General features: G+C 59.4%; 99 protein-coding genes and 1 tRNA gene (2 of these 100 running past the window's edge). 59 read left to right on the forward strand and 41 right to left on the reverse strand.

Annotated elements, in window-relative coordinates; all coding sequences use genetic code 11:
- The 8 genes from nusA to CKW26_RS19085 all read left to right on the forward strand — a co-directional run.
- A protein-coding gene (gene nusA, locus CKW26_RS19050; protein ID WP_093435760.1) for a transcription termination factor NusA crosses the window boundary here: on the forward strand, window positions 1-1,326 show its 3' portion. 156 nt of this gene lie to the left of the window's left edge; the window shows 1,326 of its 1,482 coding nt (coding positions 157-1,482); its start codon lies off the left edge, out of view; the stop codon is at window positions 1,324-1,326.
- 27 nt (window positions 1,327-1,353) lie between these two features.
- Window positions 1,354-3,885, forward strand: a complete 2,532-nt coding sequence (infB, locus tag CKW26_RS19055; RefSeq protein ID WP_095049713.1) for a translation initiation factor IF-2 — start codon at window positions 1,354-1,356, stop codon at window positions 3,883-3,885.
- Between the two features lie 159 nt (window positions 3,886-4,044).
- Window positions 4,045-4,446, forward strand: coding sequence for a 30S ribosome-binding factor RbfA (gene rbfA, locus CKW26_RS19060; RefSeq protein WP_095049714.1), 402 nt, complete (start codon window positions 4,045-4,047; stop codon window positions 4,444-4,446).
- 4 nt (window positions 4,447-4,450) lie between these two features.
- Window positions 4,451-5,368: a tRNA pseudouridine(55) synthase TruB gene (truB, locus tag CKW26_RS19065; RefSeq protein WP_034154423.1), complete on the forward strand. Its 918-nt coding sequence runs from the start codon at window positions 4,451-4,453 to the stop codon at window positions 5,366-5,368.
- Window positions 5,369-5,510: 142 nt separating this feature from the next.
- Window positions 5,511-5,780: a 30S ribosomal protein S15 gene (rpsO, locus tag CKW26_RS19070; RefSeq protein ID WP_003197723.1), complete on the forward strand. Its 270-nt coding sequence runs from the start codon at window positions 5,511-5,513 to the stop codon at window positions 5,778-5,780.
- Window positions 5,781-5,973: 193 nt separating this feature from the next.
- The gene (pnp, locus tag CKW26_RS19075; RefSeq protein WP_053117036.1) at window positions 5,974-8,079 is read left to right on the forward strand and encodes a polyribonucleotide nucleotidyltransferase; all 2,106 of its coding nucleotides are present in this window, start codon (window positions 5,974-5,976) and stop codon (window positions 8,077-8,079) included.
- A 129-nt stretch (window positions 8,080-8,208) separates the two neighbouring features.
- Window positions 8,209-8,284 (forward strand) — tRNA-Thr (locus CKW26_RS19080).
- Window positions 8,285-8,525: 241 nt separating this feature from the next.
- Entirely contained in the window at window positions 8,526-8,825 is a 300-nt protein-coding gene (locus CKW26_RS19085; protein WP_095049715.1) for a DUF6388 family protein, read from the forward strand.
- Window positions 8,826-8,876: 51 nt separating this feature from the next.
- Here CKW26_RS19085 and nadC read toward each other — a convergent pair whose 3' ends face one another.
- Window positions 8,877-9,725, reverse strand: a complete 849-nt coding sequence (nadC, locus tag CKW26_RS19090) for a carboxylating nicotinate-nucleotide diphosphorylase (RefSeq protein WP_095049716.1) — start codon at window positions 9,723-9,725, stop codon at window positions 8,877-8,879.
- A 370-nt stretch (window positions 9,726-10,095) separates the two neighbouring features.
- Here nadC and CKW26_RS19095 point away from each other — a divergent pair, with 370 nt between their 5' ends.
- The 5 genes from CKW26_RS19095 (at window position 10,096) to CKW26_RS19115 (ending at window position 16,602) form a co-directional block, all read left to right on the forward strand.
- On the forward strand, window positions 10,096-12,276 hold the full coding sequence (locus CKW26_RS19095) for a DUF1631 domain-containing protein (protein ID WP_095049717.1): 2,181 nt from the start codon (window positions 10,096-10,098) through the stop codon (window positions 12,274-12,276).
- Window positions 12,277-12,340: 64 nt separating this feature from the next.
- The gene (gene ampD / locus CKW26_RS19100) at window positions 12,341-12,901 is read left to right on the forward strand and encodes a 1,6-anhydro-N-acetylmuramyl-L-alanine amidase AmpD (protein ID WP_007915273.1); all 561 of its coding nucleotides are present in this window, start codon (window positions 12,341-12,343) and stop codon (window positions 12,899-12,901) included.
- Window positions 12,898-13,737, forward strand: coding sequence for a regulatory signaling modulator protein AmpE (gene ampE / locus CKW26_RS19105; protein ID WP_095049718.1), 840 nt, complete (start codon window positions 12,898-12,900; stop codon window positions 13,735-13,737). The genes ampD and ampE overlap by 4 nt, the downstream gene beginning before the upstream one ends.
- A gap of 198 nt (window positions 13,738-13,935) precedes the next feature.
- Window positions 13,936-15,966, forward strand: a complete 2,031-nt coding sequence (locus CKW26_RS19110) for a methyl-accepting chemotaxis protein (protein WP_095049719.1) — start codon at window positions 13,936-13,938, stop codon at window positions 15,964-15,966.
- Between the two features lie 246 nt (window positions 15,967-16,212).
- Window positions 16,213-16,602: a hypothetical protein gene (locus tag CKW26_RS19115; protein WP_095049720.1), complete on the forward strand. Its 390-nt coding sequence runs from the start codon at window positions 16,213-16,215 to the stop codon at window positions 16,600-16,602.
- Here the strand turns inward: CKW26_RS19115 and CKW26_RS19120 are convergent, their stop codons facing one another.
- Window positions 16,603-17,379, reverse strand: a complete 777-nt coding sequence (locus CKW26_RS19120; RefSeq protein WP_095049721.1) for a TatD family hydrolase — start codon at window positions 17,377-17,379, stop codon at window positions 16,603-16,605. It lies immediately after the preceding gene.
- 3 nt (window positions 17,380-17,382) lie between these two features.
- Complete coding sequence (gene cra, locus CKW26_RS19125; protein ID WP_093435805.1) at window positions 17,383-18,378, reverse strand: catabolite repressor/activator; 996 nt, start codon at window positions 18,376-18,378, stop codon at window positions 17,383-17,385.
- Window positions 18,379-18,686: 308 nt separating this feature from the next.
- Here cra and ptsP point away from each other — a divergent pair, with 308 nt between their 5' ends.
- The 4 genes from ptsP to CKW26_RS19145 all read left to right on the forward strand — a co-directional run bounded on the left by ptsP (window position 18,687) and on the right by CKW26_RS19145 (window position 25,962).
- Window positions 18,687-21,548 (forward strand): phosphoenolpyruvate--protein phosphotransferase, encoded by a 2,862-nt coding sequence (ptsP, locus tag CKW26_RS19130; protein WP_095049722.1) that lies wholly within the window; start codon window positions 18,687-18,689, stop codon window positions 21,546-21,548.
- Complete coding sequence (gene pfkB / locus CKW26_RS19135) at window positions 21,548-22,489, forward strand: 1-phosphofructokinase (protein WP_093435812.1); 942 nt, start codon at window positions 21,548-21,550, stop codon at window positions 22,487-22,489. Before ptsP ends, pfkB begins: the two co-directional genes overlap by 1 nt.
- A gap of 11 nt (window positions 22,490-22,500) precedes the next feature.
- Window positions 22,501-24,234: a PTS fructose-like transporter subunit IIB gene (locus CKW26_RS19140; RefSeq protein WP_095049723.1), complete on the forward strand. Its 1,734-nt coding sequence runs from the start codon at window positions 22,501-22,503 to the stop codon at window positions 24,232-24,234.
- A 186-nt stretch (window positions 24,235-24,420) separates the two neighbouring features.
- Window positions 24,421-25,962, forward strand: a complete 1,542-nt coding sequence (locus tag CKW26_RS19145) for an alkaline phosphatase (RefSeq protein WP_095049724.1) — start codon at window positions 24,421-24,423, stop codon at window positions 25,960-25,962.
- A 209-nt stretch (window positions 25,963-26,171) separates the two neighbouring features.
- Here the strand turns inward: CKW26_RS19145 and CKW26_RS19150 are convergent, their stop codons facing one another.
- Window positions 26,172-28,700 (reverse strand): sulfite reductase flavoprotein subunit alpha, encoded by a 2,529-nt coding sequence (locus CKW26_RS19150; protein ID WP_095049820.1) that lies wholly within the window; start codon window positions 28,698-28,700, stop codon window positions 26,172-26,174.
- A gap of 235 nt (window positions 28,701-28,935) precedes the next feature.
- Window positions 28,936-31,257 (reverse strand): TonB-dependent siderophore receptor, encoded by a 2,322-nt coding sequence (locus CKW26_RS19155; protein ID WP_095049725.1) that lies wholly within the window; start codon window positions 31,255-31,257, stop codon window positions 28,936-28,938.
- A gap of 207 nt (window positions 31,258-31,464) precedes the next feature.
- Here CKW26_RS19155 and CKW26_RS19160 point away from each other — a divergent pair, with 207 nt between their 5' ends.
- Both CKW26_RS19160 and CKW26_RS19165 read left to right on the forward strand, forming a co-directional pair.
- The gene (locus CKW26_RS19160; RefSeq protein ID WP_095049726.1) at window positions 31,465-32,145 is read left to right on the forward strand and encodes a Fe2+-dependent dioxygenase; all 681 of its coding nucleotides are present in this window, start codon (window positions 31,465-31,467) and stop codon (window positions 32,143-32,145) included.
- Window positions 32,142-32,882 carry a tetratricopeptide repeat protein gene (locus CKW26_RS19165; protein ID WP_095049727.1) on the forward strand — a complete coding sequence of 247 codons (741 nt, stop codon included), beginning with the start codon at window positions 32,142-32,144 and terminating at the stop codon, window positions 32,880-32,882. The genes CKW26_RS19160 and CKW26_RS19165 overlap by 4 nt, the downstream gene beginning before the upstream one ends.
- A 265-nt stretch (window positions 32,883-33,147) precedes the next feature.
- Here the strand turns inward: CKW26_RS19165 and CKW26_RS19170 are convergent, their stop codons facing one another.
- The 5 genes from CKW26_RS19170 to CKW26_RS19190 all read right to left on the reverse strand — a co-directional run bounded on the left by CKW26_RS19170 (window position 33,148) and on the right by CKW26_RS19190 (window position 38,380).
- On the reverse strand, window positions 33,148-34,311 hold the full coding sequence (locus CKW26_RS19170; protein ID WP_007915304.1) for a type III PLP-dependent enzyme: 1,164 nt from the start codon (window positions 34,309-34,311) through the stop codon (window positions 33,148-33,150).
- A 632-nt stretch (window positions 34,312-34,943) separates the two neighbouring features.
- The gene (locus CKW26_RS19175; protein WP_095049728.1) at window positions 34,944-36,101 is read right to left on the reverse strand and encodes a betaine/proline/choline family ABC transporter ATP-binding protein; all 1,158 of its coding nucleotides are present in this window, start codon (window positions 36,099-36,101) and stop codon (window positions 34,944-34,946) included.
- Complete coding sequence (locus CKW26_RS19180) at window positions 36,098-36,751, reverse strand: ABC transporter permease (RefSeq protein WP_007915307.1); 654 nt, start codon at window positions 36,749-36,751, stop codon at window positions 36,098-36,100. Before CKW26_RS19180 ends, CKW26_RS19175 begins: the two co-directional genes overlap by 4 nt.
- Window positions 36,752-36,763: 12 nt before the next feature.
- Window positions 36,764-37,669: a glycine betaine ABC transporter substrate-binding protein gene (locus tag CKW26_RS19185; protein WP_095049729.1), complete on the reverse strand. Its 906-nt coding sequence runs from the start codon at window positions 37,667-37,669 to the stop codon at window positions 36,764-36,766.
- Window positions 37,670-37,690: 21 nt separating this feature from the next.
- Window positions 37,691-38,380 carry an ABC transporter permease gene (locus tag CKW26_RS19190; RefSeq protein ID WP_169844036.1) on the reverse strand — a complete coding sequence of 230 codons (690 nt, stop codon included), beginning with the start codon at window positions 38,378-38,380 and terminating at the stop codon, window positions 37,691-37,693.
- Window positions 38,381-38,738: 358 nt separating this feature from the next.
- Here CKW26_RS19190 and CKW26_RS19195 point away from each other — a divergent pair, with 358 nt between their 5' ends.
- The 3 genes from CKW26_RS19195 (at window position 38,739) to CKW26_RS19205 (ending at window position 42,773) form a co-directional block, all read left to right on the forward strand.
- Window positions 38,739-40,322: a peptide chain release factor 3 gene (locus CKW26_RS19195; protein ID WP_095049730.1), complete on the forward strand. Its 1,584-nt coding sequence runs from the start codon at window positions 38,739-38,741 to the stop codon at window positions 40,320-40,322.
- Between the two features lie 836 nt (window positions 40,323-41,158).
- The gene (locus tag CKW26_RS19200) at window positions 41,159-42,355 is read left to right on the forward strand and encodes an MFS transporter (protein WP_095049731.1); all 1,197 of its coding nucleotides are present in this window, start codon (window positions 41,159-41,161) and stop codon (window positions 42,353-42,355) included.
- A gap of 160 nt (window positions 42,356-42,515) precedes the next feature.
- Entirely contained in the window at window positions 42,516-42,773 is a 258-nt protein-coding gene (locus CKW26_RS19205; protein ID WP_095049732.1) for a hypothetical protein, read from the forward strand.
- Between the two features lie 198 nt (window positions 42,774-42,971).
- On the opposite strand, the gene CKW26_RS19210 is transcribed toward CKW26_RS19205, so the two are convergent.
- The 9 genes from CKW26_RS19210 to CKW26_RS19250 form a co-directional block, all read right to left on the reverse strand.
- Window positions 42,972-43,952, reverse strand: coding sequence for a peptide ABC transporter ATP-binding protein (locus CKW26_RS19210; RefSeq protein WP_007917625.1), 981 nt, complete (start codon window positions 43,950-43,952; stop codon window positions 42,972-42,974).
- A complete protein-coding gene (locus CKW26_RS19215; protein WP_095049733.1) occupies window positions 43,952-44,920 on the reverse strand; it encodes an ABC transporter ATP-binding protein in 969 nt (322 codons plus the stop codon). The genes CKW26_RS19210 and CKW26_RS19215 overlap by 1 nt, the downstream gene beginning before the upstream one ends.
- A gap of 10 nt (window positions 44,921-44,930) precedes the next feature.
- A complete protein-coding gene (locus CKW26_RS19220) occupies window positions 44,931-45,857 on the reverse strand; it encodes an ABC transporter permease subunit (RefSeq protein ID WP_095049734.1) in 927 nt (308 codons plus the stop codon).
- A gap of 11 nt (window positions 45,858-45,868) precedes the next feature.
- Window positions 45,869-46,879, reverse strand: a complete 1,011-nt coding sequence (locus tag CKW26_RS19225; protein WP_075947650.1) for an ABC transporter permease subunit — start codon at window positions 46,877-46,879, stop codon at window positions 45,869-45,871.
- Between the two features lie 73 nt (window positions 46,880-46,952).
- Entirely contained in the window at window positions 46,953-48,548 is a 1,596-nt protein-coding gene (locus tag CKW26_RS19230) for an ABC transporter substrate-binding protein (protein ID WP_095049735.1), read from the reverse strand.
- Between the two features lie 77 nt (window positions 48,549-48,625).
- Complete coding sequence (locus tag CKW26_RS19235; RefSeq protein ID WP_093435862.1) at window positions 48,626-50,047, reverse strand: OprD family porin; 1,422 nt, start codon at window positions 50,045-50,047, stop codon at window positions 48,626-48,628.
- 176 nt (window positions 50,048-50,223) lie between these two features.
- On the reverse strand, window positions 50,224-51,822 hold the full coding sequence (locus tag CKW26_RS19240) for an ABC transporter substrate-binding protein (protein WP_095049736.1): 1,599 nt from the start codon (window positions 51,820-51,822) through the stop codon (window positions 50,224-50,226).
- Window positions 51,823-52,123: 301 nt separating this feature from the next.
- Window positions 52,124-53,749, reverse strand: a complete 1,626-nt coding sequence (locus CKW26_RS19245; RefSeq protein WP_007917611.1) for an ABC transporter substrate-binding protein — start codon at window positions 53,747-53,749, stop codon at window positions 52,124-52,126.
- A gap of 260 nt (window positions 53,750-54,009) precedes the next feature.
- Window positions 54,010-55,611: an ABC transporter substrate-binding protein gene (locus CKW26_RS19250; RefSeq protein WP_095049737.1), complete on the reverse strand. Its 1,602-nt coding sequence runs from the start codon at window positions 55,609-55,611 to the stop codon at window positions 54,010-54,012.
- A gap of 1,301 nt (window positions 55,612-56,912) precedes the next feature.
- Here CKW26_RS19250 and CKW26_RS19255 point away from each other — a divergent pair.
- The gene (locus CKW26_RS19255; RefSeq protein WP_095049738.1) at window positions 56,913-57,269 is read left to right on the forward strand and encodes a DUF6124 family protein; all 357 of its coding nucleotides are present in this window, start codon (window positions 56,913-56,915) and stop codon (window positions 57,267-57,269) included.
- Between the two features lie 328 nt (window positions 57,270-57,597).
- Window positions 57,598-57,759 carry a hypothetical protein gene (locus CKW26_RS30075; protein WP_176471283.1) on the forward strand — a complete coding sequence of 54 codons (162 nt, stop codon included), beginning with the start codon at window positions 57,598-57,600 and terminating at the stop codon, window positions 57,757-57,759.
- Window positions 57,760-57,880: 121 nt separating this feature from the next.
- Here the strand turns inward: CKW26_RS30075 and CKW26_RS19260 are convergent, their stop codons facing one another.
- Window positions 57,881-58,597, reverse strand: coding sequence for an SIMPL domain-containing protein (locus tag CKW26_RS19260; protein WP_016984326.1), 717 nt, complete (start codon window positions 58,595-58,597; stop codon window positions 57,881-57,883).
- 315 nt (window positions 58,598-58,912) lie between these two features.
- Between CKW26_RS19260 and CKW26_RS19265 the strand changes: the two genes are divergently transcribed.
- The 4 genes from CKW26_RS19265 to CKW26_RS19280 all read left to right on the forward strand — a co-directional run bounded on the left by CKW26_RS19265 (window position 58,913) and on the right by CKW26_RS19280 (window position 63,492).
- Window positions 58,913-60,175: an ATP-binding protein gene (locus CKW26_RS19265; protein WP_038357512.1), complete on the forward strand. Its 1,263-nt coding sequence runs from the start codon at window positions 58,913-58,915 to the stop codon at window positions 60,173-60,175.
- Window positions 60,168-60,728, forward strand: a complete 561-nt coding sequence (locus CKW26_RS19270) for a response regulator transcription factor (RefSeq protein WP_003221630.1) — start codon at window positions 60,168-60,170, stop codon at window positions 60,726-60,728. Before CKW26_RS19265 ends, CKW26_RS19270 begins: the two co-directional genes overlap by 8 nt.
- Window positions 60,729-60,824: 96 nt before the next feature.
- Window positions 60,825-62,552, forward strand: a complete 1,728-nt coding sequence (locus CKW26_RS19275) for an ABC transporter ATP-binding protein/permease (protein WP_095049739.1) — start codon at window positions 60,825-60,827, stop codon at window positions 62,550-62,552.
- 190 nt (window positions 62,553-62,742) lie between these two features.
- Window positions 62,743-63,492: a FadR/GntR family transcriptional regulator gene (locus CKW26_RS19280; protein WP_175559635.1), complete on the forward strand. Its 750-nt coding sequence runs from the start codon at window positions 62,743-62,745 to the stop codon at window positions 63,490-63,492.
- Window positions 63,493-63,496: 4 nt separating this feature from the next.
- Here the strand turns inward: CKW26_RS19280 and CKW26_RS19285 are convergent, their stop codons facing one another.
- Entirely contained in the window at window positions 63,497-63,877 is a 381-nt protein-coding gene (locus tag CKW26_RS19285; protein ID WP_095049740.1) for a hypothetical protein, read from the reverse strand.
- Between the two features lie 296 nt (window positions 63,878-64,173).
- Between CKW26_RS19285 and kdgD the strand changes: the two genes are divergently transcribed.
- The 5 genes from kdgD to CKW26_RS19310 all read left to right on the forward strand — a co-directional run bounded on the left by kdgD (window position 64,174) and on the right by CKW26_RS19310 (window position 70,901).
- Window positions 64,174-65,085, forward strand: coding sequence for a 5-dehydro-4-deoxyglucarate dehydratase (gene kdgD / locus CKW26_RS19290; RefSeq protein WP_093435890.1), 912 nt, complete (start codon window positions 64,174-64,176; stop codon window positions 65,083-65,085).
- 75 nt (window positions 65,086-65,160) lie between these two features.
- The gene (locus CKW26_RS19295) at window positions 65,161-66,606 is read left to right on the forward strand and encodes an aldehyde dehydrogenase family protein (RefSeq protein ID WP_093435896.1); all 1,446 of its coding nucleotides are present in this window, start codon (window positions 65,161-65,163) and stop codon (window positions 66,604-66,606) included.
- Window positions 66,607-66,752: 146 nt separating this feature from the next.
- The gene (locus CKW26_RS19300; protein WP_095049741.1) at window positions 66,753-68,114 is read left to right on the forward strand and encodes an MFS transporter; all 1,362 of its coding nucleotides are present in this window, start codon (window positions 66,753-66,755) and stop codon (window positions 68,112-68,114) included.
- Between the two features lie 11 nt (window positions 68,115-68,125).
- Window positions 68,126-69,679: a galactarate dehydratase gene (garD, locus tag CKW26_RS19305; protein WP_034154460.1), complete on the forward strand. Its 1,554-nt coding sequence runs from the start codon at window positions 68,126-68,128 to the stop codon at window positions 69,677-69,679.
- A gap of 280 nt (window positions 69,680-69,959) precedes the next feature.
- Window positions 69,960-70,901: an AEC family transporter gene (locus CKW26_RS19310; RefSeq protein WP_016984178.1), complete on the forward strand. Its 942-nt coding sequence runs from the start codon at window positions 69,960-69,962 to the stop codon at window positions 70,899-70,901.
- A gap of 84 nt (window positions 70,902-70,985) precedes the next feature.
- Here CKW26_RS19310 and CKW26_RS19315 read toward each other — a convergent pair whose 3' ends face one another.
- The 6 genes from CKW26_RS19315 to gatC form a co-directional block, all read right to left on the reverse strand.
- A complete protein-coding gene (locus tag CKW26_RS19315) occupies window positions 70,986-71,363 on the reverse strand; it encodes a carboxymuconolactone decarboxylase family protein (RefSeq protein WP_007915345.1) in 378 nt (125 codons plus the stop codon).
- The gene (locus CKW26_RS19320) at window positions 71,360-72,421 is read right to left on the reverse strand and encodes a calcium/sodium antiporter (RefSeq protein WP_095049742.1); all 1,062 of its coding nucleotides are present in this window, start codon (window positions 72,419-72,421) and stop codon (window positions 71,360-71,362) included. The genes CKW26_RS19315 and CKW26_RS19320 overlap by 4 nt, the downstream gene beginning before the upstream one ends.
- A 46-nt stretch (window positions 72,422-72,467) precedes the next feature.
- Window positions 72,468-72,842 (reverse strand): septal ring lytic transglycosylase RlpA family protein, encoded by a 375-nt coding sequence (locus tag CKW26_RS19325; RefSeq protein WP_095049743.1) that lies wholly within the window; start codon window positions 72,840-72,842, stop codon window positions 72,468-72,470.
- A 145-nt stretch (window positions 72,843-72,987) separates the two neighbouring features.
- Window positions 72,988-74,433, reverse strand: a complete 1,446-nt coding sequence (gene gatB, locus CKW26_RS19330; protein WP_095049744.1) for an Asp-tRNA(Asn)/Glu-tRNA(Gln) amidotransferase subunit GatB — start codon at window positions 74,431-74,433, stop codon at window positions 72,988-72,990.
- 10 nt (window positions 74,434-74,443) lie between these two features.
- Window positions 74,444-75,895, reverse strand: coding sequence for an Asp-tRNA(Asn)/Glu-tRNA(Gln) amidotransferase subunit GatA (gene gatA, locus CKW26_RS19335; RefSeq protein ID WP_095049745.1), 1,452 nt, complete (start codon window positions 75,893-75,895; stop codon window positions 74,444-74,446).
- 16 nt (window positions 75,896-75,911) lie between these two features.
- Window positions 75,912-76,199, reverse strand: coding sequence for an Asp-tRNA(Asn)/Glu-tRNA(Gln) amidotransferase subunit GatC (gatC, locus tag CKW26_RS19340; protein WP_007901429.1), 288 nt, complete (start codon window positions 76,197-76,199; stop codon window positions 75,912-75,914).
- Window positions 76,200-76,410: 211 nt separating this feature from the next.
- Here gatC and mreB point away from each other — a divergent pair, with 211 nt between their 5' ends.
- The 8 genes from mreB to tldD all read left to right on the forward strand — a co-directional run bounded on the left by mreB (window position 76,411) and on the right by tldD (window position 87,591).
- Window positions 76,411-77,448 (forward strand): rod shape-determining protein MreB, encoded by a 1,038-nt coding sequence (gene mreB / locus CKW26_RS19345; protein ID WP_002555108.1) that lies wholly within the window; start codon window positions 76,411-76,413, stop codon window positions 77,446-77,448.
- 141 nt (window positions 77,449-77,589) lie between these two features.
- The gene (mreC, locus tag CKW26_RS19350; protein ID WP_095049746.1) at window positions 77,590-78,702 is read left to right on the forward strand and encodes a rod shape-determining protein MreC; all 1,113 of its coding nucleotides are present in this window, start codon (window positions 77,590-77,592) and stop codon (window positions 78,700-78,702) included.
- A complete protein-coding gene (gene mreD / locus CKW26_RS19355; RefSeq protein ID WP_034154468.1) occupies window positions 78,702-79,193 on the forward strand; it encodes a rod shape-determining protein MreD in 492 nt (163 codons plus the stop codon). Before mreC ends, mreD begins: the two co-directional genes overlap by 1 nt.
- A 37-nt stretch (window positions 79,194-79,230) precedes the next feature.
- Entirely contained in the window at window positions 79,231-79,827 is a 597-nt protein-coding gene (locus tag CKW26_RS19360; protein ID WP_095049747.1) for a nucleoside triphosphate pyrophosphatase, read from the forward strand.
- A 58-nt stretch (window positions 79,828-79,885) separates the two neighbouring features.
- Window positions 79,886-81,343 (forward strand): ribonuclease G, encoded by a 1,458-nt coding sequence (gene rng, locus CKW26_RS19365; protein WP_007915369.1) that lies wholly within the window; start codon window positions 79,886-79,888, stop codon window positions 81,341-81,343.
- A 75-nt stretch (window positions 81,344-81,418) separates the two neighbouring features.
- A complete protein-coding gene (locus tag CKW26_RS19370) occupies window positions 81,419-85,225 on the forward strand; it encodes a YhdP family protein (RefSeq protein WP_095049748.1) in 3,807 nt (1,268 codons plus the stop codon).
- 58 nt (window positions 85,226-85,283) lie between these two features.
- Window positions 85,284-86,144, forward strand: coding sequence for a carbon-nitrogen hydrolase family protein (locus CKW26_RS19375; RefSeq protein WP_095049749.1), 861 nt, complete (start codon window positions 85,284-85,286; stop codon window positions 86,142-86,144).
- A gap of 4 nt (window positions 86,145-86,148) precedes the next feature.
- Window positions 86,149-87,591, forward strand: coding sequence for a metalloprotease TldD (gene tldD / locus CKW26_RS19380; protein ID WP_034154473.1), 1,443 nt, complete (start codon window positions 86,149-86,151; stop codon window positions 87,589-87,591).
- Between the two features lie 51 nt (window positions 87,592-87,642).
- Here tldD and yjgA read toward each other — a convergent pair whose 3' ends face one another.
- On the reverse strand, window positions 87,643-88,167 hold the full coding sequence (gene yjgA / locus CKW26_RS19385; protein ID WP_007915377.1) for a ribosome biogenesis factor YjgA: 525 nt from the start codon (window positions 88,165-88,167) through the stop codon (window positions 87,643-87,645).
- 108 nt (window positions 88,168-88,275) lie between these two features.
- On the opposite strand from yjgA, the gene pmbA reads away from it, so the two are divergent.
- The 6 genes from pmbA (at window position 88,276) to CKW26_RS19415 (ending at window position 93,643) form a co-directional block, all read left to right on the forward strand.
- A complete protein-coding gene (pmbA, locus tag CKW26_RS19390) occupies window positions 88,276-89,622 on the forward strand; it encodes a metalloprotease PmbA (RefSeq protein ID WP_093435945.1) in 1,347 nt (448 codons plus the stop codon).
- 251 nt (window positions 89,623-89,873) lie between these two features.
- A complete protein-coding gene (locus tag CKW26_RS19395; protein ID WP_095049750.1) occupies window positions 89,874-90,281 on the forward strand; it encodes a FagA protein in 408 nt (135 codons plus the stop codon).
- Window positions 90,262-91,638: an aspartate ammonia-lyase gene (locus CKW26_RS19400; RefSeq protein WP_095049751.1), complete on the forward strand. Its 1,377-nt coding sequence runs from the start codon at window positions 90,262-90,264 to the stop codon at window positions 91,636-91,638. Before CKW26_RS19395 ends, CKW26_RS19400 begins: the two co-directional genes overlap by 20 nt.
- A gap of 27 nt (window positions 91,639-91,665) precedes the next feature.
- Window positions 91,666-92,106 (forward strand): hypothetical protein, encoded by a 441-nt coding sequence (locus CKW26_RS19405; protein ID WP_016984162.1) that lies wholly within the window; start codon window positions 91,666-91,668, stop codon window positions 92,104-92,106.
- Between the two features lies 1 nt (window position 92,107).
- Entirely contained in the window at window positions 92,108-92,719 is a 612-nt protein-coding gene (locus CKW26_RS19410; RefSeq protein WP_095049752.1) for a superoxide dismutase, read from the forward strand.
- 30 nt (window positions 92,720-92,749) lie between these two features.
- Entirely contained in the window at window positions 92,750-93,643 is an 894-nt protein-coding gene (locus CKW26_RS19415; protein ID WP_095049753.1) for a ZIP family metal transporter, read from the forward strand.
- A gap of 79 nt (window positions 93,644-93,722) precedes the next feature.
- Here the strand turns inward: CKW26_RS19415 and CKW26_RS19420 are convergent, their stop codons facing one another.
- The 10 genes from CKW26_RS19420 to CKW26_RS19465 form a co-directional block, all read right to left on the reverse strand.
- The gene (locus tag CKW26_RS19420) at window positions 93,723-93,998 is read right to left on the reverse strand and encodes an HPr family phosphocarrier protein (protein WP_008085079.1); all 276 of its coding nucleotides are present in this window, start codon (window positions 93,996-93,998) and stop codon (window positions 93,723-93,725) included.
- 15 nt (window positions 93,999-94,013) lie between these two features.
- A complete protein-coding gene (rapZ, locus tag CKW26_RS19425) occupies window positions 94,014-94,871 on the reverse strand; it encodes an RNase adapter RapZ (RefSeq protein ID WP_038357533.1) in 858 nt (285 codons plus the stop codon).
- Window positions 94,872-94,873: 2 nt separating this feature from the next.
- Window positions 94,874-95,338, reverse strand: a complete 465-nt coding sequence (gene ptsN, locus CKW26_RS19430; protein ID WP_095049754.1) for a PTS IIA-like nitrogen regulatory protein PtsN — start codon at window positions 95,336-95,338, stop codon at window positions 94,874-94,876.
- An 11-nt stretch (window positions 95,339-95,349) separates the two neighbouring features.
- Window positions 95,350-95,658 carry a ribosome hibernation-promoting factor, HPF/YfiA family gene (hpf, locus tag CKW26_RS19435; RefSeq protein ID WP_008085073.1) on the reverse strand — a complete coding sequence of 103 codons (309 nt, stop codon included), beginning with the start codon at window positions 95,656-95,658 and terminating at the stop codon, window positions 95,350-95,352.
- Between the two features lie 73 nt (window positions 95,659-95,731).
- Window positions 95,732-97,225 (reverse strand): RNA polymerase factor sigma-54, encoded by a 1,494-nt coding sequence (locus tag CKW26_RS19440; RefSeq protein ID WP_038357535.1) that lies wholly within the window; start codon window positions 97,223-97,225, stop codon window positions 95,732-95,734.
- A 187-nt stretch (window positions 97,226-97,412) separates the two neighbouring features.
- On the reverse strand, window positions 97,413-98,138 hold the full coding sequence (lptB, locus tag CKW26_RS19445) for an LPS export ABC transporter ATP-binding protein (protein ID WP_008085069.1): 726 nt from the start codon (window positions 98,136-98,138) through the stop codon (window positions 97,413-97,415).
- Window positions 98,138-98,683, reverse strand: coding sequence for a lipopolysaccharide transport periplasmic protein LptA (gene lptA, locus CKW26_RS19450; protein ID WP_038357536.1), 546 nt, complete (start codon window positions 98,681-98,683; stop codon window positions 98,138-98,140). Before lptA ends, lptB begins: the two co-directional genes overlap by 1 nt.
- Complete coding sequence (lptC, locus tag CKW26_RS19455; protein WP_038357537.1) at window positions 98,670-99,242, reverse strand: LPS export ABC transporter periplasmic protein LptC; 573 nt, start codon at window positions 99,240-99,242, stop codon at window positions 98,670-98,672. Before lptC ends, lptA begins: the two co-directional genes overlap by 14 nt.
- Window positions 99,243-99,250: 8 nt before the next feature.
- Window positions 99,251-99,775, reverse strand: coding sequence for an HAD family hydrolase (locus CKW26_RS19460; protein ID WP_095049755.1), 525 nt, complete (start codon window positions 99,773-99,775; stop codon window positions 99,251-99,253).
- A complete protein-coding gene (locus CKW26_RS19465) occupies window positions 99,775-100,749 on the reverse strand; it encodes a KpsF/GutQ family sugar-phosphate isomerase (RefSeq protein ID WP_007912405.1) in 975 nt (324 codons plus the stop codon). The genes CKW26_RS19460 and CKW26_RS19465 overlap by 1 nt, the downstream gene beginning before the upstream one ends.
- A 275-nt stretch (window positions 100,750-101,024) precedes the next feature.
- Here CKW26_RS19465 and CKW26_RS19470 point away from each other — a divergent pair, with 275 nt between their 5' ends.
- From CKW26_RS19470 to hisC, 10 genes are all read left to right on the forward strand, one after another.
- Window positions 101,025-101,834: an ATP-binding cassette domain-containing protein gene (locus CKW26_RS19470; RefSeq protein WP_007912403.1), complete on the forward strand. Its 810-nt coding sequence runs from the start codon at window positions 101,025-101,027 to the stop codon at window positions 101,832-101,834.
- Window positions 101,834-102,631, forward strand: a complete 798-nt coding sequence (gene mlaE / locus CKW26_RS19475) for a lipid asymmetry maintenance ABC transporter permease subunit MlaE (RefSeq protein ID WP_064119368.1) — start codon at window positions 101,834-101,836, stop codon at window positions 102,629-102,631. The genes CKW26_RS19470 and mlaE overlap by 1 nt, the downstream gene beginning before the upstream one ends.
- Window positions 102,631-103,098: an outer membrane lipid asymmetry maintenance protein MlaD gene (mlaD, locus tag CKW26_RS19480; protein WP_007912400.1), complete on the forward strand. Its 468-nt coding sequence runs from the start codon at window positions 102,631-102,633 to the stop codon at window positions 103,096-103,098. Before mlaE ends, mlaD begins: the two co-directional genes overlap by 1 nt.
- 11 nt (window positions 103,099-103,109) lie before the next feature.
- Window positions 103,110-103,757, forward strand: coding sequence for a phospholipid-binding protein MlaC (locus tag CKW26_RS19485; protein ID WP_007912390.1), 648 nt, complete (start codon window positions 103,110-103,112; stop codon window positions 103,755-103,757).
- Window positions 103,754-104,059, forward strand: a complete 306-nt coding sequence (locus CKW26_RS19490) for a lipid asymmetry maintenance protein MlaB (protein ID WP_034154488.1) — start codon at window positions 103,754-103,756, stop codon at window positions 104,057-104,059. Before CKW26_RS19485 ends, CKW26_RS19490 begins: the two co-directional genes overlap by 4 nt.
- A 115-nt stretch (window positions 104,060-104,174) precedes the next feature.
- Window positions 104,175-104,414 (forward strand): BolA family protein, encoded by a 240-nt coding sequence (locus CKW26_RS19495; RefSeq protein ID WP_008085051.1) that lies wholly within the window; start codon window positions 104,175-104,177, stop codon window positions 104,412-104,414.
- Between the two features lie 22 nt (window positions 104,415-104,436).
- The gene (murA, locus tag CKW26_RS19500; protein ID WP_007912385.1) at window positions 104,437-105,702 is read left to right on the forward strand and encodes a UDP-N-acetylglucosamine 1-carboxyvinyltransferase; all 1,266 of its coding nucleotides are present in this window, start codon (window positions 104,437-104,439) and stop codon (window positions 105,700-105,702) included.
- A gap of 124 nt (window positions 105,703-105,826) precedes the next feature.
- Window positions 105,827-106,462 carry an ATP phosphoribosyltransferase gene (hisG, locus tag CKW26_RS19505; protein ID WP_007912384.1) on the forward strand — a complete coding sequence of 212 codons (636 nt, stop codon included), beginning with the start codon at window positions 105,827-105,829 and terminating at the stop codon, window positions 106,460-106,462.
- 125 nt (window positions 106,463-106,587) lie between these two features.
- The gene (hisD, locus tag CKW26_RS19510; protein WP_095049756.1) at window positions 106,588-107,925 is read left to right on the forward strand and encodes a histidinol dehydrogenase; all 1,338 of its coding nucleotides are present in this window, start codon (window positions 106,588-106,590) and stop codon (window positions 107,923-107,925) included.
- A gap of 3 nt (window positions 107,926-107,928) precedes the next feature.
- Window positions 107,929-108,981, forward strand: a complete 1,053-nt coding sequence (hisC, locus tag CKW26_RS19515) for a histidinol-phosphate transaminase (RefSeq protein WP_095049757.1) — start codon at window positions 107,929-107,931, stop codon at window positions 108,979-108,981.
- Window positions 108,982-109,174: 193 nt separating this feature from the next.
- Here the strand turns inward: hisC and CKW26_RS19520 are convergent, their stop codons facing one another.
- The 3 genes from CKW26_RS19520 to algW all read right to left on the reverse strand — a co-directional run bounded on the left by CKW26_RS19520 (window position 109,175) and on the right by algW (window position 113,258).
- Window positions 109,175-109,894, reverse strand: coding sequence for a DUF4198 domain-containing protein (locus CKW26_RS19520; protein WP_095049758.1), 720 nt, complete (start codon window positions 109,892-109,894; stop codon window positions 109,175-109,177).
- 12 nt (window positions 109,895-109,906) lie between these two features.
- Window positions 109,907-112,012 carry a TonB-dependent siderophore receptor gene (locus CKW26_RS19525; protein WP_095049759.1) on the reverse strand — a complete coding sequence of 702 codons (2,106 nt, stop codon included), beginning with the start codon at window positions 112,010-112,012 and terminating at the stop codon, window positions 109,907-109,909.
- Between the two features lie 88 nt (window positions 112,013-112,100).
- The gene (algW, locus tag CKW26_RS19530; RefSeq protein WP_038357545.1) at window positions 112,101-113,258 is read right to left on the reverse strand and encodes a Do family serine endopeptidase AlgW; all 1,158 of its coding nucleotides are present in this window, start codon (window positions 113,256-113,258) and stop codon (window positions 112,101-112,103) included.
- Window positions 113,259-113,361: 103 nt separating this feature from the next.
- Here algW and CKW26_RS19535 point away from each other — a divergent pair, with 103 nt between their 5' ends.
- Together CKW26_RS19535 and cysD are read left to right on the forward strand one after the other, a co-directional pair.
- On the forward strand, window positions 113,362-114,120 hold the full coding sequence (locus CKW26_RS19535; RefSeq protein ID WP_095049760.1) for a Nif3-like dinuclear metal center hexameric protein: 759 nt from the start codon (window positions 113,362-113,364) through the stop codon (window positions 114,118-114,120).
- 247 nt (window positions 114,121-114,367) lie between these two features.
- On the forward strand, window positions 114,368-114,777 hold the 5' portion of the coding sequence (gene cysD, locus CKW26_RS19540; protein WP_007912374.1) for a sulfate adenylyltransferase subunit CysD. 508 nt of this gene lie beyond the right edge of the window; the window shows 410 of its 918 coding nt (coding positions 1-410); its start codon is at window positions 114,368-114,370; the stop codon falls past the right edge of the window.

The raw sequence follows: 114,777 nt of genomic DNA on the forward strand, positions 1-114,777 counted from the left end.
ACCGGTTCTTACGAAACTTTCCGTCGCTGGACGGTCGTTGAAGAGAATGATCTCGACGATCCGGCCATCGAAACCTGGCCAACCAAGGTTGCTGAAACGCATCCTGGCGCCAAGGTTGGCGACGTCGTTGAAGAAAAGATCGAATCCATCGAGTTCGGCCGCATCGCTGCACAGACTGCCAAGCAGGTCATTGTGCAGAAAGTTCGCGAAGCCGAGCGCGCTCAAGTGGTCGACGCCTATCGCGAGCGCCTGGGAGAAATCATCTCCGGCACCGTGAAAAAAGTCACCCGCGACAACGTGATCGTCGATCTGGGTAACAACGCTGAGGCGTTGCTGGCCCGTGAAGACATCATTTCTCGCGAAACTTTCCGTGTCGGCGTGCGCCTGCGTGCGCTGCTCAAGGAAATCCGCACCGAGAACCGCGGCCCGCAGCTGATCCTGTCGCGTACCGCGCCGGAAATGCTGATCGAGCTGTTCCGCATCGAAGTGCCGGAAATTGCCGAAGGCCTGATCGAAGTAATGGCAGCGTCCCGTGATCCGGGTTCGCGCGCCAAGATCGCCGTCCGCTCCAAGGACAAACGCATCGACCCGCAGGGCGCTTGCATCGGTATGCGCGGTTCGCGCGTCCAGGCAGTGTCGGGTGAGTTGGGCGGTGAGCGTGTTGATATCGTCCTGTGGGATGACAACCCGGCTCAGTTCGTGATCAACGCCATGTCCCCGGCTGAGGTTGCGGCAATTATCGTTGACGAAGATGCCCACGCCATGGACATCGCCGTTGGCGCAGACAATCTGGCTCAGGCCATCGGTCGAGGTGGTCAGAACGTGCGTCTGGCGAGCCAGTTGACTGGCTGGACCCTGAACGTGATGACCGAATCGGACATCCAGGCTAAGCAGCAAGCAGAAACCGGCGACATCCTGCGCAACTTCATCGACGAGCTGGAAGTCGACGAAGAACTGGCTCAGGTGCTGGTAGATGAAGGCTTCACCAGCCTGGAAGAGATTGCCTACGTACCGTTGGAAGAAATGCTCAACATCGACGGCTTTGACGAGGACATCGTCAACGAGCTTCGCGCTCGTGCCAAGGATCGTTTGTTGACCAAAGCCATCGCTACTGAGGAAAAGCTGGCAGACGCCCATCCGGCCGAAGACCTGCTCTCGCTTGAGGGTATGGACAAGGATTTGGCGATGGAACTGGCGGTGCGCGGCGTAATTACCCGCGAAGACCTGGCCGAGCAGTCTATTGACGACCTGCTCGACATCGACGGCATTGACGATGATCGTGCCGGCAAGTTGATCATGGCCGCCCGAGCCCACTGGTTCGAGTAATTAGGCGCGGCCTGAGGAGAGAAGTGCATGACGCAAGTCACGGTGAAACAACTGGCCGATGAGGTCAAAACACCGGTAGAGCGCCTGTTGCAGCAGATGCGTGAGGCAGGTCTGCCGCACACCGCCGCCGAAGAAAATGTGACTGACAGTGAGAAGCAGTCCCTGCTGACTCACTTGAAAAGCAGCCACAAGGCGAAAGTGGAAGAACCACGCAAGATCACGCTGCAGCGTAAAACCACCAGCACCCTGCGTGTGGCTGGTAGCAAAAGCATCAGCGTAGAAGTTCGCAAAAAGAAAGTTTTCGTACAGCGTAGCCCGGAAGAAATCGAAGCCGAACGCAAGCGTGAACTGGATGAGCGTCGCGCAGTAGAAAATGCTGCTCGTCAGAAGGCTGAAGAAGAAGCCAAGCAGCGCGCCGAAGAAGAAGCGCGTCGCCAGCCTGCTGCTGCGCAGACCGCTACCAGCGACGCCGTTGCGGCGCCGGCTGCAGCTGCCGAACCTGTTCGCGAAAGCGCGCCGGTGGTTGCCGCTGCTCCAGCTCCGTCTGCTGAAGTTCGTAACAAGCAGAACGAACAGCGCCGTCCGGACAAACCACGTGCTGACGACAACAATCGTCGCAGCGGTGGTGGTGATGGCGAGCGCAAAAACGCTCCGCATCGCGCATCGGTCAAAGAAAAAGCGCCGGCTCCACGTGTGGCGCCACGCACTACCGACGAAGAAAGCGATGGCTTCCGTCGCGGTGGTCGCGGCAAGGCCAAGCTGAAAAAGCGCAACGCCCACGGTTTCCAGAGCCCTACCGGCCCTGTCGTGCGTGACGTGCAGATCGGCGAGACCATCACTGTTGGCGATCTCGCCAATCAGATGTCGGTCAAGGCTGCTGAAATCATCAAGTTCATGTTCAAACTGGGTACTCCAGCGACCATCAACCAGGTACTTGATCAGGAAACTGCTCAACTGGTTGCTGAAGAGCTGGGCCACAAAGTGACCCTGGTCAGCGACACCGCCCTGGAAGATTCCCTGGCCGAGTCCCTGAAGTTTGAAGGCGAAACGTTCTCCCGTGCACCGGTCGTGACCGTAATGGGCCACGTTGACCACGGTAAAACCTCGCTGCTCGACTACATCCGTCGTGCCAAGGTAGCTGCTGGCGAAGCCGGCGGTATCACTCAGCACATCGGTGCGTACCACGTTGAAACCGAACGCGGCATGGTCACCTTCCTCGATACCCCGGGTCACGCCGCGTTTACCGCAATGCGTGCCCGTGGTGCCAAGGCGACCGACATCGTGATTCTGGTGGTTGCAGCGGACGACGGCGTGATGCCGCAGACCATTGAAGCTGTTCAGCACGCTGTAGCGGCTGGCGTTCCACTGGTTGTTGCAGTGAACAAAATCGACAAGCCGGGCGCCGATCTCGATCGCATCCGTAGCGAACTGTCGGTTCACGGCGTGACTTCTGAAGAGTGGGGCGGTGATACGCCGTTCGTACCGGTGTCGGCGAAAGTCGGTACTGGCGTGGACGAGCTGCTTGAAGCCGTTCTGCTGCAAGCTGAAGTGCTTGAACTGAAAGCGACTCCATCGGCTCCTGGCCGTGGTGTTGTGGTTGAATCGCGTCTCGACAAAGGTCGTGGCCCGGTTGCAACCGTTCTGGTTCAAGACGGTACCCTGCGCCAAGGCGACATGGTACTGGTCGGTTCGAACTATGGCCGCGTTCGCGCCATGCTCGACGAGAACGGCAAGCCAATTAAAGAAGCCGGTCCTTCCATCCCTGTCGAGATTCTCGGCCTGGACGGTACTCCAGACGCTGGCGACGAGATGAGCGTGGTTGCTGACGAGAAGAAAGCCCGCGAAGTGGCTCTGTTCCGTCAAGGCAAGTTCCGCGAAGTCAAACTGGCTCGCGCTCACGCCGGCAAGCTGGAAAACATCTTCGAAAACATGGGTCAGGCCGAGAAGAAGACGCTTAACATCGTCCTCAAATCCGACGTCCGTGGTTCGCTGGAAGCTCTGCAAGGCGCTCTGAATGGCCTGGGCAACGACGAAGTGCAAGTGCGCGTCGTCGGCGGCGGTGTCGGTGGTATCACCGAGTCCGACGCTAACCTGGCACTGGCTTCCAATGCTGTACTGTTCGGCTTCAACGTGCGTGCCGATGCTGGCGCACGGAAGATCGTCGAGCAGGAAGGTCTGGACATGCGTTACTACAACGTGATCTACGACATCATCGAAGACGTCAAGAAAGCCCTGACCGGCATGCTCGGCAGCGATGTTCGCGAGAACATCCTGGGTGTGGCCGAAGTGCGTGACGTGTTCCGTTCGCCGAAGTTTGGCGCGATCGCTGGCTGCATGGTGATCGAAGGTGTTGTGCACCGTAACCGTCCGATCCGTGTACTGCGTGAAGACATCGTTATCTTCGAAGGCGAGCTGGAATCCCTGCGCCGCTTCAAGGATGACGCTTCCGAAGTACGTGCCGGCATGGAATGCGGTATCGGCGTGAAGAGCTACAACGACGTCAAAGTCGGCGACAAGATCGAAGTCTTCGAGAAGGTTCAGGTTGCTCGCAGCCTCTAACTCGCGCACTTCAGGAGCCGTGATGGGCTGCCGTACTCAACGGTGCGGCGCATCACCCGGACTCTAAACGCAACGCCCGGTCTGGCTTTTGTCAGGCCGGGCGTTTGCCGCTTTCAGACCTTGCGGGTTTCACCGCAGGGCAGTAACAGGTAACAAATCATGGCAAAAGAATACAGCCGTACCCAACGTATCGGCGATCAGATGCAGCGTGAGCTGGCCCAACTGATCCGTCGTGAAGTCAAAGATCCACGCGTGGGTCTGGTCACCATTACCGCTGTGGAAGTCAGCCGTGACGTCGGTCACGCCAAGATTTTCATTACCGTGATGGGCCAGGACAACGCTGAAGATATCGCACAAAGCATCAAGGTGCTCAACGCCGCCGCAGGTTTCCTGCGCATGCAGCTGGCCCGTGAAATGAAGCTGCGCAGCGTGCCGCAATTGCACTTCCACTACGACGAATCCGTCGTGCGTGGTGCGCACCTGTCGGCCCTGATCGAGCGCGCCGTGGCTGAAGACAATCAGCACCTGGACGTTGCTGCACCTGAAGACACCAAGGAGTAATTCGGTGGCTCAGGTCAAACGTATCCGTCGTAACGTCAGCGGCATCATCCTGCTCGACAAACCGTTGGGATTCACCTCCAATGCCGCGTTGCAGAAGGTTCGCTGGTTGCTCAACGCCGAGAAAGCCGGTCACACCGGTAGCCTCGACCCGCTGGCCACCGGCGTCTTGCCGTTGTGCTTCGGTGAGGCCACCAAGTTCTCGCAATACCTGCTCGATTCCGACAAGGGTTATGAAACCCTGGCGCAACTGGGCAAGACCACCACCACGGCTGATGCTGAAGGTGAGGTTTTGCAGGAACGCCCGGTGACCGTTGGTCGCGCCGATGTCGAAGCGGCATTGCCGAAATTTCGCGGGCAAATCAGTCAGATACCGCCGATGTACTCGGCGCTCAAGCGTGATGGCCAACCGCTGTACAAGCTGGCTCGTGCAGGCGAAGTAGTGGAGCGCGAACCGCGTTCTGTTACTATTGCGCGCTTGGAATTACTGGCCTTCGAAGGCGATACTGCGCGTCTTGCGGTGGATTGCAGCAAGGGCACCTATATTCGCACCCTGGTGGAGGATATCGGTGAGCAACTTGGTTGTGGTGCGTACGTCGCTGAATTGCGTCGTACCCAGGCCGGGCCTTTCACCCTGGCGCAGACGGTTACCCTCGAAGAGCTGGAAGCAGTACATGCCGAAGGCGGCAACGAAGCGGTTGATCGCTTCCTGATGCCATCGGACAGCGGCCTGCTGGATTGGCCGTTGCTGCACTTTTCGGAAGCGAGCGCGTTCTACTGGCTCAATGGCCAGCCGGTACGTGCCCCGGATGCTCCGAAGTTCGGCATGGTACGGGTACAGGATCACAATGGTCGCTTCATCGGTATCGGTGAAGTGAGCGAAGACGGGCGCATCGCGCCACGTCGTTTGATTCGGTCAGAATGACCGGAACCGGCCTGTGTAACAGCAGGTCGGCGAGTGTGGCTGTTAACAGGCACGGTCACGACTCATTTATAGATACAGGGATTTGTCCCTGGCCTGTTGAAGCTGTTTCCCTGAAACAGTTTCCTGATAAAAGGATTGCCTCATGGCTCTCGACGTTCAAGAAAAAGCTCAAATCGTTGCTGACTACCAGCAAGCTGTTGGTGACACTGGTTCGCCAGAAGTGCAAGTTGCACTGCTGACCCACAACATCAACAAACTGCAAGGTCACTTCAAGGCCAACGGTAAAGATCACCACTCCCGTCGTGGTCTGATCCGCATGGTAAACCAGCGTCGCAAGCTGCTGGACTACCTGAAAGGCAAGGACGTGAGCCGTTACAGCGCTCTGATCGCTCGCCTGGGTCTGCGTCGCTAATCAGCGATTGCGCTATGAGGTTGGTGGTCTGCAAGACGTCCGCGGTTTACCGCGGTCGCCTTGCAGGCTCCCAGCCTCAAGTTTTATCTGGATGCACGTTTTACCCCGGACAAGGGTTGGGCCGATTCCCGACATTGCCCAAGAATTCGCAAGAAACCAGTTCCCCCAAGAGCCACAAAGAAGGTAGGACACCGTGAACCCGGTAATCAAAAAATTCCAGTTCGGTCAATCGACCGTTACCCTCGAGACTGGCCGTATCGCCCGTCAGGCCTCCGGCGCAGTATTGGTCACCGTTGACGACGACGTCAGCGTATTGGTGACTGTAGTCGGTGCAAAACAAGCCGATCCGGGCAAGGGCTTCTTCCCTCTGTCCGTTCACTACCAGGAAAAGACTTACGCTGCCGGTAAGATCCCTGGCGGTTTCTTCAAGCGCGAAGGCCGTCCTTCCGAGAAAGAAACCCTGACTTCCCGACTGATCGACCGTCCGATCCGTCCACTGTTCCCTGAAGGCTTCATGAACGAAGTGCAGGTTGTCTGCACCGTCGTTTCCACCAGCAAGAAAACCGATCCGGACATCGCTGCGATGATCGGTACCTCGGCTGCCCTGGCCATCTCGGGCATTCCGTTCGACGGCCCGATCGGCGCCGCTCGTGTAGCTTTCCACGAAAGCACCGGCTACCTGCTGAACCCGACTTACGAGCAGCAAGCTGCTTCGAGCCTGGACATGGTCGTTGCCGGTACTTCCGACGCCGTACTGATGGTTGAATCGGAAGCCAAAGAGCTGACCGAAGACCAGATGCTGGGCGCTGTACTGTTTGCTCACGACGAATTCCAGGTTGTGATCAACGCTGTGAAAGAACTGGCCGCTGAAGCTGCCAAGCCAACCTGGAACTGGGCTCCGGCTCCAGAAGCCACCGAACTGCTGGGCGCTATCCGTGCCGAGTTCGGCGAAGCGATCTCCCAGGCTTACACCATCACCATCAAGGCCGACCGTTACGCTCGCCTGGGTGAGCTGAAGGATCAAGTCGTTGCCAAGCTGTCCGGTGAAGAAGGCCAGCCTTCGTCCAGCGAAGTCAAAGCTGCTTTCGGCGAAATCGAATACCGCACCGTTCGCGAAAACATCGTAAACGGCAAGCCACGTATCGACGGTCGCGACACCAAAACCGTACGTCCGCTGAACATCGAAGTCGGCGTTCTGCCGAAGACTCACGGTTCGGCGCTGTTCACCCGTGGTGAAACCCAGGCTCTGGTCGTTGCAACACTGGGTACTGCCCGTGACGCACAACTGCTGGACACCCTGGAAGGCGAGAAAAAAGACCCGTTCATGCTGCACTACAACTTCCCTCCGTTCTCGGTGGGCGAGTGTGGTCGCATGGGTGGTGCTGGTCGTCGTGAAATCGGTCACGGCCGTCTGGCCCGTCGTTCGGTTTCGGCCATGCTGCCAGCCGCTGACGTGTTCCCGTACACCATCCGTGTAGTTTCGGAAATCACCGAATCCAACGGTTCGAGCTCGATGGCTTCCGTTTGCGGCGCTTCCCTGGCCCTGATGGATGCTGGTGTGCCGATGAAGGCGCCGGTTGCCGGTATCGCCATGGGTCTGGTTAAAGAAGGCGAGAAATTTGCCGTCCTGACCGACATCCTGGGTGACGAAGACCACCTGGGCGACATGGACTTCAAAGTAGCCGGTACCGCCAAAGGCGTTACTGCGCTGCAGATGGACATCAAGATCAAGGGCATCACCGAAGAGATCATGGAAATCGCTCTGGGCCAAGCCCTGGAAGCGCGCCTGAATATCCTCGGTCAGATGAACCAGATCATCGGTCAGTCGCGTACCGAACTGTCGGCCAACGCTCCGACCATGATCGCGATGAAAATCGACACCGACAAGATCCGTGACGTTATCGGTAAAGGTGGCGCGACCATCCGTGCGATCTGCGAAGAAACCAAGGCTTCGATCGACATCGAAGACGACGGTTCGATCAAGATCTTCGGCGAAACCAAGGAAGCGGCTGAAGCAGCACGTCAGCGCGTTCTGGGTATCACCGCTGAAGCCGAGATCGGCAAGATCTACGTCGGCAAGGTTGAGCGCATCGTCGACTTCGGCGCATTCGTCAACATCCTGCCGGGCAAGGACGGTCTGGTGCACATCTCGATGCTGAGCGACGCTCGCGTAGAGAAAGTGACCGACATCCTGAAAGAAGGCCAGGAAGTGGAAGTGCTGGTACTGGACGTGGACAACCGCGGCCGTATCAAGCTGTCCATCAAAGACGTGGCAGCGGCCAAGGCTTCGGGCGTTTAATCACCCCATAGCTTTAGCGCAATAAAAATGCCCCGCCGTGAAAACGGCGGGGCATTTTTTTGTCTGCGAAATATCGGGACATTCTGCGAAGTTGCCGGACTTCAAGACCGGTGCTAGGTTTAGCCCACCGCCCGTGTAGCTCAGCCGGTAGAGCAGCGCACTCGTAACGCGAAGGTCGCAGGTTCGATTCCTGTCTCGGGCACCACCTTATTCATCTCTCTCACTTATCGCCATGCGGATTTATGTTCCGCAGGTCAGCTTTTTGTGGGAGAGATGTAAAGACCCGTGTAATTCGTCATGCAAACGTCCTATATTCGGTGCCTGCATGAGCATCGCTTAGCAGTTTTCAGATGATCCCGAATGGTTCCGAAGGCCGGTCAATCCGCGTCAGAGAGATCCTTGATGATCCAGATCCATCCTCCATTCCTAAGATCAGCGAGAACGCCATGACCGAATTAACTCAAGAGCAACGTCACGAACAAGCGCTGGGAAAGTACATTCTGGACGTACCGGACCTCAAGGAAGAGATCAAGGATCTCAGTCCCGACGATCAGAAAGACCAGATCCAGTGGGCCTTCGAAGATGAAGCCGAAGCCCAGGGCTTGCAGCCGTGGGAACTGACGCTCAAGTACACGAGCACGCCGGAAGAGTTCGAGGCGCAGCGCATCGTGCTGCACAAAGAGGCGGCTGAAGTGCTGGGTGTCGAGTGGGAAGAATACTGCGAGATGAATAATCTGGTGGTCTGAAACAAAAACGCCAGCCTCAACCGGGCTGGCGTTTTTTATTGCGTGAAACCTTCAAAGGCTCAAGCGCATCGACAGATCCACCGCTTTGACATCCTTGGTCATCGCACCGATCGAGATGTAATCCACTCCAGTTTCGGCGATCGGCAGCAGCGTGCTTTCGTTGATGCCACCGCTGGCTTCCAGCTTCGCCTTGCCGCCATTCAGGCGCACGGCTTCGCGCATGTCATCCAGGCTCAACTCATCAAGCATGATGATGTCGGCGCCGGCGGTCAGTGCTTCTTTCAGCTCATCCAGACTTTCCACTTCGATTTCCACCGGTTTGCCCGGCGCAATCTTGTGCGCGGCGGCAATGGCTTGTGGAATGCCACCGCTGGCGGCGATGTGGTTTTCCTTGATCAGGAACGCGTCGTACAGACCGATGCGATGGTTATGGCAGCCACCGCAGGTCACCGCATATTTCTGCGCCAGACGCAGGCCCGGCAGGGTTTTGCGGGTGTCGAGCAACTTGACCTGAGTCGCGCCGACGAAATCCGCCAGGTACTGCGCGCGAGTCGCCACACCCGACAGCATTTGCAAGAAGTTCAGCGCACTGCGTTCCCCGGTCAGCAGCGAACGGGCCGGCCCTTCCAGATGAAACAACGGCTGATTGGGTTTCACCCGCTCGCCATCGACCACTTGCCAGTGCACTGCTACTCGCGGATCAAGCTGACGAAACACCGCATCGACCCAAGCGGTGCCGCAGATGACGGCGGCATCGCGCGTGATAATGGTGGCTTTGGCCAGACGTTCGGCCGGGATCAGTTGCGCGGTGATGTCGCCGCTGCCGATGTCTTCGAGCAACGCACGGCGCACGTTGGCTTCGATTTCGGCGGTCAAATCGGCGAGACGTAGATTCGGCATAACGGGCTCCACAAACAAAGTGGTTCGATTATAGGGGCATGGCGCGAGCCAACCCAAGGCGAGAACGCGCGTGCTTGCCTGCATCCGGTCGATTTTCTTTGAGCAAAACGCGCCCGGACAGGGTCATTGAGAGGGCATAGGGGAAACCCTGACGACTATGGCGCCGTGGGCAAGTTATGAAAGATAATCTGCCTTGCATTTGACGTCATAGCTTTGACGTCCTGATTGAACTGGTGGGAGCGAACCTGCTCGCGAATGCATTCTTTCAGTGACATTGCTGCGGCTGACACACCGCCATCGCGAGCAGGCTCGCTCCCACACGGGATCCGGGTTGGCTTACCCGAACGAATCACCGTTTCAGGAGGCTTGGATGCACAACGACGGGAAAGTGGTGCCTTTGCACAAGAGCGCTACCGATCAGGCGAATCACTCGCTGCTCGCCCGCCTGCCTGTGATTCTGCTTCAGGTTCGCGACAAGGCTGCCCAGCAACTGCGCCACGGTTTACAGGAGCTGTTCGATAACGCTGACGACACGCTGTTTGAAATGGCCGACCGGGCGCGCAACGACGTCGAGCAGAACATCTTCTTCGAAGCCATGCGCGACCTGCGCCTCAAGCGCAAAAACATCGAGCGTGGCTTCCTTGAGCAATTTTTCGAAGCCTTCGTCGGCCTGACGCAATACGACCCCACGCACAACACGCTGCCGCACGCCCTGATCTACGACGAACTGGCACCGCGCAGCGACGACATGGAGCGCAGCGTGGCGGTCGAGACCATGGTCGGTCGCGTGCTCAAGCGTGACGGCTTCGCCCTCGATCAACTGACCGCGCGCCTTAACGCGCTGCTCGGCAACACCCTCGACGATCAGCACAACCCGCTCGGCCCGGCGCGGCTCTGTGAGTTTTTTCTCCAGGCCGGGCGTAATCTGGGCGTGGAAATCAAGGTCAAGCTGATCCTGCTCAAACTGTTCGAGCGTTATGTCTTGGCCGACACCGAACAGCTTTACGCCGAAGCCAATCAATTGTTGCTCGCCACCGGTGTGTTGCCCAAGTTGAAAGCAGCCCCTGCACGTCGCGCAATTGATCGTGCGATCGCCAATGTGCACAGCGAGGAACGCGACGACACGCCGCCCGTCGACGAAGGCGTGCAGGAGGTTTTCGCCGCGTTGCAGCAGTTGCTCGCGCAGGTGCGCGGCAGTGTTGCGCCGACCTTGGAGTCCAGCGTCGCGGCGCAACCGATTTCCTCCCGCGACCTGCTGCGCCTGCTCTCGCATTTGCAACAATACGTGCCGGCGCTGGCGGCGCAGGATGACTTCGATCTGCGCAATCAGCTCGAACAACTGTTGACCCGAGTCAGTGTCAGAAGCGGCAAATCGCGGATCGTCGGCGATGCGGACGAAGACGTGATCAACCTGATTGCTATGGTCTTTGACTGCATTCTTGAAGACCGCAATGTGCCGGATTCGCTAAAGGCCTTGATCGCTCGATTGCAGATCCCGATGCTCAAGGTGGCGGTGCTCGACAAGAGTTTCTTCAGCCGCAGTACCCATCCGGCGCGGCGCCTGCTCAACGAAATCGCCGCGGCGGCCATGGGCTGGGGCGATTGCGACGGTGAGGCACGCGACAGCTTGTACCTGCGGATCGAACAAGTGGTGCAGCGCCTGCTCAACGATTTCGTCGACGACCCGGCGATTTTTTCCGAGTTGCTGGCTGACTTTCTCGCCTTCACCAGCGATGAACGCCGCCGCAGCGAGCTGCTTGAACAGCGCCTGCGTGATGCTGAAGAGGGGCGGGCAAAAACCGAACTGGCGCGGCGTCGGGTCGAGCGCGCGTTGAATCAAGCGCTGCTGGGCAAGACTCTGCCGCCGACCGTGGTCACCTTCGTCCAGGACGCCTGGAGCAAAGTACTGCTGCTGACCTGTCTCAAGCATGGCGATCAGTCCGCTGAATGGCAGGCCGATGTGCAGACCATGGAGCAGCTGATCTGGAGTGTGCAGCGCCATGACGACGCTGAATCCAGCCTGCGCTTGCTGGCACTTGTGCCGGGTTTGCTCAAGGCACTGCGTGATGGTCTGAGCAGTTCGGCGTTCGATCCGTTCGCCACCAGCGAGTTTTTCAGTGAGCTGGAAGCCCTGCATGTGCGGGTGCTAGAGCGCTCCGAGCAGGCCGATCAGGCTTTGCCCATGGTCGAGGTGTCGCAACAGATCATGCTGCAAACCGCCGACGACAGCAGCATGGCGCTAACCTCGGTACGTTTGCCCCACGACGCCGCCGGTCTGCGTCAGGTCGAACAACTGCGTCTGGGCAGTTGGGTGGCGTTTCAGGAAGACGAAGACCATAGCCTGCGCTGCAAGCTGGCAGCCATCATCGAAGCCACGGGCAAGTATGTATTTGTCGATCGCACCGGGATGAAGGTGCTCGAGCGCAGCCGCGTTGCGCTGGCCTTGGAGTTCCAGCGTGGCGCGGTGCGTACGCTGGACGACACCTTGTTGTTCGATCGCGCGCTGGAGTCGGTGCTGGGCAATCTGCGACGACTCAATCGCGGCAAGTGATCGCGCGCCGGGGGCCGATCACGGCATACTGGGCGCCAACACAGTCGGCGTTGAAGGAATCGGTATGCAGTTGGATCCCGCTAGCGGGTGGTGTCACGGGGTGCAGGTCTGCCCATCGCCCAACTTCAATGAGCGCCCGGCGGGCGAAATTTCCCTGTTGGTCATCCACAACATCAGCCTGCCGCCGGCGCAGTTCGCCACGGGCAAGGTGCAGGAATTTTTCCAGAATCGTCTGGATGTCACCGAACATCCCTATTTTGCAGGGATTGCTGACCTGCGCGTCTCGGCGCACTTTCTGATTGAACGTGACGGCAAGGTCACCCAGTTTGTCTCCTGTCTTGAGCGCGCGTGGCATGCCGGCGTCTCGGTCTTCGAAGGACGGGAAACCTGTAACGATTTTTCCGTGGGCATCGAGCTCGAAGGCACCGATGATCTGCCGTTCACCGACGCGCAGTATCAGGCGTTGACGGCGTTGACCCGCCAGTTGCAAAGCGCATTTCCGGCCATCACCGGCGCCCGCATTTGTGGGCACAGCGACATAGCACCCGGGCGTAAGACCGATCCTGGCCCGGCATTCGACTGGGCGCGTTACCGCGCGGCCCTGGCACAAGAGGAAGGACAATGAGTTTTCTAGTGTTACTGCTGGCGTTGTGGATCGAGAAGTTTTCGGCCCTGCGTCATCGGGTTCAACGCGATGGCGGATGGATCCGCGAACTGAACAAACTCGAAACCAGCACGCGCCTGGCCAGACAGCCTTGGCTGGTGCTGACGATTCTGGTGCTGTTCCCGGTGGCGCTGTTGGCGTTGTTGCTATTGGTATTGGAGCCTGTGGCCTACGGCTTGCTGGCGTTGCCGGTGCATTTGCTGGTGGTGATTTACAGCCTGGGGCGCGGCGATTTGCTCGGCGGTCTCGGGCCGTTCCGTGATGCCTGGCGACGTGAGGATTTGCAAGCCGCAGCGCATGTGGCCAAGCGTGATCTGGATATTTGCGCCGACAGCGGCGAGCAGTTGCTTGAAAGCGTGCAGGGGCATCTGCTGTGGCAGGCCTATCAGAGCTTTTTTGCGGTGATCTTCTGGTATTTCGTACTTGGCCCGGTCGCGGCGTTGGCGTATCGCCTGTTGGCGCTGGCGCAGGAGCACGGCCAGAACCCGGCGCTGGTCGAGCGCGCGGCGCAACTGCGGCATGCCTTTGACTGGCTGCCGGTGCGCTTGTTGGCGGCGAGCCTGGCGCTGGTCGGCAATTTTGTCGCGGTCAGTCGGGTGATGCTGCATGAACTGCTGAACTGGAACATCAGCGCTGCGCAATTGATCAACCGGGTCGGTCTGGCGGCGGGCGAGATTCCACCTCCCGTGGTCGGGCCGGACGGCATCAACACCCTCGATTGCTTGTGGGAATTGCTGCTGCGCGCGGCGGTGCTGTGGTATGCCGGGTTTGCCTTGTGGACGGTTCTGGTTCACTGATTTCAAGAAAGATCAAAAGATCGCAGCCTGCGGCAGCTCCTACGAGGAGATCTGTGTGTCGCGGGCTGCGATGTCGTTAACCTTAAGTTACAAAACCTCCCTCCGATTTGAGCTATACAGAGATGGCGCTCGATAGTGGCTATCTGCTGTCGCCCCGCGCCTGCCAATAAAAACAAGAAAAACCAAGGGAGACTTCCAGTGAAGAGCTTGCTCTATCCCGCCGTCTCGCTGATGAACCGTCTGAGCTTCGGCATGAAGTTCAGCCTGATCAGCGTGCTGTTTCTGGTGCCGATGCTGGTGACCAATTTTTATCTGGTGCGCGATTCCTATCGCGAATTCCAGGGCACTCGGGTCGAGCTGCAAAGCCTTGATCTGCTGGGCAGTAGCCTGGCCCTGCGTCGGGATCTGGAAACCCTCAATAACCTGGTACAAATCAACGTCACCCTCGGCCAGTCCGGCAAGGCCGGCAACGTCGAGGCGCAGATAACCACCCTCGAACAAGCCGTTTTGGCGCGCCTGCAAGGGCTGACGGCGATGACCGAGGATCCCGAGCAGATTCAGGTCTTCGACGGTAAGCGCGATGAAATGATTGCCGCGTTCAAGGCCCAGCAAACGGAAAACTCGCTGCAAAGCAAAAGTGCGTTGACCGGCAAATTGCTCGCCAGTGCGCAGATTTTCAGCCAGATCATTACCAGCCAGGCCGGCCTGAGCCGCGACAACCAGAGCGATATCCGTCAACTCAGCGAACTGGTCACCCTGATCACGCCGACCGTCACGCAAACCCTCGGTGAAGGCCGGGCCATGGGCTCGTATTCATTGGGCCAGGGTTTTCTCAACAGTTCTTCGAGCACCCGTTTCGATGAGCTGATGGTGCAGATCGAAAAACTCCAGGCCGAGTACGCGCTTAAACTGCAGGACGCCCTCGGCTCCAGCAAAGCCGCGCGGGATAACCTCAGCACGGTGGCCGACAGCAGCAAGGCCTCGCTGAAACAGGCCAGCGAACTGTTCGAAGAGCAGGTGGTGATGGCCGACACCCTCGATGCGCCGTGGCAGGCGTTCTACGATCAGGTCACCGTGCTGATCGACAGGACTTACCAGCTCAACGAAGCCACCCTCAAATTCCTCGACACGCAATTGCAGCAGCGTCTGGCGCAGAACCGCACACACATGGTCATGCAGGCGGTGGCGCTGTCGGTGGTGTTCGTGCTGATTTTCTATCTCTACGGCGGTTTCTACGCCTCGACCCGCACCACGCTGAAACGCCTCGGGGCGATGATGGACAAGGTCGCGGCCGGCGACATGACCGTCAACTTCAAGGCCAATAGCCGCGATGAGCTGGGCGAGTTGGGCGAAGTCTTCAATGGCACGGTGAGGAAGATTCACGACTTGATCGAGCGCGTAGGTCAGACTGTCGCTGAGGTCGAGCGCCAGGCCGGGCAGGTTGAAAACGTCTCTGCGCAAAGCAATCAGGCGGTCGCCGGGCAACGCACGCAGATCGAGCAGGTGGCGACGGCGATGAACCAGATGTCGGCGACTTCACTGGAGGTGGCACGCAGTGCGGCGGCAGCGGTGAGCAGCGCCCATAGCGTCAATGACGAGACCATCAGTGGCCGTGGCCTGGTCGAGTCGCAGCAGGGCAGCATTGCTGCGCTGGCCAGCGAAATCGACCAGTCGGTGTTGGTGATCAACCAGTTAGCCAGCGACAGCCAGGCGATCAGTCGAGTACTGGAAGTGATCAAGAGTATTGCCGAACAAACCAACCTGCTGGCGCTCAACGCCGCGATCGAAGCCGCCCGTGCTGGCGAGCAGGGGCGCGGTTTTGCTGTGGTCGCCGATGAAGTACGCACCTTGGCCAAACGCACCCAGCAATCAACTGAAGAAATCGAACAGATGATCGCCAAACTGCACGGCGGTGTCGGCGCGGCCGTGAAGGCCATGGGCGTCAGCCATCAGATGGCCAATGGCACGGTCGGGCAGTCGGAAAAGGTCCAGCAGGCGCTGGAAAACATCCTTGGTGCGGTCGGTATGATCGTCGATCAGAACCAGCAGATCGCCGCTGCGGTTGAACAGCAAACTGCGGTGGCCCACGACATCGATCAGAACATCGTCGAGATCAACCGCGCCGGCGAGCGCACGGCGCAAGGTGCGCATCAGACCGAAGATGCCAGCCGGGCGCTGTCAGCCCAGGTCGTTGAGCTTAAACAACTGATCAGCGCGTTCCGCGTCTGAGGCACGCACGAAAACTGTGGGAGCGAGCCTGCTCGCGAATGCAATCTGTCAGTGACATCTCTGTCACCTGACACACCGCCTTCGCGAGCAGGCTCGCTCCCACAGGGTTTTGGGTTTTGTCAGAACCGTTTGTAGTACTTCTTCACTTCCGACCGTAAGCCTAATCCTGTTTCCCTCCAGGCTCTGGCATTTCCCCATCAATGAGCCAGTATCCATACCCAATCGTTCGCGTAGAGGAGGTCGCTCATGTCTGCCGCAACCTTGGGGGTGCGGGGCCGTTGTGCTCATTGCCTGACCACGCTGCTGCTCAAACCCTGGCAGCTCAATGCCATCTCGATCAATGAACCGTTTACCTGCGAGCATTGCCAGAAAGCGCTGGAGCTGCGATGCCCGCAACAGATCAAACGCTTCAAGTCGCTCGACTCACTGGCGCTGCTGCGCTTCAGCGCTTCGTTGGCGGTGTGCACTGCGCTGCTGGTGGCGTTGGTGATGGAGTGGGTGGGGCTACTTAGCGTCACTGAGCAACTGAACGCGTCACTGATCACGATCTTTGTGTACTTCTTGGTCGTCCGTTACGCGCGCCAGCGTCAACACCTGACGCTGATTCTGGAGGCCGCCAAGGCGCACGCCGACTGATTACCAGCCGAATACTTGGCAGCTATTGGCGGTACTGGCCGTCGCCAGTTGTTGCGGGCTGATATTCATCAGTCCGGCCAGCGCCTCGCAGATCGCCGGCAAGTGCGCCGGACTGTTGCGCTGACCGGGAAACATGACAGGTGCCATGTCCGGTGAATCGGTTTCCAGCACAATCGAATCCAGTGGCAGTTCCGCCAGCACCCGATGCATGCGCAACGCTTGTGGCCAGGTCGGTGCGCCGCCGAGGCCCAGTTTGAAACCGAGTTTGATGTATTCCCGAGCCTCTTCACGGCTGCCGGCAAAGGCGTGGATGATCCCCGCGCGTTTGAGCTTGAAGCGCTTGAGCGTCGCAATCACCGCCGCGTGGCTGCGACGCACATGGATCAGCGCCGGTAACTGAAAGTCAGCGGCCAATTGCAGTTGCGCCTCGAACAGCGCCTGTTGCCGCTCGCGGTCGAGGGTTTCGATAAAGTAATCCAGACCGATCTCGCCCACCGCACACAACTGCCGATGACCGCGTAATCGAGTCAGCCAATCACCAAGCGCCGACAAATCCTCAGGACGATGCTGATCGAGATACACCGGGTGCAGACCGAATGCCGCGTACAAATCGACATCGCTCTGCACCAGATCCCACATCCGTTGCCAATTGCCCTCATAGACGCCCAAAACCACCATCCGCCGCACCCCGAGGGCGCGGCTTTCGGCGAGCAACGCTAAGCGATCGGCGTCGAAGTCGGGGAAGTCGAGGTGGGTGTGGCTGTCGATCAGCTCCACGGTTCAGTCCCGGTGAATACGCTGCTTGAAGGTCCGCGCGATAGCTTGCACGCCGGGCTTGTACTCCGACTGCTCGACCGCCGCCAGGGCCAGTTCCAGCGCCTTGTCGGCGATCAACTGGTGCTGCTGGGCCATGGCGTTGACCGGCAGCGGCAGGAAATCCAGTAACTGCGTATCGCCGAAGGTGCCGAGGCGCAGCGGCCGCGATTTCAGCGGGAAGTCATGCAGCGCATCGAACACGCCTTGCAGCAGCACGTAGGACGTTGTCACCAGCGCATCCGGCAAATGCCCCAGACGTTGCAGGAGTTCTTCCATCAATTGCTTGCCGCATTCGCGACTGAAGGATTCGGCGTGTTCGACCAGCACTTCGCCTTTGAAGTCGACCAGCGCTTCTTTGAAACCGGCGGCACGCTCCTGGCTGATGCTCAGTTCCGGGCGCGCACCGAGCAGCACGATCTGCTTCGGTTGCGGATCGAGCAGGCTCTGGGTCAGGTGCAGGCTGGCTTCGCGGTCGTCACTGATCACCGAGCAGAAATGCTCGGGTTCCATGACGCGGTCGATGGCGATGATCGGCAGACCTTTGGCCTGCAACTGCCGATAACTGTCATCGCCGGCCGGAAGGCAACTGGCGACGATCAGCGCATCGCAGCGGCGCGCCTTGAATAATTGCAGCAACTGCCGCTCGCTGTCTGGCGCATCGTCGGAGCTGGCGATCAGCAATTGATAGCCGCGCGCCCGCGCACCTTGCTCGAGCAGCTTGGCGATCCGCGCGTAACTGGGGTTTTCCAGATCCGGCAGAATAAAGCCCAGCGTGCGCGTGTGCCGGCTGCGTAGCCCGGCTGCTTGAGGGTTTGGCGTAAAGCCGTGCAGATCGACCACTGCGCGCACCCGCTCGACGGTGGCGGTGCTGATGCGTTGCTGTTCGGCCTTGCCGTTGATGACGTAGCTGGCGGTGGTCACGGACACTCCGGCCAACCGCGCGATATCACTGAGTTTCAACCCGGGATTTCCTTGTTTTTTCGAGCTTGCCGCGACATTTTCGCCAATCCTACCCGATTAGGGCAGGCGACTATTGTCGCAGCGCATCCGACAAGTTGGACTTCAAGGATGGGACATTATCGAGTAACGTGCCGATCAATCTAGATTAAACGTTTCAGCAAGCGTATTTTCTACGTTTTAGACGTCTTTGGCCGGTTCTGCCGTGAAACCGCCAAAACTGCCGCTGAAAAGCAAAGCGGTAAAGCGCCTAAGCTGCAAACCATCCAAAACAATACCTGGCACTCATACAGCGCCAAAAAGGAGATCGCATGCTCGAGCTCACTATAGAGCAGATATCCATGGGCCAATCGGCTGTGGATAAACCCGCTGCCCTGCAACTGCTCGCCAATCACCTGGTGGCCGATGGTCTGGTTGCCGACGGTTACCTCGCTGGATTGCAGGCACGGGAAGCCCAGGGCTCGACCTTTCTCGGTCAAGGTATTGCCATTCCCCACGGAACGCCGCAAACCCGTGATCAGGTATTCGCCACTGGCGTGCGCCTGATGCAGTTCCCGGAAGGCGTGGATTGGGGCGATGGCCAGATCGTTTATCTGGCCATCGGCATCGCCGCCAAATCCGACGAACACCTGCGCCTGCTGCAACTGCTGACCCGCGCCCTCGGCGAGACCGATCTGGGCCAGGCTCTGCGTCGTGCCAGTTCCCCCGAAGCGCTGCTGAAATTGCTGCAAGGCGCGCCGCAGGAATTGGCGCTGGATGCACAGATGATCGGCCTCGGCGTTTCGGCCGACGATTTCGAAGAACTGGTCTGGCGTGGCGCGCGTCTGTTGCGTCAGGCCGATTGTGTGAGCAACGGTTTTGCCGGTGTGTTGCAGCAGGTCGAAGCGCTGCCCCTGGGCGATGGCTTGTGGTGGCTGCACAGCGAGCAAACCGTGAAGCGTCCGGGGCTGGCGTTCGTGACGCCGGACAAACCGATGCGCTACCTCGGTCAACCGCTCAGCGGTCTGTTCTGTCTGGCCAGCCTTGGCGAGGCGCATCAGGCGTTGCTTGAACGTCTTTGCGCGTTGTTGATCGAAGGTCGCGGCCATGAACTGGGTCGCGCCACCAGCAGCCGTAAAGTCCTTGAAGTGCTCGGCGGTGAATTGCCCGCCGACTGGCCGAGCGCACGCATTGCCCTGGCCAACGCCCATGGTTTGCATGCGCGCCCGGCAAAGATCCTTGCGCAACTGGCGAAGAGTTTTGATGGCGAAATTCGTGTGCGCATCGTCGACAGCCAGGACAGCGCCGTGTCGGTGAAGAGCCTGAGCAAGCTGCTCAGCCTCGGCGCCCGTCGCGGTCAGGTGCTGGAGTTGATCGCTGAACCAAGCGTCGCCGCTGACGCCTTGCCGGCAATCTTGGCCGCGATCGAAGAAGGCCTTGGCGAAGAGGTCGAGCCGCTGCCAGCCGTAAGCCAGCAGCGCGAGGTCATTGCCGACATCGCCGAAGTGCTGATCGCCCCGGCGTCCGGCGCTCAGTTGCAGGCGATCCCGGCAGCCCCTGGCATTGCCATCGGACCTGCGCATATTCAGGTTCAGCAAACCATCGATTACCCGCTGCGCGGCGAGTCTGCCGCCGTTGAGCGCGAACGCCTCAAGCAAGCGCTCAGCGACGTGCGCAGTGATATTCAGGGCCTGATCGAACGCAGCAAAGCCAAAGCCATCCGCGAGATCTTTATCACCCATCAGGAAATGCTCGACGACCCGGAACTCACCGATGAAGTCGACACCCGCCTCAAGCAAGGCGAAAGCGCCGAAGCGGCGTGGATGGCGGTGATCGAAGCGGCGGCCAAACAACAGGAATCGCTACAGGACGCGTTGCTCGCCGAACGGGCGGCGGACCTGCGTGACGTCGGTCGTCGCGTGCTGGCGCAACTGTGTGGCGTGCAAACTCCGAGCGAGCCTGAGCAACCGTACATTCTGGTGATGGACGAGGTCGGTCCGTCCGATGTCGCACGGCTGGATCCGGCGCGCGTGGCGGGGATTCTCACCGCGCGCGGCGGCGCCACGGCGCACAGTGCAATCGTTGCGCGTGCTCTCGGGATTCCAGCGCTGGTCGGCGCTGGCGCAGCGGTGTTGTTGCTGGCGCCGGGCACACCGTTGCTGCTCGACGGCCAACGCGGTCGCCTGCACGTCGACGCCGATGCGGCGACCCTGCAACGCGCCACCGAAGAACGCGACACCCGTGAGCAACGCTTGAAAATTGCCGCCGAACAACGCCATCAACCGGCACACACGACCGATGGTCATGCGGTCGAAGTGTTCGCCAACATCGGCGAAAGCGCTGGCGTGATCAGTGCGGTGGAGCAGGGCGCCGAAGGCATTGGCCTGCTGCGTACCGAACTGATTTTCATGGCCCACCCGCAAGCGCCGGACGAGGCCACGCAAGAAGCCGAATACCGCCGCGTTCTTGATGGTCTCGCCGGTCGACCGCTGGTGGTGCGCACGCTGGACGTCGGCGGCGACAAACCGCTGCCGTATTGGCCGATCGCCAAGGAAGAAAACCCGTTCCTCGGTGTGCGCGGTATTCGCCTGACCCTGCAGCGTCCGCAGATCATGGAAGCGCAATTGCGCGCCTTGCTGCGTTCGGCGGACAACCGTCCGCTGCGGATCATGTTCCCGATGGTTGGCAGCGTCGAAGAGTGGCGTCAGGCCCGCGACATGACTGAACGTCTGCGCCTGGAAATCCCGGTTGCTGATCTGCAACTGGGGATCATGATTGAAGTGCCGTCCGCCGCTCTGCTCGCGCCGGTATTGGCCAAGGAAGTCGACTTCTTCAGCGTCGGCACCAACGACCTGACCCAGTACACACTGGCCATCGACCGTGGTCACCCGACGCTTTCGGCACAGGCTGACGGCCTGCACCCGGCGGTGTTGCAACTGATCGACATCACCGTGCGCGCGGCCCATGCCCACGGCAAATGGGTCGGCGTCTGCGGTGAACTGGCGGCAGATCCGCTGGCGGTGCCGGTGCTGGTCGGTCTCGGTGTCGATGAACTCAGCGTCTCCGGGCGCAGCATTGCCGAAGTCAAGGCACGCATCCGCGAACTCAGCCTGACCCAGGCGCAAACCCTTGCTCAACACGCCCTGGCCGTGGGCAGCGCGAACGAAGTGCGCGCATTAGTGGAGGCCCTGTAATGGCCAAGATTCTTACCCTGACCCTCAACCCGGCGCTCGACCTCACCGTCGAACTGCCACGCCTGGAGGCGGGTCAGGTCAATCGCAGCGACGAGATGCACACCCACGCTGCCGGCAAAGGCGTGAACGTCGCGCAAGTGCTGGCCGACCTTGGCCATCAACTGACGGTCAGCGGCTTTCTCGGTGAAGACAACCTGCAAGCGTTCGAAACCCTGTTCGCCAAGCGTGGTTTTGTCGACGCGTTTATCCGCGTGCCCGGTGAGACGCGCAGCAACATCAAAGTAGCTGAACAGAGTGGCCGCATCACCGACATCAACGGCCCTGGACCGGTGGTCGATGCCGCCGCGCAACAAGCGTTGCTCGATCGACTGGTGCAGATTGCACCGGGTCACGATGCGGTGGTGGTCGCCGGCAGTTTGCCGCGTGGCGTTACGGCGCAGTGGTTGCGTGAATTGATCGAACGGCTCAATCAACTTGGCCTGAAAGTCGCTCTCGACAGCAGCGGCGCAGCATTGCGCGAAGCTTTGAAAGCCAGTCCATGGCTGATAAAACCGAACACTGAAGAACTCGCCGACGCGCTCGGTTGCGACGTGGTTTCTCACGCGGCCGAGGCTCAGGCAGCGGCGCGCTTGCATGCGCAAGGCATCGAGCACGTGGTGATCTCCCACGGTGCTGACGGCGTGAACTGGTTCAGCGTCGGTTCGGCACTGCATGCCACGCCGCCCAAGGTCAGCGTCGCCAGCACAGTCGGTGCCGGTGATTCGTTGCTGGCCGGCATGCTCCACGGTTTGCTCAGCGCCGATACGCCCGAGCAAACCCTGCGCACGGCCACCGCAATTGCGGCGATGGCGGTGACCCAGATCGGTTTTGGCATCAACGATGCGGCGCAACTGGCGCAGCTCGAACAGGGCGTGCGCGTGCGTCCCCTGACAGAACAATAAGAGGGTTTGTCATGAAATTAGCCATTGTTACGGCTTGCCCGAACGGCATGGTCACCAGTGTGCTGTGCGCGCGTTTGCTTGATGCGGCGGCGCAGCGTCAGGGCTGGAGCACCAGCGTGGAAGTGGTCGATGCGGCGCACCCGGAACGCGAGTTGTCGGCGGCGACCATTGCAGCGGCGGAGTGGGTTTTGTTGGTCGCCACAGGCGCGGTCGATATGACGCGTTTTGTCGGCAAACGGGTTTTCCAGATTGCTCCGGCGCAGGCATTGCAAGATGTTGAAGCGGTGCTGCGTCGTGGTGCTGAAGAGGCTGAGGTTTACGTCGCCAGCGCGGCAGAACCGGTTGCTGATGCGCCGCGCGCGCCACGCCTCGTCGCCATCACCGCGTGCCCGACCGGTGTAGCCCACACCTTCATGGCCGCCGAAGCCTTGCAGCAGACCGCCAAGCGTCTGGGCTACGAACTGCAGGTCGAAACCCAAGGCTCGGTGGGCGCGAAAACCCCGTTGAGCGCAGCGGCGATTGCCGAAGCAGACGTGGTGTTGCTGGCGGCGGATATCGAAGTCGCCACCGAGCGTTTTGCCGGCAAGAAGATCTATCGCTGCGGCACCGGGATCGCCTTGAAGCAGTCCGAAGCCACGCTGAAAAAAGCCTTGGCCGAAGGTGCAGTGGAAAGCGCCGCGAGTGACGGCAAGGCACCGGCCAAGCAAGAGAAAACCGGCATCTATAAACACCTGCTGACCGGCGTGTCGTTCATGTTGCCGATGGTCGTGGCCGGTGGTTTGATGATCGCGCTGTCGTTCGTCTTCGGCATCACCGCGTTCAAGGAGGAAGGCACGCTGGCGGCGGCGTTGATGCAGATCGGTGGCGAGACCGCGTTCAAGTTGATGGTGCCGTTGTTGGCCGGTTACATCGCTTATTCGATCGCCGACCGTCCGGGCCTGGCGCCGGGGATGATTGGTGGTTTGCTTGCCAGTACGCTGGGCGCCGGGTTTATCGGCGGCATCATCGCCGGGTTTATCGCCGGTTATGCGGCCAAGGCTATCAGTCGATATGTCGCCTTGCCGCAAAGTCTCGAAGCGCTGAAACCGATTCTGATCATCCCGTTGTTTGCCAGCCTGATCACCGGTCTGGTGATGATTTACGTGGTCGGTAAACCGGTCGCCGGCATGCTCGGTGCGCTCACGCATTTCCTCGACAGCATGGGTACCACCAACGCGATTCTGCTCGGTGTGCTGCTCGGTGGCATGATGTGCGTCGACCTTGGCGGGCCGATCAATAAAGCCGCGTACGCGTTCTCGGTAGGTCTGCTGGCGTCGCAGAGTTATGCACCGATGGCCGCGACCATGGCCGCAGGGATGGTGCCGCCGATTGGCCTGGGCATCGCCACATTTATTGCGCGGCGCAAATTCGCCCAGACTGAACGCGAGGCCGGCAAGGCTGCCTTCGTGCTGGGGCTGTGCTTCATCTCCGAAGGGGCGATTCCGTTTGCCGCGAAAGATCCGTTGCGGGTGATTCCGGCGAGCATCGCCGGTGGCGCGCTGACCGGTGCGTTGTCGATGTACTTCGGCTGCAAACTGATGGCGCCGCACGGTGGCTTGTTTGTGCTGGCGATTCCGAATGCGATCAACCATGCGTTGCTGTATTTGCTGGCGATTGTCGCGGGGAGCCTCTTGACCGCCGTTGTCTATGCGACGGTCAAACGCCCGGAAGCCGTTGAGCTGGCGCTGGAACCGGCGAAGGCCTGACTGACAACACAAAACCCTTGTAGGAGTGAGCCTGCTCGCGATAGCGGTCTGTCAGTGACATGAATGTTGGCAGATATACCGATATCGCGAGCAGGCTCACTCCTACAATTGGTTCTGTGGTGTGTCTGGTGTCATGTCTGTTTCATGATCGCGTGCTTAAGTTTTCCTTTTTTCAGGGAGAACACCATGAGCGATTTCAACCCCGGTCGCCGGCGTGTCATGCAAGTCGTTGGTGCCGGTCTGCTGATGCCAAGCCTGGCGCCGGCGGTGATTGCGTCGGTCAAGGATCGCCCGCAGTTGACCGACGGCGTGCAGTCCGGCGATCTGCAAGGCGACCGCGCGATGATCTGGAGCCGCAGCGATCGCCCCGCGCATATGGTGGTCGAGTGGGACACCCGCAGCCAGTTTCGCCACCCGCGCCGGGTAGTCTCGACGCTGGCCGATGCCCGCAGCGACTTTACCGCCCGCGTTGAACTGGCCGGGCTGCCCGCCGATCAGGCGATTTTCTATCGCGTGTATTTCAAGGACGCCCGTACCGGCGTCGCCAGCGAGCCGTGGCTCGGTCACCTGCGCAGCGCTCCGACGGCGCGGCGCAATATTCGTTTCGTCTGGAGCGGCGACACCGTCGGCCAGGGCTTCGGTATCAACCCGGACATCGGCGGCATGCGCATCTACGAAGCGATGCGTTTGCGTCTGCCGGACTTCTTCATCCACAGCGGTGACACCATCTATGCCGACGGCCCGGTGCCGGCCCAGCTCACCACGGAAAACGGTCGCATCTGGCGTAACCTCACCACCGAAGCCAAGAGCAAAGTCGCGCAGACCCTCGCCGACTATCGCGGCAATTACCGCTACAACCTGATGGACGAAAACATCCGCCGCTTCAACGCCGAGGTGCCGCAGATCTGGCAGTGGGACGACCATGAAGTGGTCAACAACTGGTCGCCCGGCAAGCAGCTCGACGAGCGTTATCAGGAAAAAGATATCCACACCCTGGTCGGGCGCGCACGCAAGGCGTGGCTGGAATACTCGCCGATGCGTTTGCAGGCTGCCGATGCTGGCGGAAGGATTTATCGCAAGTTGAGCTATGGGCCAATGCTCGATGTGTTCGTGCTCGACATGCGCAGTTATCGCGGCGCCAATGACGACAACCTCGGCGCGTCGAAACCGTTTTTGGGACGTGAGCAACTGAACTGGCTCAAGCGCGGCTTGAAGAAATCCAAAGCCCAGTGGAAGGTCATTGCCGCCGACATGCCAATCGGCCTTGGCGTGCCGGATGGTGAGGTCAGCCCGGGTGTCCCGCGTTGGGAAGCGGTGGCTAACGGTGACCCGGGACCGGCCCAGGGGCGCGAGGTGGAAATCGCCGAATTGCTCGGCTATCTGCGTGCGCAGCAGGTGCGCAATTTCGTCTTCCTCACGGCGGATGTGCATTACTGCGCGGCGCATCACTATCACCCGGATCGCGCGGCGTTTCAGGATTTCGAACCGTTCTGGGAGTTTGTCGCGGGGCCGCTGAATGCCGGGAGTTTCGGGCCTAATCCACTGGATAAAACCTTTGGCCCGGAGGTGGTGTTCGAGAAGGCGCCGCCGGCGCAGAACACTTCGCCGTTTGCCGGGTTTCAGTTTTTTGGCGAGGTGAATATTGAAGGGGGGAGTGGGGAGATGAGCGTGGTGTTGCGGGATTTGAATGGGGTGGCGGTTTTCGAGAAAAAATTGCAGCCTGCTTAAAGATCAAAGGCTAACCCTCATCGGAACGCCGCCCGCCCAGCCCTCTCCCGGAGGGAGAGGGGGCCGACGGAGGTGTCTAAAGAGGTACGCCGACCTGGAAGACCGTGTCGATTATGGATTCGGCAGAGGACGTTCAGGTCGGCGTATTGCGTGAATCTCTAACGGTCAGTCCCCTCTCCCTTTGGGAGAGGGTTAGGATGAGGGGCTCTTTAATAGACATCACGCCGATAACGGCCCTGCTCAATCAGGCGTTCGACTTCGGCGGCACCAAGAATATCGTTAAGCACCTGATCAACCCCCGAAGCCATTCCCTGCAAGCTGCCACAGATATAAATAACCGCCCCGTCCGCCAGCCATTTCTTCAACTCTGCAGTCGACTCACGCAAGCGATCCTGCACATAAACCTTCTCAGCCTGATCCCGCGAAAACGCCAGATCCAGCCGCTCCAGATCACCATTGATCAACCACTCTTCCAGCTCCGCGCGACAGAGGAAATCGTGTTCACGATTGCGCTCGCCAAACAGCAACCACTGGCGCTGTTGACCATCGGCAATCCGTGCCTTGAGCAAGCTGCGCAGTCCTGCGATGCCGGTGCCGTTGCCCAAAAGAATCATCGGCACTGGTTCGTTCGGCAGATGGAAGCCACTGTTGCGTCGAACCCGCAAACTGATGCTGCCGCCCACAGGCGCGTGCTCAGTCAGCCAGCCGGAACCGATGCCCAGGGTGCCGTCGGCATGCTGTTCCTGACGCACGATCAACTCCAGCACGCCGTCGGCGGCAATCGAGGCGATCGAGTATTCGCGCATGGCCAGCGGCACCATCGCGTCGACCAGCGATTGCGCATGCAGACCGACCAGATGTGCGCGGTGCTCGGGCAATTGCCGCGAGGCCAGCGCAACTTCCAGCGGCTCGTCGAGGCCGTTGATTTTCACAGTGGTTTCGCCACGAATGCCGAGGCCGTCGAGGAAGTGTTCGATGGCCCACGGGCAGTTACGCGGCAGCACTTCGACCAGATCACCGGCCAGCCAACTGCTGGTGTTCGGTGCGCTCAGGCCCAACAAGTAAACCGGCGCACCGCTGCTATCCGGGTTCATCAGTTCGCGGCGTACCAGCGTCCAGTTGTCGTAACTCGGTGCTTGCCAGGTATCGACCGGTGCTTGGCCGGTGAGCAGGCCAAGTTGGGTTTGCCAGTGGCGCAGGGCATAGGGATCACCGCTGTCGACTTCGACCGGCGCGAACAATGTCTTGCCGCCGTGCTCCGCCAACCATTGGTGCAGGCGTTTGGCGAAACCACAGAAGTGCTGATACTGACGATCGCCGAGACCGAGCACCGAGTAATTCAGACTGTCGAGCGTTGCCGCTTTGCCCAGCACTTTGCGCTCGAATCCGCGCGCGCTGTCCGGCGCTTCGCCGTCGCCGAACGTGCTCACCACAAACAGTGCGTTGTTCGATTCACGCAGATCCTGCTCGCTGACATTCGCCAGCGGCTGCACTTTCACCGGCAGTCCGGCGGCCTGCAATTGCCCGGCGGTCTGCCATGCCAGTTGCTCGGCGAAACCGCTCTGGCTGGCGAAACCGATCAGCCATGCCGAAGCATCGCCGCCCGGCTGTGCGAGGCCTTGGCGGGCATCCTTGATCTGCTTTTTCTTGCGCCGACGATCGAGGTACAGCAGCCAGCCGGTGATGAAAAACAGCGGCATGCACACCGCTGCGAGCGTGATGATGATCCGCCCGACCAGACCGAAATAGCTGCCGACGTGCAGCGCATAAATGCTGGTCAGCAGTTGCGCCTTGAAGCTCTTGTCGGCGTAACGGTCGACACGTTTGACGATGCCGGTGGCCGGATCGAGGGTGATCTGGTTCAGCGCGCGATCATGCGGCGAGCTGTCGAGCAGGTAGAACACGGTCGCCGGTTGGCCAGCGACGGCCGGCATACGGATGTTGTACGCCGCCAGACCCGGGCCGGCAGCGCTGTAAATGCTGCTCCACATCGCTGCGTAATCGGCGATCGGTGCCGGGCCTTCCGGCGCCGGGCCGCGACCACCGCGCACGCGCTCGTTTTGTGGCGAGTCGGAAAGCAGTCGGGTCAGGCCTTTGTTGTACCACTCGTACGACCACGACAACCCGGTCAGCGCCAGCAACAGATAGACCAGCAGGCACCAGGTGCCCGCCACCGAGTGCAGATCCCAGTTGAAGGCGCGGCCCTTTTTCTTCCAGTCCAGCGTCAGCCAGACGCGCCAGCTATGCCACTGACGCGGCCAACGCAGGTACAGGCCGGACAGGCAGAAGAACAGCAGGATCAGCGTGCAGGCGCCGGTGATGTTGCGCCCGGTATCGCCCATGGCGAGGAAGCGGTGCAGTTGCAGCATCAGGCCGAAGAAATCCTGGCCGACCGCGTCGCCCATGAACTCGGCGGTGTACGGATCGAAGTAGCGCATCTCGCCGCGACGTTCACCCTTGGGCGGGGTGAAGAACACTTTCGCCGCGTTGCCGCTGTCGGTTTCGACCCAGAGCATCGAGACTTTTTTGCCGGATGTGGCTTCGATACGCTCGACCAGTTCGACGGGCGGCAAGACACCGGCGACTTGTTTCTCTACCTGCAGGACGGAGGGATTCAGCGCCCGCAGGATTTCGTCCTGAAACGAATAGGCCGCGCCGGTGATGCCCATCAACGCCAGCACCAGGCCTGCGGTGATGCCAAAAAACCAGTGCAACTGGAACAGGGTTTTCTTCAACACGTCACTCGCCGTCCATTCGGAAATTGTCTTCACGGCGCGCATTATGCCGTGGGTTATCGAGAAGCGTTCTTTATTACGCACAAAAGCCCCGTTCAATTGAATGAACGGGGCCAAGCCTTGCGGCGCATACCTTGTGGGAGCGAGCCTGCTCGCGAAGGCGTCGTGTCAGTTAGCCTCTACTTGACTGACCCAGCGCTTTCGCGAGCAGGCTCGCTCCCACAGGTTTCCACATCGGTCAGAAGTGGAAGTTGGTGCTCAACAGTGCCGTACGGCCCGCCGCCTGGTTGGCGAAGTGGGTCGAGAAGGCTTTGTCGTAGTAGGTTTCGTTGGTCAGGTTCTGCACATTGAGTTGCAGGTCGACGTTCTTGGTCAGCTTGTACGCGGCCATTGCGTCGTAGCGAACATACGAGTCAACCATGGTGGTGTTGGCCACGCTGCCGTACACGTCGTCGACGTAGAACGCGCCGCCACCGATGGTCAGCTTCGGCGTGACCTGGTAAGTGGTCCACAGGCTGGCGCTGTTTTTTGGCGTGTTAGGCAGTTCGTTGCCGTCGTTGGCTTTGCCCAGCGGGCCGCCATCGACTTGTTCGCTGTCCATGAAGGCGTAACCGGCGAACACTTGCCACTTGTCAGTGATCTTGCCGCTGGCCGAGAGCTCGACACCTTGCACACGGGTCTTGCCGGCGTTTTCGTACGACGTGGTGTCGACTTGCACACGAGCGTTTTCTTTCTCGGTGCGGAAGATGTCAGCGGTCAGCGACAGGCGATCGTTGAGCAGATCCCACTTGGTGCCGATTTCATAGTTCTTGGTGGTTTCCGGCTCCATGTCGCTGCTCAGCAGGTTGCCGCTGCGATCCGGGGTGCCGCCCAAGGGGTTGCCTTCCTGACCCTCGCCCAAGGTGTTGCCCGGTGGCGTGGCCGAGGTGGCGTAGGAGGCGTAGATGCTGCCGTTTTCCGCCGGCTTGTAGACGACGCCGAACTGACCGGTGACGAACTCGCTGGTGTCATCGCCCTTGGACGTGGTGGTGCCAGCGGCGTTGTAGGTCTTGTAGTCGGTGTCGAAGTGGTCGTAACGCAGGCCCATGTTCACCAGCCACTGCTCGTTCAGCTCCAGCGTATCGAACACATACAGCGCGTAGGTGTTGGCCTGGGTGTCGGTGCCGGCGTAGTTACGCGAAATCGCGCCGTTCCACGGATCGTTCGGGTTCGGGTTCGACAGCGAGGTGCAGTTGTAGTTACTCGACGCGCCGATCATCGACGGCGTGCAGTTGCTGCTCGCGGCCACATTAGTGGTGCGCGGTGTGGTGTCGGTGTTGACGTTGTACGAAGACTTCTGGCTTTCCTCACGGGTGTATTCGACACCGGTGGAGAAGCTGTTCTTGAAGCCGGCAACGTAGAAGTTGCCGAACAGGTCAGTCTGGTTGGTGGTGGTCTCGGTGTTGCTCACCCGAGTATTGGCCCGGCGCCAGAGGCTGCCATTGTTGACGTTGCCCTTGCTGTCGTCAGGTTGGGTCAGGATGTAGTCCTGCATGCTGGTGCCGTGACGCAGGGTGTTCTTGATCGTCAGCGAGTCGCTCAGGTCATGCTCGATGGCGAAGGTCGCGGTGTCGGTGCGGCCCTTGCGGAAGTCGCGATCCAGGCCGTAGAAATTGCTGTGGTCACCGCCAGCGTAAGGCTTGTCCGGATTGGACTTGGTGCGTGCAGCGGAGCCGCCGGCCGGAATGGTGTACGGCACGCCCGAGTCCGGGGTGTCGTTGCTTTCGAGGTGGTAGTAGTCGAGGTTGACGCGGGTGTCGGTGCCCAGGCCAAACGCCAGGGACGGGGCGATGCCCCAGCGGTCGTAATCGACTTTGTCGCGACCGGCGACGTTGCTCTCGTGGCTCATCAGGTTCAGACGGCCGGCGGCGGTGTCGCTGAACTGGTAGTTGCCGTCGAGGGTGTAGCGCTGAGTCTGGTCGGAGCCCCAGGTGAAGCCGCCATCGAACGAATTGCCCAGGTGCGCTTTCTTGCTCACCAGGTTGATGCTGCCGCCTGCCGCGCCACGACCGCCGATGGCGGAATTCGGGCCCTTGCTGACTTCAATGTTTTCCACGGCGAAGATTTCGCGGCTTTGCGAACCGGTGTCGCGCACGCCGTCGAGGTAGGTGTCGCCCTGCGCGTCGAAACCACGAATGAACGGACGGTCGCCCTGTGGATTGCCGCCTTCACCGGCGCCGAAGGTGATGCCCGGCACGGTGCGCAGCGCGTCCTGCATGTTCAGGGCGCCGGTGTCTTTGAGCACTTGTTGCGGAATAACGGTGACCGAGCGCGGTGTATCGACCAGCGGCGCGGTGTACTTGGGCGAGGAGGCTTTTTCGACCTGATAGGACGTCGAATCCTGGGCTTCGCCCGTGATCGAGGTGGCGTCCAGGGCGATGGCATTGCCGGTGGCTTTGCTGTCGGTTTTTTCAGCGGCGAACACCATCTGGCCAGCGGAACCGGCGGTGATTGCCACACCGATTGCAGAGGCGAGCAGACGTGGTGAACTGACCGGTAATTGTGCGTGTTGACGTGCCATTTTTATTCCCCTCCCCAAGGATTTGAGGCGGCGGAATATAGGTTAAACAAGTATTCGTATCAATTGCGAAACATTGTTATTCGCACTGAATTTACATTCTTTACAATTTAACCTTACGGTTTTTGCCAGTTCATTCGTCTCTCGGGTTTTACACAGTCAATAAGAATCAATACCATTGCCGCCTCTTTGCCATCAGGTGACATCGCCATGCTGCTGCACATCCCCGGACTGTTCGCAAAAGACGAAGTGCAGCGCATTCGTGAGGCGCTAGAGCAGGCCGATTGGGCCGATGGCAAGATCACCGCCGGCTTTCAGTCGGCCAAGGCGAAGCACAATTTGCAGCTGCCCGAAGGCCATCCGCTGGCCAAAGAGATCGGCGCAGCGATGCTGGAGCGTTTGTGGAAAAATCCACTGTTCATGTCCGCCGCGTTGCCGCACAAAGTCTTCCCGCCGTTAGTGAACTGTTACACGGCCGGTGGCAGTTTCGATTTCCACATCGATAACGCCGTGCGCCAACCCAAGGGCAGCATCGAGCGGGTGCGCACCGATCTGTCGGCGACGCTGTTCTTCAGCGAGCCCGATGATTACGACGGCGGCGAACTGGAGATCCAGGACACCTTCGGCACGCAACGGGTGAAGTTGCCGGCCGGCGACATGGTTTTGTACCCCGGCACCAGCCTGCATAAGGTCAACGCGGTCACGCGTGGCGCGCGTTATGCGTCGTTCTTCTGGACACAAAGTCTGGTGCGTGAAGATAGCCAGCGCGCGCTGTTGTTCGAGATGGACGGGGCGATTCAGCAACTGACTCAAGATCTGCCTGATCACCCGTCACTGATTCGCCTCACCGGCACGTATCACAACTTGCTCCGTCGCTGGGTCGAGGTATGAGTTTTCAACTGCGTCGTGAAGAAGTCCTCGACGGCGAACAACTCAGCTCCATGCTCGCCGAAAGCCCGGCCCGTGCCGCGCAGGCGATTTTGCTAGCGGCGGGCGAGGGTGAAGTTGAAGCACAGGCGTTGCTTGGGCAAATCCTGCTCGACGGCCTAGGCATCGCCCAGGATCAAGCGCTGGCGCTGCGCTGGTTCGGCATCGCTGCCGGGCGTGGGCACCTGATGGCGCGCAACATGCTCGGGCGTTGTCATGAGCATGGTTGGGGTTGCGTGGCGGATGCGTCGGTTGCTGCGCAGCATTATCGGATTGCAGCGGAGGCCGGACTGGATTGGGCGATGTACAACCTCGCCAATCTGCTCGCGACCGGGCGGGGAGTGGAGGTGGATCATCTGCAGGCGCTGGCGCTGTATCGCCGCGCGGCTGAACTGGGCCATGCGAAATCGATGAATCTGCTGGGGCGGTATCTGGAAGAAGGGCTGGTGTGCCCGGCGGATCCGGTTGCGGCGCGCGATTGGTATCGGCGTTCGGCCGACGGTGGGGATTTTCGTGGGCAGTTCAGTTTCGCTGCAGTTTTAGCGGATGAGGGGCGGATTGATGAGGCGGTCGATTGGCTTGAGAAAGCTTTGGCCGGCGGCAATCTGAATTTTCTGCGGGTGGCGAGTCAGACGTTGGCGAGTGCTGTAGATCCGAAGATTCAGGCGTTGGCTGGGCGGTATGCGCTTCGGTGCCAATAGCCCTCACCCTAACCCTCTCCCAGAGGGAGAGGGGACTGACCGAGTTGGATGTTCCAACTACACCGACCTGAAATATCCAGTCGACCTCAGGTTTTGAAAAGCCCCCGATCTGCTCCCTTTCCCCCTCGCCCCCTTGGGGGAGAGGGCTGGGGTGAGGGGGATAGATTGAAAGCACACCACAAATTTTGAAGCCAGACACAAAAAAGCCCATGACACGTCATGGGCTTTTCACTTGCAGCTAGCAGCTTGAAACTCGCAGCTGCTCTTACACGTAAAACGACTTCAACGGCGGGAAGCCATTGAACTCAACCGCGCTGTAACTGGTGGTGTACGCACCGGTCGACAGCCAGTACAGACGATCACCGATCGCCAGGTTCAGCGGCAGGCCGTACTTGTAGTTCTCGTACATGATGTCGGCGCTGTCACAGGTCGGGCCAGCGATGACGACTTCTTCCATCTCGCCTTTTTTCTCGGTCCAGATCGGGAACTTGATCGCTTCGTCCATGGTTTCGATCAGGCCGGAGAACTTGCCCACATCGGTATACACCCAACGCTCGACGGCGGTGCGCGACTTGCGTGCAACCAGTACCACTTCGCTGACCAGAATACCGGCGTTGGCAATCAGCGAACGGCCCGGCTCGAGAATGATTTCCGGCAGGTCATCACCGAAGTCTTCTTTCAGGAAGCGAATGATTTCTTCGGCGTAGGTTTCCAGGCTGTTGGTGCGGGTGATGTAGTTGGCCGGGAAGCCACCGCCCATGTTGATCAGCTTCAGGTGGATGCCGTCTTCTTCTTTCAGGCGCTCGAAGATTACTTTGACCTTAGCGATCGCCGCATCCCAGACGCTGATGTCGCGCTGTTGCGAACCGACGTGGAAGGAGATGCCGTAAGGCACCAGGCCGAGGTCGCGAGCGAGGATCAGCAGGTCCATGGCCATGTCGGTCTGGCAGCCGAATTTGCGCGACAGTGGCCAGTCAGCCGTGGTCGAGCCTTCGGTGAGGATGCGCACATAGACTTTCGAACCCGGTGCAGCCTTGGCGATGTTGCGCAGGTCGGCTTCGGAGTCGGTGGAGAACAGACGCACGCCCTTCTCGTAGAAGTAACGGATGTCCTTGGATTTCTTGATGGTGTTGCCGTAGCTGATACGGTCCGGGCTGACGCCACGATCCATCACCTTGTCCAGCTCATAGATCGAGGCGATGTCGAAGCTCGAACCTTTTTCTTTGAGCAGGTCGATGATCTCGACGGCCGGGTTGGCTTTGACCGCGTAGTAGACCTTGGCGAATTCGAAACCAGCGCGCAGGTCATCGTAGGCCTGGGCGATCATCGCGGTGTCGATCACCACGAACGGGGTTTCCTGTTTGTCGGCGAACGCCTTCATTTTGTCGAATGTAGCGCGCGCGAAATAGTCTTCGACCTGGATCGACATACTTGGGACTCCTAGTGGCAAACGTCGTTAATCAATGGGTGCAAATGAACGTCCTCCGTATCCCCACTTTGGTTCGCCTACTTCCCAAGGCATGTCGCCGAAAGCAAAAAGGCCATGGGGCGTTGCCCTTGGCCTTGCTGTCTCGTCGTCAGTACTTGAGCCGGATGGATCGTTTCCAGCATGGACGTTCGGCGCGAACTTTAGGGCGTGAGGGGCGTGAGATCAACTAAAAATGTCGCGTTTTTGCACGCTTCTGACGTGCGTCGCGTTCAGCACTCTTTGTAGCCGACCGAGATGACGGGCAGATGTTCCCCGGGAATTTTCGAGTGTTAAAAATACCTGCACGTTCGCGGCTTTTGTCGGCGAAGTCGTGGGTAAGTGTGATGGCGGCAATATCGGCGACGTTGGCCGCGAGGGGAGAGGGTGAGGGGGATTTTGGCTGTTTCGCGGGTTGTCTCATACATGCTGTTCGATCCGCAGGTGTTGAGATTCTTTTCCGCTAGGCGAATGAAGAAAAAATCACGCAGATCCTGTGGGAGCGAGCCTGCTCGCGAAGGCATTTTCACAGCCAACATCATTGTTGACTGATATTGCGCTTTCGCGAGCAGGCTCGCTCCCACAGGTTTCGTGTTTTATGCGACTACGGCCTCAGCCGGCGAGACTATGCTGGTCTTCATCCCGCGCGAACGACCCGAACTCAGATAAGCGGCAATCGACTCCTGAGTCACTTCCCCGAGGAACACCCGCTCGGCATCCATCACCGGCAGCCACGAACGGTTGAACTCGTACATCCGCGACAGCAGGATGCGCAAATGCTCGTCGTACGCCGCCGTGGCGTTGAACTCACGCAGGAACTGCGCGCACGTGCCGGTCTGGCGGTGCAGATCGCGACGACGCACATAACCCAGCGCCTTGTTCTCGGCACAGGTGACCACCACGTAGCGACGGTCATGCTCGTCCATCAACTCCAGAGCGTCGGCCACCGGCGTCTCCGGGCTCACCGACGGCGCGTTGTCCGCCGCATCTTCGGCTTTCACCAACAGCAGACGCTTGAGCGTGCTGTCTTGGCCGACAAAGCTGCTGACAAAGTCGTCTGCCGGGTGCGCGAGCAGCGTGTCCGGATGATCGATCTGCAGCAGTTTGCCGGCGCGGAAGATGGCGATCTTGTCACCGAGTTTGATCGTTTCATCGATGTCGTGGCTGACCATGATCACGGTCTTGTTCAGCGCGCGCTGCATCTCGAAGAATTCGTTCTGGATCATTTCGCGGTTGATCGGGTCGACCGCGCCGAACGGTTCGTCCATCAACAACAGGGGCGCATCAGCAGCCAGTGCGCGGATCACACCGATGCGTTGTTGCTGACCACCGGACAGTTCACGCGGATAACGATGCAGATATTGCTTGGGCTCCAGCTTGATCATGCTCATCAACTCGCGGGCGCGGTCATGGCATCTCTGTTTGTCCCAGCCGAGCAGTTTCGGCACGACCACGATGTTCTCTTCGATGGTCATGTTCGGGAACAGGCCGATCTGCTGGATCACGTAACCGATGTTGCGACGCAGGGTCACTTCGTCGAGATCGGTGGTGTCTTCACCGTTGATGAGGATCTTGCCCGAAGTCGGTTTGATCAGGCGGTTGATCATCTTCAGCGTGGTGCTTTTGCCGCAACCCGATGGCCCGAGGAACACACAGATTTCGCCTTCATTGACGGTCAGGCTTACCGAGTCCACGGCTTTGACGTCTTTGCCGTTGCTTTGGAAAGTTTTGCTGAGGTTTTGAAGTTCGATCATTTGAGCAGTCCTTTTGGAGTCAACGAGCGTTGCAGCCATTGGAGAAACAGGTCAGCGAAAATGGCCAGAAGACTGACCAGCAGCGCGCCGACGATGAGCATCGACATGTCACTGCGGCTGATGGAGGCGAGGATCAACACACCGAGGCCGCCGGCGCCGATGGTCGCGGCGATGGTCATCACGCCGATGTTCATCACCACGGCGGTGCGCACACCAGCGAGGATCACCGGCACGGCGATCGGCAGTTCGACCATGCGCAGGCGCTGGCCGAAGGTCATGCCGATGCCGCGTGCTGCTTCACGGATGCCCGGTTCCACGCCAGTGAGGGCGAGGTAGGTGTTGCGCATGATCGGCAGCAGTGAATAAAGGAACACAGCGGTGATCGCCGGCATCGGCCCGAGGCCCTGGCCGAACTTGGAGTAGAACGGCAGCAGCAAACCGAACAGGGCAATCGACGGCACGGTCAGCAGCACCGTGGCGCTGGCCTGCAACGGCCCGGCAAGGGTCGGAAAGCGGGTCATCAGGATGCCCAGTGGCACGCCAACGACAATCGCCAGGGTCACGGCGATGCCGACCAGGGTGATGTGCTGCCAGGTCAGGTGCATCACCTGCTGCCAGTCGAGGTGGGAAAAGGCGTTCAGAAATTCCATGACTTTTCCTCCTTAATTAAGTGGGTGCTGGCGCAGAAAATCGGCGGCAACTTTCGATGGGCTTTCGTGATCGACGTCGACCCGCGCGTTGAGCTGGCGCATGGTTTCGTCATCGAACAGTTCGGCCAATGGCTTGAGTTGCTCGGCCAGTTGCGGGTGCGCGTCGAGGTAAGCCTGACGCACCACCGGTGCGGCGGTGTAGTCGGGGAAGTAATGCTTGTCGTCTTCCAGCAGTTTCAGGCCGAAGGCGTTGAGGCGACCGTCGGTGGTGTAGACCAGACCGGCAAACACCTGACCGTTGCGCAGCGCGGTGTAAACCAGCCCCGCGTCCATCTGACGAATGTTCTTGCGGGTCAGGTTCATGCCGTAGAGATCGACCATGCCGATCAGACCGTCGGAGCGGTTGGCAAACTCGGTGTCCAGCGCCACCAGATGATTGGTCTTGGCCTCGGCGCGCAGCACTTCGTTCAACTGGCTGATGTTGTTGATCTGCGGATATTCCTCGGCGACTTTCTTCGGCAAGGCGAGAGCGTAGGTGTTGCTGAATTTCGACGGGGTCAGCCAGACCAGGCCTTTTTTCGCGTCGAGTTCTTTCACCCGGGCGTAGGACTGGGCGCTGTCGAGTTTTTCAGTGACATGGTTGTAGGCCACCAGCGACACGCCGGTGTATTCCCAGAGCATGTCCAGTTGTCCGCTTTCGTGGGCGCTGCGGGCGAGGTTACTGCCCAGACCGCCGGTAATCTGCGCGTCGTAACCTTTGCTGCGCAGGTATTGCGCGGTGATTTCGGCGAGCAGGGTTTGCTCAGTGAAGACTCGGGCGCCGAGGCGGATAACCGGTTTTTCAGCGGCTTGGGCGACACCTGCGAACAGCAGGATGCAGCCCACTATCAATCCCAAAGACGAGCTAAATCGTTTCATAAATATTCCTTCGCAAAAGCCTTAAGACGGGCGCAAACCGCGTTCCAGCCAGAGACGGCTGGCGAGGGTGACGACGCCATCGAGCAGCAAGGCCAGCAGCGCGGTGCACGCGGCGCCGAGCAGCAGTTGCGGCTGATTGTTCAGGGCGATGCCAGGGAAGATCAGGCTGCCGAGGCTGTTGGCGCCGATCAGGAACGCCAGCGGCGCGGTGCCGACGTTGATCGCCAACGCCACGCGCACACCACCGACGATGATCGGCACGGCGTTGGGCAATTCGACTTTCCACAGCACCTGGCGCGGGGTCATGCCGATGCCGACGGCCGCTTCTTTCAGCGAACCCTGCACATTTTTCAGGCCTTCGTAGGTGTTGCGCACAATCGGCAACAAGGAAGCGAGGAACAACGCGAAGATCGCCGGGCCACTGCCGATACCGAGGACGCCCAGGGCAATCGCAAGCACGGCCAGCGGCGGCACGGTGTTGCCGATATTGAAGATTTGCATGAAGCGTTCAGCACGGCCGACCATGGTCGGGCGACTGAGGAAGATGCCGGCGGGGATGCCCACGACAAGGGCGGCCAGCATTGAAGCGAGGACGAGAATCAGATGAGCTTGCAGGTAAAACAACAAATCGTCGCGGTAGTGTTCGATCGTGTTGATGCCGATCCAGTGGACCAGCAGGGCCAGGAGCGCGATCACCACCGCACCTCCCATCAGCCCTTTGCCATAGCGGATAGCCACAGGCGGACTCCTTTTTTTGTAGTCGGCGAACGCCCTCCCGTGTGGCATGCCATACATGGCTGCCGGGAATAAACGTTCGCGAGAAGCAGCTCCCTCAGCACCGGCAAAAAGCGGTCTGAAAGCGAGCCATGAGCGCAGCCTCGTCAGGCTAACTTGCTGATTTTTCAGCCCCTGACGAAAATTCGTAACAGGGGATGGACGTCTCCGGGCTTTAAAAGGTTCCCATCTGCGGCAGCATTTGGCCACCCTTAATGTGCTCAACGGTTCGGTTATTGCATCGAGTTGGGCTATAATCGCGGCCCTTTTTTGAATCACCGCCAGGCGATTTCCCATGACCAACCAGGCCGCCGAAGTCGCGAAACGCCGCACTTTCGCCATTATTTCCCACCCCGATGCCGGTAAAACCACGATCACCGAAAAGCTCCTGTTGATGGGCAAGGCGATTGCAGTGGCCGGTACGGTGAAATCCCGTAAATCCGATCGCCATGCGACATCCGACTGGATGGAGATGGAGAAGCAACGGGGTATTTCCATTACCACGTCGGTCATGCAGTTCCCGTATCGCGAACACATGATCAACCTGCTCGACACCCCGGGCCACGAAGACTTCTCCGAAGACACCTACCGCACCCTGACAGCGGTGGACTCGGCATTGATGGTCCTCGACGGCGGTAAAGGTGTTGAGCCACGGACGATTGCGCTGATGGACGTCTGCCGTCTGCGTGACACGCCGATCGTCAGCTTCATCAACAAACTCGACCGTGACATCCGCGACCCGATCGAACTGCTCGACGAAATCGAAGCCGTTCTGAAGATCAAAGCGGCGCCGATCACCTGGCCGATCGGTTGCTACCGCGACTTCAAGGGCGTGTACCACCTGGCTGACGACTACATCATTGTCTACACCGCCGGTCACGGTCACGAACGCACCGAAACCAAGATCATCGAGAAGCTCGACTCCGACGAAGCCCGCGCGCATCTGGGCGACGAGTACGACCGCTTCATCGAACAGCTGGAACTGGTTCAAGGCGCCTGCCACGAATTCAACCAGCAGGAGTTCCTCGACGGTCAACTGACCCCGGTGTTCTTCGGTACGGCACTGGGCAACTTCGGTGTTGACCACGTACTTGACGCCGTTGTTGATTGGGCGCCGCGTCCGCTGGCCCGTGTCGCTAACGAGCGTACCGTTGAGCCGGTGGAAGAGAAGTTCTCGGGCTTCATCTTCAAGATCCAGGCGAACATGGACCCGAAACACCGCGACCGTATCGCCTTCATGCGCATCTGCTCCGGCAAGTACGAGAAAGGCATGAAGATGCGCCACGTGCGTACCGGCAAGGACGTGCGCATCGGCGACGCCCTGACGTTCTTCTCCTCCGAGCGTGAGCAGCTTGAAGAAGCCTTTGCCGGCGACATCATTGGTTTGCACAACCACGGCACGATCCAGATTGGCGATACCTTCAGTGAAGGTGAAACCCTCGGGTTTACCGGCATTCCGCACTTTGCGCCGGAGCTGTTCCGTCGTGTGCGTCTGCGTGATCCGCTGAAGTCCAAGCAGTTGCGTCAGGGGCTGCAGCAACTGGCTGAAGAGGGCGCGACGCAGGTGTTTTTCCCGGAGCGCAGCAACGACATCATTCTTGGCGCCGTGGGTGTGCTGCAGTTTGATGTGGTCGCCAGCCGTTTGAAGGAGGAATACAAGGTTGAGTGCTCTTACGAGCCGATTACTGTGTATTCCGCGCGCTGGATTGAATGCAGCGACAAGAAGAAGCTTGAGGAGTTTTCCAACAAGGCTGTGGAGAACCTGGCGGTCGACGGCGGTGGTCACCTGACTTACCTTGCGCCGACGCGGGTTAACCTGGCGTTGATGGAAGAGCGTTGGCCGGATGTGAAATTCCGGGCGACGCGTGAGCATCATTAAGTTCTGAATTGGTTTGTCCGAAGCCCTCTAGGTGTGTGCCTAGGGGGCTTTTTTTTGCTTTGGTTTTGGGGGTATATCCGTTTTTGGGTGATGGCGGCTTAGGGTTCCGCCCTTACGGCGGGTCACTTTTTACAAACGCCTAAAAAGTAACCAAAAACGCTTGCTCCTACGTACGGCCCGCTCGCTGGGGCTCGGGGTTCCTTCGCTGCGGGATCGATCCGGGCGCAGCGTCTCCGGTTTGCTTCGCTGCACCTACTCCCGCTGTGTTTGGCTGCGCCAAACGGTCGCTGCGCTCCCACGCCCGGATCAATCCCTCCACTCAGCCTTCCGACGTCGCCCTACAGATCAAGAGCTGCAGCCGAGCTAACGCTCATCCTGTTGAGTGGTGAAGAGCCAAGCGGTGTTCGGCTGTTGATTTGTGTTGTGGCTACCCCTCACCCCAGCCCTCTCCCGAGGGAGAGGGAGCCGATTTGTGGGCCTTTCAAAACCTGAGTTCGACTCGGTATTTCACGTCGGCGTAGCTCTCCCAAGCACCGCGATCAGTCCCCTCTCCCTCCGGGAGAGGGTTAGGGTGAGGGGCTTTTGATCTGTTTCAGAATCTGAGTTCGGCTCGGTATGTCATGTCGGCGTTGCTCTCCCAAGCACCGCGATCAGTCCCCTCTCCCTCCGGGAGAGGGCTAGGGTGAGGGGCTTTTGATCTTCGGCACGGTTTTAACGCGCGCAATGGCTGTAGGACGACTCGGTTTTTTGTGATCTCGATGTTCTCGAACGCGACAACCCGCCTGCTGACCGTTAGTGTTCCAGCTCCACGCAAGTCGCTTTGAGAGGTCAATGGAATGACGAGTCGACTGACTCACCTGCTACGGCTGAACGGTTATTTCGGCGTGATGGCCTGGGTACTCGCGGCGCTGTTGTTCATCAATCGCTTGAGCAGCATGGTCAAGCTGTTCATGGCGCTGTATCTGCGTCAGGAACTGGGGCTGGCGATCGAGACGGTTGGCTGGTTACTGTCGGCGTACGGCGCGGGTTTGCTGGTGGGGTCGATGCTCGGTGGCTGGCTCAGTGATCATGTGCGTACGGCGCGGCTGACGGCAGCGCTGTTCTTTATTTCGGTGTGGGTGCTGATCCTGCTGGGGCTGGTGACGCAGGTGCCTTTGCTCGCTGCATTACTGTTGCTTAGTGGGGGGATCGATGGGGCCATCCGCACCCTGCATCAGCGGCTGATCATGGAATATTGCGAGGTGGCGCAGCGCTCGCGTGCGCAGGCGTTGAGCCGGGTGGCGCGCAACCTCGGCATGGCGGCTGCCGGTGTGGCGGGCGGGGTGTTGGCGCAGACCGATTTTCGCTGGGTGTTTTTCGGCAGTGCGGCGATGACGTTGTTGGCGCTGCTCTGGTTTGTTCGTACCACGTGGCAACGACCCGTGCTGATCAATGACGAAAAGTCCACGGATGACGCAGGCTCCGGGGTGCCGTATCGCGACAAACCGTTCCTGTGGTTGCTGGCGGCGACGGCCGTGCTTGGCATCGCGTTTGATACGGTCTACAGCACGCTGGGCAATTATTTGCGTGATTACTACCAGTTGAGCACCCAGGCGATCGGCTGGCAGTTCGGGCTCAATGCGTTGCTGGTGATCGCGCTGCAGATTCCGCTGTCGCACTGGGGCGAGCGTTGGGGGATGCGCCGGCAAATGCTGCTCGGCAGTGTGTTGCTGGCGTGCGGGTTGGGCATGCTGCCGTTCGGTTCCGGGCTGTTTTACGTCTGCCTGTCGACGCTGATCTGGACCTTGGGCGAGGCCTTTTTCATGCCGCCGCTGAATGTGCTGGCCATGCGTTTTGCCCAAGGCGGTAAAAGCGGTCAGTACTTCGGCCTGTTCTTTATGAGCTGGAGCGCCAGTGCGCTGTTGTCACCGGTACTCAGTGGCCAGTTGTACGGTCATTTCGGCGGCCACAGTGTGTGGCTGGCGAGTGCGCTGATGGTGTTGATTTCCATCCCGCTGACTTGGCAGGCCACGCGCGTGCGCCCGGTCGCTTAGCTGATCCCGCTATTGGCATTATTCGAAAGCAATCTGTCTGTCGAGGGCATTTCTGCGCGCTCGATAGCGTCCTATCTGGTGAACCCGATGGATCGGAACTAGATTTTACACAGCGCCAGTCAGGCACGAATGTCTCACCTGAAAATGGATGGAGTCAGCTATGAAAAGCAGGTTGCTACGGGTTTTATTGCTGTTGAAAGTGATGGTCATGCTGTCCCTCGGCACCGCGACGGCCTGGGCCGAGTGCGAGGATCACGATTCTCAGGCGTTCAACGGACAGGTCGGGCACAGCGGCTTGATGCTCGCCAAGTCTGAGTCCGAGCCGGGCGATCAGGGGCAGGGCGGCAGCGCCGATGACGACGACTCGACCACCGATGATCCGGACACTGATGACGACGAAGGCGATAGCCAATCGTAAATCGCAGACAAAAGAAAACCCCTTCTGCCTCGACTGATGCGCAATCGAGATGGAAGGGGTTTGGTTAACTCAGGAACAACTCACATCCCCTTGTAGGAGCGAGCCTGCTCGCGAAGGCGTCCTCTCAGTCAACATTAATGGTGACTGACACACCGCTTTCGCGAGCCGGCTCGCTCCCACATTGTTTCAGTGCGGTTTTTACGCCGCGCCATCAAGGAACTGCTCGGCGTAGTGGCAAGCCACCTGCCGGCTGTCGAGCTGGCGCAAGGCTGGCTCTTCAGTGCTGCAACGCTCGGTCGCGTACGGGCAGCGCTTGTGGAAAGCGCAGCCCGGTGGCGGGTTCAGCGGGTTAGGCAGTTCGCCGACGATCTTGATTTTCGGCTTGTTCGGATCCGGGTGAATGGTCGGGGTCGCCGACAGCAGCGCCTGGGTATATGGGTGCAACGGACGCTCGTAGATGTCGTTCTTCGGCCCCAGTTCTACCGGGCGACCGAGGTACATCACCATCACGTCATCGGCCACATGCTGCACCACCGCAAGGTTGTGCGAGATGAACACGTAAGCGGTGTTGAACTCCTGCTGCAGATCCATGAACAGGTTGAGCACCTGTGCCTGAATCGACACGTCCAGTGCCGAGGTCGGCTCATCCGCCACCAGCACTTTCGGTTGCAGCATCATGGCGCGAGCCAGGGCGATACGCTGACGCTGACCGCCGGAGAACATGTGCGGATAGCGCTGATAGTGCTCAGGGCGCAAGCCGACCTGCTTCATCATCGCCTGGACTTTTTCGCGACGTTCGGCGGCGGAAAGGTTGGTGTTGATCAGCAGCGGCTCGCCGAGCTGGTCACCGACTTTCTGCCGTGGGTTCAACGAGGCGTACGGGCTTTGGAAGACCATCTGCACGTCTTTGCGCAGTTGCTTGCGCTGGGCCTTGTCGGCGCCGGCGACTTCCTGGCCGGCGATTTTCAAGGATCCGGACGACGGATCTTCAATCAGCGTCAACGCACGGGCGAGGGTGGATTTGCCGCAGCCCGATTCGCCTACAACAGCGAGGGTCTTGCCGGCTTCCAGTTCGAACGACACGCCGTTCAGTGCGCGCACGGTCGCATGGCCCTTGAACAGGCCACGGGAGACTTCGTAGTGACGGGTCAGGTCGCGGGCGGTAAGTACGACGGCCATTACGCCACCTCCTGGTTCAGCGGGAAGAAGCAGCGGGCGAGGCTGTGGCTTTTCGGATCAAGGCCTGGACGCTGCGCGCGGCAGCTGTCCTGCACGTACGGGCAGCGCGGCGACAGCAGGCAACCCTGTGGACGATCGTAGCGGCCCGGGACGATACCCGGCAGGGTCGACAGGCGTGAGGCGCCGAGGCTGTGCTCGGGAATCGCCTTGAGCAGCGCTTCGCTGTACGGGTGCGCCGGGATGTCGAACAGTTGCGGCACCTGACCGACTTCAACGGCTTGCCCTGCGTACATCACGCAGACGCGCTGGGCGGTTTCTGCCACGACCGCGAGGTCGTGGGTGATCAGCACCAGGCCCATGTTCTGTTCTTTCTGCAACGCCAGCAGCAGATCCATGATCTGTGCCTGAATCGTCACGTCCAGTGCAGTGGTCGGTTCGTCGGCGATCAGCAGTTTCGGTTCGCCGGCAATCGCCATGGCGATCGCAACGCGCTGGCTCATACCGCCGGACAGTTGATGCGGGTAGGCGTCCATACGGCTGGCGGCGCCCGGGATTTCGACTTTTTCCAGCAGTTCGATCGCACGTTTGCGCGCTTGCTTGCCGGACATTTTCAGGTGCAGACGCAGCACTTCTTCGATCTGGAAACCGACGGTGTAGCTCGGGTTCAGTGCGGTCATCGGGTCCTGAAAGACCATCGACAGGTCTTTGCCGACGACTTGCCGACGCTGACGATTGCTCAGCTTGAGCATGTCTTTGCCGTCAAAGCTGAGCGAGTCGGCGGTGACGATGCCGGGATGCTCGATCAGGCCCATCAGCGCCATCATGGTCACGGATTTACCCGAACCCGACTCGCCAACGATGGCCAGTACTTCGCCTTTGTCGACTTTCAGGTCGAGGCCGTCGACCACCGGGGTCGCGGTCTTGTCGCCGAAGCGAACGTTGAGATTCTTGATTTCTAGCAGTGACATGGGAATCTCCTCAGGCGGCGTTCTTGAGTTTCGGGTCCAGCGCATCGCGCAGACCGTCGCCCATCAAGTTGATTGCCAGCACGCTGAGCAAAATGGTCAAACCAGGCAGGCTCACCACCCACCAGGCGCGTTCGATGTAGTCACGGGCCGAGGCCAGCATGGTGCCCCACTCAGGGGTTGGCGGTTGTACGCCAAGGCCGAGGAAGCCCAACGCTGCGGCATCGAGAATCGCCGACGAGAAGCTCAGGGTCGCCTGCACGATCAGCGGCGCCATGCAGTTCGGCAACACGGTGATGAACATCAGACGTGGCAGACCGGCACCGGCCAGGCGCGCGGCGGTCACGTAGTCGCGGTTCAGTTCGCCCATCACGGCCGCGCGGGTCAGACGCACATAGGACGGCAGCGAAACCACAGCAATGGCGATCACGGTGTTGATCAGGCCAGGGCCGAGGATGGCGACAATCGCCACCGCCAGCAGCAGCGACGGCAGGGCCAGCATGATGTCCATCAGACGCATGATGGTCGGGCCAATCATCTTCGGGAAGAAACCGGCGAACAGACCGAGCAGGATCCCCGGAATCAGCGACATCACCACCGACGACAAACCGATCAGCAGCGACAGGCGCGAGCCCTGGATCAGACGCGACAGCAGGTCACGACCCAGTTCATCGGTGCCGAGCAGGAATTGCATCTGACCGCCTTCCAGCCACGCCGGCGGCGTCAGCAGGAAATCACGGTATTGCTCGCTCGGGTTATGCGGCGCAACCCACGGCGCGAACAGCGCGCAGAAGATGATCAACAGCATGAACAGCAGGCCGGCAACTGCGCCCTTGTTCTTGGAGAAGGCTTGCCAGAATTCTTTGTATGGTGACGGGTACAGCAGGCTTTGATCCGCGCTGGTGGCGGAAGTCGCTACTGAGGATGTTGGAGTGCTCATGGTTATTGACCTCAGCGCTGATGACGGATGCGTGGGTTGGCAAAGCCGTAGAGGATGTCCACTACGAAGTTGACCAGAATCACCAGGCAGGCGATTAACAGGATGCCGTTTTGCACAACCGGGTAGTCCCGGGCGCCGATGGCTTCGATCAGCCATTTACCGATGCCGGGCCAGGAGAAAATCGTTTCGGTCAGAACCGCACCAGCGAGCAGAGTGCCGACTTGCAGGCCGACCACGGTGAGTACCGGAATCAGTGCGTTACGCAGACCGTGGACGAACACCACGCGCGACGGCGACAGGCCTTTGGCCCTGGCGGTGCGGATGTAGTCTTCGCGCAGCACTTCGAGCATCGACGAACGGGTCATCCGCGCGATCACTGCCAGCGGGATGGTACCGAGGACGATGGCCGGCAGGATCAGGTGATGCAGCGCGTCGAAGAACGCCCCGACGTCATCGGCCAGCAGCGTGTCGATCAGCATGAAGCCGGTGCGCGGCTCGATGTCGTAGAGCAGGTCGATCCGCCCGGAAACCGGGGTCCAGCCCAGGCTCACCGAGAAGAACATGATCAGGATCAGGCCCCACCAGAAGATCGGCATCGAATAACCCGCGAGGGAGATGCCCATCACCCCGTGGTCGAACAATGATCCTCGCTTGAGTGCCGCGATCACCCCGGCCAGAAGGCCCAGAATGCCGGCGAACAGCAGGGCGGCCATGGACAGTTCCAGGGTCGCCGGGAAGAGGGAGGTGAACTCGGTCCATACGCTTTCACGCGTGCGCAGGGATTCGCCGAGATCGCCGTGAGCCAGTTTGCCGATGTAGTCCAGATACTGGGCATACAGCGGCTTGTTCAGACCTAGGCGTTCCATTGCCTGAGCGTGCATTTCGGGGTCGACCCGACGTTCGCCCATCATCACTTCCACGGGGTCGCCCGGAATCATGCGAATCAACGCGAAAGTCAGCAAGGTGATGCCGAAAAACGTGGGGATCAACAACCCCAGTCGGCGGGCAATAAAACTAAACATCGTGTGTGGTACCTCATCAGCCGGTTAGGCGTGCCCGGCATCCCTGGGGTCAGGGACGCCGGGAGTTTCTTATCTACTTCACCTGGGTGGTGGCGAAGTTATTAGTGGTGAGAGGGCTGATGTGATAGCCCTCTACGTTGTTGCGCATTGCGGTAAACATCCTGGTGTGGGCCATGCTGATCCATGGCTGATCCTGATTAAACAGCACTTGCGCCTGTTCGTAGAGCTTTGCGCGTTCGGCCGGATCTACTTTAGCCCGTGCTTCATCCAGCAGTGCCTGGAATTTCTCGTTGCACCAGCGAGCATAGTTCTCGCCATTTTTTGCCGCTTCGCAACTGAGCATAGGCGTCAGGAAGTTATCCGGGTCGCCGTTGTCGCCCGCCCATCCGGCAGACACCATGTCGTGCTCACCGGCCTTGGCGCGTTTAAGCATTTCGCCCCATTCCATCACGCGAATGTCGATCTTGATCCCGACTTTCGCCAGGTCAGCCTGCATCATTTGCGCGCCGAGCATCGGGTTGGGGTTGGTCGGACCGCCACCGTTGCGGGTGAACAGGGTAAACACGGTGCCTTCCGGAACCCCGGCTTCCTTGAGCAGCTTGCGGGCGGCGTCGAGGTCACGTGGCGGGTTCTTCAGGTCGTGGTTGTAGCCGAGCAGGGTCGGCGGGTACGGGTTGACCGCGACCGACGCATTGCCTTTGCCGAACAGCGCGTTGACATAGGCTTCTTTGTCGAAGGCGATATCGATCGCCTTACGCACGCGTACGTCACTCATGTACTTGTGCTGGGTGTTCATGGCGATGTACGAGACGGTCATCGCGTCGAGTTCATCGACTTTCAGGTTGCTGTCTTTCTTGATGCTCGGGATGTCATCCGGTTTCGGATACAGGGCGATCTGGCACTCGTTGGCCTTGAGCTTCTGCAGGCGCACGTTGTTGTCGGTGGCGATCGCCAGGATCAGCGCATCAGCCGGCGCCTTGCCACGGAAGTAATCTGGGTTGGCCTTGAAACGCACCTGCGCGTCTTTTGCATAACGCTGGAAGATGAACGGGCCGGTGCCGATCGGCTTGTTGTTCAAGTCACCTGTCTTGTTGGCCTTGAGCAATTGGTCGGCGTATTCGGCCGGGTAGATCGAGGAGAACGCCATCGCGATGTCGGCCAGGAATGGCGCTTCGCGGCGGGTCAGGGTGAACTTGACCGTGTTGTCGTCGACTTTTTCGACGTTTTTCAGCAGTTCCTTGAAGCCCATGCTTTCAAAGTACGGGAAGCCCACGCTCGACAGTTTGTGCCATGGGTGATTCGGGTCCAGCTGACGCTGGAAGCTCCAGACCACGTCGTCGGCGTTCATGTCGCGGGTCGGCTTGAAATATTCGGTGGTGTGAAACTTGACGCCTTTGCGCAGGTGGAACGTGTAGGTCAGGCCGTCTTCGCTGATGTCCCAGGACTCGGCGAGAGCCGGGATCACTTCAGTGGTGCCGGGCTTGAAGTCGGCCAGGCGGTTGAAGATGGTTTCGGCCACAGCGTCCGCCGTGACTGCAGTTGTGTACTGGACCATATCGAAGCCTTCCGGACTGGCTTCGGTGCAGACCACCAAGGGTTTGGCCGAGACGCCGACAGCGACACTCAGCAACGCAGCCGCGATGGCCGCACGTAGGGGAAGCATTTTCATCGATAACCCTCTGCAATCGGTTGAAGACAAAAAGCCGAACGGCCGACTCATCATGAGTCAGCCGTCGGCTGGCGTTTTTACAGGATGTTGAATGGAATCGTGGTCACGAGACGGAACTCGTTGATGTTGCCGTCAGCCTGATGCTCGCTGGCGCGGTGCGTGGTGTACGTCGCGCGAATCGCGGTGGCTTTGAGCGGACCGCTCTGCACGGCGTAGGAAGCACCGATGCCGTATTCGTAGTGGGATTCGCCGTCCATCAGACTCAGATCGCCGCGCTTGTCATCTGGAATGGTGTAAGCGGTGCCACGGTAGTGAGTACCGTCGATGCCCCAGCCGCGAGCCTGGTAGATGTTGAACTTCAGACCTGGCACGCCATACTCGGCCATGTTGATGCCGTAGGCGATCTGGAAGGATTTCTCGTTCGGGCCGTTGAAGTCCGACAGCAGGGAGTTGGCCAGGTAGATGCCGTTGGTTTCGTGCAGGTAGTCGAAGTACTCGTTACCGTTCACTTGCTGATACGAGAAGGTCAGGCTGTGGGCCTGGTGGGTCAGTCCCAAGGACAGCGAGTAGGTATCGTTGTCGATGTTGCCCATCAACTTTTTGCCTTCGTCGACGGTCTTGTAGTAGTTCAGGCCGGTGGTCAGGCTCAATACCTGGCTGTCACCCAATTCGTGGGTTCCGCCGAAGTAGTACTGGTTCCAGAAGTCTTCGACGTTGGCGACGTACAGGCTGGTTTTCAGGCTTTTGAGCGGCTGATAGTTCACGCCCGCGGTGTAGACCTTGTCGGTTTCTTCGCCGTTGGCGCCGTATTCGGAACGGAATTTCGACAGGCTCTGCTCGGTACGTGGCGAGACGCGGTCGAAACCGGCGAGGTCGAACGACAGGTTGTTCAACTCTTCGCTATGCAGACTGATCCCTTCAAAGCTCGAAGGCAGCGGACGGTTGCCGATAACATCGACAATCGGCGTGCTGAAGTTCTGGCGACCTGCGGTCAACGTGGTGTTGGACACGCGGAACTTGACGTTGGCCAGACCCAGTTTGCTCCACTGGTCGACCGCATCACCGTCGGAATGGGCGAGGGTGCGGTTGGAGCCGCCAGCAATATCCTTGCGGTCACGGTCGAGAACGATGGCGTTGTAAGCGGCAACTTCGGTGCTCACGCCAACGGTGCCTTGGGTGAAGCCCGAGGTGTAGTTGACGATGGTGCCCTGAACCCAGTTGATACGACGCGGGGTCTTTGTTCTTACCGTTGGCGAGGTGTATTTGTCGCTGTTTTTCACGTAGCTGAAGCTGTCGTCACGACGACGCAGTTCATTGGCGTACCAGTTACGGGTTGTGCCGCCCAGGCTTTGTCCATCGATAAAGCCTTTGGCCTCGCTTTGGGCGCTACTGCCGGCCAATGTGGTAGGGACGAACTCCTGACTTGCAGGTTCTGCGTACGCCGTGGCGGTGATGCTGCTAATGGCCAGGGCCAGTATCGCGGTGCTGCTCAGTTTCATGGGTGAAGCTCCTTTACTTTCTTTTTATGCCGGCTTTTTTTTGGTATGCCGGTTATTGGTTTAGAACTCGTTCACACATCGCAAACGTTTGCCAAAAGCCGGATTGGCGAATTTCGGCAAAGCGCTTGCGTGAGGGGCTAGACAGCGCCCCCCAGCATTGCGGCTAATCATTTGGTTTAATCGATACCGACACCCGAGAACACGTTGCGACCGAACGGGCTGACTTTGAAGCCCTCGATCCTGGCGCTTAACGGTTGGTTGACCGTCGAGTGGGCGACAGGCGTGATCGGCACTTGCTGTTTAAGCAATTGCTGAGCCTGTTTGTAGAGCACGGTGCGTTGGTCGCGGTCGGTGACGACCTTGGCCTCTTTGATCAGCTTGTCGTAAGCCGGATCGCACCACATGGAGTAGTTGTTGCCGCCGATGGCATCGCAGCTGTACAGCGTGCCGAGCCAGTTGTCCGGATCCCCGTTGTCACCGGTCCAGCCGATCAGGCTGACGTCGTGCTCGCCGTTCTTGGTGCGTTTGATGTACTCGCCCCATTCATAGCTGACGATCTTCACTTTCAGACCGATCTTGGCCCAGTCCGCCTGGAGCATTTCGGCCATCAGTTTGGCGTTCGGGTTGTACGGGCGCTGCACCGGCATCGCCCACAGGGTGATCTCGGTGCCTTCCTTGACGCCGGCAGCCTTGAGCAGCTCTTTGGCTTTTTCCGGGTTGTAGGCGGCGTCCTTGATGCTGTCGTCGTAGGACCATTGAGTCGGCGGCATGGCGTTGACGGCCAGTTGGCCGGCGCCTTGATAAACAGCGTTGAGAATCCCTTGTTTATTCACCGCCATGTCCAGCGCCTGGCGCACTTCGAGCTGGTCGAATGGCTTGTGGCGAACGTTGTAGGCGATGTAGCCGAGGTTGAAACCCGGCTTGGAAATCAGTTGCAGTTTCGGGTCGGCCTTCAACGCTTCAACATCGGCTGGGCGCGGATGCAAGGTGATCTGGCATTCGCCAGCCTTGAGCTTCTGCACGCGCACCGAGGCGTCGGTGTTGATCGCGAAGATCAGGTTGTCGAGTTTGACCCGGCTCGGATCCCAGTAATGTTTATTACCGGTGTAACGAATGTTCGAGTCTTTCTGATAACTCTTGAACACGAACGGCCCGGTGCCGATCGGTTTCTGGTTGATGTCGCTTGGCTTGCCTTCGGCCAGCAGCTTGTCGGCGTATTCGGCGGACAGGATGGCGGCGAAGCTCATGGCGATGTTCTGGATGAACGCGGCGTCGACGCTGTTGAGCGTGAACTCCACGGTCAGCGGCCCTGTCTTCTCGACCTTGGCGATGTTCTTGTTCAGGCTCATCCCGTTGAAATATGGGAATTCGGTGGGGTACGCCTTACGGAAAGGTTGCTGGGCATCGAGCATGCGATTAAACGTGAACAGCACGTCGTCGGCGTTGAAATCGCGGGTTGGCTTGAAGTACGGCGTTGTGTGAAATTTCACACCTTCACGCAGGTGAAAGGTGTACTTGAGGCCGTCCTCGGAAATGTCCCACGTGGTTGCCAGGCCCGGAACGACATTGGTCGCGCCTTTTTCGAACTCGACCAGACGGTTGTAGATCGGTTCGGCGGCGTCGTTATCGGTCGCTGTCGTGTACTGCGCAGTGTCAAAGCCCGCCGGGCTGCCTTCAGAGCAGAACACCAGACTTTTGCTGGCGGCGAAACTGGCGGACGAGGCGGCCAACAGGCCGGCACCCAGCAATGCGGAATAAATCAAGGTATGGCGCATGACGCTCCCTCTTTTTTTAGTGTTGTTCAATGCACCGTCACCTCATCCAGAGACGTTTTGGTTGCATCGAGCTCAATCCAGTACGTACGGCAAACCGGTGGCCCACGCAGACACTGGTCAGTACCCGACGGTAGGGGCCGCGGTTCTGGCAGTAAATGCGTAAATGCCTCAAATCTCGTAGGAAAAGGCGACGCGTCCTATACCTCTGCAGTAATCCGCAGCGGAATTGGTTGTAGGCAATTTCCTAGCTTCCCGGCAGGTAAAACAACGGCGACGTTAAAAACGTCGCCGCTGCAGTGCCTTATTTGCTGACGCTGACGCCGTAGAAGGAGTTCAAGCCAAATGGGCTGATCTTGAAATCCTGCACGTTGGCGCGCATGGGTTGGTACACCGTCGAGTGAGCGATAGGTGTCATAGGGACCGCATCTTTGAGGACGTGTTGCGCCTGTTTGTACAGTTCGGTGCGCTTGCCCTGATCGGTCGTGCGCTTGGCTTCTTTGACGAGGCCATCGAACTTCTTGTCGCACCACTTGGAGAAGTTGTTGCCGCTGAGCGAGTCGCAACCGAACAGCACGTTCAGCCAGTTGTCCGGATCACCATTGTCACCGCTCCAGCCAATGATCATGGCCTGGTTCTCGCCACCTTTGGAGCGCTTGATGTACTCGCCCCATTCGTAGCTGGTGATCTTCACTTTCAAGCCGATCTTGGCCCAGTCGGACTGGAGCATTTCAGCCATCAGTTTGGCGTTCGGGTTGTACGGACGCTGCACCGGCATCGCCCACAGAACGATTTCGGTACCTTCCTTGACGCCAGCTTCCTTCAGCAGTTGCTTGGCTTTCTCAGGATCGTACTTGGCGTCCTTGATGGTGGTGTCGTAAGACCACTGGGTCGGCGGCATGGCGTTGACGGCCAGTTGGCCGGCGCCCTGGTAAACCGAGTCGATGATCTGTGGCTTGTTGACGGCCATGTCCAGCGCCTGACGTACGCGCAGGTCTGCCAGCGGGTTGGCCTCGTTGCTGCCCTTGACCTTGTCCATCACGTTGTAGGCGATGTAACCCAGGTTGAAGCCAGCCTGGTCAGGCATCTTCAGGGTCTTGTCTTCTTTCAGCGCTTTCAGATCGGCCGGACGCGGGAACAGGGTGACTTGGCACTCGTTCTTTTTCAGCTTCTGAATACGTACCGACGGGTCGGTGGTGATGGCGAAGATCAGGTTGTCAATCTTCACATCCTCAGGCTTCCAGTAATCCTTGTTGCCGGTGTAACGGATGTTGGAGTCTTTCTGATAGCTCTTGAACACGAACGGACCAGTGCCGATCGGCTTCTGGTTGATGTCGGCAGCCTTGCCTTCTTTCAGCAGCTGCGCTGCGTACTCGGCGGACTGTACCGAGGCGAAGCTCATCGCCATGTTCTGGATGAACGCGGCATCAACTTCTTTCAGAGTGAACTTGACGGTGTGGTCGTCGACTTTATCGATCTTGGTGATGTTGGTGTCCATCCCCATGTCGGTGAAGTACGGGAATTCGGTCGGGTACGCCTTACGGAACGGGTCATCCTTGTTAATCATGCGATTGAAGGTGAACAGCACGTCGTCGGCGTTGAACTCACGAGTCGGCTTGAAATACGGGGTGGTGTGGAACTTGACGCCTTCACGCAGGTGGAAGGTGTAAGTCAGGCCGTCATCGGAGATGTCCCACTTGGTCGCCAGACCAGGAATCACGGCGGTGCCGCCGCGCTCGAACTGGGTCAGACGGTTGAACATGGTTTCGGCTGAGGCGTCGAAGTCGGTTCCGGTGGTGTACTGGCCTGGGTCGAAACCGGCCGGGCTGCCTTCGGAGCAGAACACCAGGTTAGTCGCAGCGGATGCGAAAGGTGCGGAGGCTAACAAGCCTGCGCCGACTAAAAACGGAATGACCGCGTGTTTAAGCATGTTGGCCTCATGATTTGTTGTCATTTTTTAGTTGTGAGGTACGACCTCGTGAGTCGTGCCTGCGGATACTTATGCAGGGGCCATACCCATTGCAAGATCCAGAACGACTGCTGGCCTCAAAGCGTGGCACGAACGTACCTTAATGTCGCATCTGTATAACTTCTGACGCATTTGACCGTTTGCGGGTGGTTTTTACGGTGCAAATGAGGCCCCAAAACGGTGCGCCGGTCACGTTGTGCGCGCCGCCTTGGGGCTTGGTGTTACTTATTTATACCCACGCCATAGAAGGGGGTTAGACCGAACGGGCTGATCCGGAAGTCAGTGACTTCCTTGCGCAGCGGCTGGAACACCGTGGAGTTGGCAATCGGTGTGATCGGCACCTGCTGTTTGAGGATCAGTTGCGCCTGTTGATACAGTTTTACCCGTTGATCTTTGTCGGTGGACAACTTGGCCTGTTGCACCAGTTTGTCGTAGGCCGGATCGCACCATTTGGCGTAGTTGCTGCCTTTTACCGCCGCGCAGCTGTAGAGCACGCCCAGCCAGTTGTCCGGGTCACCGTTGTCACCTGTCCAGCCATAGATCATGGCGTCGTGTTCGCCATTTTTTGCGCGTTTGATGTACTCGCCCCATTCGTAGCTGACGATGTTGGCCTTGATGCCGATTTTCTCCCAATCCTGCTGGATCATCTGCGCCGACATCCGCGCATTCGGGTTTGAGGCGCGTTGCACTGTCATCGCCCAAAGGTTGATGGTTGTACCCGGCGCAACCCCTGCTTCTTTCAGTAGCACCCGTGCTTTTGCCGGGTCGTAGGGAGCGTCCTTGATGTTCGGGTCATACGACCATTGCGCCGGCGGCAAGGCGTTTTGGGCCAGCTGGCCGGCGCTTTGGTAGACGGCTTTGATGATTGCCGGTTTGTCGATGGCCATGTCCAGCGCCTGTCGCACCTTGAGCTGGTCGAGTGGCGCGTGGGTGGTGTTGTAGGCGAGGAAACCGAGGTTGAAACCGGCCTGTTTGAGCACGCGCAGATTCGGGGCTTTTTCCATCACTTCGATATCGGCCGGGCGTGGGTAGCCGCTGACCTGGCATTCGCCGGCCTTGAGTTTTTGCAGGCGCACGGCGGCGTCCGGGGTGATCGAGAAAATCAGGTTGTCGATCTTCACGTCTTCGGGTTTCCAGTAGGCCGTGTTGGCGGCGTAGCGGATTTGCGAGTCCTTTTGGTAGCGCTTGAACACGAACGGGCCGGTGCCGATCGGTTTCTGGTTGAGGTCGGCGGCTTTGCCTTCCTTCAACAGTTGCGCGGCGTATTCGGCAGATTGCACCGAGGCGAAGCTCATGGCGAGGTTTTGCACGAAGGCGGCGTCGACGTTGTTGAGGTTGAAACGCACGGTTTGCTCGTCGCTTTTTTCTACCGATTTGATTGTGGTGTTGAGGCCCATGTCGGTGAAGTACGGGGACTCGGCGGGGTAGGCCTTGCGGAAGGCGTTATCCGGGTCGAGCAGGCGCTGGAAGGTGAAGAGGACGTCGTCGGCGTTGAAGTCGCGGGTGGGTTTGAAGTAGTCGGTGGTGTGGAATTTTACGTTTTGGCGCAGGTGGAAGGTGTATTGCAGGCCGTCGCTGGAGACGTCCCATTTTGTCGCCAGGCCGGGTTCGATGTCGGTGCCGCCGCGTTTGAATTGGGTGAGGCGGTTGAAGACGGTTTCGGCGGAGGCGTCGAAGTCGGTGCCGCTGGTGTATTGGCTGGGGTCGAAGCCGGCGGGGCTGGCTTCGGAGCAGTAGACCAGGGTTGTGGCGGCGTTGGCGATTGGGGCTATGGCGGTTAGTGCGAGGGAGATCAAGAGCGGTTTTAGGGTGGATCTTGGCATGGGGTCCCCGGGGAATCGGCGGTGGTAATCGTGGAAGAGTAGCTGGGGCGGGGGTGTTGGCGGAAATATCGTTTTTCCTGTTGAAGTGTCTATCTCGGTATATCTAGCGCTTGTGTGTATATCCGTTGCTGCGGTAACGGCGGCTTAGGGTTTCGCCCTTACGGCGACTCACTTTTTTTCAAACGCCAAAAAAAGTAAGCAAAAAACGCTTGCTCCTACGTGCGGCCCGCTCGCTGGGGCTCGGGGTCCCTTCGCTGCGGGATCGATCCGGGCGCAGCGTCTCCGGTTTGCTTCGCTGCACCTACTCCCGCTGTGTTTGGCTTCGCCAAACGGTCGCTGCGCTCCCACGCCCGGATCAATCCCTCCGCTCAGCCTTCCGACGTCGCCCGTGGATCAAGATCAAAAGCAGGCGAGCTGACACTCGGCCTAGTGAGTGGTGAAGAGCGGGTGTTCGGCTTTGGTTTTTTGGTGGATTCGCCCCTCACCCCAGCCCTCTCCCGGAGGGAGAGGGGGCCGATTTGTGTGTTTTTCAAAGCCTCAGTTCGACGCGGTATCGCACGTCGGCGTAGTTCTCCCAAACAACTCGGTCAGTCCCCTCTCCCTCCGGGAGAGGGCTAGGGTGAGGGGCTTTTGATCTGTTTCAGAATCTGAGTTCAACACGGCAATCGCACGTCGGCGTAACTCTCCCAAACAACACGGTCAGTCCCCTCTCCCTCTGGGAGAGGGCTAGGGTGAGGGGCTTTTGATCTGTTGCAGAATCTGAGTTCAACACGGCAATCGCACGTCGGCGTAACTCTCCCAAACAACACGGTCAGTCCCCTCACCCTATGGGAGAAGGCTAGGGTGAGGGGCTTTTGATCTGTTTCAGAATCTGAGTTCAACACGGCAATCGCACGTCGGCGTAACTCTCCCAAACAACACGGTCAGTCCCCTCTCCCTCTGGGAGAGGGCTAGGGTGAGGGTTGGCTTTTGGCTGTTTAAATCTGATGCAAATAACCAGAACCTTCCCACAAGGTTTTCAGGTTGTCCGTCGGACGTGCGCTCTTTAGGCTCTGGGTGTCGCTGAAAACTCAGCGATCGGGAGGTGAGATTCCCGGTTATTGAATTTGGAAACCTGCACAAGCCCCTCCATAATCGCCGCCAGCTCATGCTGTCAGCAGTTTTTATGGCGGCTATGTACGGGCGGACTTTGTCCGGCCGGGTTGGTTTCCTTACCGGTAATCTCACTCCGTACATAGTTGCCACCTCATTTCTCGAGTGAGATCGGAAATGAATGGCGTCAGTTCATAAGGAAATTTTCCATGGATAAATTGATACCTGACCCACCCCTCGATACCCCACTCGAAGACGCCATCCGCGCCGAAGACCAGATCAAAACCCGCGAAGCCATCAAACGCGCCCTGGATTTCTACCTCAGCCCCGACCCGGTCAAACCCCGGCAGCCCAGCACGATGTTCCTGATCCAGCCGAACATCGACACCGAAAGCCTGCTGACGCATGCCTGTGAGTCACTGGCGTCGGCGAACACGTTAACCGGTAACTTTGCCGATCAACTGGGTCGGCCCGAGCGTAATACGGCGTTGGCGATTCAGCAGATCATTATGCTGGCCGAGTTGGCGGTGAATCGGGCGCTGGATCGGGTTGATCCGCAGACCTGAGACCGTTTTATCGTTCTTCGCGAGCAGGTGGAACGCGTTCCCCTTGTAGGAGCGAGCGTGCTCGCTATGGAGCCGGTTCATTCACCAAAAATTCCAGGTACAAGAATGGTGATTGTCACCAGTAACGGCCCGGTTTTTTGGTTTCATAAGCAGATGAATGCTTGACTCAATGGCTTATTTCAATTCGATATGAAGTTCACCGAAAACCTGTAATTTATGACAGTAGATAATCTTTCCAATGCGCCTGAGTATTTCTTCAAGCCGAGTACGTTCCGCTACTGCAAGGAGCGACTTAGAGGCTTGAACGAAAACACATAAGGACTTGACCATGAGTTATCCGATTATTACTGACTACAAAGCCTTCAAGATTTACGAATATGAATGGGGCGCCTCCCGCTTTCAAGTTTGTTATAAGGACGGAACCCCTTATTCACAGTTATGCGCTACGAGGGAAGATGCACAGCGCATCGTCGATGCGATTGGGACTTAAACCTCTAGAACAGTAGAAGGCTTGTCTGACCTATCAACGTTGTCGCCTGCTTTGCGGGGGTTGTAGGGTGGAACCGGCGACCATGCTCTGATCGCCGGTTTTTCATTCAGCGCAGATCAAATCACTGCATCAACACTTCAATCGAGCCATCTGCCGTCATGCTCACCTGGCTGGTGCCCGCTTCAACTTCCGGTGTCACCGGCGCCGAATCCATCGCCGCCGCTTTCATCATCATCGGTGCGCGCAGGTACGGCTGCGGATAACCGTTGCTGTTGAGGTTCAGGTTGACGATTTTGTAGCCCTTGCCGCCCAGTGCGTCGGTGGCCAGTTGGGCGCGGGCCTTGAAGGCGGTCACTGCTTCTTTGAGCAACTGGTCTTCACTGGATTTGCGGGTCGGGTCGGCGATGGCGAAGTCCATGCCGCCCATTTTCAGGTCGCCCAGCAGTTCGCCGGTGAGTTTGGACAGGGCGGCGAAGTCGGCGCTTTCCAGGCGCAGTTCGGCGCGTTCACGCCAGCCGGTGATCTTCTGGCCTTTGGTGTCGTAGATCGGGTAGCTGTTGCGGCTGCCTTGGCGCAAGGTGATGTCTTTGACTTGCTTGGCCTGGGCCAGGGCCTTGTTCATGGTGGTGCTGACGTCGGCGGCGAGTTTGGCCGGGTCGGTGTTTTGTTCTTCGGTGTAGAGGGTGACGATCATCAGGTCGCGGGCCACTTCCGTGCTGACTTCGGCGCGCAGGGAAATCTGGTTGTAGTGCAGCTCATCGGCGGCCAGGGCCGGAAGGCTGGCGATGCTGCCGACGGTCAGGGCGAGAAGGGCGGCGCTGCGGCGAAATGTGTGCATGAAAGCTCCTTGATGAGGGCGCAGGTGATGGTTCGGGGGCCTGCGTGAAACCATCAGACTCTAGCTTTTATGATCCGGTTCGCCCAGTTACAACTTCTATACAGATGGCCGGGGCTGCTGCGCAGCCCTTCGCGAGCAGGTTCGCTCCCACAGGGGAATGCATTTCAAAGGTGGGAGCGAGCCTGCTCGCGAAGGCGTCCTTATAGCCGCCGAAGATGTTTCCGCCATGTGGTCGTTTGCCGCACTTTCGCCTCTCAAGGCCGCGCGTTGGTTATACTCCGTGCGATCCGCCTGGAGCGCTCATCAGGAGAGCTCATGCTCGCCCCCGTACAACTGACTTCCGCCACTCGCCAGAACCTCTGGCGGCTGACTTTCATCCGCACCCTGGTGCTCGCCGCGCAGGCTGGCTCCGTAGGCCTGGCCTACTGGCTGCAATTGTTGCCGTTGCCGTGGGTGCAACTGGCGATGACCCTTGGCTGCTCGACGCTGCTCTGCGTGTTCACTGCCGTGCGTTTGCGCACTTCGTGGCCGGTGACCGAACTCGAATATGCGCTGCAGCTGGCCTGTGATCTGGTGATCCACAGTGCGCTGCTGTATTTCTCCGGCGGTTCGACCAACCCGTTTGTTTCCTACTACCTGGTGCCGCTGACCATCGCCGCCGTGACGCTGCCATGGCGCTATTCGGTGATCCTGTCCGGCATCGCGCTGGCGCTGTACACCGTGATGCTGACGCGTTTCTATCCGCTGGAAACCTTGCCGGTCGCCCGTGAAAACCTGCAGATCTACGGCATGTGGCTGAGCTTTGCGCTGGCCGCTGCGGTGATCACCTTCTTCGCCGCGCGCATGGCTGAGGAGCTGCGCCGTCAGGAAGAGTTACGGGCGATCCGTCGTGAAGAAGGTCTGCGCGATCAGCAATTGCTCGCCGTCGCCACCCAGGCCGCTGGCGCTGCCCATGAACTGGGCACGCCGCTGGCGACCATGAGCGTGTTGCTCAAGGAAATGCAGCAGGACCATCCCGACCCGATGCTGCAGGACGATCTGAAGGTGCTGCAGGATCAGGTCAAACTCTGCAAGGAGACCTTGCAACAACTGGTGCGGGCCGCCGAAGCCAACCGGCGTCTGGCTGTCGAGATGCAGGACGTCACTGACTGGCTCGACGAAGCGCTGAACCGCTGGCATCTGATGCGTCCGGAGGCCAGTTATCGCTTCCACCGCCTCGGCCAAGGCACTGTGCCGCGCATGGCGCCGCCGCCGGACCTGACTCAGGCGCTGTTGAATCTGCTCAACAACGCCGCCGACGCCTGCCCGGAAAACCTCAAGGTGACCCTGGACTGGGACGCGGAAACCGTGACCATCAGCATTCGTGACCACGGCGCCGGTGTGCCGCTGGCCATCGCCGAGCAAATCGGCAAACCGTTTTTTACCACCAAGGGCAAAGGTTTCGGCCTGGGCCTGTTTTTGAGCAAGGCCAGCGTGACACGCGCCGGCGGCTCAGTGAAACTCTATAGTCATGAGGAAGGCGGCACGCTCACCGAGCTGCGCCTGCCCCACGGCGCCCGAGGAGACCAACATGAGTGACGAAATCCAAGTCGAAGGCGAAGAACTGCCGCATTTGCTGCTGGTCGACGACGACGCAACGTTCACCCGAGTAATGGCCCGTGCCATGGCTCGTCGTGGCTTTCGCGTCAGCACTGCCGGCTCGGCCGAAGAAGGCCTGACCATCGCCCAGGCAGACCTGCCTGATTATGCCGCGCTCGACCTGAAAATGGACGGCGACTCCGGCCTGGTGCTGCTGCCCAAACTGCTGGAGCTGGACCCGGAAATGCGCGTGGTGATCCTCACCGGTTACTCGAGCATTGCCACCGCCGTCGAGGCTATCAAGCGCGGCGCCTGCAACTATCTGTGCAAACCGGCCGACGCCGACGATGTGCTGGCTGCGTTGCTCTCCGAGCACGCCGACCTCGACAGTCTGGTGCCGGAAAACCCGATGTCGGTCGATCGCCTGCAGTGGGAACACATCCAGCGTGTGCTCACCGAACACGAAGGCAACATTTCCGCCACTGCCCGCGCCCTGGGCATGCACCGCCGCACCCTGCAGCGCAAACTGCAGAAGCGCCCGGTTCGTCGCTGAACCTGCGCTGAACGACTATCGCCAGCCCTCGCGATAAAACGCACCGATCATCTATGATCGGTGCGTGTCTGTTCTTTCCTATTTCGAGCCTTATCCATGAATCAGAACGCTGAATATTCCGCGGTCAACGATGCTGTGCGCGGGCAGTTTTTTCGCAAGGTTTGGGCGATGATCACGCCTTACTGGCGCAGCGAAGAGAAGGGCAAGGCCTGGACGCTGCTGATTGCCGTGATCGCGCTTACGCTGTTCAGCGTATGGATCGCGGTGTGGCTCAACAGTTGGTACAAGGATTTTTACAACGCCTTGCAGAAGAAGGACGAGGCGGCCTTCTGGCAGTTGATCCTGTATTTCTGCGGTATCGCGGCGGTGGCGATTCTCGGCTCCGTGTATCGCCAGTATCTGACGCAAATGCTGACCATCCGCTGGCGTGCCTGGCTCACCGAAAAGCATTTCACCCGGTGGCTGGAGCACAAGAACTACTACCAGCTGGAGCAGGGTGGCTATACCGATAACCCGGACCAGCGGATCTCCGAAGACCTTAATAAATTCACGGCCAACACACTGGCCCTTGGCTTGGGTCTGATCCGCACAGTCGTCAGTCTGGTGTCGTTCTCGATCATCCTGTGGGGCGTTTCCGGAAGCATTGAGGTGTTCGGTTTCACGGTTCCCGGTTACATGTTCTGGTGTGCATTGGTGTACGCGGTGATTGGTAGTTGGCTGACGCATTTGATTGGCAGGCGTCTGATCGGTTTGAACAACAACCAGCAACGTTTTGAAGCCGACCTGCGTTTCTCGATGGTGCGGGTTCGCGAGAATGCAGAGAGTATCGCCTTGTACAACGGCGAACCGAATGAAAACCGGCGCCTGAGTAACCGTTTCGGGCTGGTCTGGCACAATTTCTGGGACATCATGCGAGTGTCCAAGCGGCTGACGTTTTTTACCTCGGGTTATGAGCAGATCGCGATCATTTTTCCGTTCATGGTGGCTGCCCCACGGTACTTCAGCGGCAAAATCGAACTCGGTGAGCTGATGCAAATCAACTCGGCCTTCGGCAATGTGCAAGAGAACTTCAGCTGGTTCATCAGTGCTTATCAGGGACTGGCAGAGTGGCGCGCTACGTGTGACCGGTTGCTGAGTTTCCGCAATGCGATGAGCAACAACGAAGAACGCACCCCGGCCATCGATGTGCAGAATCAGGGCAGCGAATTGAAGGTGCACAACCTCGGTCTGGATCTGGCCGATGGTCGCCATCTGTTGACCAATGCCGATATGACTGTGGAACCCGGTGAGCGGGTGATGCTCAGCGGCCGTTCCGGCAGCGGCAAGTCGACGCTGCTGCGGGCGATGGGGCATTTGTGGCCGGCGGGGCACGGCAACATTCGTTTGCCGGCGGCGCGGTATCTGTTCCTGCCGCAGAAACCGTATCTGCCGATCGGCACTCTGCGCGAGGCGTTGAGTTATCCACAGCCGGGCGACAGTTACGCGCCGGAGCGTTATGCACAAGTGCTGGAAACCTGCCGCTTGCCGCATCTGATTGGGCGACTGGACGAGGCCAATCACTGGCAACGCATGCTCTCGCCGGGTGAGCAGCAACGACTGGCTTTCGCCCGTGCGTTGCTTTATGCACCGCAGTGGCTGTACATGGATGAGGCGACTTCGGCGATGGATGAAGAGGATGAAGCGGCGCTGTATCAGGCGCTGATCGATCAGTTGCCGGGGCTGAGTATTGTCAGCGTTGGCCATCGCAGCAGCTTGAAACGCTTCCATCCACGGCACGTGCGGATCGACAGCGGCCATTTGGTTGAACAGACCGTGACCGCCTGATCACCGCTAACCCCCTGTAGGAGTGAGCCTGCTCGCGATAGCGTTGGGTCAGTCACATTGATGCTGAATGTGCGGACGTCATCGCGAGCAGGCTCACTCCTACATAAAGCGATGTAAACCGGAAAGTGATCGTACAACCCGCTTGAGCTATCATGCCCACAAGCCGAATTTTCGAGACAAGATGCACACCATGGAAAACCTGATCGACACCCCGCGTCTCCCGCGCAAGCGCCGCAGCCTGGCCCAGGAACTGGTGACGGTGCTGAGCGAGCAGATCCGCGATGGCCTGCTCAAGCGCGGTGACAAACTGCCTACCGAGTCGGCGATCATGGAAGCCCATGGCGTCAGCCGCACCGTGGTGCGCGAGGCGATCTCGCGTTTGCAGGCTGCAGGGCAAGTGGAAACCCGCCACGGCATCGGCACTTTCGTGCTCGACACGCCAAGCCCGAGTGGTTTCCGCATCGACCCGGCCACCGTCGTTACCCTGCGTGATGTTCTGGCGATTCTCGAATTGCGCATCAGCCTTGAAGTGGAATCTGCCGGCCTTGCCGCGCAACGTCGCAGCGCCGAGCAACTGGCGACCATGCGTGCCGCCCTTGATGCGCTCAACGAAAGCGCTGCCCATGCCAGTGATGCTGTTGCTTCGGACTTTGCCTTCCATCTGGAAATCGCGCTGTCCACCGGCAACCGTTACTTCACCGACATCATGACCCACCTGGGCACCAGCATCATTCCGCGTACGCGGCTGAATTCGGCACGACTGGCCCACGATGACCAACAGCACTACATGAGTCGCCTGAGCCGTGAGCACGAAGAAATCTACGACGCGATTGCCCGTCAGGATTCCGATGCGGCGCGTGCGGCGATGCGTCTGCACCTGACCAACAGCCGTGAAAGACTGCGCCAGGCTCATGAAGAGGCGCAGGCGCAGCGGGGTTAAGCCGTCAGGCCTCGATCCGCAACATCAACACCTGCGAAAACGGCTCCATACTCGACTCATCGACAAACTTGTAGCGCAATTCGACATCCGTGTTCAGGTACGGACGCAGTGCCTCTTTGGGGATCTGCAATTCGATCCCCATTAGTTTCTCCATCTCGTCTTCGGCATCGTCCCAGGTGCCGGTATCCACTTCTTCGCCTGCCCACAGGGGCGTTTCCGGGTCGTCGCCGAGAATCGGGTAAACGCTCCAGTTCGCCGGGAAGTCGCTGGAATCCGGGACGAGTGCGGTCAACACATCGGGCAGTGTCGATAGCTGAAGCGTGAGGATGTCGGAGGACGAAGCGGCGATTTGCGAAAGGGTCGGGGCAGCGTAATTCGTGGACATTTCGGTTTCCTTCGGTGGTCCGCCACGATCCTTCGTGGCAGTCGTCGCACCTTACCCGGCGTGGTAGCTGCGCTCAGTAAACGAATCTTGACCAGACATTTCTGCAATGTAGCCCAGTAAAAACGGGCCTTTACGCTGATTCGCCATTTGGCTTAAACACTTTTGTCCGACAAAAAAACACCCCCAACGATGAAATGCAGTTGACGGTTATCTTTTAAGTTGTACGATGACCTACAACTTCAGCGAAGGCTGAACGGACCAATCACAAAAAACGTTGCTACCAGGGTGTTCGAATAATGAATCCACAAGAACTGAAGTCCATCCTCTCTGCCGGCCTGCTGTCTTTCCCGGTGACCGATTTCAACGCGCAGGGTGATTTCAACCGCGCGGGCTACATCAAACGCCTGGAATGGCTGGCTCCGTATGGCGCTTCAGCCTTGTTCGCCGCCGGCGGCACCGGTGAGTTCTTCTCCCTGGCCGCCAGCGAATACTCGGAAATCATCAAGACTGCCGTCGACACCTGCGAAACCAGCGTGCCGATTCTGGCCGGCGTCGGCGGTTCGACTCGCCAGGCCATCGAATACGCTCAGGAAGCCGAGCGTCTGGGCGCCAAAGGCTTGTTGCTGCTGCCGCACTACCTGACCGAAGCCAGCCAGGACGGCGTTGCCGCTCACGTTGAAGCCGTGTGTAAATCGGTCAACATCGGCGTGGTCGTCTACAACCGCAACGTTTGCCGCCTCAACGCGCCGCTGCTGGAACGTCTGGCCGAGCGCTGCCCGAACCTGATCGGTTACAAGGATGGCTTGGGCGATATCGAGTTGATGGTGTCGATCCGTCGCCGCCTCGGTGATCGCTTCAGCTACTTGGGTGGTCTGCCGACCGCCGAAGTCTACGCCGCTGCCTACAAGGCGCTGGGCGTGCCGGTTTACTCCTCGGCGGTGTTCAACTTCATCCCGAAAACCGCGATGGACTTCTACCACGCGATCGCCCGTGAAGATCACGCCACTGTCGGTAAGATCATCGACGACTTCTTCCTGCCTTACCTCGACATCCGCAACCGCAAGGCCGGTTACGCCGTGAGCATCGTCAAGGCAGGCGCGAAAATCGCCGGCTATGACGCAGGCCCGGTGCGGGCGCCGCTGACCGATCTGACCGGCGAAGAGTACGAAATGCTCGCCGCGCTGATCGACAAGCAAGGTGCGCAGTAACACCCGATAAAAGCGAGGCCGCTGAGCAATCAGCGGCTTTTTGCGTGAAGGCTTTGAGATGTGAGGGCTGCCCCTGTGACAACTGCAAAACGCTACGACAACTACATCAACGGTGAATGGGTTGCCGGTGCCGACTACTCGGCCAACATCAACCCTTCGGAACTGAGCGACACCATCGGCGACTACGCCAAGGCTGATCTGACTCAGGTTCACGCCGCCATCGACGCCGCCCGCGCCGCGTTCCCGGCGTACTCGACTTCGGGCATTCAGGCCCGTCACGATTCGCTGGATAAAGTCGGCAGCGAAATTCTCGCCCGTCGCGAAGAGCTCGGCACCCTGCTGGCCCGGGAAGAGGGCAAGACCCTGCCCGAAGCCATCGGTGAAGTGACCCGCGCCGGCAACATCTTCAAATTCTTCGCCGGTGAATGCCTGCGCTTGTCCGGCGACTACGTGCCGTCGGTGCGCCCGGGCGTCAACGTTGAAGTGACTCGCGAAGCGCTGGGCGTGGTCGGTCTGATCACCCCATGGAACTTCCCGATCGCGATTCCTGCGTGGAAAATCGCCCCGGCCCTGGCCTACGGCAACTGCGTGGTATTGAAACCCGCCGATCTGGTTCCGGGCTGCGCCTGGGCACTGGCGGAAATCATCTCCCGCGCCGGCTTCCCGGCTGGCGTGTTCAATCTGGTGATGGGCAGCGGTCGCGTGGTTGGCGATGCGTTGGTGCAGAGCCCGAAAGTCGACGGCATCAGCTTCACCGGTTCGGTGGGCGTGGGTCGTCAGATCGCGGTCAACTGCGTGTCGCGCCAGGCCAAGGTTCAGCTGGAAATGGGCGGCAAGAACCCGCAGATCATTCTCGATGACGCCGACCTCAAACAAGCGGTCGAGCTGTCGGTGCAGAGCGCGTTCTACTCCACCGGCCAGCGTTGCACCGCGTCGAGCCGCTTGATCGTGACTGCCGGGATCCACGACAAATTCGTCGAAGCCATGGCCGAGCGCATGAAGTCGATCAAGGTCGGCCACGCGCTGAAATCCGGCACTGATATCGGCCCAGTGGTTTCGCAAGCGCAGCTGGAACAGGACATGAAGTACATCGATATCGGCCAGTCCGAAGGTGCGCGTCTGGTCAGCGGCGGTGGCTTGGTGACCTGCGACACCGAAGGCTACTTCCTCGCGCCAACCCTGTTTGCCGACAGTGAAGCGTCGATGCGCATCAGCCGCGAAGAAATCTTTGGCCCGGTGGCCAACATTGTTCGCGTGGCCGATTACGACGCGGCGCTGGCGATGGCCAACGACACCGAGTTCGGTCTGTCGGCGGGTATTGCGACCACCTCGCTGAAGTACGCCAACCACTTCAAACGTCATTCGCAAGCCGGGATGGTGATGGTCAACCTGCCGACCGCTGGCGTCGATTACCACGTTCCGTTCGGCGGCCGTAAAGGTTCATCCTATGGATCACGTGAGCAAGGCCGCTATGCGCAAGAGTTCTACACGGTCGTGAAGACCAGCTACATCGGTTCCTGATAAGGCAATACCCCTGTAGGAGTTGCCGAAGGCTGCGATCTTTTAAGATCAAAAGATCGCAGCCTTCGGCAGCTCCTACAGGGAATAGATGCAAGACCAAAGAAGATTCACCCGCGCATAAAAATAATCAGTGGGAGTACATCTACATGCAATCGTCCAAGCCGACTCACGTCCGCTATTTGATCCTGCTCATGCTGTTTCTGGTGACCACGATCAACTACGCCGACCGCGCCACGATCGCCATCGCCGGCTCCAGCCTGCAAAAAGATCTGGGCATTGACGCGGTCACCCTCGGCTATATCTTCTCCGCATTCGGTTGGGCCTATGTGGCCGGGCAAATTCCCGGCGGCTGGCTGCTCGATCGCTTCGGCTCGAAAAAAGTCTATGCCCTGAGCATTTTCACTTGGTCGCTGTTCACCGTGCTGCAAGGCTTTGTCGGTGAGTTCGGCATGTCCACCGCCATCGTTGCGCTGTTCATGCTGCGCTTCCTCGTGGGCCTGGCTGAAGCGCCTTCGTTCCCCGGCAACGCGCGCATCGTCGCCGCGTGGTTCCCGACCGCTGAACGCGGTACCGCTTCGGCGATCTTCAACTCGGCGCAATACTTTGCCACCGTGTTGTTCGCACCGCTGATGGGCTGGATCGTTTACTCCTTTGGCTGGGAGCACGTGTTCATCGTTATGGGGATTCTCGGGATCATCTTCTCGCTGGTCTGGCTGAAAGTGATCTACAGCCCGCGTGAACACCCGCGTATCAACGAAGCCGAGTTCAAACACATCGCTGAAAACGGCGGCATGGTCGATATGGACCAAAAGGGCAAAAAGTCCGACGGTCCGAAGTGGGATTACATCCGTCAGTTACTGACCAATCGCATGATGCTCGGCGTGTATCTGGGCCAGTACTGCATCAACGGCATCACCTATTTCTTCCTGACCTGGTTCCCGGTGTATCTGGTGCAAGAGCGTGGCATGACCATTCTCAAGGCCGGTTTCATTGCCTCGTTGCCGGCAATCTGCGGCTTTATCGGCGGCGTACTCGGCGGGGTGATTTCCGACTATCTGCTGCGCAAGGGCCACTCGCTGACCTTCGCGCGCAAAGCGCCGATCATTGCCGGCCTGCTGGTTTCCAGCAGCATCGTTGCCTGCAACTATGTTGAAGTGGAATGGATGGTCGTTGGCTTCATGGCTTTGGCCTTCTTCGGCAAAGGCGTTGGTGCACTCGGCTGGGCAGTGGTTTCCGACACTTCGCCAAAACAGATCGCCGGCCTGAGTGGAGGCCTGTTCAACACCTTCGGCAACATTGCATCGATCACCACGCCGATCGTGATTGGCTACATCATCAGCTCCACTGGCTCGTTCAAATGGGCGCTGGTGTTTGTCGGTGCCAACGCACTGGTCGCGGTGTTCAGCTATCTGGTCATCGTTGGCCCGATCAAACGTGTGGTCCTCAAAGAGCCGCCAACCAATGGCGGTACTGAAGCCACCGGTAAATTGTCTCAAGCGCATTCCTGAGGAGCGGCGTCATGCAGTTGATTGAACATTCCGACTCGCCGCGCCACATCCGCCTGCACGAGCGGGACAATGTGGTGGTCGTGGTCAACGACCAGGGCGCTCCGGCCGGCACTGAATTTGCCGATGGCCTGGTGACGCTGGAATTTGTGCCGCAGAGCCACAAGGTCACCCTTGAAGACATTCCCGAGGGCGGCCAGGTGATTCGCTACGGTCAGGTGATTGGCTACGCGTTGCAGCCGATTCGCCGAGGCAGTTGGGTCAAGGAAGATCAACTGCGCATGCCGACCGCGCCGCCGCTGGACAGCTTGCCGCTGTCCACCGAGGTGCCGGACGCGCAGGCACCGCTGGAAGGTTTCACGTTCGAGGGTTATCGCAACGCCGACGGCACCGTCGGCACGCGCAACATTCTCGGCATCACTACGACCGTGCAGTGCGTCACCGGCGTGCTTGATCACGCGGTAAAACGCATCAAGGAAGAGCTGCTGCCGAAGTATCCGCACGTCGATGATGTGGTGGCGCTGACTCATAGCTATGGCTGCGGCGTGGCGATTACCGCCACCGACGCCTACATCCCGATTCGTACCGTGCGCAATCTGGCGCGCAACCCGAACCTCGGTGGTGAAGCGTTGGTGATCAGCCTAGGCTGCGAGAAGTTGCAGGCCGGGCAGGTCATGCACGAGGACGATGCTTCGGTGGATCTCAGCGATCCGTGGCTGTATCGCTTGCAGGACTCCAGTCACGGTTTCACCGAGATGATCGAGCAGATCATGGCGCTGGCCGAAGTCCGTTTGAAGAAACTCGACCAGCGCCGCCGCGAAACCGTGCCAGCGTCCGAGTTGATCCTCGGCATGCAGTGCGGCGGCAGCGATGCGTTTTCCGGCATCACCGCCAACCCGGCGCTGGGCTACGCCTCGGATTTGCTGTTGCGGGCGGGGGCGACGGTGATGTTTTCCGAAGTCACCGAAGTGCGCGATGCGATTTACCTGCTGACTTCACGTGCCGAAAGCAAAACCGTTGCCGAGGAGCTGGTGCGCGAGATGGACTGGTACGACCGTTACCTGGCCAAGGGTGAAGCGGATCGCAGCGCCAACACCACGCCGGGGAACAAGAAGGGCGGGCTGTCGAACATTGTCGAGAAGTCGCTGGGTTCGATCGTCAAGTCCGGCAGCAGCGCAATCAATGGCGTGCTTGGCCCTGGCGAGCGCTTCAAGCAGAAGGGTTTGATTTTCTGTGCGACCCCAGCGAGTGATTTTGTTTGCGGGACGTTGCAGTTGGCGGCGGGGATGAACCTGCATGTGTTCACCACCGGGCGGGGTACGCCGTATGGTTTGGCGATGGCGCCAGTGGTGAAGGTCTCGACGCGTACGGAGTTGGCGCAGCGCTGGCCGGATCTGATCGATATCGACGCCGGGCGGATTGCTACCGGGCGGGCGACCATCGAGGAGTTGGGTTGGGAGCTGTTTCACTATTACCTGGATGTGGCGAGCGGCAAGCAGCAGACATGGGCGGAGAAGCACAAGCTGCATAACGACATTACGTTGTTCAATCCGGCGCCGATTACCTGATGGTTTTTTGAAGGGGGGAGTAAAAGCTACCCTCATCGGAACGCCGCCCGCCCATCCCTCTCCCGGGGGGAGAGGGGGCCGATCCGGGAATATTTAAGAAGTACATCGACCTGAAAGTGCTTTGCCGAATCCATAATCGACTCGGTCTTGCAGGTCGATGTATGCCGCAAAACACCTCGGTCAGTCCCCTCTCCCTCGGGGAGAGGGTTAGGGTGAGGGGCTTTTCAAGCTTTTGGCTTATCATTAGCCCCCTAACGACGCTCACCCAAGGCTCCCCGGCATGCTGGCAATCTTTCTCGAAACCCTGAACATCACCGCGCCGGTTTTTGCCATGCTGTTTCTCGGTGTGCTGCTCAAGCGCATCGACTGGATCAACGACAACTTCATCCACACGGCCTCGTCGCTGGTGTTCAACGTCACCATGCCGGCGCTGCTGTTCCTCGGCATTCTGCATGCCGACCTGCACGCCGCGTTGCAACCGTCCCTGCTGATCTACTTTTCCCTCGCCACGCTGGTGAGTTTTGCCCTGGCCTGGGGCTGGGCGATTTTCAAATGCCCGCGCGAAGATCGCGGCATCTACACCCAGGGCGCGTTTCGCGGCAATAACGGCGTGATCGGTCTGGCGCTGGCGGCGAGCATGTACGGCGATTACGGGATTTCCCTCGGGGCGATTCTCGCGGCGCTGGTGATCCTGTTTTACAACACGCTGTCGACCATCGTGCTCGCGGTATACAGCCCGGTGATCAAATCCGATCCGTGGAGCATCTGCAAAAGCGTGTTCAGCAATCCGTTGATCATCAGCGTGATTGCGGCAGCACCGTTTGCCTATTTCAAGATTGGTTTGCCGGGCTGGCTGGAGACCTCAGGTCAGTATCTGGCGCAAACCACTTTGCCGCTGGCGTTGATCTGCATTGGCGGCACTCTGTCGCTGGCGGCGCTGCGCAAGAGCGGCAACATGGCGCTGAGTTCGAGTCTGGTGAAGATGGTTGGTTTGCCAGTGCTGGCGACCCTGGGGGCGTGGTTGTGGGGCTTTCGTGGGGCGGAGTTGGGGATTCTGTTTCTGTATTTCGGTAGCCCGACGGCGGCGGCAAGTTTCGTCATGGCGCGGGCGGCGCAGGGCAATCATGAACTGGCGGCGGCGATTATCGTAATGACCACGTTGATGGCGGCGATTACCACCAACGTCGGGATCTTCGTTTTGCAGTGGGGTGGGTGGATATAAAGGCAAGATCAAAAGATCGCAGCCTGCGGCAGCTCCTACAGGAGACCGCATTTCCATGTAGGAGCTGCCGAAGGCTGCGATCTTTTAGCTTTTCTCGTAACTGTCGATCACTTCCTGCGCTGCCCGAAACGCATCGATCGCCGCCGGCACGCCGGCATACACTGCGCAATGCAGCAACGCCTCACGGATCTCGTCCACCGTGCAGCCGTTGTTCAGCGCGCCGCGCACATGACCTTTCAACTCTTGCGGGCACTTCAATGCGGTCAGCGCGGCGAGGGTGATCAAACTGCGGGTTTTCAGCGGCAAACCTTCACGATTCCACACGCCACCCCAGGCATGTTCATTGACGAAATCCTGCAACGGCTGGGTGAACTCGGTGGCGTTGCCCAGCGCGCGATCAACAAACGCATCGCCCATTACCTGGCGGCGGACTTCAACCCCGGACTTCTTCGATTCGGTCATGGTTTATCACTCTTGTGGTGTTGGCGGCGCCAGGCGCGGATCGACGTGAACAGCAGGAACGTCAACAGCGTCGGCAAGACATAAAACAGCATCAGCCGCTCAAGCTTGCCGGCCAGCGGCATGCCGGTGGTAAACGACACCACGTGCAGCCCGTACGCCAGGTACAAACCGAGCAACAGCAAACCTTCGGCGCGCGTCACGCGGTAGCCGGAATAGAACACCGGCAGGCACAGTGCGGCAACGCCGAGCATCACCGGCAAGTCGAAATCCAGTGCGTTCGGCGACACCGACAGCGGCGTCGGTGCGATCAATGCGGTCAGGCCGAGCACCCCGAGCAGGTTGAACAGGTTGGCGCCGATCACGTTGCCGACGGCGATGTCGCGTTGTCCGCGCAAGGCTGCGATCAATGACGTAGCCAGTTCCGGCAGCGACGTGCCGACGGCCACCACGGTCAGGCCGATGACGCGCTCGGAGAATCCAAGATCAGTAGCTACCACAACCGCGGCGCCCAGCAGCAGATGCCCGGCAAACACCAGCATCGCCAGACCGATAACGATCATTAACAGGCTGCTGAACCACGAGGCTTGCGCCGTTTCAGGATGTTCCGAATGCGGTCGCGTCGAATGCCGTGACTGGCGCAGCAGTAAACCGAGATACAACGCCAAAGCCGCCAACAACAGGATGCCGTCGAAGCGCCCGATCTCTTCATTCCATGCCAGTACGAATACCAGCAGGCTGGCACCGATCATCAGCGGAATATCCAGGCGCACCAGTTGCCGCGAGACGCGCAGAGGAATGATCAGCGCGGAAAGCCCTAGGGTGACAAGGATATTGAAGATGCTGCTGCCGACCACACTGCCTACGGCGATGTCCGGGTTATGCGCCAGCGCCGCTTGCAGGCTGACGGCCATTTGCGGTGCGCTGCTGCCGAGGGCGACGATGGTCAGGCCGATGATCAGCGGTCGCACATGCAGGCGTGCTGCCAGGCGCACCGCCGCGCGCACCATCAGTTCGGCGCCGAAGATCAGCAGGCACAGGCCGGCGAGCAGTTCGATCACGCTGATCAGGGGTAAATCGGCTAATCCGAAAATGGTCAGCGCTCCATCAGTCGTCGAGAGCCTGCACGCGAACCCGCGCGGTGCCGCTGCGCAGCATGCCGAGTTGTTCGGCGGCCTTACGGGACACATCGATCAGGCGTCCACGGGTATGCGGGCCACGGTCGTTGATGCGGACCACAACAGATTCATCGTTTTTCAGGTTGGTGACCTTCACCCGCGTGCCAAAGGGTAGCTGGCGGTGGGCGGCGGTCAGGGAATTCTGGTTGAACGGCTCGCCACTGGCGGTCCGTTTACCGTGGTGCTTGGCACCGTAATAAGAGGCGACACCGGTCTGGTCGTAACCGTGCGGGTCGATAATGTCGGTGCTGGCGCAACCGGCCAGCAAGGAGAGCAGGGCGCAGGCGCCGAGCAGACGTTTCATTCAGATACTCCAAAGTGATCGTTCCCACGCTCCAGCGTGGGAATGCATCCCGTGACGCTCTGCGTCACACCGCAATGGACGCGGAGCGTCCGGGGCGGCATTCCCACGCAGAGCGTGGGAACGATCCCCGAGCGCGGGGCCAGAATCAGCCTTCGAGCTTGCTTTTCAGCAGTTCGTTCACTTGCTGCGGGTTGGCTTTGCCTTTCGACGCTTTCATCGCCTGACCGACAAAGAAGCCGAACATCTTGCCGCGTTTGGCTTCATCAGCCGCACGGTATTGTTCAACTTGCTCGGCGTTGGCCGCGAGCATTTCGTCGAGCACGGCCGAGATCGCGCCGCTGTCGGTAACCTGCTTCAGGCCACGTTTTTCGATGATCTCGTCTGCGCTGCCTTCACCGTTGGCCATCGCTTCGAACACAACCTTGGCAATCTTGCCGGAGATGGTGTTGTCCTTGATGCGCAGCAGCATGCCGCCCAGCAGTTCAGCGGAAACCGGCGACTCGTCGATGTCCAGGCCTTGCTTGTTGAGCAGGCTGCCCAACTCGACCATCACCCAGTTAGCCGCCAGCTTCGCGTCGCCGCCGATGGCTGCGACTTTCTCGAAGTAGTCCGCTTGCTCACGGCTGGTGGCCAGCACGTTGGCGTCGTACGCCGACAGACCGAACTGGCTCTGGAAGCGCTCGCGTTTTTGCGGTGGCAGTTCCGGCAGGGTGGCGCGCACCTCGCCGAGGAACGACTCTTCGATGACCACCGGCAGCAGGTCCGGATCGGGGAAGTAACGGTAGTCGTTGGCTTCCTCTTTCGAACGCATCGGACGGGTCTCGTCCTTGTTCGGATCGTACAGACGGGTCTGCTGGATCACTTTGCCGCCGTCTTCGATCAGCTCGATCTGACGCTGGATCTCGGAGTTGATCGCCTTCTCGATGAAGCGGAACGAGTTGACGTTCTTGATCTCGCAGCGCGTGCCGAACTCAACCTGGCCTTTCGGACGGATCGACACGTTGCAGTCGCAACGCAGCGAGCCTTCGGCCATGTTGCCGTCGCAGATACCCAGATAACGTACCAGCGCGTGGATCGCCTTGACGTAAGCCACGGCTTCCTTGGCGCTGCGCATGTCCGGCTCGGACACGATTTCCAGCAGCGGTGTGCCGGCACGGTTCAGGTCGATGCCGGTGGCACCGTTGAACTCTTCGTGCAGGCTCTTGCCGGCGTCTTCTTCCAGGTGCGCGCGGGTGATGCCGACACGTTTGACCGTGCCGTCTTCCAGGGCGATGTCCAGGTGGCCCTTGCCGACGATCGGCAACTCCATCTGGCTGATCTGGTAGCCCTTCGGCAGGTCCGGGTAGAAGTAGTTCTTGCGCGCGAACACGTTGTGCTGACCGATCTGGGCGTCAATCGCCAGACCGAACATCACCGCCATGCGCACCGCTTCCTGGTTCAGCACCGGCAGAACGCCGGGCATACCCAGGTCGATCAGGCTGGCCTGAGTGTTCGGCTCGGAACCGAATGTGGTGGAACTACCGGAAAAGATTTTCGACCGGGTAGTGAGCTGAGTGTGAATCTCCAGCCCGATCACGACTTCCCATTGCATGTGTGTCTCCTCAGAAGCCGGTTGGGGTGCGGGTGTGCCAGTCAGTGTTGAGCTGATACTGGTGGGCAACGTTCAACAGGCGACCTTCCTGGAAATACGGCGCGAGCAACTGCACGCCCACCGGCAGACCGTCGACAAAACCGGCCGGCATCGACAGGCCCGGCAGGCCCGCGAGGTTGGCGGTGATGGTGTAGACGTCTTCCAGATAGGCAGCGACCGGGTCGCTGTTCTTGGCGCCGAGTTTCCAGGCCGGGTTCGGCGTGGTTGGGCCGAGGATGATGTCGACCTCATTAAAGGCAGCCATGAAATCGTTCTTCACCAGGCGACGGATCTTCTGCGCTTTCAGGTAGTAGGCGTCGTAGTAACCGGCGGACAGCGCGTAGGCACCGACCATGATCCGGCGCTGCACTTCCGGGCCGAAGCCTTCGCCACGGGAGCGCTTGTACAGGTCGATCAGGTCTTTCGGTTGCTCGCAGCGATGGCCGAAACGCACGCCGTCGAAACGCGACAGGTTCGAAGACGCTTCTGCCGGGGCGATCACGTAGTACGCAGGGATCGCGTGCTGCATGTTCGGCAGGCTGATTTCCTTGATCACCGCACCGAGCTTCTGCAGCTCTTTGATGCTGTTCTGGATCAGCTCGGCGATGCGCGGGTCGAGACCGGCGCTGAAGTATTCCTTCGGCACGCCGATGCGCAGGCCTTGCAGCGAGTCGCCGAGGCTTGCGGAGTAATCCGGCACCGGCTCATCGATGCTGGTGGAGTCGTTCTGATCGAAGCCGGCCATACCTTGCAACAAAATCGCGCAGTCTTCGGCGGTGCGCGCCAACGGGCCGCCCTGATCAAGGCTGGAGGCGTAAGCAATCATGCCCCAGCGCGAAACACGACCGTAGGTCGGTTTCAGGCCGGTGAGGTTGGTGAACGCAGCTGGCTGACGGATCGAGCCGCCGGTGTCGGTGGCCGTGGCCGCAGGCAACAGACGAGCGGCTACTGCCGCCGCCGAACCGCCGGACGAACCGCCCGGCACGTGTTCCAGGTTCCACGGGTTTTTCACCGCGCCGTACCAGCTCGACTCGTTGGCCGAACCCATGGCGAATTCGTCCATGTTGGTCTTGCCCAGGGTCACAGCGCCGGCAGCCGCCAGTTTTGCAACCACGGTGGCGTCGTACGGAGCCTTGAAGTTGTCGAGCATCTTCGAGCCACAGCTGGTGCGAATGCCCTGGGTGCAGAACAGGTCTTTGTGAGCGATCGGCGCGCCGAGCAGGGCGCCGATCTCACCGTTGGCCCGGCGTGCATCGGCGGCTTTCGCCTGCTCGAGCGCCAGCTCTTCGGTGAGGCTGATGAAACTGTTGAGCTGCGGATCGAGCTGGGTGATGCGCGCCAGCAGGACTTTGGTCAGCTCTTCGGAGGAAAACTTTTTATCGGCGAGACCGCGGGCGATCTCGGCCAGAGTCATTTGATGCATTGCAGGCTCTTTCCCTTTAGTCGATGACTTTCGGAACCAGATACAGGCCGTTTTCGACCGCTGGTGCGATGGATTGGTAGGCCTCGCGGTGATTGGTCTCGGTCACAACGTCGGCGCGCAGGCGCTGACTGGCTTCCAGCGGGTGGGCCAGAGGCTCGATTCCGTCGGTATTAACAGCCTGCATTTCGTCGACCAGACCGAGAATGCTGTTGAGGGCGGAAGTAATGTGTGGAAGATCGGCATCATTAAGGCCAAGGCAGGCCAGATGAGCGATTTTTTCCACGTCGGAGCGTTCTAGCGCCATCGGGATTCTCCTGTGGAAAACAGAACGGACGGCGTCCGTGTGTTAGATTGTCGGAACACTACCGCACTTCTACGGTCATAAGGCCGCGATTGTGGGGCTTGGTGCACAGAAAAGCGGCCAATTTAACATATTGGCGCCTTGCCCAAAATCCCTGTCGTTGTTAGAGTTTGCCGCACTTTTTTACCCACGCGTTGCCTAGGGTCCCTTTCCCATGTTCAAGAAACTGCGTGGCATGTTTTCCAGCGATCTTTCCATTGACCTGGGCACTGCCAACACCCTTATTTACGTGCGCGAGCGCGGTATCGTCCTGAATGAGCCATCGGTTGTGGCCATTCGGACACACGGTAACCAGAAAAGTGTCGTTGCTGTCGGCACCGAAGCCAAGCGCATGCTCGGCCGTACGCCGGGCAACATTGCGGCCATTCGTCCGATGAAAGACGGCGTGATCGCCGACTTCAGCGTCTGCGAAAAGATGCTGCAATACTTTATTAACAAGGTTCACGAAAACAGCTTTCTGCAGCCTAGCCCTCGTGTGCTGATCTGCGTTCCATGCAAATCCACCCAGGTTGAGCGTCGCGCCATCCGTGAATCGGCCCTCGGTGCCGGTGCCCGTGAAGTGTTCCTGATCGAAGAGCCAATGGCGGCTGCGATCGGTGCCGGCCTGCCGGTCGAAGAAGCGCGCGGCTCGATGGTCGTGGATATCGGTGGTGGTACCACTGAAATCGCGCTGATCTCCCTGAACGGTGTGGTGTATGCCGAATCCGTCCGCGTTGGCGGCGACCGCTTCGACGAGGCGATCATCACTTACGTGCGTCGTAACTACGGCAGCCTGATCGGTGAATCCACCGCTGAGCGCATCAAACAGGAAATCGGCACGGCCTACCCGGGCGGCGAAGTTCGCGAAGTCGACGTTCGCGGTCGCAACCTGGCCGAAGGCGTTCCACGCGCATTCACCCTGAACTCCAACGAAGTGCTGGAAGCTCTGCAAGAGTCCCTGGCAACCATCGTTCAGGCTGTGAAAAGTGCCCTGGAGCAATCGCCGCCGGAACTGGCTTCCGACATCGCCGAGCGTGGCCTGGTGCTGACCGGTGGTGGCGCGCTGCTGCGTGACCTCGACAAGTTGCTGGCCCAGGAAACCGGTCTGCCAGTGATCGTTGCCGAAGATCCGCTGACCTGTGTGGCTCGCGGCGGTGGCCGTGCATTGGAAATGATGGATAAGCACACCATGGACCTGCTCTCGAGCGAATAAGTCGCCGAGTGCAATACGTGGGTGAGCGCGCAGGCAGCACTTTGCAGTGCTGCCTGTTGGCGTTTATCTTCTGTCAGTCTTCATCCAGGCCGGTTTGATGCCGTATGAATAAACAGAACATTTGCTTGGGAGGAGCGGCTTATTAAACCGCTTTTCGCCAAGGGCCCTTCGTTGGGCGTGCGCCTGTTGGTGCTGGCCGTGCTATCGATCGCGCTGATGGTGGTCGATGCCCGCTTTGACCTGCTCAAGCCTGCGCGCAAGCAAGCGTCGCTGGTGCTGATGGATGCCTACTGGATCACCGACCTGCCGGGTCGCTTGTGGGAAGGTGTCGCCAGCCAGTTCGGCAGCCGCACCGAGCTTGTCGCCGAAAACGAAAAACTCAAAACCGAAAACCTGCTGCTGCAGGGGCGCATGCAAAAGCTTGCCGCCCTCACCGAGCAGAACGTTCGGTTGCGCGAGTTGCTCAATTCCTCTGCACTGGTCAACGAAAAGGTCGAAGTGGCCGAGTTGATCGGCATGGACCCCAACCCGTTCACCCATCGCATCATCATCAATAAAGGTGAGCGTGACGGTGTGGTGCTCGGTCAGCCGGTGCTCGATGCGCGCGGTCTGATGGGCCAGGTGGTCGAGTTGATGCCTTACACCTCGCGTGTCTTGCTGCTCACTGACAGCACACACAGCATTCCGGTACAGGTCAATCGCAACGGGCTGCGGGCCATTGCCAGCGGCACCGGCAACCCTGAGCGCCTGGAGTTGCGCCACGTCGCCGACACGGCCGATATCAAGGAAGGCGATCTGCTGGTCAGCTCCGGCCTTGGTCAGCGTTTCCCGGCAGGCTATCCGGTCGCGACGGTGAAGGAAGTGATCCACGATTCCGGTCAGCCGTTCGCCATCGTTCGCGCCGTACCGACCGCCGCGCTGAACCGCAGCCGCTACATGTTGCTGGTGTTCAGCGACAACCGCACCGCCGAAGAGCGTGCCAACGATGCGGCGCAAGCGCAGGAAAATCTTGATGCTTTTGGCGGCGGCCCGATTATTCCGGCCACTGTACCGAAAACCGTGACCCCGCCTGCCGCAGCCACTGCGACGCCCGCGACGCCTGCCGCACCGACCGCCGCCGCTAGCGCCACACCGGCCAAGCCCGCGGCAAGCAAACCGCCAGCGGCGGCCAAACCTCCAGCTGCCCAGCCGGCTGCGCGACCTGCGGCCAAACCGCCCGTCAATGCACCAGCGACAACCGGGAGACAAGAATAATGGTCGGGGCTACCGCATCGCGTAACGGCTGGATTGTCTGGCTGACGTTTGTTGTCGGCATACTCCTGAGCGTGTCGCCATTGCCGATTTTCATGGAGATCCTGCGCCCGCTTTGGCTGGCTTTGCTCCTGACATTCTGGGCTTTGTATATGCCGCACACGGTGGGCATGGTCACGGCGTTTTGCCTGGGCCTGGCCGAAGACGTGCTGCAGGGCGATCTGCTCGGTCAGAATGCGCTGATCCTGACCCTGATCACCTTCCTCGTATTGTCATTGCAACAACGCCTGCGGATGTTCCCGATGTGGCAGCAATGCCTGGTAATTCTGGTGATTTTCGGCCTCGCGCAACTGGTGCAATTGTGGCTCAGTGCCTTGACCGGTAACCGTCAACCAACCCTGGCGCTGGTACTTCCGGCGCTGGTCAGCGCCTTGCTCTGGCCTTGGGTCAGCTTTGCCCTACGCGGATTGCGCCGACGCTACAAAATCAATTGAGCCGGTGAAGTTGGGCACTGAACAGGGAGATGTTTTGATGAAGCCGCTTTACCTCGCCTCCGGATCGCCGCGTCGCCGTGAATTGCTCACGCAGATCGGCGTTCCGTTCTCCGCCATCAGTGCGGATATCGACGAAACCCCATCACCCGAAGAATTGCCCTCGGCCTATGTCGAACGCTTGGCGCGCGGCAAAGCCGAGGCCGGACGCCACACGGTCGTGTCCACTCAGCCATTCTGCGTGCTGGGTGCCGATACTGCCGTGGTGCTGGACGGCAAAATTCTGGGCAAACCGGTGGACGAAGCCGATGCATGCGCCATGCTGATGATGTTGTCCGGCAAGGAGCATGAAGTGCTGACCGCCATCGCCGTGCTTGAAGACGAGCGCTGCGAGTCGCGGGTGGTGCGCAGTCTGGTGCGGTTTCGCGCGATCAGCATTGAGGAAGCGGCCGCTTACTGGGCCAGTGGCGAGCCACGGGACAAGGCCGGTGGTTATGGCATTCAGGGACTCGGCGCGGTGTTTGTCGCGGGCCTCAATGGCAGTTACTCGGCGGTGGTCGGGTTGCCTGTTTGCGAAACCGCAGAACTGTTAGGCCATTTCGGCATACCCTGTTGGCAAAACCTGAACGCGCCATAAGCGTCGTACCCATCCAGATGCGGCCATTATCGTGAACATGCCTGAACGAGATCCTGCCATGAGTGAAGAGATTCTGATCAACATCACGCCGATGGAGTCGCGCGTGGCGGTGGTCGAAAACGGTGTGCTGCAAGAAGTCCACGTTGAGCGCACACAAAAGCGCGGGATTGTCGGCAACATCTATAAAGGCAAGATCGTCCGCGTGCTGCCGGGTATGCAGGCAGCGTTTGTCGACATCGGCCTGGACCGCGCGGCATTCATTCACGCCGCCGAAATCTCTCTACGTGAAGGTCCTGCGGTCGAAAGTATCAGCGCGCTGGTGCACGAAGGTCAAAGCCTGGTGGTGCAAGTCACCAAGGACCCGATCGGTTCCAAAGGCGCGCGCTTGACCACGCAGCTGTCGATACCTTCGCGTTATCTGGTGTACATGCCACGCACCGCCCACGTCGGCATCTCTTTGAAAATCGAAGACGAAGCCGAACGCGAACGCCTCAAGCAGGTGGTCAGTGATTGCGTGGCCAAGGAAGGCATCAAGGAGGCCGGTGGTTTCATTCTGCGCACCGCCGCCGAAGGCGCTGGCGCCGATGAAATCCTCATGGACATCCGTTACCTGCGACGTCTGTGGGATCAGATCAACGAACAGATCAAAACCATTGCCGCGCCAAGTGTGATTTACGAAGACCTCGGCTTGGCGCTGCGTACATTGCGCGATCTGGTTAACCCGAAAATCGAGAAGATTCGCATCGATTCCCGGGAAACCTTCCAGAAAACCACGCAGTTCGTCGCCGAACTGATGCCGGAAATCGCCGATCGTCTGGAACACTACCCGGGTGAACGACCGATTTTCGACCTCTATGGCGTCGAAGACGAAATCCAAAAAGCCCTCGAACGCAAGGTGCCGCTGAAATCCGGTGGCTATCTGGTGGTGGATCCGGCGGAAGCCATGACCACCATCGATGTGAACACCGGGGCTTTCGTCGGCCATCGCAACCTCGAAGAAACCATCTTCAAGACCAATCTCGAAGCGGCCACCGCGATTGCCCGGCAAATGCGCCTGCGCAACCTGGGCGGGATCATCATCATCGACTTCATCGACATGGAAGATGAAGAGCATCAACGCCAAGTGTTGCGCACGCTGGAAAAACAACTGGAACGAGATCACGCCAAGACCAACATCATCGGCATCACCGAATTGGGCCTGGTGCAGATGACGCGCAAGCGTACTCGGGAAAGTCTGGAGCAGGTGCTGTGCGAACCGTGCAGCAGCTGTCAGGGGCGCGGCAAACTGAAGACTGCAGAAACCATCTGTTACGAGATTTTCCGCGAGATTCTCCGCGAGGCCCGGGCCTATCAGGCTGAGGGTTATCGTGTGTTGGCGAACCAGAAAGTGGTGGATCGCTTGCTTGACGAAGAATCCGGTAACGTCGCCGAGCTTGAAGGGTTTATCGGTCGCACCATACGCTTCCAGGTGGAAACCATGTATTCCCAGGAACAATATGACGTGGTGCTGCTCTGATCCCCTGCGTCACTTTTATTCCACCGCGGCTGGCCTCAGCTTTTCGCAGTATTTTTGCCATGGGAGCCAACTGACATGGAGCGTCTGACACGCATTTTGGCCACATTCACCCGCTGGGGGCTGGGCCTGTGCGCGTTGGTTCTGGTGTTGATGGCGTTGTACGTCAGTCTCGGTCGTGAGCTGACCCCGTTGGTGGCCGAATATCGCGCCGACATCGAAGACAAGGCCAGTGCCGCCCTCGGCATGCCGTTGCAGATCGGCGAACTTGAAGGCAACTGGAGCGGTTTTGCGCCGATCCTGCTGGCCCATGATGTGATGGTCGGCGCTGGCGCCAATGCGTTGCGTCTGGATCGGGTACGGGCGGTACCGGATCTGTGGGCCAGCCTGCTGGCGCGCGAAGTGCGCATTGCCCACCTTGAACTCAACGGCCTGAAAATCAGCCTCAAGGAAGCCGAGGACGGCAGTTGGGCGCTGGAAGGCTTGCCGGTGCAGAACGATCAACCGCTCGACCCGCAGCAACTGTTCAATCGCTCGCAAATGATTCAGCAACTGTCGGTGCTCGACAGTCAGGTGACCCTGCAACCGCTGGATCACGCGCCGCTGACCCTAACTTATGTCGGCCTTAATCTGAAAACCGGCGCCAGCCGTCAACGGCTCGATGCGCGTTTGACCTTGCCGGATGGCCAGCCCGTTGCACTGAGCCTGCGCACGCGGATTCGCCCCGAGCAATTGAAGGACAGTGTGGTGGACGGTTACGCCAGCCTGCCGCAAAGCGACTGGTCGAAATGGCTGCCAGAGCGTCTTACCCAACAATGGAATTTTTCCGAGATCAAGGCCGGCGGCGAACTCTGGGTCAATTGGGCCAAAGGCACGCTGCAGAGTGCTGCGTTACGCTTGAATGCTCCGCAACTGACCGGCGCCTATGCCGATCGCAAGCCGATCCAGATCAATAATCTGGCGCTTAACGCCTACTACGAGAACAGTGCCGAGGGCGCGACCGTTACCCTCGATGCACTGGCGATGAGTTTCGGCGAAAGCCGTTGGGAGTCGCATGTACAACTGAAGCAGACGCGCGCGACCGACAAGGTGGACGAGCTCTGGCACTTGCAAGCGGATCGTCTCGATCTGACTCCGATCACCCCGTTGCTCAATGCGTTGGGGCCGTTGCCGCAAGGTTTCGCTACGGCTGTCGATCATCTGAAAGTCACCGGTGGCCTGCGTAACGTGCTGCTGGATTTCCGCCCCAATGCCACCGATGGCAATAAGTTCAGTTTCGCCACCAATCTGGACAATGTCGGTTTCGACGCCTATCACGGCGCTCCGGCGGCTCGAAACGTCAGCGGTAGCCTCAGCGGCAACCTCGACGGTGGCGAGTTGCGCATGGACAGCAAGGATTTTGTCCTGCACCTCGACCCGATTTTCGCTAAGCCATGGCAGTACATTCAGGCCAATGCACGCCTGACCTGGAAGCTCGACAAAGACGGCTTCACCCTGATCGCTCCGTACCTGAAGGTGCTTGGCGAGGAGGGCAAGATTGCCGGCGATTTCCTGATACGCCTGCATTTCGACCATAGCCAGGAAGACTACATGGACCTGCGGGTCGGTCTGGTCGATGGCGACGGTCGTTATACCGCCAAATATCTCCCCGAAGTGCTTAGTCCAGCACTCGACGAGTGGCTGCGTACGGCCATCCTCAAAGGAGCGGTCGACCAGGGTTTCTTCCAGTATCAGGGCTCGCTGAGCAAAAATGCCGGGGAGGCCGACCGCAGCATCAGCCTGTTCTTTAAGGTGCACGACGCTGAACTGGCCTTCCAGCCAGGCTGGCCGCACGTGAGCAAGGTCAGTGGCGACGTGTTCATCGAAGACAGTGGCGTGCGGATCTGGGCTGACAAGGGCCAGTTGCTCGACACTCAGGTCAGCGATGTCTTCGTCAATATTCCCCACGTACCGGCCGGGCAACACACGCACATGTATCTCGATGGCGGCTTTGCCGGCGGCCTCGGTGATGGCCTGAAAATTCTGCAGGACGCACCGATCGGCACCGGTGAAACTTTTGCCGGTTGGGAAGGGGCCGGGGATCTGCAAGGCAAGCTCAAGCTCGATATCCCGCTGGACAAGGGTGGCGACCAGCCGAAAATCCTTGTCGACTTCAAAACCGCCAATTCGCGCCTGAAACTCGCCGAGCCAAAGCTGGAGCTGACTCAACTCAAAGGCGATTTCCGCTTCGACAGCGCCAAAGGACTCAGCGGGCAGAACATCGCCGCGCGCGCCTTCGACAAACCGGTCACGGCGCAGATTTTCGCCGATGGCAGCCCTGGCAAACTCAGGACTCGGGTGGCGGCATCCGGGCAGGTTGAGGTCAAGAAACTCACCGACTGGCTGGGCGTGACACAACCACTGCCGGTCTTCGGAACCATTCCTTATCAGTTGCAATTGAATCTGGACGGCGCCGACAGCCAGTTGATGGTCAGCTCCAGCATGAAGGGTGTGGCGGTGGATCTGCCGGCACCGTTCGGTATGGCGGCAGATGTCGGACGCGATACCGTGTTCCGCATGACCTTGCAGGGGCAGGAGCGGCGTTATTGGTTCAACTACGACCAACTGGCCAATTTCACCTTCGCGGCACCGCCGAGCAATTTTGCCGAGGGCCGGGGCGAATTGTTCCTCGGTGCCGGCGAAGCGGTGCTGCCGGGCGCCAAAGGCTTGCGGATTCGCGGCGTGCTCTCGGAACTGGACGTCGCGCCGTGGCAGGATCTGGTGAACAAATACGCCGGGCAGGATCCGGGCGGCAGCGCCAAGCAATTGCTCAACAGTGCTGATTTCAAGGTCGGTAAGCTCACGGCATTCGGGACCACGCTGGATCAGGCGTCGGTTCAGGTCAATCGCAAGCCGGGCGCGTGGAATCTGTCCCTCGATAGCCAGCAGGCCAAAGGCTCGGCGAACCTGCCGGATGCCAAAGCCGTGCCGATTGCGGTCAATCTGCAATACGTGAAGCTGCCGGCGCCGGACCCGACGGTGCAGGCTGACGAGAATTCGCCGGACCCTTTGGTTTCGGTGGATCCGACGAAGATTCCGGCGCTAGATATCACGATCAATCAACTGTTTCTGGGGCCGGATCTGGTCGGTGGCTGGTCTTTGAAAGTGCGACCAACCGCCAAGGGCATCGCCCTGAATAATCTCGACATGGGCCTCAAAGGCATCCTGTTGCAGGGCAATGGCGGCTGGGAAGGTGCGCCCGGGGCGACCAATAGCTGGTTCAAGGGCCGGATTGGCGGCAAGAACCTCGCCGATGTGCTCAAGGGCTGGGGCTTTGCGCCGAGCGTGACCAGCGAAGAATTTCATATGGACGTCGACGGCCGTTGGCCGGGCTCGCCGGCCTGGCTGGCGACCAAGCGCTTCTCCGGCACGCTCGATGCGTCGTTGAACAAAGGTCAGTTTGTTGAAGTAGAGGGCGGCGCGCAGGCGTTGCGAGTATTTGGCCTGCTTAACTTCAACTCCATCGGCCGGCGTCTGCGTCTGGACTTCTCCGATCTGTTCGGCAAAGGCTTGAGCTACGACCGGGTCAAAGGCCTGTTAGTGGCGAACAATGGTGTGTATGTCACCCGTGAGCCGATTCGCCTGACCGGTCCTTCGAGCAACCTTGAGCTGGACGGTACGCTGGACCTGGTCGGCGACAAGGTCGATGCCAAGTTGCTGGTGACCTTGCCGGTGACCAACAACCTGCCGATTGCCGCGTTGATCGTTGGCGCACCGGCGGTCGGCGGCGCGTTGTTCCTGATCGACAAACTGATCGGTGACCGTGTGGCGCGCTTTGCCAGTGTGAAATACACCGTCAAAGGCCCATGGAAAGAGCCGAAAATCACCTTCGACAAGCCTTTTTGAACAGCCAGCCACTGAACCGATGGAGTAGCATGGCCGCATATCTCTTGCGGAGTTCGCCATGTCTTTAGCGGTGATTCAAATGGTCAGCCAGAGCGACGTGCTGGCCAATCTGGCTCAGGCCCGGCGCCTGCTCGAACAGGCAGCGGCCGGTGGCGCGAAGCTGGCGGTGCTGCCGGAAAACTTCGCCGCCATGGGCCGTCGCGACGTCGCTGACATCGGCCGTGCCGAAGCATTGGGCGAAGGACCGATCCTGCCGTGGTTGAAACAGACCGCCCGCGACCTCAAGTTATGGATAGTGGCCGGTACTTTGCCCTTGCCTCCAGTGGATCAGCCGACGGCCAAAGCCAATGCCTGCTCGCTGCTGGTCGATGAACAGGGCGAAGTCGTTGCACGCTATGACAAGTTGCATCTGTTCGATGTCGATGTGGCGGACAATCGCGGCCGTTATCGCGAATCCGATGACTATGCTTATGGCAGTGGCGTTGTCGTTGCCGATACGCCCGTGGGGCGAGTCGGTCTGACCGTGTGTTATGACTTGCGCTTTCCCGAGCTGTACAGCGAATTACGTGCCGCCGGTGCAGAGTTGATTACCGCACCGTCAGCTTTTACTGCGGTGACCGGCGCAGCGCATTGGGATGTGCTGATTCGCGCACGCGCCATCGAGACACAGTGTTATGTGCTTGCCGCAGCACAAGGCGGAACCCATCCGGGACCGCGAGAAACCTTTGGCCATGCGGCGATTATCGATCCGTGGGGCCGTGTGCTGGCGAGTCAGGATCAAGGCGAAGCGGTGTTGTTGGCCGAGCGCGATAGCAATGAACAAGCGTCCATCAGGGCGCGAATGCCGGTGACGCGTCATCGGCGGTTTTTCTCGCAGGGCGCACAGCGGCCTGCCTCAGAACACGAATTTAAGGCGTAAACCTATGAGCGAGTTGTTGTCCTCAGTCAGTGATCACCTGTTGGCGCCCGGCGGCGTGACGATCGAGAGTCTGCAAGGCGTGCTCGGCGATCTGGCCGGCCCCGGCATCGATGCGGCGGATCTGTATTTCCAAGGGCAGATTTCCGAGTCCTGGGCGCTGGAAGACGGCATCGTCAAGGAAGGCAGCTTCAACCTTGATCAGGGTGTCGGCGTACGCGCGCAGTCCGGTGAGAAAACCGGTTTCGCCTACAGCAACGCGATCACCCTCGAAGCCCTCGGCGCAGCCGCCCGCGCGGCGCGGTCGATCTCCCGGGCCGGGCAGAACGGCACAGTCCAGGCGTTTACCACTCAAGATGTTGCACAGTTATACGCGCCGGATAACCCGCTGGAAGTATTGAGCCGCGCCGAGAAAGTCGAGCTGCTCAAGCGCATCGATGTCGCCACCCGCGCGCTCGACCCGCGTATCCAGCAGGTCAGTGTGAGCATGGCAGGGGTCTGGGAGCGGATTCTGGTGGCCTCCACCGACGGCGGGCTGGCGGCGGATGTACGGCCGCTGGTGCGATTCAATGTCAGCGTGATCGTTGAGCAGAATGGCCGTCGCGAGCGTGGCGGGCATGGCGGCGGCGGGCGTACCGATTACCGTTATTTCCTTGCCGAAGACCGCGCCATGGGCTATGCCCGTGAAGCGTTGCGCCAGGCGCTGGTGAATCTGGAAGCGATTCCGGCGCCGGCCGGTACGTTGCCGGTGGTGTTGGGTTCGGGCTGGTCTGGCGTGCTGTTGCACGAAGCGGTCGGCCACGGTCTGGAAGGCGATTTCAACCGCAAGGGCAGCTCGGCGTACAGCGGTCGCATGGGTGAAATGGTTGCGTCGAAACTCTGCACCATCGTCGATGACGGCACCTTGAGCGGCCGTCGCGGTTCGCTGAGCGTTGACGACGAGGGCACGCCGACCGAGTGCACCACGCTGATCGAAAATGGCGTACTCAAAGGCTACATGCAGGACAAACTCAACGCGCGCCTGATGGGCGTGGCTCGCACCGGCAACGGGCGCCGGGAGTCCTATGCGCATCTGCCGATGCCGCGAATGACCAACACCTACATGCTCGGCGGCGAAAGCGATCCGGCGGAAATCATTGCTTCGGTGAAGAAGGGCATTTACTGCGCCAACCTCGGCGGTGGTCAGGTCGACATCACCAGCGGCAAGTTCGTGTTCTCCACCAGTGAGGCGTATCTGATCGAAGACGGCAAGATCACTGCGCCGGTCAAAGGCGCGACGTTGATCGGCAACGGCCCCGAGGCGATGAGCCGGGTGTCGATGGTCGGTAACGATCTGGCGCTGGACAGCGGCGTAGGCACGTGCGGCAAGGATGGGCAATCGGTGCCGGTAGGCGTCGGTCAGCCGACGTTGAAAATCGATGCGATCACCGTGGGTGGCACGGGCGCATAAGAATAGGTGGAGCTTCGGGTGGCGCGCAGGGCGGCCACCCGGTGGCGAATATCAACGCAGACCGCGTTGAGTTTCGTCCAGCTCACGGATGTACTTGAAGATCTTGCGGCTGGAAGCAGGAGGTTTGTTTTGCGCAACCTCATGCTGAGCCTGACGGATCAGGGAACGCAGTTGCTGGCGATCGGCGTCCGGATACTCGACGACGAATTTTTCCAGCACGGCATCGTCGCCCGCGATCAGGCGATCACGCCAGCGTTCGAGATTGTGGAAACGCTCGTTGTACTGGCGAGTGGAGGCATCAAGTTGATCGAGCAAGGTCAGAATCGCGTCAGTGTCCTGATCGCGCATCAGTTTGCCGATGAACTGCAGGTGCCGTTTACGCGCGATGTTCGCGGTGTGCTTGGGCGCATCGGCCAAAGCCCGGCGCATGGCGTCGGTCAGCGGCAGTTTTGCGATCAAGTCTGGCTTGAGTGTTGTCAGGCGCTCGCCGAGGTCAACCAGAGCATGCAGCTCGCGTTTGACCTGAGATTTGCTTTTTTCTCCCGTATCGAGGGAGTCGTCGTAAGAATCAACCATGGTGGCAGTCCGCAAAGAAACGCCGCCATGATAACCAGTCGGGGGCCGCTTGTCCGGCCCGGTCGCTCGATGACCCCAGCCGAAAGCAGAATTTGAGTGGAGATGAGCATGAGTGCAGTTCAAAGCGTCGGCCCGCAGGCATTGCCGGCACTGCAGGAACAAGTCGAGCAGATCATCGCCGAAGCCAAGCGTCAGGGCGCCAGTGCCTGTGAAGTCGCGGTGTCGCTGGAGCAGGGACTGTCGACGTCGGTGCGTCAGCGCGAAGTCGAAACGGTCGAATTCAACCGCGATCAGGGTTTTGGCATCACGTTGTATGTGGGCCAGCGCAAGGGCTCGGCCAGCACGTCCGCCACCGGGCCTGACGCGATTCGCGAAACCGTCGCTGCCGCACTGGCAATCGCCAAACACACTTCCGAAGACGAAGCCTCGGGCCTGGCTGATGCGGCGTTGATGGCCAAGGAACAACACGATTTTGACCTGTTCCACGAGTGGGACATCACCCCGGAGCAGGCCATCGAGAAGGCCTTGCTCTGTGAAGCGGCGGCATTCGACGCCGATGCGCGGATCAAGAACGCCGACGGCACCACGCTCAGCACTCATCAGGGCTGCCGCGTGTACGGCAACAGCCACGGATTCATTGGTGGCTACGCATCGACGCGGCACAGCCTGAGTTGCGTGATGATTGCCGAGGCCGATGGCCAGATGCAGCGCGATTACTGGTATGACGTAAACCGTCAGGGCACTTTGCTCGCGGATCCGGTAAGCATCGGCCAGCGTGCTGCGCAACGGGCGGCGAGCCGTCTGGGCGCGCGTCCGGTGCCGACTTGCGAAGTGCCGGTGCTGTTTTCCGCAGAACTGGCGGGTGGTCTGTTTGGTAGTTTCCTCTCGGCGGTGTCCGGTGGCAGCCTGTATCGCAAGTCGTCCTTCCTTGAAGGCACTCTGGGGCAGAAGCTGTTCCCGGAATGGCTGACCATCGATGAGCGTCCGCACCTGATGCGCGCGATGGGCAGTGCTTCCTACGACGGTGATGGTCTGGCGACGTATGCCAAACCGTTCGTCGAAAAGGGCGAGTTGGTGTCGTACATCCTCGGCACGTACTCCGGACGTAAACTCGGTATGCCGAGCACGGCCAACGCAGGCGGCGTACACAACCTGTTCGTCACCCATGGCGATGAAGACCAGGCTGCACTGTTGAAGCGCATGGGTCGTGGCTTGCTGGTCACTGAATTGATGGGCCATGGCTTGAACATGGTCACCGGCGACTATTCGCGCGGGGCGGCGGGTTTCTGGGTCGAGAACGGTGAAATTCAGTTCGCCGTGCAGGAAGTGACCATCGCCGGCAATATGCGCGATATGTTCAAGCAGATCGTCGCGGTCGGTAATGATCTGGAGCTGCGCAGCAACATTCGCACCGGTTCGGTGTTGATCGAGCGGATGACCGTCGCGGGCAGCTAAACCCCGGCCGTCACACACAAAAGGCGCGCCACCTCATCGGGTGGCGCGCCTTTTTTATTGGCTCCATACAAAACCAATGTGGGAGCGAGCCTGCTCGCGAAAGCGATTTCACGGCCGACCGCAGTGGTGACCGGCACGACGCCTTCGCGAGCAGGCTCGCTCCCACAATGAGATCTGCATAGTTCGGCGCTCTTGTTTTGGTTCTCATTATCATCTAATAATAAATCTCATTATCGGATGAGCCCCGGATCATGAGTTCTGCCTTGCACGAGCAGCCGTACCTCGAAAGCTGGCGCTGGATGAGTCGCCAGATCCGTTGCGCGATGGATCCCGACGAACCGCGCCTGATCGAACACTATCTGGCCGAGGGTCGGTATCTGGCCTGTTGTACGGCGACTTCTCCCTGGACCATCGCTGAAACTTCCTTCCGTCTGCTGCTCGACACGGCCACCGATATCGCCTTGCCGTGGCACTGGCGCAGCTTCTGTCTCGATCAAGCTTGGCGTCCGCTGCGTGAAATGGAGCGCCTGTCCCTGTGCAAATGCCGGCTCCAACGTTGGCAACGCTACACCTGGCAGCTCGCCACCTGCGAACTGCTGCCCTCGATTCCTCTTATTGAACTGGTGCAAGGATTTTCAGATGACCAAGACACGTATTGAGCGCGACAGCATGGGCGAACTGCAGGTGCCGGTGGACGCTCTCTACGGCGCGCAAACCCAGCGCGCGGTGGATAACTTCCCGATTAGCGGCAAACCGATGCCGACGCAATTCATCCGCGCGCTGATCCTCGCTAAAGCCGCCGCCGCCCGCGCCAACGTTGAACTCAACCAGATCAGCGCCGCCCAGGGCAAAGCCATCAGCGACGCCGCGCAAGGTCTGCTCGAAGGCGACTTCATGCAGCATTTCCCGGTGGACATCTTCCAGACCGGTTCCGGCACCAGTTCCAACATGAACGCCAACGAAGTGATCGCCACCCTGGCCAGCCGTCTGCTCGGCGAGCCGGTCAACGCCAACGATCACGTCAACTGCGGGCAAAGCAGCAACGACATCATCCCGACCACCATCCACGTCAGTGCTGCGCTGGCCCTGCACGAACAACTGCTGCCGGCGCTGCTGCACCTGGTGCAAGTGATCGAGCAAAAAGCTGCGCAAGTGCATCACCACGTCAAAACCGGTCGCACGCATTTGATGGACGCGATGCCGGTGCGCATGAGCCAGGTACTGAACGGTTGGGCGCAGCAGCTCAAGGCCAACATCAGTCATCTGCAGGATTTGCTGCCAAGCCTGCAATCCCTAGCGCAGGGCGGCACGGCGGTCGGCACCGGGATCAACGCGCATCCTGAATTCGCCGCACGTTTCAGCCGCCAGTTGAGTCAATTGACCGACGTGGAATTCACCCCGGGCAAGGATCTGTTCGCGCTGATCGGCTCGCAGGACACCGCCGTCGCCGTCTCCGGCCAGCTCAAGGCCACTGCGGTGTCGCTGATGAAAATCGCCAACGACCTGCGCTGGATGAACTCCGGCCCGCTCGCCGGCCTCGGCGAAATCGAACTGGAAGCCCTGCAACCGGGTTCGTCGATCATGCCGGGCAAGGTCAATCCGGTGATCCCGGAAGCCACCGCCATGGTCGCCGCGCAAGTGATCGGCAACGACTCGGTGATTACCATCGCCGGTCAGTCGGGCAATTTCGAACTGAATGTGATGCTGCCGATCATCGCGCAGAACCTACTGAGCAGCATCGAGCTGCTGGCCAATTCCAGCCGCTTGCTCGGCGACAAAGCCATCGCCAGCTTCAAGGTGAACGAGTCGCGCCTTAAAGAAGCGTTGTCGCGCAACCCGATTCTGGTGACCGCGCTCAACCCGATCATCGGTTACCAGAAAGCCGCCGAAATCGCCAAGCAGGCCTACAAGGAAGGCCGTGCGGTGATCGACGTCGCCCTGGAACACACCGACCTGTCGCGCAGCCAACTGGAAGAGTTGCTCAACCCAGAGAAACTCACCGCCGGCGGCGTGTAAACCCCGCAACCGCTTTGGAGGCTCACCATGGAGCACTGGAAACGCACGATCGAACGGGCCAATCGCTGCTTCATGCTCGGCGAACTGATCGACGCCCGTGAGGCTTACCTGCAAGCCCTGGCCCTGGCGCAAGTGTTGTTCGAACGCTGGGCGGATGCCGACGAGGCGGTGGCGGCTTGCGTCATCTCCCACCACAACCTGGCCGATCTGCACTTGCGCCTGAATCAGCCGGAGGAGAGCGCCGAATACCTCTGCGCCATCCATCAACGCTTGTTGCAGACCATGCAGGACGAACGTCAGCGCCTGGCCTTGCGTGAAGCAGCGCTGCGCCAGAGCAGCAAGACTTACGTCGAGCTGTTGAATTTCATCAGCGAGCACGGTGAATACCCGCGCACCCAACGCCTGCTGCATCCGGATACCGGCAATGCGCGCCGCGCGCCTGCCCCCCATCACCATGGAGTCCATTGAAATGGCTTTTACCTTGCCTGCCTTGCCTTACGCCTACGACGCGCTCGAACCGCACATCGATGCGCAGACTATGGAGATCCACTACACCAAGCATCACCAGACCTACATCAACAACCTCAACGCCGCCGTTGAAGGCACTGAATACGCCGAGTGGCCGGTGGAAAAACTCGTCGCTAGTGTTCAGCAATTGCCGGAAAAACTGCGTGCGGCGGTGATCAATCAGGGCGGCGGTCACGCCAACCACTCATTGTTCTGGGAGGTCATGGTACCCAACGGTGGCGGCAAACCCGACGGTGCGCTGGCCAAGGCCATCGATGAGCAATTGGGCGGCCTCGACAGTTTCAAGGAAGCCTTCACCAAAGCCGCGCTGACCCGCTTTGGTAGCGGCTGGGCCTGGCTGAGCGTGACCCCGGAGAAAAAACTGGTGGTGGAAAGCAGCGGCAACCAGGACAGTCCGTTGATGAATGGCAATACGCCGATTCTCGGACTCGATGTCTGGGAGCACGCCTACTACCTGCGGTATCAGAACCGTCGGCCGGAATACATCAACGCTTTTTACAACGTGATCAATTGGCCTGAAGTCGCTGCGCGTTATCAGGCTGCGCTGGTTTAAGTCTTCTATAAAAACAATCCAAGGCTGACTATGGGCACTGAAACACTGGCGATCGGAAGTGGGCGTATGTTTCGTTACGCAGTAGGATCGCTGTTGCTGTTGGCGGGCATGACTTTGCTGGTCGCCCACGGACTGGAATGGCTGAATCTGGAACCGAGGCTGTTGCGGGCGTTGCAGGGCGGCGCGATCTGCGCCCTCGGCACGGCGCTCGGAGCTGTGCCAGTGCTGGTGATTCGGCGGATGCCGCAGACACTCAGTGATACGTTGCTGGGTTTTGGTGCCGGGGTGATGCTCGCGGCGACGGCGTTTTCGCTGATCGTGCCGGGCATTGCTGCCGCCGAAAACCTCGGACTGACACCGTGGGGCGCCAGCGGCCTGATCTGCTTAGGCATCATGCTGGGTGCGTTCGGGCTGTATCTGGTCGATCGCAAGGTTTCCGGCGCGTCCCCGGAAATGCTCGTCGGCACCGTCGAGCATCCGGTGATTCCGCCACGTATCTGGCTGTTCGTGTTCGCCATCATTGCCCATAACATCCCTGAAGGCATGGCCGTTGGCGTTTCTGCTGGCGGCGGCATGCCGGATGCGGACAGCCTGGCCATGGGTATCGCTTTGCAGGATGTCCCGGAAGGTCTGGTGATTGCGCTGGTGTTGGCCGGGGCGGGGATGTCGCGGGTCAGGGCGTTTCTGATCGGCGCGGCGTCAGGTCTGGTCGAACCGGTGTTTGCGCTGTTGTGTGCCTGGCTGGTCAGTCTGGCGCAGGTGTTGTTGCCGTTAGGTCTGGCATTGGCTGCGGGGGCGATGTTGCTGGTGGTGACGCACGAAGTGATTCCCGAGTCGCGACGCAATGGTCATGACAAACTGGCCAGTCTTGGTCTGTTGATCGGGTTTTGTCTGATGATGGTGATGGATACGGCGTTGGGTTGAAGATCAAAAGATCGCAGCCTGCGGCAGCTCCTACGAGGGGATTGGTGCGACATGGGCTGCGACTTTTTGATTTTGGCTGTCAGCCGCCTTCGTCGAAGTAGTTGTTGATCAACGCCACCAGCGCATCCAGCGCTTCCTGTTCCTGATGCCCTTCGGTACTCAGATAGATCTTGGTGCCCTTGCCAGCCGCCAGCATCATCATCGCCATGATGCTTTTGCCATCAACCGTGGTCTCTGGTGTACGACCCACTCTGATCGTGCAATCCGGATACTGCCCGGCCACTCCAACAAACTTGGCCGATGCGCGGGCATGCAGGCCCAGCTTGTTGATGATTTCGATTTCCAGAGCAGGCATCGCGGTGTGAATCCTTTAAGTGAGGTCGCGGTGGCGAACCTGGACGTTCTTCAGGGTTTTCTGCAGGGCCTGACCCAGACGTTCGGTCAGGTAGACGGAGCGGTGATGCCCGCCGGTGCAGCCAATGGCAATGGTGACGTAAGCGCGGTTGCTCGCGGCGAAGCGCGGCAGCCACTTGTGCAGGTAGGTGAAGATGTCCTGAAACATTTCTTCGACCTCCGGCTGTGCCGCCAGGTATTCAGCCACCGGCGCATCGAGACCCGATTGCGCGCGCAGTTCCGGCTTCCAGTATGGATTGGGCAGGCAGCGCACATCGAATACCAGATCCGCGTCTACCGGCATGCCGCGCTTGAAGCCAAAGGACTCGACCAGAAATGCGGTCCCCGGCTCCGGTTGGTTCAGCAGACGCAGCTTGATGGAGTCGCGCAACTGGTACAGGTTCAGATTGGTGGTGTTGATCTTCAGGTCGGCGAGGTCGGCAATCGGGCCGAGCAGGGCGGTTTCATCCTGGATCGCCTCGGCCAGTGAGCGGTTGGCGTTGCTCAGCGGGTGACGACGGCGGGTTTCGGAGAAACGCTTGAGCAGGGTTTCTTCGTCGGCGTCCAGATACAGGACGTCGCATTGGATGTGTTTGGCCCGGACATCTTCAAGCAGTTCGGGAAAGCGTGTCAGGTGGCTCGGCAGGTTGCGCGCATCGATGGACACGGCTACCAGCGGCTGCGCCAGTTCCGTGTGAATCAGCGCGCGTTCGGCCAGTTCCGGCAGCAAACCTGCGGGCAGGTTGTCGATGCAGTAATAGCCGTTGTCCTCAAGGACATCCAGAGCCGTACTTTTACCCGAGCCGGAACGGCCGCTGACGATGATCAAGCGCATGATTAGTGCCCGTTCTGCTCGTCCAGGACAACCTGATACAAGGCTTCATTGCTTGGAGCGCTGCGCAGTTTTTCACGCACTTCCTTGCGATCGAGCATGCTCGCGATCTGGCGCAGCAGCTCCAGGTGCGCATCGGTGGCAGCCTCCGGGACCAGCAAAACAAACAGCAGGTCAACCGGTGCGCCGTCAATGGCGTCGAAATCAATCGGAGCATCAAGGTGCATCAGCGCACTGATCGGTGCAGTGCAACCCTTGAGGCGGCAATGGGGAATGGCGATGCCGTTACCAAAACCGGTGGAACCGAGTTTTTCACGGGCAATCAACGCCTCGAAGACATCTTGCATCTCCAGATCCGCCACTTCGCGGGCGATCAGGTTGGCAATTTGTTCGAGGGCTTTCTTTTTACTGCCGCCCGGCACGTTCACGAGGGAACGGCCGGGGGTCAGGATACTTTCAAGTCGGATCATGGGGTGGGGGGTTATCGACCGGTAGCGCCCTGGAGCAGGCTCTGGGTCTTTTCCTTATGCTTTTTGAGTTGTTTATCCAGCTTGTCGGTCAAGGCGTCGATCGCCGCGTACATATCGGTATGTTCCGCGTTGGCGACCACTTCGCTGCCGGGTATATGCAAGGTGGCTTCGATTTTCTGCTTCAGCTTTTCGACGCACATCGTGACTTGCACGTTGGTGATCTTGTCGAAATGGCGCTCCAGTCGTTGGAGTTTTTCCTCGATGTAGGAACGCAGAGGTTGGGTCACTTCCAGTTGGTGTCCACTGATGTTGACTTGCATACAGCTTCTCCTTCGTTGCCAGTGCATAAAGCGGCAGGCCGGATAGCCTGCCACTGGAACGCTGTAACGTGGCTTACATCAACCGCTTGCGTTCGCTCGAAGGCGCGATCCCGAGGGATTCGCGGTACTTGGCGACGGTGCGGCGAGCCACCTGAATGCCTTGTGCCTCCAGTAAACCAGCGATCTTGCTGTCACTCAACGGCTTTTTCTGATTTTCCGCGGCAACCAGTTTTTTGATGATCGCGCGGATCGCCGTGGACGAGCATTCGCCGCCTTCGGAGGTGCTGACGTGGCTGGAGAAAAAGTATTTCAGTTCATAAATACCGCGCGGGGTATGCATGAATTTCTGTGTGGTCACCCGGGAAATGGTCGATTCGTGCATGCCGACCGCTTCAGCGATGTCGTGCAGAACCAACGGCTTCATGGCTTCGTCGCCGTACTCCAGAAAACCGCGTTGATGCTCGACGATCTGGGTAGCTACTTTCATCAGGGTTTCGTTGCGGCTCTGCAGGCTCTTGATGAACCAGCGGGCTTCCTGCAACTGATTGCGCATGAAGGTGTTGTCGGCGCTGGTGTCGGCGCGACGGACGAAACCGGCGTACTGGGCGTTGACGCGCAGGCGCGGTACCGATTCCTGATTCAGCTCGACCAGCCAGCGCTCGTTGTCCTTGCGCACGATGACGTCAGGGACAACGTATTCGGCTTCAGTGGATTCGATTTGCGAGCCAGGGCGCGGATTGAGGCTTTGCACCAGTTCGATGACCTGGCGCAGCTCGTCTTCCTTGAGCTTCATGCGGCGCATCAACTGGCTGTAGTCGCGACTGCCGAGCAGGTCGATGTAATCGCTGACCAGACGTTTCGCTTCCGCCAGCCACGGCGTCTTGGCGGGTAGCTGACGCAATTGCAGCAGCAGGCATTCGCCAAGGTTGCGCGCGCCGATACCGGCCGGTTCGAATTGCTGGATGCGGTGCAGGACGGCTTCGATTTCATCGAGTTCGATGTCGAGTTCCGGATCGAACGCCTCGAGGATTTCCTCGAGGGTTTCGTCCAGGTAGCCCTGATTGTTGATGCAATCGATCAGGGTCACGGCGATCAGGCGATCGGTGTCGGACATCGGTGCCAGGTTCAGTTGCCACAGCAGGTGGCTTTGCAGGCTCTCGCCGGCGGACGTGCGGGTGGTGAAGTCCCATTCGTCGTCATCGCTGCTGGGCAGGCTGCTGGCGCTGGTCTGGTAGACGTCTTCCCAGGCGGTGTCGACCGGAAGTTCGTTGGGGATACGCTCGCTCCAGTCACCTTCCTCCAGGTTGTCCACCGTGGGCGCGGTTTCCTGATACGAGGGTTCCTGGATCTCGGTGTTGGGCTTCTGTTCGGCGTTGTCGGCCATGGGATCGGAATTGTCGAAGTCGTCGCCTTCTTCCTGGCGTTCGAGCATCGGATTGGATTCCAGAGCCTCCTGGATTTCCTGTTGCAGATCCAGGGTCGACAATTGGAGCAGGCGGATGGCCTGTTGCAGCTGCGGTGTCATCGTCAGCTGCTGGCCCATTCTCAAGACTAGCGATGGTTTCATGGCAGGGGCTTAACACCTTATTCGCCGGCGCTATGCGCCATCCACTACAGGGCGCCGGGGCGCCAAACTTAAGCAAATTATATGCCTGAAACTGAAGTGTTTGCCTAGAGCGCTGTAACAATTAAAGCGTATTAATTCCTGCTTGAATCGATACAGCGCCCGGGCGGCGCACCGGGCACTGTTACGCTTACAAGCGGAACTCGTGGCCCAGATACACTTCCTTGACCAGATCGTTGGCCAGGATGGTTTCTGCATCGCCTTCGGCGATCAGTTGACCATCGTTGACGATGTAAGCGGTTTCGCAGATGTCCAGCGTCTCACGGACGTTGTGGTCGGTGATCAATACACCGATGCCCTTGGCCTTGAGGTGGTGGATGATCTGCTTGATGTCGCCGACCGAGATCGGATCGACACCGGCGAACGGTTCGTCGAGCAGGATGAATTTCGGTGCCGTTGCCAGCGCGCGAGCGATTTCCACCCGGCGACGTTCACCACCGGACAGGCTCATGCCAAGGTTGTCGCGGATGTGGCTAATGTGGAATTCCTGCAGCAGGCTTTCCAGCTCCTTGCGACGGCCGGCCTTGTCGAGCTCCTGACGGGTCTCGAGGATGGCCATGATGTTATCGGCCACCGACAGTTTGCGGAAGATCGACGCCTCTTGCGGCAGATAGCCAATACCGGCCTTGGCGCGACCGTGCATCGGCTGGTGGCTGACGTCCAGATCGTCGATCAGCACGCGACCCTGATCGGCCTGTACCAGGCCGACGATCATGTAGAAACACGTGGTCTTGCCGGCGCCGTTCGGGCCGAGCAGGCCGACGATCTGGCCGCTGTCGATCGACAGGCTGACGTCACGCACGACCTGGCGGCTTTTATAGGCCTTGGCCAGGTGCTGAGCTTTCAGAGTTGCCATTACTGGGTTTTCTCGTCGGTTTTCTTCTTCGGCTGGATCACCATGTCGATGCGCGGACGCGCCTCGGTGACCTTGCTGCCGGTAGCACGACCAGCGCTGGCCAGTTTCTTCACGGTGTCGTAGACGATTTTCTCGCCCTGAGTGACGTTGCCGTCTTTGTCGACGACCTTGGCCTTATCGATCAGCACGACGCGGTTTTGCTGGGCGTGGTATTGAATCGTCACGCCGTAGCCTTGAACCGGTTTGGTGTCGCCCTGGGTTTGCAGCTGCTCGAAATAAGCCAGGTTGCCCACGGAGGTCACTACGTCGATATCTCCATTCGGGGCGCGAGTCATGGTGACGGTGTTGCCTTTAACGATCATCGAACCTTGGGTGATGATCACATCACCTTTATAGGTGGCGATGCCGTTCTTGTCGTCCAGTTGGGCGTCGTCGGCCTGAATGCGGATAGGTTGCTGCTGATCGTTCGGCAGAGCCCAGGCGCTCACGCTTCCCAGTGCTGCGCCCAGACTGAGCAAAATAGGGAGGGTTTTAACGAGCCTCATACTGTCCTCTTACGTTCGATAGCAGGTGTATCCTGCTTTCCTTCAGGTACGCTTTCATTCCAACGCCAGTCGATACACCGCCAGCGCCGTCGATTCTAACGGGTTGCTCGGTCTGCGCATATTCCTGCTGCGGGAACACGGTCATGCGAGTGGAAGTGATCAGGATGTCACGCTTCTTTTCATCGGTGCGCGCAACGCGTACCGAATCGATCAGTTCGACTTCGGTGCCGCCTGAGTTCACTTCACCGCGCTCACTGGTCACGTGCCACGGGAATTCTGTTCCGCGATACATGTTCAGGTCGGGTTTGGTCACGAGCGTGACGTCGGTTGCCTTCACGTGCTCGGCTTTTTCGGACGTCATTTCATACTGCACCTTGCCATCCGGCAGGTATTGCAGGGTATGCGTGTTGGTTGCATACCAGTCGATAGGCGTTTCAACCGAGGTGACCGGTGGTTTGTCGAGAAAGCGTTCCGGGCTGATATTCCAATAGCCGACCGCTGCGAAAATCGCAGCGATGCAGCCAAACAGCAGGAAGTTACGAAATTTTTTGCTGAACATGGTTTGGCTCACAGGTACGCGGCGTTGGCCGCATCGAGGCGGCCCTGGGCGCGCAGGATCAATTCGCAGAATTCGCGGGCGGCGCCTTCGCCACCACGGGCCCGGGTTACGCCATGGGCGTGTTCGCGGACGAAATCGGCGGCGTTGGCTACGGCCATGCCCAGACCAACACGGCGAATCACCGGAAGGTCGGGCAGATCGTCACCGAGGTAGGCGACTTCTTCATAGCTTAGGCCCAGTTGCGCAAGCAGGCCGTCGAGCACGACCAGTTTGTCTTCACGGCCCTGAAACAGGTGGGGAATCCCCAGGTTTTTCGCTCGACGTTCAACGACGGGTGTCTTGCGACCGCTGATGATAGCGGTCTGCACGCCGGCGTTCATCAGCATTTTGATGCCTTGACCGTCGAGGGTGTTGAAGGTCTTGAACTCGCTGCCGTCTTCAAGGAAGTACAGGCGACCGTCGGTGAGGACGCCGTCGACGTCGAAAACCGCCAGTTTGATCGCTTTGCCGCGTTGCAGCAGATCGTTGCTCATTACATGACTCCTGCGCGCAGCAGATCGGAGAGGTTGAAGGCGCCGACCGGGCGATCTTCCTCGTCTACGACTACCAATGCGTTGATTCGGTGATCTTCCATGATTTTCAGGGCTTCGGCGGCCAGCATTTCCGGGCGGGCAGTCTTGCCGTGGGCCGTCATTACCTGGTCGATGGTGGCGCTGCGGATGTCGATGCTGCGATCCAGCGTGCGGCGCAAGTCGCCGTCGGTGAAGATCCCGGCGAGTTTACCGTCGGTTTCAAGGATGACGGTCATGCCCAGACCTTTACGGGTCATTTCCATCAGTGCGTCCTTGAGCAGCGTGCCGCGTTGGACTTGCGGCAACTCTTGTCCGGCGTGCATGACGTTTTCCACTTTCAGCAGCAGGCGACGGCCGAGGGCGCCACCCGGGTGCGAGAAAGCGAAATCTTCGGCGGTGAAGCCGCGTGCTTCCAGCAGTGCCACGGCCAGTGCATCGCCCATGACCAGTGCTGCGGTCGTCGACGAGGTCGGTGCCAGGTTCAGCGGGCAGGCTTCATGCTCGACATGAACATTGAGATTGACCTCGGCAGCCTTGGCCAGCGGCGATTGCGGGTTGCCGGTGACGCTGATCAACTGGATGCCCAGACGCTTGATCAACGGCAGCAGGGTTACGATTTCATTGGTCGAGCCGGAGTTCGACAGGGCCAGAATCACATCGTCACGAGTGATCATGCCCATGTCGCCATGACTGGCTTCGGCCGGGTGGACAAAAAAGGCCGGGGTGCCGGTGCTGGCCAGGGTGGCGGCAATCTTGTTGCCGATGTGCCCGGACTTGCCCATGCCGACCACGACTACACGGCCTTTACTGGCCAGAATCATCTCGCAAGCGCGTACGAAATCGGCGTCGATATGGGGCAACAAGCCTTGTACGGCTTCCACTTCGAGTTGGATGGTGCGTTGTGCCGATTGAATCAGGTCGCTGGATTGGCTCATGTCAGAAATCGTATAGCCCGATGAAAAGGCGGCGATTATAGCGGTTATGTTGCAAAGCCTCACGCAAGTTCGTCGTGCTTTGTCATTACTCGTTACCAAAACCCGGGAAAAGAGCCTGCGCACCTGTCATATCGCCGAACGCAGGCTGGTACAAGCCTTGGGCGCGTAGCCTTTGCAGTGATATAGTTCGCCGCCAGTTCGGCCTGCCCGGGATGTACGTACTTTTTAAGTAAAGACAGGCGTCCGAGTGAGAGGCTGCATCGCAAGGAGTTTAGATGAGTGCCGATAACGCCTACGCGGTCGAGCTGAAGGGAGTCTCCTTCAAGCGCGGTGCGCGCAGCATTTTCAATAACGTCGATATTCGCATACCGCGCGGCAAGGTCACCGGCATCATGGGACCTTCCGGGTGTGGCAAGACCACGCTGCTGCGATTGATGGGGGCACAACTGCGCCCTGCCAGCGGCGAAGTCTGGGTCAACGGCCAGAATCTGCCTGCGCTTTCGCGCAGTGATCTGTTCGATGCGCGAAAGCACATGGGTGTGCTGTTTCAAAGCGGCGCGCTGTTCACCGATCTCGATGTTTTCGAGAACGTGGCTTTCCCCCTGCGTGTTCATACCGATTTGCCGGAAGAAATGATCCGCGACATCGTCCTGCTCAAATTGCAGGCGGTCGGTCTGCGCGGTGCCATCGAGTTGATGCCGGATGAACTGTCCGGTGGCATGAAGCGCCGCGTCGCACTGGCGCGAGCTATTGCGCTCGATCCGCAGATCCTCATGTACGACGAACCGTTCGTCGGGCAGGACCCGATCGCCATGGGCGTGCTGGTCCGTCTGATTCGCCTGCTCAACGACGCGCTGGGGATCACCAGTATCGTGGTGTCCCACGATCTGGCCGAAACCGCGAGCATTGCCGACTACATCTATGTCGTCGGTGATGGTCAGGTGCTGGGGCAGGGTACGCCGGACGAGTTGATGAACTCGGACGAGCCGCGTATCCGTCAGTTCATGACCGGCGATCCCGATGGCCCGGTGCCGTACCATTTTCCCGCGACGGATTACCGCGCAGATCTTCTGGGGAAGCGCTGATGCGCAGAATTTCATTAATAGAACGCGTACGCCGGTTCGGCGAGTCTGCGATCGACGCCGTCGCGGTGTTCGGTCGTGCGACGCTGTTCCTGTTTCATGCCTTGCTGGGGCGTGGTGGTATCAGCGGCGGTTTTGGTCTGTTGGTCAAACAGTTGCACTCGGTCGGCGTGATGTCGCTGGTGATCATCGTCGTTTCGGGTATTTTCATCGGCATGGTGCTGGCGCTGCAGGGCTTCAGCATTCTGTCGAGCTACGGTTCGGAGCAGGCCGTGGGGCAGATGGTTGCGCTGACCTTGCTGCGTGAGCTGGGGCCGGTGGTGACTGCGCTGTTGTTTGCCGGTCGTGCCGGTTCGGCACTGACCGCCGAGATCGGCAACATGAAGTCCACCGAACAGCTGTCCAGCCTGGAAATGATCGGTGTCGATCCGCTCAAGTACATCATTGCCCCGCGCCTGTGGGCCGGCTTCATTTCCCTGCCGGTGCTGGCGATGATTTTCAGTGTGGTAGGCATCTGGGGCGGCTCGTGGGTGGCCGTCGACTGGCTGGGTGTGTATGAAGGCTCTTATTGGGCGAACATGCAGAACAGCGTGAATTTCACCAGTGATGTGCTCAATGGCGTGATCAAAAGTATTGTTTTCGCCTTTGTAGTGACCTGGATTGCCGTATTCCAAGGCTATGACTGTGAGCCCACTTCCGAGGGCATCAGTCGTGCCACCACCAAGACCGTGGTGTTTGCCTCGCTGGCAGTGCTCGGCCTGGACTTTATTCTGACCGCTTTGATGTTTGGAGATTTCTGATGCAAAACCGCACCCTGGAAATCGGTGTCGGCCTGTTCCTGCTGGCAGGGATCCTGGCTTTGTTGCTGCTTGCTTTGCGGGTCAGTGGTCTGTCTCCGACGTCGACCACCGACACCTATAAACTTTATGCCTACTTTGACAATATTGCCGGTTTGACGGTCAGAGCCAAAGTGACCATGGCCGGTGTAACTATCGGCAAGGTCACGGCGATCGATCTGGATCGCGACAGCTTCACCGGTCGGGTCACTCTGCAAGTGGATAAAAAGGTCGACAATCTTCCGACCGACTCCACAGCGTCTATCCTGACCGCTGGTCTGCTGGGCGAGAAGTACATCGGTATCAGCGTCGGCGGGGAAGACAAACCGTTAAAGGATGGTGGAACCATCCATGACACGCAGTCGTCACTGGTACTGGAAGACCTTATCGGTAAATTCCTGCTCAATACCGTTAGCAAAGACGCCAAATGAGGAGCTTTTGAATGATCTCTATCTTGCGACGCAGCCTGTTGGTGCTGTTGGCGGCCTTGCCGTTGATGGGTAACGCCGTGGCTGCTGCGACTTCGGCACATGATCTGGTGCAGGACACCACCACCCGGTTGCTGGCCGACCTGGCTGCCAACAAAGAGAAATACAAGCAGGACCCGACGGATTTCTACACGGCGCTCAACAACATCGTCGGGCCAGTGGTGGATGCCGAAGGCATTTCCAAGAGCATCATGACGGTCAAGTACTCGCGCAAGGCCACGCCTGCGCAGATGCAGACCTTCCAGGAAAACTTCAAGAAAGGCCTGTTCCAGTTCTACGGCAACGCTCTGCTTGAGTACAACAACCAGGGCATCACCGTTGACCCTGCCAAGGACGAATCGGGCGATCGCACCAGCGTAAACATGACCGTCAAGGGCAGCAGCGGCGCAATCTATCCTGTGCAGTACACGCTGGAGAAGATCAACGGCGAGTGGAAACTGCGCAACGTGATCATCAACGGCATCAACATCGGCAAACTGTTCCGCGATCAGTTCGCCGACGCGATGCAGCGCAATGGCAACGATCTGGACAAGACCATCAATGGTTGGGCCGGGGAAGTGGCCAAGGCCAAAGAAGCCACCGAAAAGAACCCCGCGCAATGAATGAGGCCGCAGTTCGTATGAGTGATGTCGACGAGCTTCTGCTTAGCGGAGTGCTGGACTATCGCACCGGCGCTGACCTGCGCAAGCAAGGCCAGGCGCTGATCAAGTCCAGCAAGGCCTCTTCGCTGGTGATCGATTGCTCGGCGGTGAAGAAGTCCAGCAGCGTCGGTTTATCGTTGCTGCTGTGCTTCATGCGCGATGCGAATGCGGCCGGCAAGGCTGTCAGCATCCGTGCGATGCCCGAAGATATGCGCGAAATTGCTCAGGTCAGTGAACTGACCGAACTGTTGGCGCACCCCTGAACCCACATCTATAAAGAAGCCCCCCGTCAGAGTCCTGCCATGCGGGGTTCGCAGGCGCGGGGCTTTTTTGTATGATGTCCGACCCGTGCGCACAGGGCGCCGATTGAGGTTGAGCATGCAGGCCGTAGAAGTGAAGAGCTTCCTTGAAGGAAAGCTGCCCGGAACGTTGGTAGAAGTTGAGGGCGAAGGCTGCAATTTCCAGCTGAACGTGATTAGCGATGAACTGGCGGCGTTGAGCCCGGTGAAGCGTCAGCAGCAGGTCTATGCCCATTTGAACCCATGGATCACCGATGGCAGCATCCATGCGGTCACTATGAAATTTTTCAGCAGCGCGGCCTGGGCCGAGCGCACCTGAGCCTAAGGGCGTCGAGATTCTTATGGATAAATTGATTATTACCGGTGGCGCTCGTCTTGATGGCGAGATCCGCATTTCCGGCGCAAAAAACTCCGCCCTGCCGATCCTGGCCGCCACCCTGCTGTGCGATGGCCCGGTGACCGTTGGCAACCTGCCGCACCTGCACGACATCACCACCATGATCGAGCTGTTCGGTCGCATGGGCATCGAGCCGGTGATCGACGAAAAACTCAGCGTCGAAATCGACCCGCGCACCATCAAGACCCTGATCGCCCCGTACGAACTGGTGAAAACCATGCGTGCGTCGATCCTGGTACTGGGCCCGATGGTTGCTCGTTTCGGTGAAGCCGAAGTCGCACTGCCTGGCGGTTGCGCCATCGGTTCGCGTCCGGTCGACCTGCACATCCGTGGCCTCGAAGCCATGGGCGCGGTGATCGACGTCGAAGGCGGCTACATCAAGGCCAAGGCGCCTGAAGGTGGCCTGCGCGGTGCACACTTCTTCTTCGATACCGTCAGCGTGACCGGTACCGAGAACATCATGATGGCCGCTGCTCTGGCCAAGGGCCGCAGCGTGCTGCAGAACGCTGCTCGCGAGCCTGAAGTGGTCGACCTGGCGAACTTCCTCAACGCCATGGGCGCCAAGGTGTCCGGCGCTGGTACTGACACCATCACCATCGATGGCGTCGAGCGTCTGGGTTCGGCTTTCTATAAGGTCATGCCTGACCGTATCGAAACCGGCACCTACCTGGTCGCCGCTGCCGTGACCGGCGGTCGCGTCAAGGTCAAGGACACCGATCCGACCATCCTCGAAGCCGTTCTGGAAAAACTCCGTGAAGCCGGCGCAGAAATCACCTGCGGTGAAGACTGGATCGAGCTGAACATGCACGGCAAGCGTCCGAAAGCCGTCAACGTGCGCACCGCGCCGTACCCGGCGTTTCCGACTGACATGCAAGCGCAGTTCATCTCGCTCAACGCCATTGCCGAAGGCACCGGTGCCGTGATCGAGACGATCTTCGAAAACCGTTTCATGCACGTGTACGAACTGCACCGCATGGGTGCCAAGATCCAGGTCGAAGGCAATACCGCCATCGTCACCGGTACTGAAGTTCTGAAAGGCGCGCCAGTGATGGCGACCGACCTGCGTGCTTCGGCCAGCCTGGTAATCTCGGCACTGGTTGCCGAAGGCGATACTTTGATCGACCGCATCTACCACATAGACCGTGGTTACGAGTGCATCGAAGAAAAACTGCAGATGCTGGGCGCCAAGATCCGTCGCGTTCCGGGCTGATTGCTGCATTGGGACACAGGGACGTGTCCACTGATTTTAAGAGTCGAGCCGGTTTCCGGCTCGATGTATGTCCGGCGCCGATTGCGACCGGACATGAGTACCTTGATAAGGACTGACGTTTCCCATGTTGACCATCGCACTGTCCAAGGGCCGCATCCTTGACGACACCCTGCCGCTTCTTGCCGAAGCGGGCATCGTGCCGACCGAGAATCCGGACAAGAGCCGCAAGCTGATCATTCCCACGACCCAGGACGACGTTCGTCTGCTGATCGTGCGCGCCACCGATGTGCCGACCTATGTCGAGCATGGCGCGGCCGACCTTGGCGTTGCCGGTAAAGACGTGTTGATGGAATACACCGGCCAGGGTCTGTACGAGCCACTGGATCTGCAGATCGCCCAGTGCAAGCTGATGACCGCCGGCAAGATCGGCGCGCCGGAGCCAAAAGGCCGTCTGCGCGTGGCGACCAAATTCGTCAATGTGGCCAAGCGTTACTACGCCGAGCAGGGCCGTCAGGTCGACATCATCAAGCTCTACGGCTCAATGGAGCTGGCGCCACTGATCGGTCTGGCCGACAAGATCATCGACGTGGTCGACACCGGCAACACCCTGCGCGCCAACGGCCTGGAACCTCAGGAACTGATCGCCACGATCAGCTCGCGCCTGGTGGTCAACAAGGCTTCGATGAAAATGCAACACGCCCGAATCCAGGCGTTGATCGATACCCTGCGCAACGCAGTGGAATCGCGACACCGCGGCTGATTCACCTGCGCGACGTTAAGTCGCGCCCGTCTATCCGCCTCATAGCCAGAATCTCAGGTGCCCAAGCGGAAACGACTGCTAAGTTAGGGCGCCTGAGTTTTTGCCATTCCTATGAGGCTCTCGCTATGACCGCACCGACTGCAATTCGCCGACTCAACGCTGCTGACCCGGATTTTGCGCATCATCTGGATCATCTGCTGAGCTGGGAAAGTGTGTCTGACGACTCGGTCAATCAGCGCGTGCTAGACATCATCAAGGCTGTGCGCGAACGCGGCGACGCGGCGCTGGTCGAGTTCACCCAAAAGTTTGATGGCCTTGAAGTCGCTTCGATGGCTGACCTGATCCTGCCGCGTGAGCGTCTGGAACTGGCTTTGACCCGCATCACCGTGCCCCAGCGCGAAGCCCTGGAAAAAGCCGCGGCCCGTGTGCGCAGCTACCACGAAAAACAGAAGCAGGATTCCTGGAGCTACACCGAAGCTGACGGCACTGTACTGGGCCAGAAGGTCACGCCGCTGGATCGCGCAGGCCTGTACGTGCCGGGTGGCAAGGCGTCGTACCCGTCGTCGGTGCTGATGAACGCGATTCCGGCCAAGGTCGCCGGCGTGACCGAAGTGGTCATGGTCGTGCCGACCCCGCGTGGTGAAATCAATGAACTGGTGCTGGCGGCCGCATGCATCGCTGGCGTCGACCGGGTGTTCACCATCGGTGGTGCGCAAGCCGTCGCTGCGTTGGCCTACGGCACCGAAAGTGTTCCGCAAGTCGACAAAGTCGTTGGCCCGGGCAACATCTATGTCGCCACTGCCAAGCGTCACGTGTTCGGTCAGGTCGGCATCGACATGATTGCCGGCCCTTCGGAGATCCTCGTGGTGTGCGACGGCCAGACAGATCCGGACTGGATCGCCATGGACTTGTTCTCGCAAGCCGAGCACGACGAAGACGCCCAGGCGATTCTGGTCAGCCCGGATGCCGAATTCCTCGACAAGGTCGCTGCGAGCATCGACAAGCTGCTGCCGACCATGGATCGCTCCACCATCATCCAAACCTCGATCAATGGTCGTGGTGCGTTGATTCACGTGAAGGACATGGCCCAAGCCATCGAAGTCGCCAATCGCATTGCACCGGAGCACCTGGAATTGTCGGTCGCCGATCCGCAAGCCTGGCTGCCGCAGATCCGCCACGCCGGCGCGATCTTCATGGGCCGTCACACCTCCGAAGCGCTGGGCGACTACTGCGCAGGCCCGAACCACGTACTGCCGACCTCGGGCACCGCGCGGTTTTCTTCGCCGCTGGGCGTATACGACTTCCAGAAGCGTTCGTCGATCATCTTCTGCTCGGAGGCCGGAGCTTCCGAACTGGGTAAAACTGCATCGGTGCTGGCCCGTGGCGAGTCGCTGAGCGCCCACGCGCGCAGTGCTGAATACCGCATCAAAGACGAAGACTTTCTAAAAGGGCAGGGGAACTGAGCGATGAGTAAATTCTGGAGCCCGTTCGTCAAGGATCTGGTGCCCTACGTGCCGGGCGAACAACCGAAGCTGACCAAACTGGTCAAGCTCAACACCAATGAAAACCCGTACGGCCCGTCGCCAAAAGCCTTGGCAGCGATGCAGACCGAACTGAATGACAACCTGCGTCTGTACCCGGACCCGAACAGCGACCTGCTGAAAACCGCCGTCGCCCAGTATTACGGTGTGCAGAGCAATCAGGTTTTCCTCGGCAACGGTTCGGACGAAGTGCTCGCGCACATCTTCCACGGTCTGCTGCAACACGATCAGCCACTGCTGTTCCCGGACATCAGCTACAGCTTCTATCCGGTTTACTGCGGTTTGTACGGCATCGAGTTTGATGCGGTGCCGCTGGACGCGCAGTTCCAGATCGATCCGGCCGACTACGCCAAGCCGAATGGCGGGATCATCTTCCCTAACCCGAACGCGCCAACCGGCTGCCTGCTGGCACTGGACGCGGTTGAGCAGATACTCAAGGCCAGCCCGGATTCGGTAGTGGTTGTGGATGAGGCGTACATCGACTTCGGCGGCGAGACGGCGATCAGTCTGGTGGACCGTTATCCGAACCTGCTGGTGACGCAGACCCTGTCCAAGTCGCGTTCGCTGGCGGGTTTGCGCGTTGGTTTCGCGGTCGGGCATCCGGATCTGATCGAGGCGCTGGAGCGGATCAAGAACAGCTTCAACTCCTATCCGTTGGATCGTCTGGCGATTGTCGGGGCGGCAGCGGCGTTCGAAGATCGTGAGTATTTCGACAAGACTTGCCGTCTGGTCATCGAGAGCCGTGAGTGGGTGATTGCACAGTTGCAGGCCAAGGGGTTTGAAGTGCTGCCGTCGGCGGCGAACTTCATTTTCGCTCGGCACCCGCAGCATGATGCGGCGGGGCTGGCGGCCAAGCTGCGTGAGCAGGGCGTGATCGTGCGGCACTTCAAGCAGGAGCGGATTGCGCAGTTCCTGCGGATTTCGATTGGCACGCCGGAGCAGAATCAGGCGTTGATCGATGGCCTCGGCGACCTATAAAAGCAAATGCCCCTCACCCTAGCCCTCTCCCAGAGGGAGAGGGGATTGATTGGGGGATATTGCAGAGTTTCGTCGACGTGCACGATTTGTATTGAATCCATAATCGACCTGGTCTTTCAGGTCGATGCATGAAGCCTCACACCTCGGTCGGCTCCCTCTCCCTCCGGGAGAGGGCTGGGGTGAGGGTGGGTTTTTATTCGTGATGCGGTTCGCCGAGGAAGGTCAGTGAGGTGAACAAGCCGCGGCTATCCACATCTGCGCTGCCTTTCACCGGCACCTCGACCTGCGCCGCAATCACATTCAACCCTTCATTCCTCACCAACACCTGCGCCCGACCATCCTTGTCAGTCTCGGTGCTCAACGTGTTCGGTGCACTGCGATAATCGCCAATCAACTTCACCCCCGCCGCCGGTTTGCCATCGAGCAGCACCCGCACCGGTAATGATTTCCCTGGCCCCACGGTGAGCGGATCAACCTCCGGAAGAATCAGCAATTTGATCTGATCCAGTTTTGGCAACTTCGCTCCCGGCTGATAAATCGCCAGGCTGTATTTGAACGTCTGCGTCGCTTCGACAGCGCCCGGCACTTTGCTCCGGCCTTCGTTGACCCACTTTTTGTCAGCAGTCTGCGACCACATGCCGTTGTTCAGCGCCACGGCCAGGACGGCCGGAGCTTTCAGTGGTTTCAGTCGTGCGTGATCCGTCAGGCGCTCGACGCTCACCGGAATCATCTTGCCGCTCGCGTTGTAAGCCCACGCGCCGCTGATCTTCTGCGCCTTGAACGCGTTGTCCTCAGCGCCATGACCGTAGACCACTTCGATGTTGCCACGACGTTGTTCGGTCCACAGGCCATGGGCCGATACCTGACCGGCGAACAGCGCGGCGATAAGCACAAGGGATTTGCCGTATTGCATGGTGACGTCCTTTTACAGGTTGAGAGTCAGGCTGACGGTGAAATTGCGCGGCTCACCGGGGTTGACCCAGTAGTTGCTGTAGGAGCGCTCGTAATACTTCTCGTCGAAGAGGTTGTTCAGGTTCAGGCCGACAGTGACGTTGTCGCTGGCCTTGTAATGCGCGAGCAGGTCGACGGTGTGATACGCCGGCAATTTGAAGTCGCTGCCGGATTCTCCCGAGCGATCGCCGACGTAGGTGAACGCTGCACCGACGTCCGAACCACGCAAATGGCCGTCCTGAAATTCGTAAACACCGAGTAGGCTGCCGCTACGCTTGGCCACGCCGAGGATGCGGCTGCCGGTGGAAATCACCGCGTCGCCCTTGGTCACTTCGGCGTCGATGTAGGCGAAGGCGCCGATGACTCGCACCGCATCGGTGACTTGCCCGGTGACCTGCCAATCGAAGCCGCGACTGCGTGCCTTGCCCATGGCGCGGCTGGTGTCGGTGGCCGGGTCGAGGGCGAGAACGTTTTCTTTGTCGATGTGGAAGAAGGCGAGGGTGCTGCTCAGGCGTTCGTCGAACAGTTCGTTCTTGATGCCGATTTCGTAGCCGACGCCTTCTTCCGGGTCGAAGGATTTGCCGGCGGCGTCGAGGCCATTGTTCGGTTTGAACGAGGTCGAGGCGTTGGCGAACAACCCGGTTTCCGGCGTCAGTTGATAGAGCAGGCCGACCCGCTGGGTGAGCGCGTCGTGACGTTGATTACTGGTGGCGTTGCGGCTGTGATCGTCGATGTGCTGATCGAAATGCTCGAAGCGCGCGCCGACCATCCCGCGCAGTTTGTCGGTGAAGACGATCTGGTCTTGCAGGTTCAGTGCATGACTTTCGACCTGTTCGAAGAAGTCAGTACCCGAACGCGCGCCGTTGGGTTTCGGCTGGCCGTAGATCGGCTTGTAGATGTCGAGGGCGTAGGGGCCGCCAGCAATAGTGGTGACGCGCTCGTTCTTGCGGAAGTTTTCGTACTCGGTGCCAATCAGCAATTCGTGTTGCCACGGGCCGAGATCGAACAGACCGCGCAGTTCCAGTTGGGTGATGCTGTCGTGCCAGTTCGTGTCGCGCTCGCGATAGCGGCGGTTGACGGTGTGGCCGTTGGCGTTCAATGGACGACTTTCCGAAGCATCGCCCCAGAGTTTGCCTTCCTTGTAATGACTGGCCAGACGCAGCTTCCAGCTGTCGTTGAGGTGATGTTCCAGCGTGGCCTGAAGCAGATTGTTGTGGTTATCGATGTTTCCGTCGTTGGGTTCGCCAAGGAAAGTCGAGCGCGAAACACCGCTCCATTTATTGTTGGGCGCGACGATGCCGCGATCAAAGGTCGAGCTGTGACGAACGATTTCGCTTTCCACCAGCAGCGACGTGTCCGGGTTCAATTGCCAGCTGATCGAGGGCGCGACGAATACGCGCTGGCTGTCGACGTGATCGCGAAAACTGTTGTTGTCCTCAACCGCGAGGTTGATTCGCGACAGCACATCACCCTCATCATCCAGCGGTGTGTTGACGTCCAGCGCGGTGCGATAGCGATCCCAACTGCCGGCGCTGGTTTGCAGAGTGGTGAAGGCTTCGGGCTGCGGTTTTTTGGTGACGATGTTCACCGTGCCGCCGGGATCGCCTCGACCATACAGACTGGCGGCGGGGCCTTTGAGTACTTCGATGCGCTCGATATTCGCCGCGTCCGGCGTGCTCGGATAACCCCGGTTGGCGCTGAAGCCGTCCTTGTAGAACTCCGACGTGGTGAAGCCGCGCACGCTGTATTCGTACAGCGTCAGGCCGCCGAAGTTGTTTTGCTTGGATACGCCACCGGCAAAATCCAGCGCGCGCTCGACACTGGTGCTGCCCAGATCCTTGAGCACGCTGGCGGGCACTACGCTGATCGCCTGCGGTATATCGCGGATCGCGGTGTCGGTTTTGGTTGCGCTGGATGAGCGTGTGGCGCGATAGCCCTTGACCGGGCCGGTCGGCGATTCGTAGTCGGAGATGACGCTGATGGCGTCGAGTTCAAGCGGCTTGGGTTCTTCGGCGAAGGCTGGATCGACCAGCAAGCCAAGGCTCAGACCGAGCAGGGAGGCCTTTGTTCGAGACGACATGTTATGTTGTTCCAATTCTTAGAATTGAAACAATATAACATGCCTGTTGAGAATGTCTTTTATTCGCGCGGCTGGCGCGAAAAAAGTTTTATTCTTCTTTTTCTTTCACCGGCGCCGGTGGCGGACGCAGGCCGATTTCTGCGGTGAGCTTCAGTTCTTTGCCGTTGCGCATCACCTGGATCGTCACTTTGTCGGTCGGTTTGATCCGCGCAACCTGGTTCATCGAACGACGGCCATCTCCGGCCGGCTCGCCATCGATGCTCAGAATCACATCACCCAGTTGCAGGCCAGCCTTCTGCGCCGGGCCATCGCGGAAAATCCCCGCCACAACAATCCCCGGACGCCCGGACAAGCCGAACGACTCGGCCAGTTCCTGGGTCAGCGGCTGCACCTCGATGCCCAGCCAGCCACGAATTACCTGACCGTGCTCGATGATCGACTTCATCACTTCCATTGCCAGCTTCACTGGAATCGCAAAGCCGATGCCTTGCGAGCCGCCGGACTTGGAAAAGATCGCCGTGTTGATGCCGGTGAGGTTGCCATTGGCGTCGACCAGCGCACCGCCGGAGTTACCCGGGTTGATCGCCGCGTCGGTCTGGATGAAGTCTTCGTAGTTGTTCAGGCCCAACTGGTTACGCCCGGTGGCGCTGATGATGCCCATGGTCACGGTCTGGCCAACGCCGAACGGGTTGCCGATGGCCAATGCAACGTCGCCGATGCGAATGTTGTCGGAGCGGCCGACAGTGATGGCCGGCAGGGTTTTCAGATCGATTTTCAACACCGCGAGATCGGTTTCCGGGTCGCTGCCGATGACGCGGGCGAGGGTTTCGCGGCCATCTTTCAGGGCGACCACAATCTGATCCGCGCCGCTGGTCACGTGATTGTTGGTCAGAATGTAGCCTTCCGGGCTCATGATCACGCCGGAACCGAGGCTTGATTCCATGCGTTTCTGCTTTGGCGAGTTGTCACCGAAGAAGCGCCGAAACTGCGGATCCTCAAACAGCGGATGCGCCGGTTTGTTGATGACTTTGGTGGTGTAGAGGTTGACCACCGAAGGCGCGGCAATGGTCACCGCGTCGGCATAGGACACCGGGCCCTGTTGCACGCTGGTGGTTTGCGGGGCCTGTTGCAGGTTGACGTCGAGGCTCGGAAGCCCGACCCACTGCGGGTAACGCTGAATAATCAACAGAGCGATAAGCACACCGGCCAACAACGGCCAGCCGAAAAAACGCAGCGCCTTGAGCATTAAGCACGTCCTGGAAAAGTTGCAGGCGGGGTCAGACCGCCCATAATGTCGCGCATTATACGAGGCCGCGCGCGCCTCTGAACGGGATATTTAGGAGTCTTTCATGGCCGTTGCCCTCAGCACCCTCGTCGAAGAAGCCGACCGTTACCTCAGCAGCTCGAAAATTGCCGATTATTGCCCCAACGGCTTGCAGGTCGAAGGCCGGCCGCAAGTGATGCGCATCGTCAGCGGCGTCACCGCCAGTCAGGCGTTGCTGGATGCCGCCGTCGAAGCCGAGGCGGATCTGGTGCTGGTGCACCACGGTTACTTCTGGAAGGGCGAGAACCCGTGCATCACTGGCATGAAGCAGCGTCGACTGAAGACATTGCTCAAGCACGACATCAGTCTGCTCGCTTACCATTTGCCGCTGGATCTGCATCCTGATGTCGGCAACAACGTGCAACTGGCGCGTCAACTGGACATCACTGTGGAAGGGCCGCTGGACCCGGATAATCTGAAAATCGTTGGTCTGGTCGGGTCTTTGAAAGAACCGATGACCGCACGCGATTTCGCCCGCAAGGTGCAAGAAGTCATGGGTCGCGAACCTTTGCTGATAGAAGGTAATCCGATGATCCGTCGGGTTGGCTGGTGCACCGGTGGCGGTCAGGGCTATATCGATCAGGCCGTCGCGGCAGGCGTTGATCTGTACCTGAGCGGAGAAGCCTCCGAGCAGACCTTCCACAGCGCCCGCGAGAACGACATCAGCTTCATCGCCGCCGGCCACCACGCCACCGAACGCTACGGCGTACAGGCCCTGGGTGACTATCTGGCAAAACGCTTTGCTGTCGAACACATCTTCATCGACTGCCCCAACCCGATCTGATCATCACCTCTCCCCTGTGTAGGAGCTGCCGAAGGCTGCGATCTTTTGATCTTGTTTTTTAAAAGATCAGATCAAAAGATCGCAGCCTTCGGCAGCTCCTACACGGGATCGTCGCCCAAACGAGTGGGCATATTCATATGCCCTTTCGATCTAGCTGGCGTCCTGATTAGAAGAAGGTCGCTGTGCTAGGATTCCCCGCTCGAACACGGCCCGCTGGCCGTTCATAAGAAAGTTTTCGTGAGTAGCCATGGTCGACAAACTGACGCATCTGAAACAGCTGGAGGCGGAAAGCATCCACATCATCCGCGAGGTGGCCGCCGAGTTCGATAACCCGGTGATGCTGTACTCCATCGGTAAAGACTCCGCCGTGATGCTGCACCTGGCACGCAAGGCGTTCTTCCCGGGCAAACTGCCGTTTCCGGTGATGCACGTCGACACCCGCTGGAAATTCCAGGAGATGTACAAGTTCCGCGACAAGATGGTCGAAGAACTGGGCCTGGACCTGATCACCCACATCAACCCCGATGGCGTGGCGCAGAACATCAACCCGTTCACCCACGGCAGCGCCAAGCACACCGACATCATGAAGACCGAGGGCCTGAAACAGGCACTCGACAAGCATGGTTTCGACGCAGCCTTCGGCGGCGCCCGTCGCGA

Origin of the sequence: Pseudomonas sp. Irchel s3h9 (assembly GCF_900187475.1) — a bacterium.
Lineage (GTDB): Bacteria > Pseudomonadota > Gammaproteobacteria > Pseudomonadales > Pseudomonadaceae > Aquipseudomonas > Aquipseudomonas neuropathica.

Excerpts from the sequence above, each read along its gene's own strand:
- infB (WP_095049713.1), top strand. The coding sequence starts at position 1,354 with ATGACGCAAGTCACGGTGAAACAACTGGCCGATGAGGTCAAAACACCG.
- rbfA (WP_095049714.1), top strand. The coding sequence starts at position 4,045 with ATGGCAAAAGAATACAGCCGTACCCAACGTATCGGCGATCAGATGCAG.
- rpsO (WP_003197723.1), top strand. The coding sequence starts at position 5,511 with ATGGCTCTCGACGTTCAAGAAAAAGCTCAAATCGTTGCTGACTACCAG.
- CKW26_RS19085 (WP_095049715.1), top strand. The coding sequence starts at position 8,526 with ATGACCGAATTAACTCAAGAGCAACGTCACGAACAAGCGCTGGGAAAG.
- nadC (WP_095049716.1), bottom strand. The coding sequence starts at position 9,725 with ATGCCGAATCTACGTCTCGCCGATTTGACCGCCGAAATCGAAGCCAAC.
- CKW26_RS19095 (WP_095049717.1), top strand. The coding sequence starts at position 10,096 with ATGCACAACGACGGGAAAGTGGTGCCTTTGCACAAGAGCGCTACCGAT.
- ampD (WP_007915273.1), top strand. The coding sequence starts at position 12,341 with ATGCAGTTGGATCCCGCTAGCGGGTGGTGTCACGGGGTGCAGGTCTGC.
- ampE (WP_095049718.1), top strand. The coding sequence starts at position 12,898 with ATGAGTTTTCTAGTGTTACTGCTGGCGTTGTGGATCGAGAAGTTTTCG.
- CKW26_RS19115 (WP_095049720.1), top strand. The coding sequence starts at position 16,213 with ATGTCTGCCGCAACCTTGGGGGTGCGGGGCCGTTGTGCTCATTGCCTG.
- ptsP (WP_095049722.1), top strand. The coding sequence starts at position 18,687 with ATGCTCGAGCTCACTATAGAGCAGATATCCATGGGCCAATCGGCTGTG.
- pfkB (WP_093435812.1), top strand. The coding sequence starts at position 21,548 with ATGGCCAAGATTCTTACCCTGACCCTCAACCCGGCGCTCGACCTCACC.
- CKW26_RS19140 (WP_095049723.1), top strand. The coding sequence starts at position 22,501 with ATGAAATTAGCCATTGTTACGGCTTGCCCGAACGGCATGGTCACCAGT.
- CKW26_RS19145 (WP_095049724.1), top strand. The coding sequence starts at position 24,421 with ATGAGCGATTTCAACCCCGGTCGCCGGCGTGTCATGCAAGTCGTTGGT.
- CKW26_RS19155 (WP_095049725.1), bottom strand. The coding sequence starts at position 31,257 with ATGGCACGTCAACACGCACAATTACCGGTCAGTTCACCACGTCTGCTC.
- CKW26_RS19160 (WP_095049726.1), top strand. The coding sequence starts at position 31,465 with ATGCTGCTGCACATCCCCGGACTGTTCGCAAAAGACGAAGTGCAGCGC.
- CKW26_RS19165 (WP_095049727.1), top strand. The coding sequence starts at position 32,142 with ATGAGTTTTCAACTGCGTCGTGAAGAAGTCCTCGACGGCGAACAACTC.
- CKW26_RS19170 (WP_007915304.1), bottom strand. The coding sequence starts at position 34,311 with ATGTCGATCCAGGTCGAAGACTATTTCGCGCGCGCTACATTCGACAAA.
- CKW26_RS19175 (WP_095049728.1), bottom strand. The coding sequence starts at position 36,101 with ATGATCGAACTTCAAAACCTCAGCAAAACTTTCCAAAGCAACGGCAAA.
- CKW26_RS19180 (WP_007915307.1), bottom strand. The coding sequence starts at position 36,751 with ATGGAATTTCTGAACGCCTTTTCCCACCTCGACTGGCAGCAGGTGATG.
- CKW26_RS19185 (WP_095049729.1), bottom strand. The coding sequence starts at position 37,669 with ATGAAACGATTTAGCTCGTCTTTGGGATTGATAGTGGGCTGCATCCTG.
- CKW26_RS19190 (WP_169844036.1), bottom strand. The coding sequence starts at position 38,380 with ATGGGAGGTGCGGTGGTGATCGCGCTCCTGGCCCTGCTGGTCCACTGG.
- CKW26_RS19195 (WP_095049730.1), top strand. The coding sequence starts at position 38,739 with ATGACCAACCAGGCCGCCGAAGTCGCGAAACGCCGCACTTTCGCCATT.
- CKW26_RS19200 (WP_095049731.1), top strand. The coding sequence starts at position 41,159 with ATGACGAGTCGACTGACTCACCTGCTACGGCTGAACGGTTATTTCGGC.
- CKW26_RS19205 (WP_095049732.1), top strand. The coding sequence starts at position 42,516 with ATGAAAAGCAGGTTGCTACGGGTTTTATTGCTGTTGAAAGTGATGGTC.
- CKW26_RS19210 (WP_007917625.1), bottom strand. The coding sequence starts at position 43,952 with ATGGCCGTCGTACTTACCGCCCGCGACCTGACCCGTCACTACGAAGTC.
- CKW26_RS19215 (WP_095049733.1), bottom strand. The coding sequence starts at position 44,920 with ATGTCACTGCTAGAAATCAAGAATCTCAACGTTCGCTTCGGCGACAAG.
- CKW26_RS19220 (WP_095049734.1), bottom strand. The coding sequence starts at position 45,857 with ATGAGCACTCCAACATCCTCAGTAGCGACTTCCGCCACCAGCGCGGAT.
- CKW26_RS19225 (WP_075947650.1), bottom strand. The coding sequence starts at position 46,879 with ATGTTTAGTTTTATTGCCCGCCGACTGGGGTTGTTGATCCCCACGTTT.
- CKW26_RS19230 (WP_095049735.1), bottom strand. The coding sequence starts at position 48,548 with ATGAAAATGCTTCCCCTACGTGCGGCCATCGCGGCTGCGTTGCTGAGT.
- CKW26_RS19235 (WP_093435862.1), bottom strand. The coding sequence starts at position 50,047 with ATGAAACTGAGCAGCACCGCGATACTGGCCCTGGCCATTAGCAGCATC.
- CKW26_RS19240 (WP_095049736.1), bottom strand. The coding sequence starts at position 51,822 with ATGCGCCATACCTTGATTTATTCCGCATTGCTGGGTGCCGGCCTGTTG.
- CKW26_RS19245 (WP_007917611.1), bottom strand. The coding sequence starts at position 53,749 with ATGCTTAAACACGCGGTCATTCCGTTTTTAGTCGGCGCAGGCTTGTTA.
- CKW26_RS19250 (WP_095049737.1), bottom strand. The coding sequence starts at position 55,611 with ATGCCAAGATCCACCCTAAAACCGCTCTTGATCTCCCTCGCACTAACC.
- CKW26_RS19255 (WP_095049738.1), top strand. The coding sequence starts at position 56,913 with ATGGATAAATTGATACCTGACCCACCCCTCGATACCCCACTCGAAGAC.
- CKW26_RS30075 (WP_176471283.1), top strand. The coding sequence starts at position 57,598 with ATGAGTTATCCGATTATTACTGACTACAAAGCCTTCAAGATTTACGAA.
- CKW26_RS19260 (WP_016984326.1), bottom strand. The coding sequence starts at position 58,597 with ATGCACACATTTCGCCGCAGCGCCGCCCTTCTCGCCCTGACCGTCGGC.
- CKW26_RS19265 (WP_038357512.1), top strand. The coding sequence starts at position 58,913 with ATGCTCGCCCCCGTACAACTGACTTCCGCCACTCGCCAGAACCTCTGG.
- CKW26_RS19270 (WP_003221630.1), top strand. The coding sequence starts at position 60,168 with ATGAGTGACGAAATCCAAGTCGAAGGCGAAGAACTGCCGCATTTGCTG.
- CKW26_RS19275 (WP_095049739.1), top strand. The coding sequence starts at position 60,825 with ATGAATCAGAACGCTGAATATTCCGCGGTCAACGATGCTGTGCGCGGG.
- CKW26_RS19280 (WP_175559635.1), top strand. The coding sequence starts at position 62,743 with ATGGAAAACCTGATCGACACCCCGCGTCTCCCGCGCAAGCGCCGCAGC.
- CKW26_RS19285 (WP_095049740.1), bottom strand. The coding sequence starts at position 63,877 with ATGTCCACGAATTACGCTGCCCCGACCCTTTCGCAAATCGCCGCTTCG.
- kdgD (WP_093435890.1), top strand. The coding sequence starts at position 64,174 with ATGAATCCACAAGAACTGAAGTCCATCCTCTCTGCCGGCCTGCTGTCT.
- CKW26_RS19300 (WP_095049741.1), top strand. The coding sequence starts at position 66,753 with ATGCAATCGTCCAAGCCGACTCACGTCCGCTATTTGATCCTGCTCATG.
- garD (WP_034154460.1), top strand. The coding sequence starts at position 68,126 with ATGCAGTTGATTGAACATTCCGACTCGCCGCGCCACATCCGCCTGCAC.
- CKW26_RS19310 (WP_016984178.1), top strand. The coding sequence starts at position 69,960 with ATGCTGGCAATCTTTCTCGAAACCCTGAACATCACCGCGCCGGTTTTT.
- CKW26_RS19315 (WP_007915345.1), bottom strand. The coding sequence starts at position 71,363 with ATGACCGAATCGAAGAAGTCCGGGGTTGAAGTCCGCCGCCAGGTAATG.
- CKW26_RS19325 (WP_095049743.1), bottom strand. The coding sequence starts at position 72,842 with ATGAAACGTCTGCTCGGCGCCTGCGCCCTGCTCTCCTTGCTGGCCGGT.
- gatB (WP_095049744.1), bottom strand. The coding sequence starts at position 74,433 with ATGCAATGGGAAGTCGTGATCGGGCTGGAGATTCACACTCAGCTCACT.
- gatA (WP_095049745.1), bottom strand. The coding sequence starts at position 75,895 with ATGCATCAAATGACTCTGGCCGAGATCGCCCGCGGTCTCGCCGATAAA.
- gatC (WP_007901429.1), bottom strand. The coding sequence starts at position 76,199 with ATGGCGCTAGAACGCTCCGACGTGGAAAAAATCGCTCATCTGGCCTGC.
- mreB (WP_002555108.1), top strand. The coding sequence starts at position 76,411 with ATGTTCAAGAAACTGCGTGGCATGTTTTCCAGCGATCTTTCCATTGAC.
- mreD (WP_034154468.1), top strand. The coding sequence starts at position 78,702 with ATGGTCGGGGCTACCGCATCGCGTAACGGCTGGATTGTCTGGCTGACG.
- CKW26_RS19360 (WP_095049747.1), top strand. The coding sequence starts at position 79,231 with ATGAAGCCGCTTTACCTCGCCTCCGGATCGCCGCGTCGCCGTGAATTG.
- rng (WP_007915369.1), top strand. The coding sequence starts at position 79,886 with ATGAGTGAAGAGATTCTGATCAACATCACGCCGATGGAGTCGCGCGTG.
- CKW26_RS19370 (WP_095049748.1), top strand. The coding sequence starts at position 81,419 with ATGGAGCGTCTGACACGCATTTTGGCCACATTCACCCGCTGGGGGCTG.
- CKW26_RS19375 (WP_095049749.1), top strand. The coding sequence starts at position 85,284 with ATGTCTTTAGCGGTGATTCAAATGGTCAGCCAGAGCGACGTGCTGGCC.
- tldD (WP_034154473.1), top strand. The coding sequence starts at position 86,149 with ATGAGCGAGTTGTTGTCCTCAGTCAGTGATCACCTGTTGGCGCCCGGC.
- yjgA (WP_007915377.1), bottom strand. The coding sequence starts at position 88,167 with ATGGTTGATTCTTACGACGACTCCCTCGATACGGGAGAAAAAAGCAAA.
- pmbA (WP_093435945.1), top strand. The coding sequence starts at position 88,276 with ATGAGTGCAGTTCAAAGCGTCGGCCCGCAGGCATTGCCGGCACTGCAG.
- CKW26_RS19395 (WP_095049750.1), top strand. The coding sequence starts at position 89,874 with ATGAGTTCTGCCTTGCACGAGCAGCCGTACCTCGAAAGCTGGCGCTGG.
- CKW26_RS19400 (WP_095049751.1), top strand. The coding sequence starts at position 90,262 with ATGACCAAGACACGTATTGAGCGCGACAGCATGGGCGAACTGCAGGTG.
- CKW26_RS19405 (WP_016984162.1), top strand. The coding sequence starts at position 91,666 with ATGGAGCACTGGAAACGCACGATCGAACGGGCCAATCGCTGCTTCATG.
- CKW26_RS19410 (WP_095049752.1), top strand. The coding sequence starts at position 92,108 with ATGGCTTTTACCTTGCCTGCCTTGCCTTACGCCTACGACGCGCTCGAA.
- CKW26_RS19415 (WP_095049753.1), top strand. The coding sequence starts at position 92,750 with ATGGGCACTGAAACACTGGCGATCGGAAGTGGGCGTATGTTTCGTTAC.
- CKW26_RS19420 (WP_008085079.1), bottom strand. The coding sequence starts at position 93,998 with ATGCCTGCTCTGGAAATCGAAATCATCAACAAGCTGGGCCTGCATGCC.
- rapZ (WP_038357533.1), bottom strand. The coding sequence starts at position 94,871 with ATGCGCTTGATCATCGTCAGCGGCCGTTCCGGCTCGGGTAAAAGTACG.
- ptsN (WP_095049754.1), bottom strand. The coding sequence starts at position 95,338 with ATGATCCGACTTGAAAGTATCCTGACCCCCGGCCGTTCCCTCGTGAAC.
- hpf (WP_008085073.1), bottom strand. The coding sequence starts at position 95,658 with ATGCAAGTCAACATCAGTGGACACCAACTGGAAGTGACCCAACCTCTG.
- CKW26_RS19440 (WP_038357535.1), bottom strand. The coding sequence starts at position 97,225 with ATGAAACCATCGCTAGTCTTGAGAATGGGCCAGCAGCTGACGATGACA.
- lptB (WP_008085069.1), bottom strand. The coding sequence starts at position 98,138 with ATGGCAACTCTGAAAGCTCAGCACCTGGCCAAGGCCTATAAAAGCCGC.
- lptA (WP_038357536.1), bottom strand. The coding sequence starts at position 98,683 with ATGAGGCTCGTTAAAACCCTCCCTATTTTGCTCAGTCTGGGCGCAGCA.
- lptC (WP_038357537.1), bottom strand. The coding sequence starts at position 99,242 with ATGTTCAGCAAAAAATTTCGTAACTTCCTGCTGTTTGGCTGCATCGCT.
- CKW26_RS19460 (WP_095049755.1), bottom strand. The coding sequence starts at position 99,775 with ATGAGCAACGATCTGCTGCAACGCGGCAAAGCGATCAAACTGGCGGTT.
- CKW26_RS19465 (WP_007912405.1), bottom strand. The coding sequence starts at position 100,749 with ATGAGCCAATCCAGCGACCTGATTCAATCGGCACAACGCACCATCCAA.
- CKW26_RS19470 (WP_007912403.1), top strand. The coding sequence starts at position 101,025 with ATGAGTGCCGATAACGCCTACGCGGTCGAGCTGAAGGGAGTCTCCTTC.
- mlaE (WP_064119368.1), top strand. The coding sequence starts at position 101,834 with ATGCGCAGAATTTCATTAATAGAACGCGTACGCCGGTTCGGCGAGTCT.
- mlaD (WP_007912400.1), top strand. The coding sequence starts at position 102,631 with ATGCAAAACCGCACCCTGGAAATCGGTGTCGGCCTGTTCCTGCTGGCA.
- CKW26_RS19485 (WP_007912390.1), top strand. The coding sequence starts at position 103,110 with ATGATCTCTATCTTGCGACGCAGCCTGTTGGTGCTGTTGGCGGCCTTG.
- CKW26_RS19490 (WP_034154488.1), top strand. The coding sequence starts at position 103,754 with ATGAATGAGGCCGCAGTTCGTATGAGTGATGTCGACGAGCTTCTGCTT.
- CKW26_RS19495 (WP_008085051.1), top strand. The coding sequence starts at position 104,175 with ATGCAGGCCGTAGAAGTGAAGAGCTTCCTTGAAGGAAAGCTGCCCGGA.
- murA (WP_007912385.1), top strand. The coding sequence starts at position 104,437 with ATGGATAAATTGATTATTACCGGTGGCGCTCGTCTTGATGGCGAGATC.
- hisG (WP_007912384.1), top strand. The coding sequence starts at position 105,827 with ATGTTGACCATCGCACTGTCCAAGGGCCGCATCCTTGACGACACCCTG.
- hisD (WP_095049756.1), top strand. The coding sequence starts at position 106,588 with ATGACCGCACCGACTGCAATTCGCCGACTCAACGCTGCTGACCCGGAT.
- hisC (WP_095049757.1), top strand. The coding sequence starts at position 107,929 with ATGAGTAAATTCTGGAGCCCGTTCGTCAAGGATCTGGTGCCCTACGTG.
- CKW26_RS19520 (WP_095049758.1), bottom strand. The coding sequence starts at position 109,894 with ATGCAATACGGCAAATCCCTTGTGCTTATCGCCGCGCTGTTCGCCGGT.
- CKW26_RS19525 (WP_095049759.1), bottom strand. The coding sequence starts at position 112,012 with ATGTCGTCTCGAACAAAGGCCTCCCTGCTCGGTCTGAGCCTTGGCTTG.
- algW (WP_038357545.1), bottom strand. The coding sequence starts at position 113,258 with ATGCTCAAGGCGCTGCGTTTTTTCGGCTGGCCGTTGTTGGCCGGTGTG.
- CKW26_RS19535 (WP_095049760.1), top strand. The coding sequence starts at position 113,362 with ATGGCCGTTGCCCTCAGCACCCTCGTCGAAGAAGCCGACCGTTACCTC.